We start from the raw sequence: 88,287 nt of genomic DNA, 5'->3' as shown, positions 1-88,287 counted from the left end.
CGACCATGCTTAACGACATCCACACTCTGGCAATCGGGACATTGAACAGGTTCTAGGACCATCTCGACTCAGCCCTCTAACACATCGTTTTCATTCTGCCATATATCCACATATCTAGAACACTACCACCCTGATGAATGGTGAACGGAGTTTTTTTGAATGGTGGACGGAGTTTAGCTAGCACTGCATCGGTTCATGATGGATTGCCGATAGTCTCTAGGATTTACGCCAAACTTTTTGCGAAACGCGATCGCGAAATGGCTGCGATTGCTCAGTCCAACTGCTTTTGCTGCTTCTGTAATACTGAGATCCCCTGACTCTAGTAACTGGCGAGATCGCTCCATTCGATAGTCTTGCAAATAGCCAAAGACCGTCGTCCCAAACACCTGTCGAAAACCGACTTTCAGCTTACAGTCATTGATCCCAACTAGCCGAGCTAACTCAATCAGCGAGGGCGGATTCTCTAATCGAGCAATGAGCAGTTCTTTGGCATAGTGAATTTGCTCAATGTCGGCTGATTTTAACAACTTAGTCTCGCGCTCTGGACTAATCTCGACTGTCTGAGCAAGGTGCAACGCAATGAGTTCCCACACCTTGCCTTCTAAATACATCTGCTGAGTCAATCCCTGAAACGGACACTGCAAAATCTGTTGAAGGGTAGACTGCATCGCGGCTGTCGTCCGGCTGATTTGGCTGTAGTAAGGTTGTTCGATCGGTCGCAACCAATTTCTAATTTCGTCTGGAGTCTGCTTGGGCAGTCCCGACATCCGCTGGCAAAAAACAGAAGGATCAATGTGAATAATCACCTTCAGATTGCGTTGCTTTGCTTGAATATCTAGCACTTCACCTGGAGCCATGCCACTTCCACAAAAGAGGTACTGTCCCGCATTCGCACAGTCTGAATTCGATGCTGCGGTTCCAATCAGCGTATAGTTGAGTTCTAAAGGATGCTCGCGATCGCAAGTGATGATTCTCAAGTCTTCGTGGAAGCAGTCTTCTGCGATCGCGAGTTCAACGCCATCGCGAACCTGAATTTCTCGATAATATCCCTCTCCAACAGCACTACAGTACTGCCAAGTCCGATCTATCTCTCGCGATTGAGACGCTTCTAAGTCATCAGTCTGGGAGGTTTCAGGACAGATAAGTTCCCAATAGTCTTGCTGTGAAAGGGTAACAGTCATAAGCTGCAATTCGCGATCGCAAAATTTGAGGGCATCTTACCACAAATGCAATTTATTCTCAATTGCTATTCTAGAACTTGAGCGGCTTCCCGGAGGCCAGATGAATTGTCATTGTGCTTGCCTAATTTAGAGGGGCTTGGTATGGGCTGAGGGCAAATCTGCAAAGGTTCCCTCTAATTCGATCCTGCTCTCGTGGAGTAAAATAATGCGATCGGCACGTTCCATCACTGAGCGGCGATGAGATACAACCAGAATAGTAGGGTTCCACGTTGGTGAACTGAGCTGAAATAGCTTTGACCAAAGTTTTTGTTCCGTTTCTACATCTAGAGCACTGGATAGATCATCAAAGACAAGTAACTCAGGTTGCCGAATCAGCATTCTCGCCGCAGCAACGCGCTGAATCTGTCCCCCAGACAGCCGCATTCCTCTAGAGCCAATTTGGGTATCGAGTCCATCAGGCATCATGGCTAAATCTCGATCGAACATCGCAAGCGAGATCGCGGCTAACACTTCTGTATCATCTTTCTGTAGCCCCAGCAAAATATTCTCTCGTAAGCTGGTGCTAAAGAGTTGCGGCACTTGGGAGGTGTAAGCACTGCGAGGCGGGACAAAAAACTGAGCCGGATCAGAGATCGTCTGACCATTCCACAAAATCTCTCCTGATTGCATCGGTAACAATCCCAATAGCACCTGCAATAGCGTTGTCTTGCCCGACCCAATCGATCCCGTGATCACTGTAAAACTGCCGCGTTGAAGCTCCAAAGAGATGTTAGTAATACCCACCTTGCTATTCGGATAGTGATAGCTCAAATTAATCGCTCGTAGTGCTTCTAAGCGATCGCAGGTTTCGTCCTGACGAGGAACAGGTAACTGGGATTTTCGTCCGGTCAGCGTTGGCAGATAGAGAGGATAAGGCTCGACGAGCGTCTGAGCCTCTGCATTGACTAAAGCTTGCATCCGTTCAAACGACACTTCGCTTTGTTTTGAGAGCGCCACAAATCCGCCTAAAAACCCTAGAAAATAAGTGACGTAGGCTAAGTAGTAGACAAATAGCGCAAAGTCCCCAACGCTGAGTGTTTGGCTACTCCGCATCGACTGGGCAGCAAAGAATAAAATCGCACCTGTGCCTAAACTAATGAGATTATCAAAACTAGAATCTAAGATCGCCGTAAGCAGTTGATCTTTGACGATCGATTGTCGGCGCTGATCGCAGAGTTGCCGAAAGTGAGCCAACACACTTTTTTCGGCTCCAGCTACCTGAATCGCTTGCACTGCGGTAAACATCTCACCAACCATGCCTGTCACTTGTTGGGTTGCCTGACGACTGGCGCGGCGATAGCGTTTTATGCGATCGCTGACCCGATGTAGAATCACAGCAATCAACACTAAAGGCAGAAAGACAAATAGCGTAATTGTTACGTTCACACTTAAGAGCAACAGCAAAGAAGCGATCGCAAAAACTCCTTCCCCTAAAACCTCATTCGTGCCCACCACATTATCTTCAATCTGGCTAGCATCCTCCCGAAAGAAACTCATCACTTCCCCCGGTGAAATCGTTTCCGCCCGAGCCATCGTTAAACTCTCAGCACCCGGATGTTCTAGCAATTTCCTGAGAAGATTGTGCTGGATCAGACTATTCATCGTGAAGCGATGTTGCGTTTTGGTGATGCGTCCGAGAATGATCGCAACAATTTGCGCAACCCCGATCGCTAAAAATAGCGCAATCCAACCTTGAGCAGAAAACACCGAAGGAGATTGCTGGGTGAGTTGATTAAAAAACTCTCGAATGACGAGTCCCGGCAGCACGGGGAGTCCTGCAATGCAGAGCCAGATCAAAGTGTCAGTCCAGTACAGCCTTGGAGCATAGCGGATCAGTTTCCAGAGGAGCAACCCAATAGATGCGCGACGAAGTGTTGTCATGAATTTCCTCCTCTTGACGATCGTTCCACTTTAAATGAGAATGAGTTGCATCAATTTCAGCTTGTTGATGCGAAGTCTCTTGCCAAAGTTTATGACAAAACATACTCTCTTTGTGTGCAAATCCTGCCATCGTTCTGAAGAAGAACTCGCAGAAGATCAAGCTTGTGATGGCAAAATCTTGCTAGATACTTTGACAAATTTAGCAGCTCAACAGTTCGCGCCAGAAGACCTAGAAATCAAATCCGTTGGGTGTTTGTGGGCTTGTAGTCGCGGTTGCGTTACTGCTTTTGCTCATCCGGAAAAACAAACTTACTTACTCATTGATCTACCACCCGACGAAGAATATGCTTCCGCATTACTCCAGTTCACTCAGATGTATATCAGCAATCGCAAAGGTGCATTCATCTGGGATAAACTCCCAGAGCAGTTAGAATCTGCGATGTTTGCCTGTATTCCTGCTCTATCGGCAACCGAGCAAAATGCAGATGAAGAGGATGACTTGAGCTAATTGCGCAAGCAGAGGACTACGATCGCTGGCTAGGAGAAACTGCTTGCAACGCATCATCACGACCAGAGAACTTCACAGTGCTCGAACCATTGCCCTGTTCATTGTGCCAAAAACGTTTCATCAGGATTTACAAATTGAGTGTTTTGAGTCAACAGCAGACGATGAAATTCGATCGCTGGGTTCGCTCCCTACTGCTCTTTGCCCTCACCGCTTTGCTCACATGGGGCTGTAGCAGAACTATTCTCACCACCCTGCCTCTCACATTGCCCTCAATCCATTGCCAACCGACAGCACCAAGTACAGACTGCGATCGACCTCGCAAAATTGCTGTACTTAGTCCCTATGGATTGGATCTGCTGTTGTCTCTGGGAGAACAGCCTGCTGCCTATGCAGGCGTTTCTGCAAGTCGGCAGCCGTTCAATCATCCCATTGAGCAAGTTCCTTATCTCGGTCGGTATGTGACGACTCAGCCAATCAATTTGGGCGATCGTGCTTCTCCTGCTCTAGAAGCACTCGCTTTACTCAAGCCAGATCTGATTGTGGGTGAAATGTGGCAAGGAAGCCAAGGAAGAGACAAATTGTTTTCTCAAATTGCGCCGACTCTCTTGCTCGATGATCAACAAGGAGGTTGGCAGGCAAGCCTTCAACAACTTGCAAGCATTCTCGATCGCTCCAATATGATTCAGCAAATCATGGCTGCTCGAAACGAGCGAATCACCCAAGCTCGCCAGAAATTAGCTGAGATTGCCAATGCTCATCCCCGTGTATTACTCTTGAGTTCTGGTGAGCTAACAAGTAACTTTTATGCATTTGGGCAAGAGCGCAGCATCTATTCCGATTTGCTAGAAACATTGGGATTTAAGATGGTTCGCTTCGATGAATCGTTGCTAGCAACAAAAGATGCATTTCAGCTTCCTGCTGAAGTGTTACCGCAGCTAGACCCTGATATTCTGATTGTTCTAGGATGGAATAAAAATGATGTGGACAATCGCCCCTTAAACTGGCGACAGCTTCAACAACAATGGAACCAAATTCCACTGTTAAAAGCAATGCCGATCTCCCAATCTGGGCGAGTCTATTTTATGGATGCCCACTTAACAATGCTGCGGGGTTCCCTTGCAGAAGCACAGATTCTCAATGACTTGCTTCAACAGTTAGCACCGAATTCTTGACAATCTCAGGTTATTTTTTGCGATCGCGAATCAGCAGATAGAGGAAAAAGGGCGCACCGATCGCGGCTGTCACGACTCCACAGGGAAGCTCGATCGGGGCGAACAGTGTTCTCCCCACAAAATCAGCCAACACCACTAACACCCCCCCAAGCAGTGCAGAAATTGGAAGTAATTCTTCATGTCGATTGCCGACAATCTGCCGTCCTACATGAGGAGCAATCAACCCCACAAATCCGATTGTTCCCGCAGTTGCCACTGATGCCCCCGCTAATCCCACCGCTACAATGACAAGTAAACCCCGCTGCCATTCAACTCGACTGCCTAATCCTTTCGCAATGTCTTCTCCTAAGTTCAACACATTGAGATGTCTTGCTAATCCAAATGCCGCTGGAACAAATACAATGATCCAAGGCAAGAGTGAAAAAACTTGCTCCCAAGTGCGACCGTAGACACTTCCGGCAAGCCACACTAAAGCTTGACTAACATCGTAAATCGAGCCAAAGGTGATGAGTAAACTGGTGAAGGCACTGGCGATCCCAGACAGTCCAATTCCCATCAAAATCAATAAAATCGGCGAACTTCCTTTGTTCCAAGCCAGCCCATAGATCAATGCTGCCATCACTGCCGCACCTACAAATGCAGAGAATGGGAGCGCGTAGATCGGCGCATCTGGAAACAAGACAATCACCGAAACAGCGGCTAGACTTGCCCCAGTATTGATTCCAATCATGCTAGGGTCAGCGAGTGGATTACGGGTTAAGCCTTGAAAAATAGCACCTGAAAGAGCAAGCGCCACCCCAACCATGAAAGCAACCAGCGTTCGAGGTAAGCGCAAAGTGTGAATCACAAACGCATGATCCGGGTTGCCTGTATCAATACCAAACAAGGTTCTTACAATGTCGAATCCTGCGATCGGGTATTCTCCTCGCCCAACATTGAGGATAATCGCTGCAAATCCAATGACAGCAAGCAGAAGCCCGATTGCAGGCACTCGTCGATCGAGGCGAAAAGATAGTACGGGAGAACGCCACTCATTCATTTTTTCACCTTCGTTTTTGCGAGATAGACAAAAAATGGTGCGCCTACAATAGCAGTCATCACACCCACCGGAAGCTCTTGAGGCTTCAGTAATACTCGTGCTGCAATATCCGAGACTAATAGCAGAATCGCACCGAGTACGGCTGAGTAAGGCAAAATCCAGCGATAATCTGTTTTGATAAAGAATCGAACCATGTGAGGTACAACTAAGCCAACAAAGCCAATTGGACCTGCGATCGCCACTGAACTTCCAGCCAAGAGAACAATGCTTATTGCGGTCAATCCTTTAATCCAAAGCGTCTGTTGACCCAAGCTCGTTGCGACTTCCTCTCCTAAACTAATTGTTGTGATCTGCCGACCCAGTAAGAATGCAATCAGCAATCCAGCACCTAAGAATGGCAAGACCTGTAAAAACAGGTCAAAATCCCGTCCTGCGAGTGATCCTGCTAGCCAAAATCGAATCTCTTCAAACGTGCGCTGACTCACAATCAAAATGGCAGTCGTGATGGAAGAGATCAAGGCAGACAGCGCGGCTCCAGCGACCGTCAAATTTAAAGGAGTTGCACCGCCGCGTCCCAAGGTTCCTAACAGATAAACAAGTATCGCCGCGATCGCGGCTCCTAAAAACGCTACCCCCGCATAAACTGTTAACGATGAGCTACCAAACAGAAACAAACTCATCACAACCGCTAAAGCACCGCCTGCTTCAATCCCCAGGATTCCGGTTTCGGCGAGTGGGTTGCGGGTTAGACCTTGCATCAATGCACCGGAGACCGCCAGAGCAGCACCGACGCAAAGCGCAATCAGCGATCGTGGCAATCGCACCGTCTGGATTACCAGATGATCAAAGGAGTTATCAAAGGTCGTGAACGATGCCAAAATCGTCGGCAGTGGAATGTCTCTTGCACCCAGTGTGACGCTGTAAATCAAAACAATGAGCAGAACAATTGAGCCTAACCCGAGTCCCAATAACAGCGAAATGGGGGATTTAGAAGCTTTAGGGAGAGTAGCAGTCATCGTAAAAGAGGACTCTTAATGCGAATAAATCCTAATTGTATCTGTTTATGGGCAAAAAACAAGGGCACTTAGAGTCTCAATTTTGCAATTCTAGAGATGTTGAATTCATGACATTAAGAGAGAAATCCATTCTCTTGGAATGGACTACTTCTAGAACGCCAAATTGGATGATAAATCGAGTGGACTTACGCATACTTCCAGTCATCACAGGATTACAGAACAGGTGGTAGCAATGAGTGAAGATGACATTGTTAAGGCGATCGCACTTTGTCTCATTTTAGGATTCTGCTTGATGATCATGTCACAAGTTGCTTGATGGTGCGGCAGATCCAGAATAGTCAGCCCTAATATGTAAAAAATAACATTAAAGTTCTCAGTCAGTGTGTTGATTAGTGTTATAAGAGACTCATTCTACAGGGATGAGTTTTTCAATACAGCACGTCTGATAGGGTTTCTAGCATGACTGTTCGTAAGACTGAAAGCCGCTTGCCCACTAACTTTCAAGCAAGTGATTTAGGGGAGTCCGCTGTCGCGATCGATGGACGATCCGTTCTTGTATCATTTGTGACTGCGCCCTTAGCTGTCGATCGGGAGAACAGGTATATTGTCTTGGTCACTGATGCAGGGCTAGCTAGTGCAGTGCAATCCTTTGAATGGAGCTTTATCGAAAACGGAGGTACGCCTCAAACTCAAACTACCACGATCGGTGAAGTCAACTACCGCCCACAGACTGTCGGAACATTAGTTGTGACAGTCCGATTGCTCGGCACAGGCAATACAGAGCAAGGCAGTTTGAGCTTAAATCAGACCGTCATTGTCTTGAATGCTGAACTCGAAACCCTGATTGCAGAAGCACAGAATCAGCCTGGAGCAGGTGCATCGAATCCAGAGGTGTTGCGGGAATTAATTAATGATTTAAGTCCTTACTATCAGGCAGTAACTTTAAAAACCTCTGAAAGCGGGGAGGGCTTTGAGAAGTTCGTCTTTAGCTTAGTTCATGATGGCGCGTTGCAGCGTCCAAGCTTAGCGCGACAACAGCAGTTAAATCAGTTAGCTGCTGCTTTGAATGGAACTGGGGATTTTGTAACGCTAGCAGCGTCGGGAGTTGGAGTGTGTGGGATTCGCTTAGCCCTCTTAGCAATGGTCTTACCTCAAACACCGGGAGGCTCGACTCCGATCTTACCCTGGACAGAGTTGCCTGACGTGCCGAATCAACGGGTGCTAGCAGATGAGCAATTACGGCAAGCATTAGCAAACTTAGAAGAAAATCGGCGGATTGATTTGTTTAACTTGGCTCGGTTTCCCAAGAGCAATATCATGCTTTGTGGTCGGATTTTGGAGACATTGCGCGATCGCTATTTTAGCGGCACAAACTTCAACGACGTTCTAACAGGTCTATCCGGAACCCGTGCCCACTGGATCATGCGCCATTACCGAGAAGGTCCACTCGTGAGATCCTGACGACTTCACGCTCTGACGCAGTTCGACACAATGAGTAGCAGAATGTATGTGCAAGACTACAACAGGAACACAAACGGCAACCCAAGATCGATATCGCACGATCGAACGAGGTAGCTCTCCGGGCGGATCGGGCGGCAGTAGTCCACCCGATCCAGAAGCCAGTGCGCCAGCCCCCCTCTTTGGTATGCCTGACTATGTTCCTCAGTACACCTTCATTGCTCAAGCTTCGCCCCAAGACAATGGGTTTATCGAACTGGCGAATCGCTACCATGAAAACGCCGGACTCGCACCTAAAACCGTTACTTCGATCGAACATCTCTTAGATTTGTTGAATAATCCCAGTGAAACGGGAACGGGAATCATTAACCGGATCAGAATTGTGTCCCATATCTTTGTAGATAGCCAAAATCTGATCCAGCCCACGAATCTGCTGATTCCATTTGTAGAGAATGGAACTCGGCTCTCTCTAAAACGTCATTTTGAGGGATTTGCTCGCAATCGGATTGCTGCGCTAAAAGCCATGATGAGCTTTGAGGTAGCAGTCCCTCTTGTTGAGACGACTTACTATATGCATCGAGGAGCAGTTGCTCCGATTCTCAATCATTTAAGGTCGAGTCAGGCAACGATTATCAATCAAATCCCGACTGATGCCTCCGGAGAACCGAGCGGAGATTTTCTGGACTTTATCAAGATTGCAGCGAGTCAATGGGCACTGCAACAAAATGTCCTGAACAACGCAGCAGCAGTTACAGCCGCAAATAATGGCTATGACGTGTTACTCGCAGATGTGGCGAGTCGATTGCAGAACAATCCTCTGAGCCAAGGTCAGTTAACGACCTTAAAAACTGCGATCGTGGGATTAGGCAATAGTGTGACTCTGAATTCTGCGCTACCTGCCCGACCTGCTGACTACGCGACGAATGTGACCGCAACCTTGGTATCGACAAATGGAAATGCCTTTCAGACCAAACTGATTCAAGCGAGGCAGCGGTTTAATCGCAATAGCAAAATCGACATTCGCGGTTGTCAGGTTGGTCGAGATCAAGATTTTTTACGGGCAATTCAACAGTTCTTTGGCACAAGTGACACTGTTCGACCGACTGTTTCAGGGCCGCGCTGGTTTCAGCATTTTAATGAAATTGGTCACATTACCGGACTCACGAACAATGCCGGAGTCGTCGGACTCTACAACTCAGGGTTTTCGCCTTACAGCGCAACACAAGTCCGTCAACAGTTTGAAAATTGGGCAACTGCATTCGGCATTACACAAGCTCATCTGACATTTTGGCAAACGACTCTAGCATTAGGAGCATTAGCGTTCTGTCGTTTGCAGTGGCAAGCTAATATCCCTGAAGCTCGAATTCCCATCAGTCGCCTCAATCGCATTCGTTCTGCTGGATTTACAGATGTATTTGCTGCGATCGCGAATGTCTTGTTATTCAACACGAATCTGCCGAGTACTGCGCAGATCAGTGCGATGAATGCTCTGTTACCGAATCTTGCAGCTTGGATCAGCCAACTTGATACAGCGATTCCTGGTACGGCGACTCCGGCTCAACTCGCAACGCGATTCACGGAATTCAAGACGATCTATGAAGCAGTCGATCGGCGCTTTGGCAGTGGTGGTGGAGTCAGTGCAGCCCAACGAGTGATTCCGGCGACTGCGCCTTCTCCGTTGACGGTAGCGATACTCAGCGGCTATCAAACACAGTTAAAGACCTTTATTGATAGCAACACAAATTCTAAGTTCCAACCTGTACAGCGCTATCTCACAACTACGATCGCTCAAGTTCAGGGCAATCCAGCCAAGATGCGGTATTACTTGGGGCTGGGATTACCCTTTCTGCTGTATAACCCTGCGGCAACGAATGCGAATCACAATCTCTTAATTGCCTTAACCGATACATCTGGTGCGGCGGCAAATCGACGACAGAATGACGCGATTAAATATTGGATTCGCGCTCAATGGCAAGGCAATATTCCAAGCGGCTTAGGGGCAACGGCAACCTTTGCCCAGTCTCGTCATACCCCTTGGCTTGTCGAAAATCGACAGGCGACGACTGGACTCTCAACTCCGCCTTTTGTGGTCAGCCCTACGACCGAATATCACGCCAAAATTGTCATTGTTCCTGCCTAAAAGATTGCGCCCATGATTGTTTGAAAGTGAGAACTGAGATGCCCCAACAGGATGCCCTGCAATCGATTCTGACCGAGACCAGTTTAGCGATCGCGCCCCTGCGCTCAATCCGAACGCCAGACCAAGCGATCGCGTTTTTTCGGCAACTTGGATTTGAACTTCCAGCCGGGGCGGGAGGCAGTTCACTCACCGCATTAGCGACTCAGGCGGGAGAATTAGTCGAGGCGATTCGGCAGTTACTCTCTGCGAGTGGAGAAGGAGCGGTAGCAAGTGCGATCGCGACTGTTTTTGCCCGACTCGGGACGACTGTTGATGCGATCGCTCAATTCAAAAATCAGGTGCAATCATCAGGGGGAGCATCGATTCCTAATATTGATGATTTGCCTCGGCGGCTGACAGATTTTTTGCTCTTAGACTATCTGATGCAGCAGAAGACGCAAGTCCATGAGGCACTGTTATTGTTGGGGCTAATTGAGCATGAACCAGCACCTGCTGCTGGACAAACCATGCGACGGATTAACTGGGATAGGCTTGGCACGTTTTTTACTGACCCCATTCAGATCGCGAATGCAGTCTACGCTTGGGAGAGCGACTTTGATTCAGATAAGTTTTTAGCTCGGTTGGAGCGATTGATGCGATCTGCATCGCTACCGGGAGGACGATACACTCAATCTGATACCACGCGAACAGTGTTGGGCAATAGTTCAACAACCTTGCAGGATTTGCGGTTTCCACTGTTGCAGAAAGGATTTACAGCAGAGACATACAGCCAGTTTGGAATTACGATCGCACCTGTCCAGGCGCAAGCAGGTAAGCCAAAAGGCGTGGCACTGTTGCCCTATTTACTCGGAGGAGCAGCGTTTGAGTTTGGGGTGTGCGATCGCGGTGAATTAGTGTTTGAGTCTACAGCCGATATCCAGGGTGTGGGATTGATTGTTCGTCCACCGCTGAATGTTGAAGGGATTCTCAATCTGGTTGGAGCTTTTCGCGCCGCCGTTACGATTCGAGAGAAGACGAGTCGTGCAGATGAAATCGTTTTAATCGGTTCGCCCGGAGGCACGCGATTAGCAGTACAAGGATTAGGGGTGTCCTGGTTTGCTCAAAATCCTCGTGGAGAGTTGGATCTGGGCATGGCAGCCGAGATTGGTGCTTTGCGATTGGTGGTGTCTGGGGGCGAAGGAGATGGGTTTCTCCAGCAGATTTTGTCGAGCTTGAATGTGCAGGCGGAAGCGAGTCTAGCACTGGGCATCACGTTACTTTCAGGGTTTACCTTCCAGGGAGGCGCAAAGCTCGCTCTAGAATTAGCTGTGCATTTGGATCTCGGTCTCTTGCAGATTCAGGGATTACGTTTGGCATTAGAACCAGCAGCAGATCGCTTTAAGGTGGAAGCGGGAGCAGTACTGAAGCTCAGCTTGGGACCCTTGCAAGCAGTGGTTGAGAATATTGGGGTGCAGGCGGCGCTGGTGTTCCGGCAAGGGAATTTAGGATCGACGGATTTAGCGATCGACTTTAAGCCTCCCAATGGTGTCGGATTGTCCGTTGATGCTGGCGTGGTGAAGGGTGGCGGGTATTTGTTCTTTGACTTCGATCGAGAAGAATACGCGGGCGCATTGGAGTTAGTGTTTAGTGGATTTCTGACGCTTAAAGCGATCGGGCTAATCACGACTAAGATGCCTGATGGCTCAAAGGGATTCTCGCTCTTAATTATCATCACAGCGGAATTTGGGACAGGATTGCAACTGGGCTTCGGATTTACGTTGCTTGGGGTCGGCGGATTGTTGGGACTTAATCGCACAATGCAGTTGCAGCCGCTCGTCGAAGGTGTCCGGACTGGAGCGCTCAATAGCATTTTGTTCCCCCGCGATGTGATTGCCAATGCACCGCGCATTCTCAGTGACTTACGAACGTTTTTCCCACCGCAGCAAGGTAAGTTTTTGATTGGACCGATGGCGAAGCTCGGTTGGGGAACGCCGACGCTGATTTCTCTGTCCTTGGGCATCATTATCGAGATTCCGGGCAACATTGCGATCTTGGGGGTGTTGCGAGTCGCACTGCCGACGGAAGAAGCCGCGTTGCTGGTGTTGCAGGTTAGTTTTATTGGTGCGATCGAGTTTGATAAAAAGCGGATTTACTTCTTTGCCACTCTGTTTGAGTCGCGGATTCTGTTCCTGACGCTTGAAGGGGAAATGGGGCTACTCGTTGCCTATGGCGATGATCCCAACTTTGTCGTCAGTGTGGGCGGGTTCCATCCTCGGTTTAATCCACCCCCCTTGCCGTTCCCCAGTCCGAATCGGATCTCGGTCAATATCTTAAATGAATCGAATGCCCGGATTCGGGTGATGAACTATTTCGCAGTAACCAGCAACACGGTGCAGTTTGGGGCACGTGCGGAATTGTTCTTTGGCTTTAGTGCCTTTAGCGTGGAAGGTCATATTGGCTATGATGCGCTGATTCAGTTTTCGCCTTTTTACTTCATTATTGAAATTTCTGCTTCAGTGTCGCTGAAGGTATTCGGAGCAGGCGTGTTCACGATTCGATTGCAGTTCTCTCTCGAAGGGCCAACGCCTTGGCGAGCTAGAGGAACGGGCTATCTCTCGATTCTGTTCTTTGAGATCTCGGCAGACTTTGATATTACCTGGGGTGAGAAAAAGGATACAACGTTGCCCCCTGTGCCTGCGATGCCGATTCTGAAGGCAGAGTTTGAAAAACTGCAAAATTGGCGCGCGATCTTACCGCCCGAAAACAATTTGTTCGTTTCTCTCCGCAAGCTCGATCCGTCTGTAGAACTCGTTTTACATCCAGTCGGTATGCTTCGGATTAGCCAGAAAGCCGTGCCGTTGGATGTGGCGATCGATAAAGTCGGCACTCAAAAAGTAAGCGATGCAAAACGCTTCTCGGTTGAGGTGGCAAGCGGGGGATTAGCCAAGACGGCAGATGTCACAGAGCAATTTGCGATCGCACAATTCCAAAATCTAGACGATGCAAGTAAACTGTCTCGCCGCGCCTACGATCCACTGACGGGCGGACTCGATCTTTCTGCACCTGGAAAAGCACTGCGCTCTAGTAAACTGGTTCGACGACGAGTGCGCTACGAAGAAATCATCATTGATAGTAACTACAAACGATTCATCCGCCGCTTCCGGATTTTTAACGGAGTGTTGTTTATACATTTCCTCGGCAGCAATAGCATCAGCCAATCCGTGCTATCAAAGGCTTACCGTACCAAACTACAGCCTTTTAAGGAAAAAGTTGCTGTTCGAGAAGAAGCGTTTGTTGTGGCATTTCAAGCGAACAATCAAGCCTTTCAAAGTACGGCTCAATTCAACAGTCAGACCCAAGCACTGGCTTATCTGCAACGGCAGGTCAACCAAAACCCTGATTTATACGATCGCTTACATGTGATTCCGCAGCACGAGGTGAACCGATGAGTGATGCCCTTTCTACCTATTCCTTTTTGCCCTGGTTACGGCAGGGTATTGCAAACAATATCCAGTCGGGCAGTTCCAAACTGCGAGCAGAAATCCCCGTGCAGTTGACCCTCAAAGGCGAAGGGATTAGTCCGTCCCCTTTGAGTGATTCCATTAACAAGTCGATTCAAGTTTATGGGCCTGGGGATGTCGTCGGAATTGAGAAACGAGCGATCGTCAAAGTCGAACCGCGTCATTGGATTACGAATTTTGAGCCGAACTATCTGCCTTATATTGAGTTTTACGACGAAGATTTTCCCTGGCGCTACACTCCAGCGGCTCCCGATCTTGCTAAGCATCGCCTTACACCTTGGATCATGCTTGTCGTGTTGACGGAGTCTGAATTTGAATCGGGGAAGAACATTCAAAATCGACCGCTCTCTTACATTGAGATCGCTCAAGCAGAGACAGTACTTCCTAAGTTCGATCAACTTTGGGCGTGGGCGCATGTTCATGTCAATCGAGATTTAGGAGCGACGGGTGAAGGAATGTCATCGACCCAAACCGATGCCTTCTTAGCCAAGTTACAAACGGCGCTCAATGAGAATCCAGACTTTGGCTATTCGCGGATTCTCTGCCCACGCAAGCTTGCTGCTAATACGGCATATCATGCCTTCTTGATGCCCGTCTTTGAGTCCGGTCGGCTTGCAGGGCTAGGGCTAGATCCAGCAAAAACACCTTCAGTCACAGCCTTTGCCGGAGCAAACTATAGCGGGCGGCTCGATTCCACCGCTTACCCGTACTATCATCGCTGGTATTTTCAGACGGGGAGTCAGGGAGATTTTGAATACTTAGTTCGGCTCTTGCAGCCGAAACCTGTGGATAAAAGCGTTGGTCGGCGGGATTTAGATGTGCAGCGACCCGGTGCGAACCTCCCCGGAATTTTCGATTTAGATGGCATTCTCAAACTCGGTGGAGCGTTACGCGTTCCCTTGGAAAGCTTGAACCCCGAAGAACAAGGAGAAGTGTTGACCTATGAAAATTGGGCACAGCCTTCTCCTCACCCGTTTCAGTCGGCATTAGCTTCCTTGATCAACTTGGCGGATGACTATACTGTTCAATCCGCACTGGATGCAAATCAACAGTTGCCCGTCCCTCCCACAACTCCGATCGAGCCAGAACCATCGTCTGAACCTGTGCCGGAGACGGAAACAGATGCCGATCCGCTGATTACCCCACCCATCTACGGTTGCTGGCACGCGCTGACTCAACGATTGTTGAGCGATCGAGCATCAAATCCCCTCCCAAACTCAGAGAACTGGGTGCATGAGTTGAACCTCGATCCGCGTCATCGAGTCGCGGCTGGCTTTGGAACAGATGTTGTGCGAACCAATCAAGAAGACTACATGAATGCTGCTTGGGAGCAAGTCGGCGATGTGCTAGAAGCAAACCGACGGATTCGCTGGGCGCAATTAGCAAAAGAAGTGTCTTGGGTTTGGTATGACCGACATTTGCGCCCTTGGCGACAGGTGAGTTTGAACTCTGTGCTTGTGTTTACAGCCCCGTTGCATCGTCGAGTCGTCGATCCAGAGCAAGGATTAACAGTTCATCACCAGTTGCAGACAAGTCGAGTCGTGCCTGCGCTGATGTCAACGCCAATGAGAAGAGTGTTGCGATCGCGCGGTCGGATCATGAAATCGCTGCCTTTCTCTGGAACGATTCAACCGACAACATTGCTCGATCGTGTAAACACAGGAGAAGTTAGCCCTGCTCCACCCAAACAAACGCCCGGTGGAGTTCTCACGGTCGATGAAGTCGCGGACATTGTTGAACCGGATGATATTCCAACCCCGATCAAAGATTTGCTGCGTCGCTTTCCTTGGTTGCCTTTGGTGGTGCTATTGTTGCTCTTTTTGCTCGCAATCCTCGTCTTGGGGCTGAGTGGACTTTTAGTGCTGGTTGCTGCGATCGCGTTTGGGGTGCTGTTCCGGTACTACGATCGCTTACAACGCTGGGCGCAAGGAGTCCAACAGTCAGTTGCGATTCGCGAAGTGGATCAAACCCCTGCCTCAGTTGATGAGATTCCCCGCAGTCCTAATTTTGAAATCGCAGAACCAGGATCAGAGATTCGACCAAAACTCGGTGATACAGATAGCCCAGAAGCCATCACATTTAAAGCCGCACTCAAAGACAGTTACGAACTGATCGAAGCCAGTCGCGAAGTCGGTCAAACGCCTTACCGAGGATCGGTTAATTTGCCGAACTTAGGAACCACGACTTTCGAGAAAATTAATCCCGAAGTTACGATTCCACGCCGTATAGAATCCACAATCTTCTTTCCAGAACGGCTCAAAGATCTCCTACCGCAACTCGCTGAAACCTTTATCGAGGCAATGGCATATCCGGAGATCGATTTGCCCATGTACAAACCTTTAGTCAGCATTTCCTCAGAACTGTTCTTGCCCAACATCAACAAAATTGAACAAAACAGTATTACGCTGCTCGAAACCAACCAAAAGTTTATCGAAGCTTACATGGTGGGACTGAACCATGAGTTTGCTCGTGAACTCTTGTGGCGAGAATATCCCACCGATCAGCGTGGTAGCTATTTCCGTCAGTTTTGGGATGTGAGTAGTTTCTTGAATCCTGGCAATCTCAATGATGCAGCACTCAAAGAAAAGCTCCGTGACATTCCTCCGTTACACCGTTGGTCACAGGCTTCTAAATTGGGCGATCACGATCACCGAGAAGCTCAGGGTGACAAGGAAGAAGAGGTTGTCCTAGTCATTCGGGGTGAACTACTCAAGAAATATCCTACGGCTGTGATCTATGCTCACAAAGCAGAATGGGCGTTGAAAGACGATGGCACGATCGATCTTACGAAAGAACGTCGCCTGGTTTCCCTTAGCGATGCCGAACTTGCCAATCCGCCCCGCACTAAGGTGAAAACACCGCTATATCAAGCACAAGTATCGCCTGATATCTATTTCTTTGGCTTTGACCTTACGGCTCTAGAGGCGCGAGGGGGTTCGGGAACTGAGCCGGGCGATCAGAACAAAGCAGGCTGGTTTTTTGTGATCAAAGAGCGACCTGGAGAACCACGCTTTGGTCTAGACATTGACCATTCTGGCGCGCCCAATGTTTGGAATCTCTGGAATGACCTCGCGTGGGAAGATGTGCAACCCGCTCCTCCTGGCTCATTTCTGGAGATTAACCGCAGTTTTACGCTGACGGCTCCTAACCCCGGTGCGGATGCCGAAGGACCTGCCCGACTCACTCAGCACAATGAAGATCGCGACATTCGATGGGATGTGGACACGAATGCTGCTGATCTGGCTTACATCCTTTATCAAGTTCCGGTTTTAGTTGCAGTTCATGCAGCCGAAATGTTGTCAGCCCCTTAACTGCGAACCCATTCAACCTTTCAGAATTGTCTTTTTTAACAATCACTCAAGGAAGCCCCTATGCCAGAGTTTGAAGATTTTAGAACCGCTCTGAATCAGGCTCGCACCCAGAAGCAGCAGGCTCACTTAGACCTGTTCAAGAGCCAGGAGCGGCAACAGCAAATCCAGGCTGAACTGGATCAACTCGCCCAGATTTTTGATCCACAAAATCAGGAGCATGTGGCTCGGCAACAAAGGCTAAATCGGGCTGCAATCCAAGCTAGGGGAACGGTGCAAGCAAATCAGGAGCGCTATGATCGCAATTTTGAGCTAGAATCTTCGAGCTTTGAGCGGTTCAAAACCTTATTACTTGATCCACGCCAACAGGTAGAACGTCTCTCCGATGACTATCCGATTCTCCTATTGCCCCTGCGTTTAGAAACTCGCTTCAAAACGATTACAACAAACAATGCGCCCCGCACAGAACTCTGGGTGCGAGTCTATCCCGATGATTGTGCGATCGACACGTTTGAACCTTTACTATCTCAATCTGAATTAAAAAACGCCCAAACTTATTGGACTCAAAGCTGGCAAGCGGGAGGACGCGAAGATCAAGAGCGCGCAGCTTGGCGCGGGTTAGTCAGCAGTCATGGGTCAGGGCGATCGCGCTGGATTCTCGATCGCTATCGCCCGATGAATCTGGATCAAAAACCAACATTCGACGCTGAAAACACGCCGGCTCTCATCTTGACCATTCCAACCGACAATCTGCCTCCAGAAGCAGACGCACTGAAGGTCTACTGGGAATCGGTATGGCGGCTCAATGGAGAAACTGAACAGACGCGAAATACCTTAAATGGAACAGTCGGCGCAGCGCGGGCGGAAGTCCTCATTCAACAATACATTCCCAATAACTTAAGCGTTACACCTCAGTCTCCCTTAACTAAGGAAAATGCGTCGATCACTGTAGACTTTGTAGTCTTTCCGAACGCTGAAGATGTCGCAGTCAAACAACTATCCTGGAGCCAGGCTCCCAAAACCACGATCCTGCCTGATTGTTTCGTCCTGATTGGACAAGCTGGCGATATTCGCTTTGAACAAGTTGGTCGTCCGATTCCTTCACCCTTAGTTGTCGGCCCCGATCCCAATGCACCTCCAGAACAACAGTTGCGCCAGGAAAATGGCGAACTATTGATCAGTGACGAAATGCGTTGGATGGTCGATTTTGAGCGAGCTGTCGAGTGGGGAATGGGCTTCAAAGTGCCCCTAGATGCTGAGCAGGCACGCAATGGTCTCGATCGCTTAATGGTACTGGGGCTAAAACTCAGTGCAGATGAAAAAGCAGGACAAACCCAACTCGAAACGCTCTTACAGCATCATCACTGGGGACGCAGTGGCTTGAGTATCCTGCCTCAAGGGACACCCACGAACAATACTGATCAGATAGGGGCTGGATTTAGTCGAGCAGAAGATGCTGATGCAAGCTATGACTCCGTGTTTGGCACAACGTCTACTGATGATCCGTTTGCTGAAACCGATATGTTTCGTAAACGAGATGGTCAGTGGTTAGCGGAAGCCCTTGGGATTGATCCGCAGATTTTGAGAACTGTGCCGAATTGCGATCGTACGGATCAAACAGAAGCTCGTGCGATGAATACCGCACTGTGGTCTGCAACCCTGGGCTATAGCCTGGAAACTATGCTGCATCCCGTATTAACAGATAGTGCTGTTGACGATACTCGCTGGTTTTTCAATCGCTTCGTCAGTGGGCGCGGCTCCATTGCTGCTCTACGAATTGGACGACAACCCTACGGAATCTTGCCTACTACTGCTTTTTCGCAAATTCAGTGGGTGTCTCCCGAACGCCTTCCGAAGCTATTAGGAACATCGAAGCTCGAAATTTCTCGCACGTTTTTGAGTCGCTTGTATGAGATTCTTCAGATTATGGATGCTGATTGGGCAGCGCAGGTTGCGAAGGTTTCCTGGGTTGGCAAACCGGGAGATGCTCACAAGACGCTTTTAGATATTGTTGGACTTCATGCTAGCTCTGTAGAATACTACCAGCGCTATGCCGAGAGCTTGCAGCAGTTGTTCAATCGACTCAATTTGCAAGGTGGGCTAGGCGGTCAGTTTTTTGCGGCGTTAATTGCAGCAGGCTATACCCAAAGCGGTCTAGATTTACTCCGAAAACTCGGATATCGCGGTGAGCAGACACCGGATGTATTACAGAAATTTTTCCTCTCCAGCCAAAACCTGATGAAAGGTGCAGTCATTGACGATCGCCCTTTATCAGAAGTCGATCCGATTCGGAGCTATACCGCCGATCGTAAAAACTACATTCAGTGGCTACAAGAGGCAGCATCGACTTCTCTAGAAACATTGCGCCAACAGCAAGGATTTCTCGACAACAAAGCTCCGAATGCCCTCTTATATCTGTTCTTGCGCCATGCGTTGCTCTTGGGCTATTGGGATGTCAGTTGGCGGCTACATCGCGGCGCAGAAGTGCTTTCAGCGAATGAATTAGAGCAACTGCGGCGAGAACCCAACTTTGTGCATGTCAAGACTCAGGCAAATACGAGTGAGAGTCGCTGGCAACTGCTCTATAAGACCGAGGCTCGGATTACGGGAGAAGGCGATCGCACGATCGCAGATTTCATTCCTCAAGCTCTCACGCAATTCGCCTTTGAAACTCGCTATCTCAACGACCAACTTCGCGCACTAGACCACTTAAAAGATGTCCCTACCGCAAGATTAGAGCGCCTCTTTGCTGAACATATCGACTGTTGTACCTATCGACTCGATGCCTGGAAGCTTGGTCTAGTCAATTTTCAATGGATGGCAATGCGGAGTCGGTCTGCACCACCCGCACCAACGCCAACACCTGCACCTCTTCCTATTCCTCGCTTTCAACAAGAAGCTGTAGCGTCTCAGCCCTCAAATCGTCGAGGTATTTATCTCGGAGCTTACGGCTGGCTCGAAAATATTCGACCTGAAAATAAAGTTCTCACCCCAAAAAACCTAAGTCCAGACCTTGCAAAGATCTTTGATCCCGCACCGGTGCAACAGCCCCCTGTAACGGCTCCTCAGCGGAAAGCGCCAGCCGCGCGCGTCGTTTCTCGATCGACAATTTTGCAAGACAACCAAAATGCTGGCTATATCCATGCACCTTCTCTCAATCATGCTGTGACCGCAGCAGTATTGCGGAATGGCTATCTGTCTACTGCTCAACCCGATCATCGCAAAACTTTAGCAGTAAATCTCTCATCTGAACGAGTACGAGTCGCGCTCGCTGTTCTAGAAGGGATTCGCGAGGGTCAAAGCTTAGGAGCACTACTCGGCTACCAACTGGAGCGAGGATTACACGATCGACATAACATGGCAGAAGTCGATCAATTTATTTTCAAATTACGCAAAGCATTTCCGCTTCGAGCCGATCGACTTTCACCCACGCGCACTGATCCAAACGTGCCCATTGAAGCGATCGAAGCTCGAAACGTCCTAGATGGGCTGAGTTTAGTGAATCACGTTAAACGTCAGACCAATCCTGACCAACGAGTCTATCCTTTTGGCAAAGCTCTGCCCTCTGCTACTTCTGCTCAAGCGGCTGCGATCAATGCCGAAGTCGATCGACTCCTCAATCTCCATGATGCGGTTGCAGATCTCGCTTTAGCAGAAGGCGTTCACCAAGCAGTACAAGGCAATTACGATCGAGCCGCAGCAACGCTCGACACCTATAGCAAGGGAAATTTTCCACCCGAACCCGAAGTTGTGCAAACTCCCCGCAGTGGTATTACGCTCACCCATCGTGTCGGGCTACAATTGCAGCCGGGTTTGGATTCTACGACCTCGCCTATCGCTGGTTTGCCGATGACACCTCGCGCTCAGGCAGAACCCGCTTTGAATCATTGGTTAGCTCAGGTCTTACCCGAACCAGAGCGAGTTGCTTGTCGGATTAGCTACCGTCATCCCGTCACAAATGCCGTATCCGCGCCGATTACGGTCACACAGCAAGATCTGGGGTTGCAGCCGATCGATTTGCTTTACCTCAATCAAACTGATAGTCAAGCAGGCATGGGAGAGTTAGACGATCGCTTGCGTCGATGGCTGTTTGATCATCCACCGAGTGGAGCTTTACGACCGGATACAGCTATCACACTGCACTACACAGAACGAATAGAAAACAAAATCAGTTTCTTTGAGGTGTCTGCTTTGCTAAACCATCTGCGATCGCTGATTTTGCGATCGCAACCTCTCAAAGCCAGTGATGTGACTCCTCCGACCAGCACTCAAAGTCAAAGCACTGTCATTGATCAGCGTCCTCGCCTCGAACCACTCGTCACTTCTCTGCAAAATGAACTCACGAATCAACTTCTTCCATTCCGAAACTTGCTTCAGGGTTTACTAGCCGATTTAGAAGGGAATCGATCGCAAATTCTCAGTCAAATCGACAGCCACTTGAATACCTTTATAACCCGTATGGTTGCACTCAGCATCTATGGGTTACCGCAAACAGGCTGGGGGCTAGCCTACGATCAAAAACGTCAGCTTTTTGAATCTATCCTTGAGCAAGTGCGATCGCGGGTGAATCTCTGGCAAGAGCGACAGCAGCAGTTCACCTTACAGTTAGCAGCTTATGATGCACTGCCGCCTGAAACTTCGGATCGCGATCGTATCGATGCTTTAATTGCTCTAGAGCGGCTAGTTGCTAGTACACCTAGCTCCACCCTACCTGCTAGCTTAGCGGACTATCGAAGCGCGATCGTGAATCAGTCTACGCTCTTTGCTAATCAACTCAGTAGCTTCCAGGCAATTCTAACCACGAGCGAAGTGAATCTCGCACCTCTGCTCAGTAGTCTTCAAGTGTCGATCGCAGACTTTGATGTTTTGCCCCTAGATCTCAGCGCTCCAGAACAGCAAATCATCGCGCTCACCGAAGATTTGCTGCGAATTGTCACAGCCGTTGCCCAAGATATTGTCCTGCGGCTACAAACGATTCAGACCCAATTCACGACCTATGACAACAGCGCCAATCCTGAAACCCGCTTAACTGCTGTTCAAGCTGTTGCTGCTGCTCTGTTCGGCGATGACTTTAAGCTCATTCCTGAATTTACGCTTGCTCCTGACGCTGGCGCGAGTTGGCAAAACGCAATGACAGCTAGCCTCAACCAGGATCTATTCAGTCACCTGAGTGCTGCTGGCATTGACTTCCCCATTGATGACTGGCTGTATGGTATCGCTCGTGTCCGTGAAAAGATGCGCCATTGGGAACAACTTGTTATGCTGAGCGGTGCGTTTGGTAGACCTGAACCCGAACTTCAGCCGATTCAACTCCCTTATCGTTCTGGCGATCCGTGGTTAGGCTTGCAATTTCCTGAAAATTTCCAACTCGGTGAACAGTTAAAAGGCGATCGCTTACTCTATAGCGCCTACTACACTGTGCCATTCAATCCTAATCAGCGCCAATGTGGACTGTTGCTCGATGAATGGACTGAAGTGATTCCGGGTGAGACAGAAACCACGGGGATTGCTTTCCACTACGATCGCCCCAACTGTGAACCGCCCCAAACCTGGTTATTCGTCACACCGCCGCGAGCCACGGGCAATTGGCAATGGTCTGACCTGACTGGGGCTTTAATCGAAACCTTAGAGATGGCGAAAAAACGAGCCGTTGAACCTGACCAACTCGACGACACCGCCTATGCCCGGTTTCTCCCTGCCACGATCATGGCAGCGACCCTCTATCAGATCTCGATTTCCGCCAACCTTGCTCTCAACAACAAAGTCCATGACTTTCTGCTAAACCGCGACTCATGAACAAATACACCATTGCCAATCTCTCTGAAGCCCTAAGCCGTCGCACCTTCCCCACGATTACCCTATGGAATCGGTTAGAAGGTCGCCCCCGCACTGCAAACTTCGATCGCGCGCTCAAAGCCGAGGTTCGCGATGCCTTGTGGATGTTGACTCGTCAATGGCAGCTTGGAGAATTTCAAGGAGACGATGCGGGTTCACCCGTTTTCGCCAAACTGCACGTTGCGACGACTCGACTGACTCGCTATCAAGCCAAAAATCATCCTCCCACCGACTTTGCCGATCAACATCCCCTAGAAGCCACGGTCGAACGTCGAGCGATCGCTTTAACCCAAGGACAACAACGCCTTTCTCTAGATTTGCGCCTCCTGATGGGGCGGCAATGGCTCAAACTCATTCGCACTCCGCCGTCTGGCACTGACTATCGTTCTGCTTATCAAACCCGATACCCGATCGACTTACCTGATCCAATGAGCCGGACAGATGCCCCGATTTGTGCCGACCTCAACACTTGGCAACAGGTTGCAGCCGTCGCAGGACGACGATTAGATGGCGGTCAATTGTACCAATATTTAACAACGCCTGCTCCTGCGGGTGAGCCAACGCCTCAAGTTTCTGACGGCATTGCTGTTGCTCCGGGAGACGAGACTTTCCTAGCAGAACAAGCGGTGAAATTTGTGCAATGGTTTCAGAAGCTCTATGATCAGCCGATCGCAGAAAACGATGCCTGGGATGCTGCACGCTTAGAATACCAGTTTGCCTGCTCTGCACCTATTGCAACCAGTGAAACGACCTCTAGAGAACAAGTTCTTGTTGCTGATGAATACTACCAGGGACATCTCGATTGGTACAACTTCGACATTGATCCTGCTGCTGAAAGCCTACTGCCTAAGCCAGAGTCTACTGAACCGCCAGCACGACCTTCAGTTTTACAAACTGATACCCAAACACTGATCCCTAACCCGATTAGCTTTGCCGGAATGCCCAATACGCGCTGGTGGAGCTTTGAAGATCAAAAAACTAACTTTGGAGATATTAAGCCAGATACCACTGACATTGCCAAACTGATGGTGATGGAGTTCGGCTTGGTCTATGCGAATGACTGGTTTTTGATTCCCTATACTTTACCGGTCGGCAGTCTGGCTGAAGTGCGTGGGCTAGTTGTCACGAATGTATTTGGAGAACGTACCTGGATTGATCCCTCTGGAGCAGGAGCCGATAATGACTGGCAGCGTTGGAGCCTCTTTACGATTAGCCAAAAAGATTCTCCCGACACGCCCTCGATCGTGGGCAAAACTTTGTCAGACCAGCAACCTGCGAGTAATCAATTATTACTCTTGCCAACGGTACCCAAAATTCAAGAAAGCAGTCCGCTAGAGTCAGTTTTGCTCGTCCGCGATGAGATGGCAAATATGGTTTGGGGAGTTGAGAAAACAATTCCGACGGCTAGCGGCATCAGTCAATCTGGCGATGAAGCTGCGATCTCACTTCACAATGTCTATCAACGGCTCCTCAATCAACAACTCGCGGTTGCTCCGGTTCCAACTCCTCTTGATCGAGCGAACATTCGGTATCTGGTCATGACCTCAGTCCCCGAAAACTGGATTCCTTTCATCCCCGTGCATCAATCAGGTGACTCTCGCCAGATTCAACTACAACGGGCTGCCCTGCCGCGAATTTTAGCAGGTGATCCCAACCCACCGCTGAAAGTCCGCCCTAGAACCAATCTACTGCGCCCCGGACTCGATCAAAAACAAGCCTACTATATTCATGAAGAAACAGTTCCAAGAGCGGGAGTGCGAGTGACCCAATCTTTCCAACGAACTCGCTGGCGTGATGGTCGGGTAGTGGTTTGGCTAGGCGCACGTAAACAAACTGGACGAGGCGAAGCTTCCAGTGGTCTAGCCTTCGATCGAATCGTTGAAGGACAGCCTCCAAGCTAAATGAATCACCAAGGATCGTAAATTAACATCTCGCATCGTCATCAAGCTTCATGTGCCTAGATTTTGGCAGAGTTGCTGTGGTAGCTGTTTCAGCGATCGCTGAAAGATTTCAGGATTATCCAACCCTTGCGCCACAATCAAACTGCCCTGAATTGTAATTACCATATCTTCTCCGCGCTGCTGAGCTGTCGTCAAATCCAGTCCTGCATCTACTAAAACCTGTGCCACTGCACGAATCCAAGCAGAATATCTAGCTTGAACACGATCGTGAAAAAGATCGCGCGCTGACCCTAAGAGCAACGTGGCGGTTATACAAGGCTGGCGACCCGCTTCATAAAGTTCGCTTAAGCGATCGCACATTCGCTGTAGTTTTTCCAGAGCAGAATCATCCCCTTGCAACGTCGGTAATACATGCTCTGCCAACCATGCATCCAAATAATCCATCACCGCTTGCACCATCTCATCCTTGCCTCCAGGAAAATGGTGATACAAACTTGCCTTTCCTAACCCTGTCGCTTCAGAAATCCTCGCCAGTGTCGCTCCATCGTAGCCGTAATGCCGAAACAGTTGCAGCAAGCAGGGGATGTAAGTGTCTTTAGGCATGGTTTAGGTATGAAAAGTAACTTTAGAAAGATGCTATTGACATTATACCGAACGAACGGTACAGTTTGACTAGACCGAACGAACGGTACAAATCTTTCTCACTTCGAGGATCAATCATGATTAAGCTCTATGGGCACGAAATGTCTGGCAACAGCTACAAAGTCCGCCTTTTTCTGGAACTGCTCAGTGTTGAGTATGAATGGATCAAAGTAGATCTGATGAAAGCAGAACACAAATCGCCAGAGTATCTAGCACTCAACTCCTTTGGACAGGTTCCTTTGCTCATTGATCAAGAAGTTAAGCTCGCGGATGCTCAGGCAATCTTAGTTTATTTAGCGCGACAGTACGGTGATGCACAATGGTTACCGCTCGATGCGTTGCCATTAGCTCAGGTGATTCGGTGGTTATCTACAACTGCTGGAGAAGTCCGTCAGGGACCAGAAAATGCGAGGCTCTACCATCTGTTCGGCGCGACGAGCATCAACATTGAACGCACTGAGCAAAAATCAGACTATATCCTGACTCAACTGAATCAGCACTTAAGTACACGCACGTGGTTAGAGTTTGAACATCCCACGATCGCTGATATTGCTGTGTTTCCTTATGTTGCCTTGGCACGAGATGGAAAAATTGATTTGGATGCCTATCCTCATGTGCTGGCTTGGATTGATCGGGTGAAGCAATTGCCAGGTTATATCTCGATGGCTGGGCTATAGGCTGCTCAACTCAAGTCTTACAGGAGGAACACGATGGCAATCTCAGGCTGGACGCGCACTGAATCTCCTTTCCATGCAGGCGAATTAGCAATTCAAGCCCGTCTGGGAGTCCAGGAACAGATCGATCAACAAGGGCGGCGGATAATTCGAGAATTTCTTCCCGATCAACATCGCCAGTTCTTTGCTCAATTGCCTTACGTGATTGTAGGGACAGTCGATACAGCAGGCAATCCCTGGGCTTCTATATTGGTCGGAAATCCAGGGTTTCTCTCCACTCCCGACGATCGCACTTTGCACATTGCTGCAAAACCTCTGTTTGGCGATCCGTTAGCAACCACTCTGACCAATGGCATCGATATTGGATTACTAGGCATCGACTTATCAACTCGTCGCCGGAATCGATTAAACGGAGTTGTGACGGCAACTGGAAAGGATAGCTTTGAGGTACACGTTAGACAGAGCTTTGGGAATTGTCCTCAGTATATTCAAGTTCGTCGATCGCAATTTGCTGAGATTGATCCGACAGCACTCAAACCCGTCCAGTCGATCATTCAGTTTGGAGCATCAGAACGATCGATGATCACAGCGTCCGACACATTCTTTATTGCAACTGCTTATCAAGCGAAATCCGCAGGATCTGCGAGTGGTGTTGATGTTTCCCATCGGGGCGGTAAACCGGGGTTTGTCAGGATTGATGACGATCGGACGCTCACGATTCCTGATTTTGCTGGCAACAATCACTTTAATACGCTTGGCAACCTAGAACTGAATCCTCGCGCAGGATTGGTGTTTGTAGATTTCGAGCAAGGTGATTTGATGTACTTGACAGGAAGTGCTGAGGTTGTTTGGGAAGAGACTGAGATACGTGCTTATAAAGGAGCAGAGCGACTGTTACGCTTCAAACTTGAGCAGGGATATCGGGTGGAAGGTAGCCTTCCCTTGCGCTGGTCAGCTCCAGAGTTTTCGCCCTTTCTCGATCGCTAATTTCTCAGCAGTCTCAATCTACTCATCAAAACAAGACAAACAGTTACTAAAATTCGTCATGGTGATTCAAAATGCCTTCAACCCACTTTCCCTCTTCGGCAAGATGTAAATGAGCTTCGGAAGTTTTAGACTACACAGCTTGCTATGTGAATATTGCGATGAAAGAGCCTAAAATCGATCGACAGCGTGAACATCAAGCGAATGAGCGAACCTTTCTCGCGTGGCTTCGCACCTCAATTGCACTGATCGGCTTTGGGTTTGCACTGGCTCGATTTGGGCTTTTTCTCACCCAGTTGAACCTGAGTTTGACTCAACAGAATACGCCCCCTCATCCCTTGTTCAATTCGCAAAATTTGGGGCTAAGTCTAGTGGTTTTGGGAATCGTGACGATCGCGCTTGCTGCTTGGCGATATAACCAAGTTTTTTGGCAGATCGAGCGCGGTGATTATCGCCCAGATCGATCGCTGGTGTGGATTATGACTGGAGCGGTGATTCTGTTGGGTGGATTAAGCATTCCGCTGATTATGTGGCGCGATCGAGAACTGCCGCAAAAGCCTATCCCTCAGAAATTGCTGCAACCGAGAATGACTAGGCGGCAGTAGCTTATATTTTTCAATTAACCGTGATGAGATACTGCTGGCGTTCATCGCTCAATAGGTTTCAGAGAACAATTCTCTAGAGGCGTTGACAAATAGTTCGGGCTTCTAAATGAGTTGAAGAGTTAGCAAAGTATCCTTTGAACCAGCCACAGCTTGACTTCATTAAGCGATCGAGGTCTGAATCCAAGCGCCACACTTTTACCGTATTGTCATACCCCGCAGAAACCAATGTTTTACTATCAGCACTAAAACTGAGACTGAGAATCTGATTACTATGTCCTTCTAAGGTTCTCAGAAGCGATCCATCGGATACTTTCCAGAGATTAATCGTGTGGTCACTACTTGCCGATGCAAGCATCGTGCCATCGGGACTAAACTTGAGTCGTCTGACACTTCCACGATGCCCTCGAATTGTATTGATTACGGATTCCGTTTGAATATCCCAAATCTTAATTAGACTATCATCGCCTCCCGTTGCAAGTCGCTGACCATCCATGCTGAAATCGGCGGTGAGAACCTGATTACTATGTCGATCGAAGGTTTTGAGCATTGCCCCCGTTTCAACATCCCAAATTCTCGCAGTTAAAAGATTACAAGCGGCTACGATTCGCTTACCATCTTCACTCATGCCAAGGCTTCCAATGCCACACCGCTTTTTAGAATCATCTTGAATCGTTCTGACAAGCTGCCCAGTTCCAACATTCCACAGATTAATCTTCTTACCGTCTCCACCTCCTGTCGCTAAAAGCTTGCCATCAGAACTAAACCGAACACTACCAAAACGATGATCATCCTGTAGATTGCGAACGATTGTTCCCGTTTTAGCATCCCAAATCTTGACAGTGCGATCGGAACTCGCAGAAGCAATCTGTGTTCCATCTGGGCTGAATCGCACACTTCTCACAGCATCTCGATGTCCTTTCAACTCTTTTATCGGTCTTCCAGTTTCAACGTCCCAAAGCTTAATCGAATGGTCTGCTCCACCTGCTGCAAAAAATTTACTATCTGGACTCAGACTTACGCTAATCAAATTCTTTTGCGAAACCTCGAAAGACTTCGGCTCATTGACCTGTAGCTTCCAAAGCTTGACGACTCCATCGACACCTCCCGATGCTAAAAATTGTCCGTCTGGACTCCAACTCAATGCCCATACTCGCCCATAGTGCCCTTTGAGAATTTGAGGGTGAGTCGTTTCATCTTGAATGTCAACCAAATTCCGTTGCTTGATTGCTCCATCAGAATCGGCTGTTACGATCGACTTGCCATCGGGACTAAATCTCACATTCCAAACTGAACTCGAATTATCAATCTCTTTGATCAGCGAACCATCTGCGACTTTCCATAACCGCACCGATCCGCCTTGACTCGCTGAAACAAGCTGTTGTCCATCTGGGCTGAAATGAACGGCTCTCACGACATCAGGATGACCCGGCAATTGGAGGCGTGCTTTTCCAGTCTGCACATTCCATAATCGCACCGTTCGATCGGCACTGGCTGAAGCGAGAGATGTGCCATCGGGACTAAAGTTGATGCTCGTTACCCAACCCGTATGACCTGAGAGCGATCGCAAAAGCTGTCCATCCGAAACTCGCCATAGCTTGATCAATTTATCAGAACTACTCGTAGCGAGCATTTGACCATCAGGACTAAATCGCACACTTCTTACATTGTCTTGCTCAGTCTTTACGGTCTTGACCAGTTCCCCCGTTTCAACGTTCCAAAGTTTCACGACCCCATCTCGACTCGCGGAAGCCAGTAACTTTCCATCTGAACTAAAATGAACACTCCAGAGGCGATCTGCGTGTTCTAGTGTTCGTATCAGCTTTCCAGTTTGAGCTTCCCAGAGTTTTGCTGTGCCATCTTCACTGGCTGAAGCAATGATTTGACCATTCGGACTAAAATTGAGTTCTAAAATGCCATTCGCATGTCCTTCTAAGCGGTTGTATTCTCGAACTCCATTGATAGCTTGATGCAGCATCGCAGTAATCTGTTGCCGGATTTCTGGTTTGATCGATTGCGATCGCTCTAAAGTTTGAAGTTTATGCCCTGCTTGAATTGCCATGAGCAACGCCTCAAAAGGGCTGGATTCATAAACTCTTTGAGATGAGAGATTGAGTTGCCGCAGTTCAGCTTCATTCAATTCATGTCGTGCTTGCTGAACTTGGAAAGCAACCAGACCAGCCGTGAGCAAAGAGAGACCTAAAATTGCTGAACCGATCGCGATCGTACGTTTCGCTTTCTTCTGAGCAGCGTTTAGCGTCAGATTTGCTTCCGCGAGAATTTGACTCTCTTCCGCTTGGACAGCAAGCGCATGTTGAACTGCTTGTTTCTCTAGGTCTTGGCTTGCTGCTAGAAAGCGATAGTCTAAAACGCTTAAATCTTGATATTCTGACCATTCCAGCGCATCTTTTAAGGCTTGTCCTCGAAGTAATCGCGATTCATCCTGGCACTCAGAAGCAATCCACGCATTGAAAGCTTCTACGTAAGGGCGGCATTTCTGGAATTGTTTCTCAATCCACTCTAGATTGAAAACTTGAGCATAGATCTTGTTATAGACTCGCAATTTACCTTGCTGTTTAACAACTAATCCTGAAAGCTGGAGTTCTGTTTGTTCAGAGCTGCTGTCTGCGATGAGTTCTCCTTGCTGTAAGATTTGCTGGTAAATTCCTAAAAGGCGGCTGACTCGCTGTTCATTGCGAAACAAGCGATCGCGAATTGTCCTCAAATGTTCTGGTTCGTCCTGTGCTTCCCAGTTGTCAATAATTCGATCTTGAATCAAGCAGCTAATCGAATTAAATTCTGGATGCTGAGTCACAAGTTGGCAGATTTTCTGAGTGAGAAAAGGTTGCCCACCTGTCCAAGCGAGGATTTCTGCTAGTGCAGCTTCAGGATTTCCAAGATGAGACAGTCCTTGTGCCAGCGTTTGAGCTTCTTGAATCTGAAAACCATGAAGTGCGATCGCTCGTCCGATATTAAATGGCGTTTGCGTTTTATCTGCAATCAAATCAGAAGGAGTCGCAACGCCCAAAAGCGCAAACGTGAGCCGATGGTATTTAGGATGATCAACCCGACAATTGTAAAAGTATCGAATCAGCGCAAAGAAGTCATCAAGTGAGAAATCCTGACTGAGAACGCGATCGATTTCATCAATAAAAATCACAATATCAGTGCGAATCTCAGTCAGCAAAATTTCATCAATGAATAGATTGAGTCGCTGAATGGGAGAAAGGAGATCTTGCTGCGATCGCCACCAGCTTCGCCAATTTACTTTATTGCCTAATTGGCAACTACTGACGATCGCATTGACGATTCCCGCATACCACTTTTCAGCCGTAACTCCTTGCGTCCCGATTCCAGTCAAATCAATAAAAGCACAAGTAACCCCATCGGCTTGCAGTCGTTGCATCGTTTGAACTCGCAAGCTAGATTTACCCATTTGACGAGAGTTCAACACATAGCAAAACTCTCCAGCTTTTAGCGCGCGATAAAATTCCGCATCTGCTTCGCGTGTGACATAGCTTGTTGCTGTTGCTGGAAGACTTCCACCAACCTGGTATGCGTAGTGTCGAAGTTGCTCTGCCATAATCTCACCAGACCAATGCTGATTCAATCAATGTACTGTAGTTTTCTGGCACTGAGTTGGATCTCTGCAAAGACCCGACTTTATCCCATCTATTGATTCAATGACCTGACTTTATACAGCAGCCAACACTCGACCAAAGTAATCTCGATACAAATTGCACCAAGGTGTAACAAAATTGCCTCGTCTCTGAACTAACCCCATACTATGCAATTTGTAAATTTGCATTGAAGCGAGTTCCACCGCATTCGGCGAGAGAACAACCGTCTTAAATGCTTCCAATAGTTGCGGTAACTGCTGTAGAACTTCCAAATAATGCCGCAGATGAGCATTATAAACTCCTGACTCTGTAGCAGCTTCCTGCAACAATTGTTCTAATGTCACTCTCCCAGTTGCAACATAATACAAAGATAAACGCACTAAATAAGGATGTCCGCCTACCATTTGCATCAAAGCTTCAACCTGTGTTGGGTTCCAACTGAGTCCATGCAATTGTGCCAGAGATTGAATCTGTTCTCGATCGAATTCCGACAATTCTACCGGAACTCCTGCATTAAAGAGAGATTGATTGATATCTAAAGGAATATACGCCTCAGTCGAATGTGCAATCACTAATCGTAGACGTTTCCATAAATCGACAATCTTGCCTTTCTCATGCCAACTTCTGAGCATTCCGAGAACATCTTCAACCACTGTAGAATAAGGAAATAATCGATCGACTTCATCAATACCGAGAACTAACGGACAATCGATTTGAGGGAGTAAATATTCTTCAAAGTAAGCTGTGCAGTTATCATTACTTCCCAAAATCTCAGTATCCCAATAGTCATCTAAGCAATTTTTCAGTTTCAACTGCCGACCCACCATGCAGCATAGCCAGCGCAGAAACTTATCTAAATCAGTTAAAATTGCGCGATCGACACTGCTCAAATCCAGATACACAGCTTGACAATTATGATTCGCTGCATAGGATAAAATTCGAGTGAGCAGAGAGGTCTTACCCATTAAATTCGGAGCTTTGACTCGAATCAATGCTCCAGGATTGAGAACAGTCTCATAGCAGAGTAGCTCAACTCCCGTACGCTCAACATACATGGGCGAATCTAATGCCACTGCTCCTTCTGGAAACGGTAAATTTGGAGTAACTTCAATACTTCTACTCGGTTGAGATCTTCTCAGAGCTTCCTTAAAGTTCTTTTTCGTCACTCGCTCCCCAATCGCGATCGACAATTTTCTCCAAAGCTTATTGCCAATATCTTTATTCAAGTACTCTGCACTGTAACCATAGCTTTTTGCCATATCATCATAGGTTTGTTCTTCCCACGATGCTTGCAGTACTTTGATTTCAATATCACTTAAATGTTGATTGAAAGCACGAAACACAATATTATCTGCGATCGCTTTAGCGTCAGCCCACAACAGCTCTGATTCTAGCTCCATCATGTCAAGTTTCCCTCTTGTCATAGCTGTTCTTACGCTGACCTTATTTTAAATATGCACTCTGGATTTGACGATTACCCACTCGGCTAATCATTTTCATCTCCTGATTTAATCTGATTTTTCCAGTACAACCCGTCCAAAAAGCCTGATTTTACTCCCCTGGCACTCGACAAATTCTCAGCCGACAATAGCCAGTAACAAAGTCACCCAGCGCAAGCATATTTACAATTTGTTCGCCCTATAGACTTTGTGCCATCTATTAATGAATGAGGACAATCACCATGAAACGCCATCTTTTAATTGCTTTGAGTTCTGTCGCTGCTCTCTCAATGTCTGCTGTTAGCGCGATCGCTGCCACTCCCAATCCTCAGCCGGGTTGCCCCGATGGTTGGGTTCCCCGTCCCCCCGAATTGAATCCTGCTCTCGGTGAATGTATGCCAGGTGAGATTGCGCCCCCTAGCGGAGGTGGAATTCTGAAAAAACAACTTCCTGATCTGAAAATTAGGGAATATCAGTTTTCTGAGCGCGCGCCGCAATCTGTTAGAGTACAAATTATCAATCAGGGTAATGCGATCGCGAAACCAAGTAACCTAAGACTGACGGTTACTCAAATCAAGGGAGTAAAAGTCAATCGAATGCTTGAAGTGCAGCTTCCCGCGTTTAAGCCGCATCAATCCTCTAACTTTCTCGTGAATGCAAGTGAAATTTTGCCCAGTGATGTTGATCTCAAAGATACAACATTTCGCTTGAAAGCAGATGCAACACTGCTAGTCAATGAGTCCGACGAGTCTGATAACGTTGCTCTACATCATCCCTAGCTCAGTAAGCTCGCAAGATTTCTAAATCTACTCGTTTAGCTTGATGAGCAATCAGGTTGTATCTTTGCAAAACATTTAGCCATCAAGATACAACCTGACGACTGCATCCTCCACATTGCACAATCGTGAAGGCTATTCATTTCGACAACACACTTTGATTCTGTAAGGTTACTGACCATGAAACGAATTGCGATCGCTACTTTAACAATGCTAGGTCTTGTATTTCCCCTTGCTAGTAAGACCTTAGCAAGCCCGATTGATGATCCAAATAATATTGATTGGGCATCGATTCGAGGCTATGACAGCAAGGATTTTAACGAATACTTCAACAAGAAAAAAGCAGAAGGATACCGAGTCGTTGATCTCGAAGTCGATGAAATCAATGGCAAAGCAAATTATGCTGCAATCTTTCAGAAAAATACAGATCAAAGAGGCTGGGCAAGCTTACGAGATTTGTCTGACGAAGAGTTCTCCAAACGCTGGAATGAGTTCAAAGACAAAGGATTTCGGCTGATTGATCAAGAAGCTTATACCTTAAATGGAAAGCGTTTCTATGCAGGCGTTTGGGAAGAAAACAAAGGAAATCTAGGATGGGTTTCGTATCGGAATGTTGACGGAGAAGAATTTGGCAAGCGCTTCAAGCAGTACAGCGATCAAGGCTTCCGCATGATTGATACAGAAGCCTACTCCAGTGGTGGTAAAACGCTCTACAGTGCAATCTGGATCAAGAATACAGACAATGTAAACTGGGTTGCGTTCCGTGATATGTCTGAATCTGCCTATGCAGAGAAGTTTAAGTCTCTCAATGAGCAAGGCTATCGATCGCTAGATTTTGAATCCTACGTTCGCAATGGTGAGCAACAATATGCCGCGATTTGGGTGAAAAACAATGGGAGAGCCTGGGCATCTCGACGCGATATGACGGCAAATCAATACGCGAACTGGTGGAAAACCTACACCGATGAAGGCTACCGTTTAGTAGACTTTGAAGCCTACAACACTCCCCAAGGAACTCGCTATGCAGGCATCTGGCGGCAAAATGGCGAAAAACTTTCCTGGCAACCGAAAAAGGCTGTTGATAATGCAATTTCAGACTATCAAAAGCAATTCAATATTCCTGGAATTAGCGTCGCGATCGTACAAAACGGCAAACTAATCTACACTCGTGGTTTTGGCTATGCAGATATCGAACAGCAGAAGGTTGCTCACTCTGGCACAGTTTTCCGAACCGCATCAGTGGCGAAACTCATTACAAGAGCTTTGACGTTGCGCTTGGACGACCAGAATGTGTTGTCGATCGACAAACCGACTCGAACCTATGTGCCCATTCTTCCCCAACATCACACTCACACTGTTCGCCAACTTTTAGAACATCAGTCAGGAATTCGGCACTATCGAGGCAGTAACCGCAAAAATTGCGAAGTTCCCAATAATTCAGCATGGAAGGATTCGAGCAACACTCAATACGCCACTTCAACTCAAGCGACTGAACTGTTCCGTGATGATCCGTTAATGTTCTCTCCGGGAGCTAAAACTTGCTATAGCACCCATGCTTATACAGTCGTAGGCGCGGCAATCGAAGGAGCATCTAAACAATCTTTTACAGGCATCTTCGATCGCGAAATTACTCAAGGATTAGGACTTTCTACTTTACGTCCTGAGCTGATTTCTCAAGCAAATCCGGAGCGTGCTACACTTTACCGCGACAAAACCAGTTCTGCTGCCAAAAACGTTCCCTCAACACGAGACAACATCAGTTGGAAAATAGGCGGCGGCGGACTCGAAACTTCCAGCGTCGATCTTGCTCGATTTGGCATGAGATTACTTCCTGGTCAGTCCTTCCTCTCCCAAAAATCTTATGATGACCTATGGAGAGGGCGCAAAACGATTCAGCATAGCGGTGCTCAGAATGGTGCAAATTCTTATCTCCGAGTTCATTCTGAAAAAGGAACAGTGATTGCAGTCCTCTCGAATCAATCACTTGAGCTTGGGGAGAATGATCCCAACCAAGATGAAGCAGGTGTAGGTAAGTTGACCGATGCAATTAGCAGCATTATCCTGAAGGATTAACAATCCAGATAGCTGGTTGAGAAGAGAGATTTCACCCTCTCTTCTTATGCTTTGTCTAACGACTTGAGAGGCACGTATGCCATAGAAGCCGATAGAAAGGGCGCAGGGGGTAGAGATCGGAGATTTTGTCTACTTCAACAGAATACGATCGCTGTTGTTCGATCTGTTCGATCTGATTGTGCATCGTTTAAGTAGCTAGGCGGAATTAAACTTAAAACGCTCTAGTGCATATCCCCCAAATTGACTGCGGACTTCCATGCCTTGGATCACCGCCTTGGCTAAATCATACTCGTCTTCAAACATCCGTCCCGCAATCTCATGCGCTTTGAGTTGATGCCACTGACCTTCGATCAGATTGAGATGAGCACTGTAGGGCGGCAGAGAAAATAGCAATAATCCCTGAGTCTCCCATCGCTGCCAGTGGGGTTTGACGAGTTCGCATGTGTGAATCTTACAATTGTCCTGCACCACGACCGTTAACCATCCTGTTTCTGCCAAAGTCACCGCTGCTTTGTCCGCAATCCAGTCCATGACTTTGAGATAACTCTCGCCCTCAAACCCACCTTGGGCAAGGGCATAATCGAACTGCTGTTCAGGTTGCCACAGTCCCAGAATACTGATACTGCAAGTCAATCCCAATTTTTGGAAGCGACGAACGACCCAGTAAGTGCCGAGGTCAGACGGAACAGAATCAAACCCACAGCAAGGAATGATCCGCGTACCGCCGAGCGCTCAGCGCTCATGATAGCGATCGATTAACGTCCTGACCCAAGGCGTTTCTCCGGTGATATCGACATAATGGGTTTTGAACCGAACACAGGCATCAACGAGGGTATTGCCGTACAGGGCAAACGGTCCAGCAGTAGTGAGGATGACTCGTGTTTGAGATAAGATCGCATCGATCTCTGACTGATCCTGACTGTCGGCAACCAGTACATCCACCGTTACACCCACTTCGTCTCGAACAACTTCTAGCTTCTGGCGATTTCGTCCCGCGATCGCCCAACGTAATTGCTCAGAAGAAACATATTTGGCAAAGTACTGCACCGTTTGTTTACAAACAAACCCACTCGCACCGTAGAGGACGACATCATAGGGGCGCTCAGACATGACAAAAATACTCTCAACCTAAGCAATTTTGGAGGGTTGAATAAACTCAGACCACTGATCTTGAATGGCATCTGTTGCAGCTTGTCCGACCGCACTCCAATCGTTCGGAGTCAGGAACGAATAGAGCTTGGATTTAACTTGAGAACGAAGTATTAACTCAGCAGGTTGTGACTGGTCTTCCTCAACTAACGCAGCGAAAAATGCTTGTTGCTCCTCGTTGAGTTGGGTTAACTGGTGACGAATTCGTCTTCTCGCTTCGGTGATGGCAGCTTCTGTACCACCCCCCAAATTTGCTGCCTGCATCAAACTCTCAAGCTCAGTAAACAAGATTGACTGTAATCGCACTTTTTTCATTGCTTGTTTCCAAAGTGCGGGATCGACGGGTTTAGGATTGAGCGAATAAGCAGAGAAACCAGCGCCAATCGCGCCACCACAAGTGTCCTCTGCCTCAATCATTTCTTGCAACACTTCAGAATCGTGCAACACATCAAGCAGGTTGCCAGTTGCTTCGTATTGCTGCCGTAGTCGTTGGTCATCCATCGTGGAACCCCTGCTCTTGAATCACATGACTCCAAATTCAAAATAGCGCAGATCCTCTTTGTCTGGATCTTGTTCATAGTCTGGCATATTCTGACGCTGGTAAAATTCTTCTGCCTCTGGCAACGAATGCAAGCCGACGCGCCCCTAATAGCCCAAACTAACGCTTCGCTGCCGAGCGAACAGCAACAGGGCGGAGCCAACACCCTTGAGATAGGGCGGGTCTTCTAGATTTTGTCGATTCCAGGGGGCAGAGGTAAGAGCTTCAACGTAAACGAGTCCATGGATAGGATTCGGCCAGGAACGATGCCACTGAGTTTCGAGCCACATCAGCCCTTGTGTGAGTCCTTCGTACTCGATCGCATAGGCTTCAAAGCGAGCGTCATTATTTGAGAGGCGCTTTTTCATCGCCCAACTCCAAAAAGCGTCCTCCTCATTTAATTCCAGCAGCATCCCGCGCCAAAGGTTCTCAAAATCGTCGAGATGACGAGATTGCACGATAGCCGGAACATCCTTCAAGTCGATAATGGGGCTTTTCACAGAGCGAAAGATCTGGTCGTCCTAGAACAGATTTTATTAAGAAGGCGGCACCCAGATTCGAACTGGGGGTGGAGGTTTTGCAGACCTCTGCCTTACCACTTGGCGATGCCGCCGAATTGCATCGCTACTATCATATCACTTTGTGCCGAATAAACGATCGCCTGCATCCCCAAGTCCCGGAATAATATATCCATGCTCATCTAATCCTTGATCGATCGCGGCTGTATAGATGGGAATCTCAGGATGATGCTCTTGAAAATGCCGAATTCCTTCCGGGGCTGCCAAAATGCAGAGAAACTTGATGGATTTAGGATTGGTTTGCTTGAGACGATCGACAGCAGCGATCGCAGAATTGCCCGTTGCCATCATGGGATCAACGACCAACATATCGCGCTCTTCGGTATCGTCAGGCACTTTGAAATAATATTCGATCGGCACAAGCGAATGCGGTTCGCGATAGATTCCGACATGCCCAACTCTTGCCGAGGGAATTAATTGCAGAATGCCATCGAGGATGCCTTGCCCTGCTCGCATAATCGAGACGACGACTAATTTTTTGTCGGCAGCTAAGACGGGAGCTTCCATTTCAGCCATGGGAGTTTGAATCGTTTCGTAGCGCAGCGGTAAGTCGCGAGTGACTTCGTAAGCCAGTAACATGCTGATTTCGGTCATCAGCGATCGAAATTTTGCTGTGCTGGTCGTTTCTCGTCGCATCAAACTAAGTTTGTGCTGAACTAAGGGATGCTCGATAATCGTTAAATTTTCAGCCATAGTCAAAAAACAGTTCCGTCACTAGAAATTTGAATCGGGGGAGTTCCACTAGGGCGAAGAACAGCGGCAATTTTGCGTCCAGCTGTCCAGGTTCCACCTTGCAGAACTTTGACGAGTGGGAGAGATTCAGGCGTTAAATCGAGTTTGTTGCGAATCGTGGCAGCAATGCGATCGAGTAAACACACGGTCAAAGCTCGCCATTCAACAATCAACTCGGAATCAGCAGCATGGGGAATCTCTGTCAGTTTGGGATCTTTGAGTTGAAGTAGCCCCAGATCGAGACATAAGCCACCATTTCGGTATTCGGGAAGCCCAGTCATTTGATCAAGATCAATGATTTTCAGTCCTAAATCTTGCAAGGGTTCGAGTAGAGAATAGGTCAACCATTGCGAGAGCTTGTGAAACGGAATGAGTTGATCCCCTGATAAAGACGAATGTTTCCACACGTCCCCTAAGTTCACGCCCTCGATCGATAATCTCCCTGACCAGATTTCACCCAATCCAATCAGAACGGCATTCAACACAACGATCGCAGAAAGCTGTCCTTGGTCAGCGTGAGCGATGAGATAATTAACCAGATTGCCAGGACGAGGCACATCACCAAACAGATCGGGGGATTGTTCGATCGTCTGTCCCAATTTTTGCAGAAGCGCGGATCGTCCTTCCAAGCCAACCAAAGGATTTTCAGAACCGACTTGAAAAAACGCACCGATCTGCTCAGGTGTAATCTGCTTCAGGGCTGTTGCATCCGCTTGATAAGGATGCTTCGAGAAAGCACCTTGGCAGAATGCATCAAACGACGCGATCGCTAAACCTTCGGATCGCGCCCAAGTTTTCTGAGTCGTGGCTTCATGATATTTCCAGCGATCGCCTGCGCCTGCATCAAGCAACACGCTCGGAATCACGAGATCGAATTTTGCTTTTGCTTGCTCGATTTTAGACCGTGATTCGATCGCCTGTTCAAGCTGCCGGACGCGAGGAATATTGCCGACTTCAAAGTGTCGCCATCGACTATGAAACGGCACATCCAAATCAGGGTAATGTTCGCGAATTACAGCGATCACGTAATCGGCAACGGCATCAAGTTGCGTCAGATCGACTCGAAAATAAGGGAGTTGATCAGCCTGGGCTAGCTCGAAGAGTTCGTTGCAGCGCTCTCGAATCGCGGTGGGCGATCGCAAATATTCAACTCGATTAGTCACTCAGTCCTCGTCCTTTAATCTCAGCTAAGGCTTCTTCGGTGAGCACTTCACTTTCGGTGTAGTATCCTGCCGCTTTTTTTGCCTCGATTTCGACCATTGCATCCGCTGGAATCAATTCTTCTGGAATCGGCACGCGCGTCACAATTTCAATGCCCGATCGCGTCACAGCATCGTGTTTCATATCGCTCATCGAAATAAAGCGATCGATGCGCGTAATCCCTAACCAGTGCAGCACATCCGGCATCAGTTCTTGGAATCGCATATCCTGAACGCCTGCCACACATTCGGTGCGGGTGAAGTAAGCATCCGCGCGATCGCCGCCTTCTTGACGTTTCCGAGCGTTGTAAACCAAGAATTTAGTGACTTCGCCGAGGGCACGTCCTTCCTTACGCAGATAAACGATAATGCCTGCGCCACCTTGTTGAGCAGTTTGCACACATTCTTCGATGCCGTGAACCAGATAAGGACGACAGGTACAAATATCAGACCCGAAGACATCCGAGCCATTGCATTCGTCGTGAACGCGGACGGTAAGCGATCGATTAGGGTCAGTAATCGCGTCAGGATCGCCCACAATATAGACGGTGATGCCACCGATTGGGGGCAAGAAGACTTTGATATCGGGACGGGTAATCAGTTCAGGGAACATGCCGCCCGTTTGCTCAAATAAGGTGCGACGTAAGAGGCTTTCTTCAACGTGCAGGCGTTTTGCCAGTCCGGGAAGATACCAAACTGGCTCGATCGCGGCTTTAGTTACGACTAAATCGCCGCCTTTTTTCATGATTTCGCCATCTTCTTGCAGGCGACCTTTGGCGATCGCGTCTTGCAGTTCTGGCATGTTGATGTGCGCTTTGGTAATTGCGATCGTCGGTTTGATGTCGTAGCCTTGCTCATAGAGATCGCGATAGACTTCTCCGACAATTGCCCCAAAAGGGTCGAGCGAGACAATTTTATCGGGATCTGACCAGGCTGGATGGGCGTGAAGCAAGGCAGCCGGAGCCGTATTCGTTAAATCAGCGCGATGGTTGGCATCGAGTTTGCCGCTGGCGACAGCGAGAGCACGATAGACGGCATAAGAGCCAGAATGCGTTCCGATCACATTACGGTGGGCAGCCGTGGTGAGTGTGCCAATAATTGCACCGCGTTTGATCGGATCGGCTTCGCCCCAGTGGATGGCGATCGATTTAGAAAATTTGGCGGGATGAGATGTGAGAACGATCGGACGTGGCGTTGAACGTTTGGGCTGACTGACCATAGACACTTCGCACCGAGTCGGGTTTTAAAGTTCTGATCGTATCAAGAGACTTGAACAATGAGTAGTGTCTTAGGTAGCAGACAATCGGATTTTCTTGTAAATGAATTTTTCTCGAAACTTATTGCTTGCCATAAGTGAAAGGTGTCCCCCACATTGTCCAGTTCTCTTTGTTGAAGGGAGAACGCCAGCGCTGGATCAGGGCGAGTTCGAGTTTTTGGCGATCGCGGGTTTTGACAGGAGCATTTGACCAGAAGGCGATGCCGAGTGAGGAGGGGAGTTGATAGTCGTAGTGCGCTTGCCGATAGTTGAGTAAGTAGCGTTTGCAGTCGTGTTCGCCTTTCCAGCGTTGATTCGATTTGATGGTTTCACCGACATAGAGAACGATCGGAAGTTCGTAATCAATCACGAAATAGAGGGCTGCAACGCCTTGATCTTCGGCTTTTTGTCGCCAAAATTGGGTGTTTTGTTGGGGAAGTTTGAATGGGTCGATCGCGTACGGATCAGTTTCGATCGACTCAAAGAGTGAGACTTGCTGTTGGGGAGTCAGAGCCGTTTGATAGTTGAAAATTCTCTGTTTCCAGTCTTTGAGCACAGACTCGCTGAGGTTTAAATGCTCACGTGAGGCAGATTCGTTTGACCAATCAGCGTTGGTAAACAAAGAGGGCTGTTCAACAATCATAGGGGGCGTGATGATCGACTGCGATAGGATATCACGCTATTGCGAAGTTGAGGATTTCGGTTGAGCAGGTTGCTCAAATAGACTTCTCGGAGCAGCTTTTCGGAAAGCTCCGCAGTAGTGCATGGTCAGAACTGCTTTATATGCCCAATCTTGAGGAGAAACATCGACAAAGGGATTAGGCAGAGTCTCAGCTCGATTTTGGGTGCACGCTTGGTAGATCTCTTCAGAAGTGGGTTGGCGTACAGGAGCCTGGGCAACTGTCGGACGCGAGAGCCATAAGGTCGTGGAGAGAAGTGATTCTAGCATTGTGACGTTGAAGCGCAATGCGATCGATTCTAGCGCTGAAATCCTTGAAGTCGGGCAACTTGCCCGACTCCACCGTTAATCCAGTTGTTTACTTGATGGCTTGAAACCCAGTTGGGCAAGCGGCAGGCTGATTGTTTGGCACATTCAAAGGCAACTTGGGTAGAACTGGCTTCGCTTCTTGACTGACACAAAGACGAGTCATCGATACCTTTTCCTGCGAGCCACGGGAAGTCGAGACTAAACCGATATAAGTTTTGAAGCCGCCCGCTTTGGGAACCGCAGCAACGACCGATAAACGAGTGCGATCGCCCTGAGAAAAGACCCGATAGGCATATTGCTCAGAGTCTTCTAATCCCAACTGTAACTCGTCAACTTTAGTAGCAAATTTGGTATGTTCCAGCAAGTAAGCTTGCTGGGCGCGCATCATCGCTTGTACATTCGGAAGCGTCTGGGCTTCGGCTTCCTTTTGTCGGGCATCGGTTTCGTTTTGAAATGCCTCGGCTAAATTGGCATTGCGGGTCTCTTTTAGGCTCGCCCCTTCTAGAATTGCGGCTTTTAATAAGGCAGATTGTAAATCAGCACGATCGAGCACTGCTCCTCTCAAATTTCCTTGAATCAAACAAGCATCCCTGAGGTTTGCGCCCGTGAGATTTGCATTGGTCAAATTGCCCCGAATTAAGACTGCACCCGCAAGATTTGCTCCAGCGAGATTGCTCCCAACCAAATTTGCAGGCACAAATTCTAGCCCAAGCCGCCGAAACTCTTCGTTCTCCTTCTCAGGACTGGGGAAAGGTGCATTCTGGCAAATTAGGGCAGTAAACATTGCAGGAGAGTACGTAGACCCAAAGAAGGGGATTGCAGTGCTTCGGATCGATCGAAATCCACTGAAGAACACGCCACTGAGATTTGTCTCGCTTAAATCTGCACCCTGTAAGTTCACACCAATCAAATCAGCATTCTGAAGTTTTGCACCGCGCAGAGTCGCACCTCGAAGTTGCACACCTGTGGTCGTTGCATTCTTCAAATAGGCTTGGGTCAAATTAGCCTGCGTGAGATTGGCATTTTCGAGGGTTGCTCGATCGAGATAAGCCTGCTGCAAATTTGCACCACTTAAGTCGGCATCGCTAAAGTTTGCCGAGCCAAGATTCGCACCTTTTAAAATTGCGCCTTTGAGATTCGCATTGGTTAAATTTGCACCGAATAAATTTGCGTCTGTGAGATCAGCGTTACTCAAGTCACAATTTGGACACTGATTTGTCTTCAGTAACCGCTGTAAATGATCCGGGTTGGCAGCGTTAGCAGGTGATACGGTTGCAAAGAATGCAATTCCGGGGAAAATGGCGAGAAGAAGTCGTCTCATCGTGAGAAAATGCTACGTTCAAATTGAGTTGACATATGATACTCGAACGATCTCCCGCTCAGCCTACGATTAAAGTCGCGGATTTTCGGCGCGATTTTGAGGCAATTCAAAGCATTCGGATACGTGTTTTTCAAATCGAACAAGGCGTAGATGCCGCACTAGAATTTGATGGATTAGACGCAGATGCCGTACACTTTTTAGCCTGGGTTGGACAAGATGCAGTCGGAACATCAAGAATTCGATTTCTCTCTCCCCAAACTGCAAAAATGGAACGATTAGCCGTTTTACCTGAATTAAGAAAATACGGAGTTGGGCGCAAAATTGTCGAAACCGTTTTAGAATTTTTGGCTAACAAAAATATCGCGACTGTGCAAATTCATGCTCAAAGTGCGGTGGTTGAGTTCTATCGAAAACTTGGATTTATTTCTGAAGGAGAAGAATTTGAAGAAGCAGGAATTCCGCACATCAAAATGAGCTATACATTTTAGAGAATTGGGATAGGTGTGAGTGTTCGCAAAACAGCAATCTTCGGCTTGGAGAAATGGAATTCCGATCGTGGTCACGGTCTGGGCAATCGGCTTTGTTGTCGATCGCGTTTGGTTTTGGGTTGATCGATCGGTTCCAGCGTGGGATCAAGCTGAGTATTTAACGGGTGCAATGAATTTCTGGCGAGCCTTCCAGCAACCAAGCTGGTTTTCGCAAGAGTGGTGGACAAGCGTTTGGCTTTTGACTTCTAAGATTCCACCGCTTGTATATTTAATCACTACTCCTTTTATTCAGATATTTGGCACCGGGGAAACGCAATCTACGTTAGTCAATTCATTGTTTAGTGCGATTCTACTCGCATCCGTTTATGGATTGAGCCTTCGACTCTTTAATCTCCAAGTCGCCCGATGGGCAACAACACTGTGCTTATTGCTACCAGGATTGTCTGTAATCCGATTGGATTACTTGATCGATTTTCCACTGAGTGCGATCGTTACACTGACATTTTTTCTATTAACGCTTTGGGCGACGGATACGGTTCGCCCGGTTGCGGATCAGCAATCTCAAGTCGTGACTCAGCCCAGCGTTGTTTCTGTGACTCAATCGATTGCGATCGTGCAGTCTTTCCCATTACCTCAAATTTCTGCTTTGCGATCGTGGTTGTATGCAGCAGGATTTGGGGTTTCGTTTGGGCTTTCGTTGTTAACGAAACAACCCGCACTATTTTTCTTATTCACTCCGATTGTGTGGCTGAGTGTTGTTTCCCTTCGGAAAAGAGCTTGGCGACGATTCATTCAGTTAGCAGTGGGAATTGCGATCGCCATTGCAATCTGTTTACCGTGGTATCGCACGAATTGGTTAATTATTCTGACTGCGGGAAAACGAGCAACCGTTGATAGTGCGATCGCAGAAGGTGATCCTGCTTTAACGAGTATTGAAGCTTGGATTTATTACTTCAAAGCGCTGCCGGGTTTAGTGTCTGTGCCTTTATTTGCGGCGGGAATCGCGGGATTGCTTCTGTATTGGAAGCGATCGGTGATCGAACAACAATGGTCGCAAGTCGAAGGGCGCTGGCTCAAAACTCTGGACTATCGAGGTATGGGGCGCAGAGGTTACAGACGAGAAATTTATCAGGCTTGGTTTCAGTCGGTGCGTTGGTTGTTGATCTTTTTGATCGGCGCTTATCTGCTCTGTTCGTTGAATGTGAATAAAGACGATCGCTATATCACACCTTTACTGCCCGTATTAGCGATTTTGCTCGCTCAAGGCTTGCTGCTCTTTCCCGATCGCTTAAAGATTTTCCGCTGGGGTGCGATCGCGCTTTCTAGCATTTTGATGATGTTCAGCTTATTGCCGCTCGAACTCAGCCCGAAATTTCTGCAACTTCCTCATGCACGTCATGCAGTACTCGCGAGCGATTGGCATCAAGCGGATGTCGTGAATGCTGTGATTGAAGCTGACCCTGCTTTAGTCACGACGATCGGAGTTTTGCCTTCGCTACCAGAATTTAATCAGCACAATCTCAACTATCAAGGCACGCTGAGAAACTTTCAAGTGTACGGGCGGCAAGTCGGAACGAATGTGAAACAGGTCGAACAAGATGCACGATCGCTGAATTGGTATGTCACGAAAGACGGTGCTTCAGGAGCAATTCGACGACCTCAAGCGTATGCTGCTTTAAATACTGCGATCGCTGAAAACCCAGATTTCCAATTGCATCGAATTTGGAAGCTCCCGGATCAAACTCAACTTCAACTTTACCGCCGAGCGATTGCGCCGATCCGTGTTGCTCCCCATCCCCAACCGATCCAGCAAGTCAAACTCGAACAAATCCGGATTCCGAATCAAGCGGCTCCTGGAAAACCGATGCCTGTAACCTATCGTTGGTCAGGGTCTTGGAAACAGCTCCGCTCTGGCTTACTGTTACTCACTTGGAATCGAGTTTCAGACGATGCGACGACTGCTGCAAATCCGCCTGCGACACGTTGGTTCCATGACCATGCGATCGCGCTTGGCAACCTACAACCGAGTTCGCATCCTGAGCAGGCAGCTTTGCAAATTACAGAACGGCTTGCGGCTTTACCGCCTCCCAATGCTCAAGGAACCTACACGTTAACTGCCGCTTATCTAAACCGTGAAACGAAAGCGACTTATGCGATCGATGTTCCCGACATTCGCTTAACGATTTCTCCGACTGCGACGACTGAAGCTCCAGAGTTAGATTTTGTGACTCAACTGCGCTCACTTGCCACAACGATGCCGCAGGGCATCAAAGCGCTCGATCGTATCTTTGAGAAAGTGGGTCAACTCAATCAATATGATCCGGTTCAGGACTATGTAACGCAGGCTCGGCAGATTCTCGAATACCGCTTCAATCAAGAGCCAGATAATCTTGAGTTTGCCTATGGATTAGCACTCGCCAATGTCCTCAAACGCCGCGTTCAACCTGCGATCGAAACGTTTGAGCGGATTACGCAATTAGATGCGAAAAACCCGATCGCTTATGCTTATCTTGCTTTCGTGAATTTGTATGACTTCCGAGCTTCAGCGGCTCAGAAAGCTTTAAATTCAGCGATCTCGCTCAATCCAGCTTTGAAAGAACTACGATCGCTCAATGCTGTAGCAGGATTGATGCAAGGAAATCTCGTACAAGCTTGGCAGGAATATCAGCGATCGAGCTAAAGCAATCAAACGTTAGACTGCGGATTGCTTCTAGACGATCGCACAACTCTGCCCGACAGATAACGTCAGTTCGGGTTAATGTTTGGGCGGCTGGCGAATGGAATTCGCGCCTAAACAGACAAAGTGCGCCGCCGCGCACTCACAGCCCTCTTCAAAAATTAGTCCACGACGGTGGACTTCGTTTGTCTAGCCGCGAATTCTATTCGCATCGGCACAGGGGCGAAATCCCTTATCCCAAATTCACGTTAGATACACTTATTGAGTATGTTGAGTGGCACTACGCACAAAACCATGAAATAATTTCAATGCTGCACAACAGGCAAAGGGTGCTAGTGCTCAAGCTAGCTCAAATCCAACGTGCTTTGCCTGAAGGGAAATAGCAATCAACTTGTCCTAGCCATCTAACGCTGTAACAGACTAGGTTCAAGAAGATTTCCGCAATGCGCTGACAGAAATGGAGAAGGTCGAAAAAGTCGCCAGCGCCTTAAGCGCTTTTTAGGAAAGGCGTGATCAAACCGCTTAAGACTCTGCCCCAAACGACAATAACGCGGCACATTTTTTCAAATCATCAGGCAGGCTATCTTCCTATGTGCCTGATAAGCACTGATGATTTGGAAGTTGGCAGTTCGTGTGAAGGTCGTGAGATTTTACAAACTGAATCGAGTGAAGCGAAATATCAGGAAGGGTTTTGCTTGAACGCCCCACACCCCTGCTCTTTTCTGCGTTTGAGAACAAAGCAAAAGTTCGAGGTCGCTCGCGCGACGAAAGCGGAGACTAGAGCATCGGTGAGCCGGGTTCTAAGCCCCATTGCTGTTTCAGGAAGTGACGATACATCGCTTCGCGCATCAGCATTTGCTCATACAACTGGACGAGGAACTCTTGAGCCTGTTCACGGCTCATTTGCTGCACCTGGGTCTCGAACGACCGAATGCTGAATTGTTGTTCCAATGAAAGTTCTACAGGTTGACTCATACGTAATACACTCCAAATGAAAGAGAGTAGACCAATTACAGGATGACATGTCCCTTTTGTCAAGGTAGTTTATCCTGAACGAACCGGATGATTCTTCGAGGATTCCCTGACTCAGTTTCAAATCCTACACTTGATATTAAAAAAGATAACAAGCATTTGACAAAATAACCATCCGCCACTGGGGTAATAATTGCAGAGATAACCGTACATCTAGGGAGGGGCTTATGATTATCGGGTGGCTGATTTTAGCCTGGATCGGGGGAGTAGCAACGATCTTGGGGAGTTTGATGACGATCGCGAGTTTGATTTTCAGCGTCGTCATTGAGGGTGATTTGAAAGGAAAATTTAAGCTATTAGGATTTTCAATCGGATGTACGATCGCTGGTTTTTTAATACTGCGATTCGCTCCCGTTCCATTTGAGTAAGACGACTTCTTCTCGCAATTGCTCTTTGGTCGCAGTCGCTAAGCGGGTTCGGAACAGCTCAATATCGACGACTTCATAGCCAAGGGATTTGGCTAGGTCTGCAATCAGCTCTCCGGTGCGAATCATCACCCGAAAGTAAGAGGCTTGATCCCCGACGACGTAAGCAAGTTGTGCTCCAGGTCGCAAGGCTTGCCGCAAGTCTGCTAAATGTCTTGCCATTCCGCCGAAATAGAGTTTTGTCGCTCGGGCATATTGCCGCTCAAAACCGCTGGTTTTTTTGAGTTCAATTCGTTTGGCTTCGATTTCGGCTGCGATGCGTTGAATTTCTGGATGGTTCGCGACCCAGTGATCATCGTCATCGGTTCGGTAAACGCCGCGCGAGTTCGATCGCATTAATCCCTGTTTCATCGATCGTAGGTCGATTTTCGTTTGCAGAAATCCCAAGACGACCGATTCTAAACGGGTAGCACGAGTGTAATCCTTCTCATTCGGATACGGGGGCGACGTGATCACAGCATCGATCGAGTTTGGCTCTAAAACTTGCAATAAGCTGCGCGAGTCGGCATGGTGAACGATTGCAGGAATCTCTTTCAATGGGTGAAGATGTTGCAGATCTCTTGAAATTTGCTGCATTTCATTCAGCCACAGTTCGATCACGGGCGCATCTTGTTTGTATTTTCCAACACTGACTTCTGGGGCAAATTTTAAATTGCTCACCGAATAGACCAGTATTTTTGCCAGAGCGAGTTTTTCGTAGCGATCGCAGTTTTCATCCCGATGTTGCTCTAATTGATCGAGTAAAACTAAGGCTTTGTGCAAAGGCAATTCGCTGATGGAATTTTTCAGGAGTAACTGCGATCGCTCTTCGTCTAACGTGCGTAACGGTTGATCCAGATTGGCATGGGCGAGTTCTGCAATTTGAGTGGCGTGAGCCATTAAGCGATCGGCTTCCATATGCCAATTCACTTTTGTAGTTCCCGCGAACCACGCCATTTTATTCGCTTCAACTCCGACACTGGGAATGCCTAATTTTTTACATTCGACCACAGTTGTTCCCGTCCCGCAGAACGGATCGAGTACAGTTTGATCGGGTCGAATTGCAAAATCTTTGAGATGTTTCTGAACTAAATGTGGCGGAAACGATAATACAAAGCGATACCAATCGTGAGCGGCACGATCGTGATCTCGAATGTGATTGAGATCAGAACTACGCCGCTGACGACGCGCTCGCATAGGATGAATGGGTAAATCGGGGATAGTAGGCTGATAATATTCCAACGGATTCAACAAGCGCGCTTTAGCACTGAATTGTAGAAGAGCGATCGATTTCTGGCAAGATTTTGCTTAGCGGTAACAATAACACAATGCTGCATTCGAGAACATTGCTAGAAATGCCGCAACATTAGAGTTTCAGCAACCCTAAATAGGGGAGCGATCGCACAAATTCAATTAGTTCATCAGTGCCTGCGATTTCTGTTTCATCTTCGCGAGAATGTTGTAGAAACCATTAGCGCGAGAGGGGGTCAGGCTCACATCAAGTCCAGTTGCTTTGATAAAGTCAGGTGAAAGATCGACAACTTCTTGCGGGGTTAAACCACTTAAACCTTCCACTAAGAGAGCAACTAAGCCTTTGACTAATTGCGAGTCTGAGTCTCCCTGAAATTGAATTTTGTCATCTTCTAAATTCGCAACGACAAAGACTTGAGAGGCACAGCCAGCGACTTTATTTTCTGGTGTTTTTTCCGCTTCTGGAAACGGTTTGAGGCGTTGCGCCAGAGTGATCAAAAGTTCGTATTTGCGTTTCGGATCGGTCGATCGAGCGAGACGTTGCACAATACGATCGAGTGCGGGTGGAAGTTGGGCGGATGACAGTGACATAACTCACGACTATCTAAGTCTTTGTTACTTAATTGTAATCTGTTCGGTTCGATCGTAGGTCAAATCTCCAAGGTCTGGGAGAACTTGGAGATCTGACTTGAACCCGATTGGAACATCAACCTAGCGCATGGAATCCGCCAGGTTGATGAGAGTCACAATTTTATGAGCGTCACAATTTTATGAGAGCCTCATTGCCGTCCCAAAGTTTTGCGTCCAGTAACCGTCGTAGTAGCCCACTCCGATTTCTTGGAGATTGGGGTCGAGAATGTTTTGGCGGTGTCCGGGGCTATTCATCCAAGCTGTAACAACATCTTGAGCAGTCGGCTGCCCAAATGCGATGTTTTCTGCGGCTCTGGAATAGTTGTAGCCTCCTGCCCGCATACGATCCCAAGGTTGGGAGCCGTCGCGACCTTGATGGCTGAAATAGTTATTGCCTGCCATGTCTTGGCTATGTTTTTCAGCCACATCATTCAGGGTGAGATTGAGGCTCAAAGGAGCTAAGCCAAACTGTGCCCGTTGTTGATTGGTCAGATCGAAAACCTGTTGTTCAAATGCACCAAAGCCTGCATTGGTGGATTGAACAGGGGCAGGAGGAGCGGGTTGCAGAGGGGGAGGACTGCTGGATTGGGATGGAACCGGGGTGAGGTTCGATCGAGTTGTGAGTTGAGTTTGGAAGCGTCCACCGAAGGCGGCTTGGTTTGCTTGCAGTATTTGATTCAGATGGTCAACTGAGCGAATAATCATGTTGATTTTCCTTGAATGACAATATGCAGAAAGCAACCTCATGCCAAATTTGACCTCGCATTGAGATCTGACGAAGATTGGTTTCCTGGGGCGATAAGCTCGATCGCCGATTAGACAACTGTGAAAACTTGCCTGAGTCCGAATAAGGTAAGACTCAATGAGGAAAGGAACACAATAAAAACCTGATTAGAGGATTGCTCGTACAGACTTATGGATTTAGAGTTCGTTGACAATGTACTGAGCAACAGTGTGATCAATATTGCGGTGGATGCACGGGGGTTAATGTAAAAGGAAAGTAAACTCTGTCTTTTGGCATATGTGCTACTTCTAATTTTGGAACAGGGTTACTTGCGGGAATTTGGGGGTCAAATTGGAAATTGACCCTAGAATCTAACTTCTAAGGTCAAGCTAAAATGTGCCAGTTGTTAATCTGATCGAAATTAGAGATGCGATCGTACACTTTTTCTTCATCGCAGCTTTAAACACGTCGAGGATACAGGTAATTATTTTGTTTCCATCCAGTTATTGCCTGATCGAATATCAACCACTAAAGGCACGCTCAACGAAACGGCATTTTCCATTACGGACTTAATTTTGGGCTGTAATTCTTGCCAAGCATCCGGTTCGACTTCAAACACCAATTCATCATGTACTTGCAAGAGCAATCTCGCTGGATAAGCTTTCAACACTTCATGTAAGTTCGCCATTGCAATTTTGATGATGTCAGCGCTAGACCCTTGAATCGGTGCATTTGCAGCGGCTCTGAGAGCTTGAGCTTCAAATTGGTCACGCAGTTTGATCTGATCGAGTTTAATCGTGTCAGGTGATGTGCCCCGCAGTTTGAGAAGTGACTCAGACGTGAAATTAAAATAGCGTCGTCGCCCTTTGATCGTTTCAACATAGCCATTGGCAATCGCTTCTCGTTGCATCTGCTGCAAATACTCGAAAACGCGGGAATAGCGATCGTTAAATCGTTCAATAAAGGTCTTCGCCTGAGAGGTTGGAACGCCTGCTTCTCGCGCAAATCGCTGCGCTCCCATGCCGTAAATCACGCCGAAGTTAATAATCTTTCCGAGCCGCCGTTCTTCTGAGGAGATTTCATCTTTCTCCATTAATAGTCGAGCAGTGAGAGAGTGAACATCTTCATTGTTGCGATAGGTCTCCAGCAAGACAGGCTCTTGGCTCAGATGCGCTAAAATTCTCAACTCGATTTGAGAATAGTCTGCCGCAACCATAAGCCACCCGTCTTCAGGAATGAACGCCTTACGGATTTGACGACTAAATGCCGTCCGAATCGGAATGTTCTGCAAGTTAGGATCAGACGAGGATAGCCGACCTGTAGAAGTGACTGCCTGATTGAAATCGGTGTGAACGCGATCGGTCTTCGGATTGATCAAATTTGGCAGCGCATCGACATAGGTTGATTTCAGTTTTGATAAGGTGCGATGTTCAACGATCGCATCGACCACGGGATGATCGCCTTGTAGTTTCTCCAGGGTTGCTGCATCGGTAGAATACCCTGTTTTCGTTTTGCGAGATTTCTTTTTATCGAGTCCTAGTTTTTCAAATAACAGCTCACTCAATTGTTTCGGAGAACCGAGACTAAATTTCTGATTTGCCGAGGCATAGGCGCGTTCTTCGATCGCAGCTAGTTCTGTCTCTAAGGATTTTGAAAATTGGACGAGATAATCTCGATCGATTCTCACCCCGGTCGCTTCCATCTCAGCTAAAACAGGCTCTAAAGGCTGTTCAATTTCTAAAAGCAGCTTGTAGAGAGCAGGAATTGCTTCAAGTTCCGATCGCAGAAGCGGAACTAATCGAAACACAGTGTAAACATCCATTCCACAATAGTCTGCGACTGCAGGAATGGCAATATCAGCAATGGTTTTACCTTTGGGAACGAGATCAGTATATTCTTTTGCGTGAATTCCTAAATTGCGATATCCGAGATCGCTAAGTTTATGACTCGCTTCAGGATTAAGAACATAGCTGGCTAACATTGTGTCGAACACAACACCAGCGAGTTCAATTCCTTGAAACCGAAACACTAAGCGATCGAATTTTGCATTCTGGAATGACTTCGGATATTTCACGTCTTCAAGAATGGGACGCAGCGCTTCGAGCACGATCGCTTTATCGAGATTTGTGCCTTCGATATGACCGATCGGAATGTAAGCCATTGCATCGGATTCTGCACCCCAACAGCACCCAATTCCCACTAAATCAGCTTTGATCGGATCAAGATCGGTCGTTTCAGTATCCCAAGCGATCGTTTCTTTTGTCGTTTTTAAGCGATCGACGAGTTCTTTTAGTTTCGCTTCTGTATCAATAATTTGTGGAGTAATCTCGACTAATTCAAACTTTTCAGCATTTGCCGTATCTTCTGCGCTGAAAAACCATACATCCTCATCTGTATATTGTTTAACAACAGGTGTATTCGTTGCTGATTTTGCTGCACTTTCTGTTGTACTCAATTCGCCACTGAGTTGTCGCTTCCATTTCTCGATCTTGTTATAAAACGATTTGAATTCTAATCGTTCAATTAATGGCAGGAGTGTTTCTTCATCGAATCCCTGAAGTTTACAATCAGCCGGATCAATTTCTAGGGGAACATCTAAGTGAATTTGCGCCATCCATTGAGAATGCCGCGCGGCATCGATTCCTTCTTCTAATTTCTTTCTGACTGCACCTTTGATTTCTTCGATCGAGGCGTAGACATTTTCTAATGATCCATATGTTTTGAGTAACTGACTTGCCGTTTTCTCTCCAATCCCTTTTACACCAGGGATGTTATCAGATGTATCGCCACAAAGCGCTTTGAAATCTACGACCTGAGAGGGCAAAACCCCTAGCTTGAGTTTCACCTCTTCTACTCCAAATTCTTTCGGAGGCGGTGCGCCTTTGCCATAGCTGGTACTCATATATAAGATCTTGACTTTTTCGTCTGGATCAACCAGTTGAAACAAATCTCGATCGCCACTCAAAATCTTCACGTCGAAGCCTTCTTGACTGGCTCGCCGCGCCATCGTTCCGATTACATCATCCGCTTCGTATCCGGGGACAACGACGATCGGTAAATTCATCGCCTTCAAAACTTCTTGGAGATTATCCAGATCTGGCTTAAAGTCTTCCGGCGTTTCAGGACGACCCGCTTTGTAAGTCTCGTCTGCATCATGGCGATACGTTGCGCCTCCTAAATCAAACGCGATCGCTAAATAATCCGGCTTTTCTGCTTCCACCGTTTCGAGCAAGGCTTTAAGAAAACCGTAAGATACACTCGTCGGAATGCCAGATTTTGTTCGCAATCCACCATCGCGACCTTTCGCAAACGCATAATAGGCGCGAAATGCCAGCGAATGACCATCGACGAGAACGATTTTAGGGGAAGAAGTAGCGCTCAAAATATCGACTAACCAAAAAAGACAGATCTTATTGTAGCGATCGAACGCGAGTTAGACCCTCTGCTCAAGGTTAGCTTCCAAATTGGGCAACAAGGTTTGGTTGATCAATTCTTCGAGAGTCTGAAACTCTTCGGAATTCAGGTTGCCTTGACGATAAGTCTGATAACAATGCTGCAACGCCCACTTCACAGATTCGCGATCAGCGCGACGTTTGGCAGCCGTGCGAGCCGAAAACAGCGTGGGGTAATTTTGGCGATCGCTGACCGCCAAACGACAGCCGGGAAGCCAGCAATTGAAGATGTACCCCTCTGCGTCAGTCAAAATCTCAATGAGCCAGCCGTGATATTTTTCTTCAAACATGGTCAGAGTTGAAATAGCGAGCGGTGAAGGGAGGGCAAGCCTTGACATAAAAAACCTGCTCGCAACGAATCAAGCGAAACTCGTTACGAACAGGTGAGAAACTTCGGTTGATTTAGTTTGCGACTGCAATTTCCTCATTCACGGAGAGTGCAGCGCTTCCCTTTCCCAGCGACCGAAGCTCTTGCGCCGTTTGAACGCAAAGAGATTTCCCAGATTTCTCTGAATTCAGAATACTCAATTCGGGTGAAATTGCGGGGGAGAATTCGGGGAGTTTTCGGGGAGACAAAAAAGCGACATCTATCAAGAGTCAGATTATTGGGATCAACAGGGTGAGATCTGAATTTTGAAGAAGCAGAAAAAACCGAGGGCTGGAGTTGATGCTGTCGTTAATAAAGTTCTCATAATCGAACACCGTGTTTCTACGTAGATTTTCCTCAGGGTAAATACTGAAATATCAGCCAGGAAAATTGGTATCAAAAGCGATCGCTTTCGCAGAAAATTTAACCTCTAGCTCTCGAAAATGCGATGGGACTTAGGTTTTAGAAGATACGCAGCTAGAGAAAAGTTGAGCGTTCCCGCTAAATCATATCTTCAAGATTCTCTTAAGAAGGTTGTCATTCTCCGTAAATACCAGTAAGCTCTTAAATAAGTTAAGTCGTGTGTACCAGCATCTATCGCTTATCCTAATCAATCAGAATTTTGATCGATCGCTGTTGCGGCAATATCAGGGGCTTAGATTAACTCAAACGAATCTAAAACAGGGTTGCACTTCCACTCGCCTAAGAATATGTGGTTTCAGAGTCCTGAGATCAGGCTCAAACTTGCCATGCATTCAAATCTAGGGCGAAAAAGATGAAAAATCCTTGAAGTTGTGATTCAGCGCCATGGTCAAATCTTATCCCAGCCTGCATCCTCACCGATTACTGCTTCGTCTCATTCATCAGCGTTTGACGGGATGCTTGAAAGTCGAAACCAGTATTGCGGACTGGTCAATCTACTTCAGTGAAGGCGAACTGACCTTTGCCACCAGTTCTCTTAGCCCATTTGAAAGACTAGATCGGCATTTGGGGCGGTTGAGTCAGCATATTCCCACCCTAGGCGGTGCAGTACGATCGCAGGTTCGTGCTTTGTTCGATCGTAAGCCGCTCACTAATCACAGTCGGATTAGCCCGGATTATCAAGCGATTTTAAGATTAGTCGAACAACAATATCTATCGATCAGTGAAGCCCAACAGTTGATCAAGCAGTTGGCTCAAGAAGTGCTCACCGGATTTTTGATGCTGTATGAAGGTGAAACTCAAGTCATTGAACGTGCAGAGTTCGATCCCTATCCAGAGCTTTGTCGAATTGAGCTTTTACCGCTCCTTGCACAACGGTATCAGCCTGCTAAAACAACGGCAACGATAGTCCGCGATCGAGCAGTTGGCGATCGAACACTTGGAGATCGAACAGTTGCTGTTGCCCCAGTGATGGAGCGTCCGATTCAGACTTTAGAAGTTCCCTCAAAGCCTGTTCAAGCCTGTACACGATCGTACAAAATCATTTGCATTGATGATAGCCCCTCAATTTTGCAAGCGATCCAAAGCTATCTTGACGAGCAGTTTACGGTCTTCATGATTCATGATCCTCTCAAAGCCGTCATGCAAATCATGCGGCAGAAGCCGGATCTGATTCTCTTAGATGTAGGGATGCCGAACTTAGATGGATATGAGCTTTGTTCGATGTTGAGACGACATCCCGGTTTTCAAGCAACCCCGATCATCATGGTGACTGGACACACTGGATTCATCGATCGAGCCAGAGCCAAATTAGTGGGAGCGTCTGGATATTTAACAAAACCATTTACGCAAGCTGACCTACTTCAAACTGTAGCTCAGTATCTTCCAACAAGAGGATAGAGAGAAATACAGGAAGCATCTCCCCACCTCCCCACTCCCCACCTCTCTACTCCCCACTCCCACCTTTACCCCGCCTAGGCTTTACTAACCGATGATGAGTACAGTTTTAATTGTCGAAGATACCCCGTCAGAACGTGAGCTTCTCAGCCACTACTTACAAGAAAGCGGTTACATCGTGATTGAGGCTGTGAGTGCCAAAGAAGCACTCGACAAAGTTGCAGAACAGAAGCCTGATGTTGTCGTGACGGATGTCGTCATGCCCGGAATGAGCGGCTTTGCACTCTGTCGGGCACTCAAAAAACATCCCGTAACCGAAGATGTCCCAATCATTATTTGCACTTCCAAAAACCAAGATATCGATCGACTTTGGGGGATGAAGCAGGGCGCAGATGTCTACATCACGAAACCATTCACCCGTGACCAGTTTATCCGTGCTGTTCAATCTGTAGGAGGCTGAAGACATGCAAAGTTCAGCAATTACTCTGCGCCCAATCCCAGATCGCTTGGGGCAGATGTATCTCAAATTTGATTTGGGTGCAAAGATTTCTGTTGTCGTTCCAATGACTTATGTGCGAGAAGCGATTTCTCGATCGCTGCAACAACTCACCCCTATGCCTGATATGCCATCTTATGTGCTGGGACTGATGCATCGTCAGGGACAGGTGATGTGGGTGATTGATCTGGCGAATCTACTCGATGTTGGCGGAATTCCTGCCCCGATTCATTCTCCAGTATCCGCACAGGATTTGCTAATTCTGCGGGTCGGTTCTACCTCTTTTGCGATCGCCGTTCAACACATTCATGGCTCCATCTGGTTTCCCGCTGCCGATATCCAGCCTTCACTCAGTCATGCAACTGCAAGATTCTCACATTACTTAAGCGGGTGTGTGTTGCAAAAACAGGAAGTGTTATTTGTCTTGGATGCTGAAGCGATCGTTCAGTCGCCGAACTTTCAGCCTCAAGCTTAAACCATCAAGCTTCAACAATATTGCCCGATTCACGTTCTCCCCAAGATACTTACTTGACTCATGGTTGATCAATTGTCTTCTACAAATTCAAGAGTGTTCCCGACTCAATCTGCCTATACAATGGCGGATGCTGCGCGATTGCAATCGCGTCGCGCCTTGCCCGACTGGCTCAATCGCATGAGCTTAAAGCAAAGAACTGCACTCTTAGCAGTTGTACTCAGTACGGTTCCGATTGCGACGATGGGCGCGATTAATTACGTTCTCGCAGATCACGCAATCACACAGCAAGTGACTGGCGCACAGCAATTAGCTGCAACTCGACTGAGCGATTTGATCAGTCGATACATGTCACAGCGCTATGCAGAAGTTCAAGCGTTGGCAAACTTCCCATTGCTGAGCGAAACTGCTCCCCGGAATGCAACCAGCCAAGCAGATAGGAATGCTGCCCTCACCCGCATCGCTCAAGCCTATGGCAACTACAGCGATGTTGCCATCTTTGATCTCAATGGCAATGTGCTTGTGCAAGCGGGCGATCGCTCAAATTCCAATCAAATCGGTCAAGCTTACTTTCAAGAAGCCATTCGCAATAACCGTGCTGGAATTAGTCAACCGATGATAAGCGCGGATGGAAAACGCACTGAAGTCTTTCTCACAGCTCCAGTGCGAGATACTCAGACCGGAAGAACAATCGGGATTGTGCGGGCGACCTTACCACTCGAGAAAATGTCTGACCATCTCGTGACCTACACGCTGATTGGGCGAGAATACAGCATCATTGATCCAGCGACAAATCGAGTCATTCTCACCTCGCGTCCAGAGCGCTTTAATCAAGAAGCGCCCGCCATATTTCCTGAATTTTCGCAGATTGCATCTGCGGCAAAAGTGAATACAAGATCGGTGAGTGAATCTCAAGGAGCGTACATTTTCACGTATAGTCCTTGGACAAAGTTAGACAATCTGCCGGAACTAAACTGGCATTTGGTACTCGGGAACAACGTTGAGAATGCCTTTAAGAGCCGTAAAACTCTGCTCATTGCTTTAGCGACGAGTAGCGTGATTGTAACTGTGATTGTCGGTTGGATTGCAATGATCCTAGCAAATCGCCTCACTCGTCGAATTGTGTCAGTTGCAAAAGCTGTGCAGCGCATTGGGCAAGGGCAACTCGATACGCGACTGCGAATGGTTGGTGATGACGAGATTACTTTGCTCGGGAGCAATATCAATTACATGGCAGGGCAACTGCAAAAGCTGATCTTTGAACAAACGCAGACCTCACAGAACTTGCAGCGATTGAATGAAGCAACTTTCAATATTCGCAAGACTTTAGACTTCAATTTGATTATGCAAGCGGGGGTCAATGAAGTTCGCAAGCTCATTGATGTCGATCGCTCAATTGTCTACTTATTTGATGAGCACTGGAAAGGTCGAATTGTCGCCGAATCTGTTGGGTTAGAGTTTTCCGCAGCCTTAGGCACTCAGATTACAGATCCCTGTTTTGCAGAGCATTTCATCGAGAAGTATCGGAAAGGGCATGTGCAAACGATCTCGAATATCACAGATGCAGATCTCGACCCGTGCTATCGCGGGCAGTTGGAAGCGTTCCAGGTGAAAGCTAACATTGTTGCTCCAATGGTTGTCGATGGCAATTTGATCGGGCTATTAGTTGGGCATCATTGCACGGCTCCGCACTACTGGGAGTCTTGGGAAATTAACTTGTTCACTCAGATTGCAGTGCATTTAGGCAATGCGCTGGAGCAAGTAAAGCTCACCGAGCAGCAGCAGCGAGTGACAAGTATTCAAGCCCTAGCAGAAGAACGTCAGCAAACTCAAGAAGCCTTACAAACTCAACTCCTGCAACTGCTGCGCCATGTAGAGCGGGCGGCCATGGGAGATTTGACTGTGCGGGCGGATGTGACAACGGGCGAGATTGGGACGGTGGCAGACTTCTTTAACTCGATCGTAGAAAACCTCCAGCATTTAGTCGGTCAAGTGAAAGAAGCATCGCTCCAGGTCAATTCTTCACTCGGGAGCCACGAATATGCCGTGCGCGAGTTGGCGCATGATGCGCTGAAACAGGCGGAGGAAACCTCGGCAACCGTTCAATCGGTGCAGAAAATGATGGAATCGATCGAAGCGGTGGCTCAAAGTGCGCAGAAAGCTGCAGAAGTCAGTCGAACGGCAGCCGTGACCGCAGAAACAGGTGGAACTGCAATGGAGTTGACGGTACAGCAAACCTTAGGATTGCGGCATACGATCGGAGATACTGCGAAGAAAGTCAAACGGTTGGGAGAATCTTCGCAGCAGATTTCTAAAGCGGTCTCGTTGATTAATCAAATCACGGTTCAGACGAACTTACTTGCGATTAATGCTGGAATTGAAGCAGCACGAGCGGGCGATGACAGCCAGGGATTTGCAGCGATCGCGGAAGAAGTCGCGGCGCTAGCCGCACGGGCAGCGGACGCAACTCATGAGATTGAACAGTTAGTTGCAGGGATTCAAAGAGAAACGAATGATGTTGTCGAAGCGATGGAAGAGGGAACATCTCAGGTCGTCGAGGTGACGCACTATGTCGAAAACGCGAAGCAAAGTCTAGAACAGATTGTCTCTGTCTCGCATCAGATTGATCAGTTGGTGCAGTCTATCTCAACGGCGACGGTTTCCCAGGTTGAAACGTCTCATACGATTACGAATTTGATGCAGGATATTGCTCAGATTGCAGAGCGGACTTCTGATTCGTCAGTTGAGGTGTCAAATTCACTGCGGAAGACGGTAGACATTGCTCAAGAACTTCAACAATCGGTTGGGACATTTAAGGTGAACTAGGGGTTTGTCAAGTTGAGCATGATGCACCTGACTGAACTCCTAGACATTTCGAGAACCTAAATTTTCAAACCCACATCAAACTTTCAATCTTGACCTATGCCAAACGAAAAGGAAAACGAAATCCGGCGGCAGTTTCTAGATGAAGCACAAGAATATATTACGAGCTTGGAAGCTTCGATTTTAGAAATTTCTCAGACGAGCAATGCGACGACTATCAATGCGGCACTCCGAGTCACGCACTCGCTCAAAGGAGGAGCCGCAATGATGGGCTTTAAGTTACTCAGCGAGCTAGCGCATCAGCTAGAAGATGCGCTGAAAGTCTTTAAGATCAACGATAGTACCTTACCAGATGCGGAAACTGGGCACTTGTTGCTGCTGGCTGTAAGCTGTCTCTATCAGATTGTTGATTTTGAGCGCTACGGTGAAGCAATTAATCCAACTTGGATTAGTAAAGAAGTTGAGCCAATTTTCACAGCACTGCGATCGCGTTTAGGCGATCCTCAAGATGAAACGGCTGCATCCGTTTTGTCGATGGAGAACAATCAAGACTTAGTTCCTTTGCTGTTTGAAACAGAAGTCGAAGAATGCCTTCAGCGTCTTGAGACTGTCCTTGACAGCCCGAATCAGTCTTGCCTGCGCGAAGAAGCAACCTTACTCGCACAAGAGCTAGGCGGATTAGGCGAGATGTTGCAGCTGCATGATTTTAGTCAGCTTTGTGACACGATCGAGCAACAGATTGCTACCGCTTCAAATGATTTACTCATTTTTGTTACACGGGCTGCACTGCAAACTTGGCGACGTGCACAGGTTTTAATTTTAGCAGGACAGCTTGATCAGATTCCTCTGGAAATGGATGCAGTTGAAATTAATCCAACGATACCTGCACAAGTTGTACAAACGATTTCGGCAACGGCTGACGTGGAAGACCCCAACACCACTGTGAGAGTTTCACTGCGTCAGTTGAATCATTTACAAGATTTGTTTGGTGAATTGACGATCGATCGCAACGGGCTGGATCTGAATTTGAAACGGCTCCGAGGTCTAATCCGCCAGTTATCTCAACGACTTCAGACGTTACAGCATGTCAATTATGAGCTAAGAACCGTTTACGATTCTGTTGCTTTGACAAACGCCCCTGTTGCCGTTGCATCTGTGAGAAGTAGTTCGCTACTCACAGAGTTTGATCGGCTAGAAATGGATCAATACACAGACATTCATTTGCTCTCTCAGCAAGTCATCGAAACGATTGTGCAATTGCAGGAAGTTGCAGATGATCTCAGTTTAGGCTTAGACGAGACTGAGCAGAATGCTCGAAATTTAACAAAATCCTCAAAGCAACTGCAATCTGGGTTTACGCGCCTGAAGATGCGACCTTTAGCAGAATTGGTCGATCGCTTTCCGCGAGCCTTGCATGACTGGTGTGTGGAATATGGCAAGCAGGCAAAATTGACGATCACAGGGGAGTCGATTTTGCTCGATCGCAGTGTGATCGAAACGTTGCAAGATCCCTTACTGCATCTGCTCCGAAATGCCTTCGATCATGGAATTGAAACGCCGGAAGCTCGAATTGAGCGCGGTAAGTCTCCAGAAGGTCGGATTGAGATTCAAGCCATGCAGCAAGGCAATCGGACGTTGATTACAGTTCGAGATGATGGCGAAGGTATTGCGATCGACAAAATTCGCGATCGCGCGGCTCAGATCGGACTCGATCCGGCTCTCCTTGAAGTTGCGAGTGAAACAGAATTACTGTCTCTGATCTTTGAGCCTGGGTTTAGTACTAGCGATCGTGTCACTGAACTATCCGGGCGCGGGGTCGGCATGGATGTTGTTCGCACACATCTACAACAGATTCGGGGCGAGATTACGATTAATACTCAAGTCGGAGTCGGCACAACCTTTACACTATCTGTTCCAGCGACGCTCTCCACTGTGCGCGTAGTCCTTGCGGAAAGTCATGGCATGTTGCTAGCAATTCCGAGTGAAGCGATTGCTGAAGTTACGATCTTTGAACCAGAGCAGGTGATTCAAACTGGAATTGGCGAAGCGATCGAGTATCAGGGGCAGCCGATTTCTCTGATTCGACTCCAGCGACATCTGAACTTCAACTGTATTCGTGCTCGACATAGCTATGAAACACCTCCTCTGCTGCACTCTGAAAGTGTCGTCATCATCCAGCAAGGCGGAAAACTGACAGCGCTACAAGTCGATCGCTGTTGGACGGATCAAGAAGTCACTGTACGATCGCTCTCCAACCTCTTACCTCTGCCTTATGGCTTTAATGGTTGTGCAATCTTGGGCGATGGGCGCGTGGTGCCGTTGGTGAATGTTCCAGAGTTCTTATATCAGGTTACGGCTCCGCCTAGCCAACCTTCTTTACCTGCCTTATTGAGTGCGGCTTCCAGCGTTTCTTTGCCGACTTTGCCAAGTGTTCTCGTGGTCGATGATTCGATTAATGTGCGACGATTCCTAGCATTGACGCTTTCTCGATCGGGCTATCAAGTCGAAGAAGCGAAAGACGGACAAGATGCGATCGAGCGATTAGAAGCAGGTTTAGCCGTGCAAGCGATCGTCTGTGATATTGAGATGCCCAGGTTAGATGGATTTGGGTTACTGACAAAATTAAAAGCAAATCAGAAGTTCAATCATATCCCGGTGACGATGCTGACTTCTCGAAGTGGAGATAAGCATCGTCAGCTCGCGAATCAGCTTGGTGCGGCGGCTTATTTCTCCAAACCATACAACGAGCAAGTCCTGTTGCAGACCTTAGATCACTTAATTCATGCGTAAAACAAAACCCGCCTAAGCGGGTTCATTCCATTGCTGGAACTTGATTGAAAAAGTTCTGTTTACGATCGAGCATTCCAAGTCTGAGCTGCATCACTCAAAGCTTGATCAACGGTCTTCTGTTTCAGCATTGCTGCTTGCAGATTTTCGTAAATGGTTTGCTGCAAAGTCTTGATGTTCTTAATCACAGGAATCAGGACTTCTGCTTCTTTGAGTTGTCCAGCACTCACGACTCTAGCTTTGTCGATGCCAGTTGCATTCTCAGGTAATTTTGTGAAATAAGGATCTTCGGCTGCTTTTACAGTCGAAGGCAACACATTCGCCGCTTTGGCAAATTCAAGCTGATTGGCATTATTGGTCAGAAACAGTGCAAACTTCAACGCCGCATCGGGTTGATCGGTATCCCTGGGAATCGCGACATTCATCACCGCTACATTTTTCTTGCGCGTATCGCCTGTGATTTGAGGCGCAGATTCTGAAGCTTGCGCGATCGTCGGTGCATTTTTCGCGATCGATTTCAAAAATTCGGCTCCCGATGCCAAAATCGCCGTATTGCCTTGTTGATAAAGATCGATCGCATGACGATGCCCTTCGGTTAACACTTCTTTCGGCATCAAGCCATTCTGATAGAGATCCACCCAATACTGAAACGCCGCTTTCCCTTGAGGCGAATTAAAAGCTGCTTTGCCCTGGTCATCAACCAGCTTCACTCCCATTTGCACAAAGGATTCCATCACTTCACCAGAATCACTAGGAACAACGGTTGCGAAAAAGGCGTATTTTCCAGTTTTCTCTTTGATCTGCTTTGCGGCTTGTGCAAGTTCAGCGTAAGTCGCAGGCGGTTTTGTAATGCCTGCTTTTTTCAGCAGATCCGTGTTGTAAATGGCAACGCGCGTCGTCAGATACCAAGGAATCCCAAACGTTTTGCCATTTAAGGTGCTCGCTTGCCAAATTCCAGGAAAATATTGATTTTTTACATCGGCTGGAATCTTTTCATCAAGCGTCATCCAGGCATTGCGCTCAGCAAGCTGTGAGGCAAATCCAGGATTGAGATTGACAACATCCGGAGCCGTCTTTGCCGCAACCGACGTTAAAATTTTTCGCTCCATTTCTGCCCAAGGCACATCTGTCCAGCGAACTTTAACGCCAGGATTTTCCTGTTCAAACTTTGCAAACAAAGATTTGAAATAGTCATCAAACTGCGGACTCAGTTGCATTGTCCAAAAATCAATTTGCCCTGTGGCTGAAGTCCCCGCATTTGGCGTACCTCCGCCACAACTTACCAGCCAACTGAGGACAACCCCCAATAGCGAAAAAATCGCAAATGTCTTCCAAGTTCTACTTTGACGCATGAATTTGATCAAAAAATGACAGGACTCGATTGTAGTTCATCACTTTACCGAGTCCTGTCATTTCTCGAAACCGCAATGGCTTAGTTCGCGCCTAAATAAGCTGCTAGATCTTCAGACCCCCCAATCAAGTTGCCTTCAACGAAGACTTGCGGAACCGTTGAAGCACCCGTGACTGCTCGTAAAGTCCGAGGGCTAGCATCGCGCCCTAAAACAATTTCTTCGTAGTCGAATCCGCGATCGCTGAGCATCTGCTTCGCTTTTGCACAGAACGGACAACCAATTTTAGTAAACAGTGAAATTGCTTTGGGCTTCTCGGCTGTTTCATTGATGTATTTCAGCATCGTATCGGCATCCGATACTTTGAATGGATCGCCCGGTTCTTCAGGTTCGATGAACATTTTCTCGATCGTGCCATCTTTCACCAGCATGGAATACCGCCAGGATCTTTTCCCAAATCCCAAGTCGCTTTTATCGACCAACATGCCCATGCCATCTGTGAATTCGCCGTTCCCATCCGGAATCATCCGAATGTAGTCTGCGTTTTGATCTTTGCACCATTCATTCATGACAAATGCATCATTGACAGAGATGCACACAATGTCATCGACTCCATTCGCTTTGAACACTTTTGCCAGTTCGTTATAGCCAGGAACGTGTGTAGATGAACAGGTTGGGGTGAAAGCTCCGGGAAGTGAGAACACAATCACGGTTTTTCCTGCAAATAAATCGTGAGCGGTCACGCTGACCCACTCATTGTTCTCACGAGTGCGGAACGTGACATCTGGAACTTTTTGCCCTGAGCGATCGACGAATGCCATAACTTTTTTCCTAGCGGTTATTAACTTTACTCTTAAATCGTACTCGGAATGACTTCGAGTTGTCAAGAAAAAAGATGAACGTGTGTAGCAGTCGTAGATTCGGGTAGGGATGGAGCGCCATTTCCCCGACTCTCCACTCCCCTAACGTGCAAGATCCTCATCAATCCATCAGAAGTGATAGAGTACGAGCGTTCATTCCGATCAGCCCGAAGCCAGACAGTAGCAAGAGATTCTGTCAAATTATTTGCATCAGAGTTTCTTGAGGTGTGGTAACTATAGATTGGCTTTCTATCTCTGTTCGAGCCGATGACTCAAGCCCCTGATCCAAATAATCGCCCCCAATCTCCTGCCCGTCGCCGGTTGTGGCTCACGCTGCTTGGACGAGTCGGACTCCCGATCGCCGTTCTGGGTGCAGTCGGAATTGCGTACGGAATTTGGTATGGGTCAAAATTTGTACAAGAAGATCTTGCGCCGCTCGTTCAGAATAACTTGAGTGAATTGCTCGATCGTCCGGTGGAATTAGGACGAGTTGAGCGCTGGTCACTCACCGGATTACAGTTTGGCAAAAGCTCGATTCCAGCCACGAAAAATGATCGCGATCGCGCCTCAGTCGATCAGGTACAAGTCGGATTTAATTTGCTGCAAGTCTTGTTGGCTCGCAAATTGAACTTGGATATTACCTTAGTTCAGCCGGATGTGTACTTGGATCAGGAGAAAGATGGAGCCTGGGTTAAAACTCAGATCAAAGCCCAGGAAGAAGAAGGATTTATCAAAACTGAGCTTCAGAGAATTCGCTTCAAAGATGCCAATGTAGAACTCGATCCATTTCCAAAAGCTCGTCAGCAAAGAATTCCCGTCACATTGACGCAAGTCGAAGGTGTGGCGAATTTCTTTGATAACAGTCGTCGGATTGCTTATGACTTAGATGGCAAATCGACAAAAGGTGGCGAGTTTGATATCAAAGGCGAAACCATTGTCAAAAACGGCTTGAATTCTAATCTCGACATTCGAGGGCAAAATTTTTCAGTCACGGAGATCGATCGCTTAGTCAAACTTCCGATTAATTTACCGCAAGGTCGAGCAAATGGGGCGGTCAATGTTCAGATCCGACCCGATCAGCGCACGATCGTCAAAGGCAGCGCTAGTTTCAAAGATGTGACCGTTCAGATTCCACAACTGCCTCAAGCATTTGCAAAGTCAGCCGGAAACTTACAGATCGATGACACCTTAATCACACTTGAGCAAGTCACCTCTCAACTTGGAAAAATTCCAATTACAGGGAACGGCAAAATCGATACTGAGAAAGGCTTCAATGTTGCTGCGAATGTGAAGGCAGTGAGCATTGCAGATTTCTTTGACACGTTCAACGTCGAACTGCCTTTTGCGGCGGCTGGTGAAGCAACCGCAGAAGTAAAAGTGACAGGAGCCATTGACGCTCCCGTGATTACAGGTCGAGCGAGAACAACGAAAATCGCCAGCGTCGATCGCATTAATCTCACACAAGCAAGCACTGATTTTCGTCTAGATAGCAAAACTCTGAATCTCGCTCTGAATAACATTCGAGCGATTCCCGAAGTCGGTGGAGAAGTTGTGGCAAGTGGTGCGCTGGATCTAAATGCACCCCAGTCGATCGCCGTCAATTATCAAGCTCGCAACCTTCCCGGAGATGCGATCGCGAAACTCTATAATTCTGGAACTTTACCGATCACAGTTGGACGGGTGAATGCCCGTGGGCAGGTGATTGGACGCTTAGATCAAGTGCAGACAATCGCTCAGTTTCAAGCCCCCGAAGCCACTTATCCAGGCGTGGGTGAAGTGGTCGTGACCGGCGGCAATACGATTGTCCGCAATGCCGTGTTCCAAGTTGCAGGCGGAACCGTCACGGCTCAAGGTCGCACGTTGAATGGACGTTGGCAAGGAACTGTGCAAGCCTCAAATGTACAAGCGAGCCAGTTTTCACCTCAGATTCAGGGTGTCATTAATGGAAATGCTCAGCTTGCTGGATCATTAACGAATGTTAGCCCAGAAAATATTCAGGCACGGGGACAAGCTCGACTGACCAATGGAAATAGTTTTATCAATGCTGACTTTAATGCGATCGCGGGACGATGGCAGGCAGACACTCAGATTGCGGGCATTGCACTGAGACAGTTTTCACCAGATCTGCGAGGAGATCTAAGTGGGAATGTCAGAGTTGCAGGATTGATCAACGATCTGCGTCCCGATGCAATTCGCGCGGATGGACAAGTGAGATTGTCTCAAGGCATTTCATTGATTGATCAGCCGCTTGTGGCGCAAGTCAACTGGGATGGTCAGAAGCTTAACATTCCCCAAGCAACGGCTCCAGGATTTCGTGCAAATGGCACGATTCTGGCAAATGTGCAGGGAACTCCTCAAATCACAGGCTTGGATTTGAACATTCGAGCCACGAACTATGCGCTGTCTAATCTGCCAATTCCCCGTCCGCCTGTGACGCAACTGACGGGTGCAATCGATTTAGTCGGACGAATTACGGGCACGCCGGATAGTCCAAACGTGGTGAGCAATGTTGCAGTCAAAAACTTTTCGCTGAATGGGATTACGTTCGATCCATTGCTCAGAGGAACATTAAATCTGTTACCCAGAGGCTTTGATCTCAAAGTAGCAGGCATTCAAGATCGAATTGCATTGGATTTAGATCCCACCTTCCGACCGCGATCGCTCAATGTTCAGCGCGGGGCATCGACCTTAGCCGGAAAGACCGTTGGCAATGTTTTCCAAGTCGCGATTAATCAATTTCCGATCACTGGACTTGTTCTACCTGGAGTCAATCTCGCGCCTTATGGTGGCATCGGTGGAACTTTAGCGGGAACACTCAACATTGATCTCGACCAATTGCGCGTCTTGAATGGGAGAGCCTCGATTCAGAACTTCCGGCTCGGCTCTTTCCAAACCGATGTAGCTGCAACAACCTTTGTCAATCGCAATAATGTCTTTGAATTTAGCGAGACCGTGCTGACGAGAGGAGAAAGTCAGTACAGAATTTCCGGCAATGTAGACTTGAGAACTCAACCGAGATTTAATGGTGAAATTGCCATTGCCCAAGGCAGAATCGAAGATGTACTCGGTGGCTTACAGTTCTTCGATCTGCAAGATTTTACACGGGGCGCACAGCCTCCAAGTTACGATCGCGCATCTGCTCTGAACCCTGTGTCCGTTGGCAATCCTCAAGCTCCTTTGTTCGATCAACTGCGCCGCTTTGCTGAAATCAACGAGCTATTGAAGCTCAACGCTCAAGCCATTCAGAACAATCGCATTCCTCAAATCGCTGATCTACGCGGAAACTTCGGTGGAACGATTAAAATTGCAGCTTCCCTGGATCAAGGCGTTCAAGCCGATTTTGATCTCAGAGCACAAGCGGTTGAATTTCGCCCTTATCCCTCATTCTTGACCGTGACAGAGGGCAAGCTGCAACCGATCAACGATCGCGTACTCAAAGCGGAGAGTGTGATTGCCCTCGGCAGGCTCGACAATGGCATTGTCACTCTAGAGCCTTTAAGAATTCAATCTGGGGATTCTCAAATCAATCTAACCGGGCAGTTTGGGGGCGAAACGCAGTTCGGACAGTTGGAAGCACGCAACTTACCGATCGCGGCGATTGAACCGTTCTACCCGCTGCCGCTCGGGATTGATGGCAATCTCAATGCCAGTGTCACCGTCAGTGGATCGCGGACAAATCCCTCGGCAGTTGGACAGATTCAAGTCACAGATGGTTTCCTCAACGGCAAAACAGTTGAATCTGCGGTTGGCAACTTTAGCTATACCAACTCTCGACTGAGCTTTGGCAGCAACATTGGCTTAGTTGCGACTGAGCCGATTTTGATTGAAGGCAGTTTTCCGTACCAGTTCTTACCCGATAGTGTTCGCCCTGATAGTAGTGATATCAGCCTGAATGTCAATGTCAAAAATGAAGGCTTAGCCGTGCTGAATGTCTTTGTTCCACAGCTTGCCTGGCGAGGGGGACAAGGAACCGTCCAACTGAATGTCAGTGGAACCTTGCTGCGTCCGAGAGTCATTGGATCAATTCAGGTTGCCGATGCCACAATCGAAGCAACTGCGCTGCAAGAGCCAATTACAGGCTTAACAGGCAATATTCAACTGAATGGCGATCGCTTGACGATCGACAGTTTGCAAGGACAGTTCAATCAAGGACAACTGATTGCCAAAGGAACCTTACCGATTTTTCTAGAAAGTAGTGCTGATCCAGAAAATCCGTTGCAATTAGTCCTCGATCGCTTAGCTATCAATCGTAAAGGACTGTATCAAGGCGGAGTGTCGGGTAATATCACAGTCACCGGAACTGCCTTTGCACCCGAAATTGGTGGACAAGTTGAACTGGCAAATGGACAGGTTCAACTCCCAGATAATGCTGCGAGTTCTGCTCAACCACCTGCGAGTCCTAGTCAGCCGGACAATCAGACAAATCTAACCTTCAGAAACTTAAACATTGTCTTAGGCAATCGCCTGCAAATTGTCAGCGCCCCCTTGATTAATTTTCTGGCAACTGGAACCTTGAGCGTCAATGGCACGCTGAATGCTCTCAGACCGGAAGGAACAGTGCGCCTGAGAAGTGGACAAGTGAATCTGTTTACAACGCAATTTGTATTAGAGCGAGGCTATCCTCAAACTGCGGTGTTTGAGCGCGATCGCGGGCTAGATCCGATTCTGAATATTCGGTTAATTGCTTCTGTGCCAGAAGTAACGCGTAGTCGCATCGCCACACCTGGAACCGCAGAATTTACAGACGATTCACTCTTTGCTTCGAGTCTCGGCGCATTCCGAACTGTGCGAGTTCAAGCGAATGTGACAGGACCTGCTAGCCAAATCTTTCAGAATCTAGAACTCACGAGTAGTCCTAGCCGAAGCACGAGTGAGATTGTTTCACTGATTGGCGGGGGATTTGTCAATACGCTTGGACGGGGAGATAGTCCGTTAGGAATTGCTAACCTAGCAGGCTCAGCGTTGTTAACGAATATTCAAGGCTTTATTGGCAATGCGATCGGACTCAGCGATTTTCGATTGTTTCCCACGTTATTGAGAAATGAAGAGCGACGAGAATCGAGTCTTGGATTAGCCGCGGAGGTGGGAGTGGATATCACTCGCAATCTTTCTGCATCAGTATTGCGAGTGCTGACTGCGGATGAACCCACTCAATTCGGTCTTCGTTACCGCATTAACGACAATTTCCTGTTCCGAGGCTCAACAGACCTCTCTGGTCAAAACCAAGCCGTACTAGAGTACGAACTGAGATTCTAGAGGAACGTCCGGACGCGATCGACGAGTTGATTCGGTCGAATCACACCTTCGATCTTATCGACTGGCTGGGATTCCTTGAATAAAACCAGGGTGGGTAATGCTGTGATGCTGTACTGACTAGCGATTTCAGGATACTTATCTACATCGATCTTAACGATTTTTACTGTGCCGTCTAAATCGTCTTTTGCGAGATCGAGAAACCCTGACATCATTTGGCAAGGACCGCACCAAGTCGCGTAGAAGTCTACAAGAATCGGTGTCTCTGAACCCGTCAGTAATTCCTCAAAGCTGTTAAATTGCTGCTTTGTAGCCATTTGAGCCTATTTGCCTCCAATACCGTGTTCTACTACACTAGCGCGTCCAGTCAAAACCGTCTCAACAGAGAGAGTAGAGATTTATGAACGAAGAAGCACCCTAGTACTCATCTACTAAATCCATCAAAATTTCATGCTAACAATGGCAGAGAGTTGCCTCTCTGCCATTGTGTCCAGTTCTCTACCGAAGTAGTGCTTTTACTAGCTTTGGATGTAACTGTTCGGGATCAAATTGCGGTTCATTGGGCGGATAAAGCTCTTCTTCCGCAAAAGCAAACCCGTATTCCTGACTGAGCGCGACTAGTTCTTTTGCCCGCTCACAGGTTTTCAGTTTTTCTTGGAGTTCAGCATTCGTTTTCGCGGTTTGGGCAAACGATTTGATTTGATTTGCAGCCATGTTGACCTCTTGGTTTGTCTTTCTACAAATATCGAATCGCCCCGTCCGTTTCTGATTTTAAGCAGAACTTCCAGCGATGGTGCATCAATTTCTATTAAAAAATTACTGCTAAATCAGAAGAAGCATGAATTTCTAAAACTTAACGCCCTAATGCACCTTTGATCATATCGAGGAGACTCGTGCCACCAAACGCGATCGCGAGCAAAATCGAAGACGACAGAATAAACCCACACACGCAGAGAACGAGTCCACCGAGACTAATGGCTCCGTCATCATCTAGCAAGCCAAAGCCCGTGACAAAGATCCCCATCGCTGGCAGTGTATTGGTGCCGGGAATAGGAATCATCATCGAAATTGACATCAGAGAGATTGCTAAGCCAATGACTGTGCGACCAGGAAGACTGGTACAAACCTGAGTCAAGCGCGGACGAGAAATCGATTCAATCCGTCGTAGCCAAGGCAATCCTACTTTGAGGACTTGGCGAACTTGCTTCAATGCAAAGCCATGATTCTGCCAACTGTTGGGAAACCAAGGTTGATCTCGTCCAGCTAGCAACTGTACAGCTAATAGCAACATCGCAATTCCAAAAGGAACCGAATAGCCTGGAGCCGGAATCGGGAGAGCAGACGGAAACGACAGCAGCACAAAGAGAAACCCAAAAGTACGCTCTCCTGCGAGGTCGAGAATGTCGTTCAGAGTAACTTTGACATCGCTAGAACGGTGATCGGTTGGAAGATTTGAGGAGTGAGCAATGAGTTCGCTAGCGTCAGGTTGCTGCCAACGATCGTTGTCAAAGAAAAATCTTTCAAGTTCGCTGGAAAGGGTAGCCATAAGGATTCTGCGAAGGATGGGGTGTAGTTATAAAACGCCAAGACAGACGAGACAAATCTACAAGACTTGGGCACAAACTGACCTAGCGATAGGAATATCCCTTGCAAATCTTAATTTGAAAAGATCCTTAAAGACAAAAAAGACACAATTTCGCTGATCATGCCTTGACGATAAATTCGCCGTCTTCTTCAGCAGAAATTTCCGGAGGATCTAAGGTCCAAGTCGATCTTTGATATATCCAATAAGCCGAGATCAGCATAATTCATACCGATCAATCCTATGAAATGACTGTGGCAGTTACTCAAGACAATAGCTTGACCCTAACACGACTGCCAATTTGACTTTGAGAGTCTAGCCAATGTTGATTTGGAGAAATACGATGAAATCTTTCATAACTACGATCGCTGTGTTTGGCTCTGTCTGCTCAATGCTAGTTCCTCTGGTACAGACCGAGACTGCGATCGCCGCTCCATCTCTGCTTCAGCTGAATCAATCTGTACGCATCCAGCCTCAAATCTTAGCTTTTACAGATATTAGCGGTGTTGATGGCGAAACTGAAATTCGCCAACTTGCCCAATTAGGCGTTCTCGAACCCGCTTCTGGTGGGTTTCGACCCCGATCTTCGATTACACGGGCTGAGTTTATCACTTGGTTAGTCAAGTCTTACAATGCCTTGCAAACGCACAACGTTCGCAAACCGACGCTGATTCGCCTGCCGGATCGATCTCGTTCTGCCTTTCGGGATGTTTCCCCCTCCCATCCTGCTTTTCGGTACATTCAAGCGGCTGATGATGCAGGATTTCTAGCGGGATATGAAGATGGGACATTTCGACCAGATGCGGTCTTAACCCGTGAAGAGATGATTGTCCTCAAATCGCCTGTTGATTCTCGCGGTAGTGGCAATAGCAGCCGTTCAGCCGAAAGCTTGCGGAACTTCATTCAGCGAACTAAAGGATTTCAGGATGCCGATCGCATGAGTGAGCGTTACCTCACCCATATTGCTTTTGATCTGGGCAATGCTGCGAGTGGAAGGAATTTTGAGCGCGTCTACGGGGCGAGATCCCGCTATGAACCGCAAAAAGCTGTCAGCAGAGCCGAGGCAGCCGTTGCGCTCTCTCAATTTAGACGAGCTGGAACAGCCGCACAGGCGATCGAAAAGCTCAATCGCAGATAGTTCATATCCATTGAAACAGCATTGCGGAGTTACACACAGCTGAGACAGACGATACAAATTGAAACGATTTGGGTAGGAACTGACTTGTGAGGTGGACTATCTATCGCAAGTCTGAATTTGACAACGGGAAATCGCAGTTAGAGCAATCCGGCTGAGCAACTGATGCGCGCGAAAAGGCGACAAACTCTTCCAGTGAGAATATATTGATTAGAGTTGATACCTATAGTGGCTTGCTCCCTATGAACTCCGTCGTCTTTGAAATCCTCATTATCCTGGTGCTGATCTTTGCAAACGGTATCTTCGCAATGTCAGAAATTGCGATCGTATCGGCTAACAAGATTCGACTTCAGCAGCGCGCCGAGAACGGAGACACCAAAGCAAGAACAGCACTTGCCCTAGCAGAATCGCCCAATCGCTTCCTCGCAACTGTGCAAATCGGAATTACACTTGTGGGGATTTTTGCAGGTGCATTTGGGGGAGCCACTCTGTCTGAAAAGCTCGCTGAAGTGCTGCGAACGATTCCTGCCGTTGCACCGTACAGCCAGGGATTAGCGCTCGGTATTGTTGTCGCTTGCATCACCTATCTTTCCCTCGTAATCGGAGAACTCGTACCGAAACAACTGGCGCTCAATGCACCAGAGCAAATTGCTATAAATGTTGCAAAGCCAATGCGATCGCTCTCAAAGTTCGCTGCCCCGATCGTATCTTTGCTCAGTTTGTCCAGCGATACCTTGATGCGGCTTTTAGGAGTCAGACCTTCGGAAGAGCCACCCATCACTGAAGCAGAAATTCAGGTTTTAATCAGCCAAGGAACCCGAGCAGGTACGTTTCACGAGGCAGAGCAAGAAATTGTTGAACGAGTGTTTGAGCTAGATGATCTGATAGTAGGCGCATTGATGACCCACCGCCGACAGATTGTATGGCTTGATGTGAACCTGCCAGATGCGGAAAATTTAGCGCGAATCAACAACAGTGTGTACTCACGTTTTCCTGTCTGTCAGGGAGATTTAGATACAGTTTTGGGAGTTGTGAAAGTGAAAGAACTCTTCACTCGCTCTAGCACGGGTGAATCGATCAATTTCACTACTGCTTCCAGTGCCCCCTTGTTTATTCCTGAGAACACTCATGCTCTAAAAGTTTTAGAGCTATTTAAGAAGTCAGGACAGCACATGACCTTTGTCGTCGATGAATATGGCGCGATTCAAGGATTAGTCACGCTGAATGACATTATGGAAGCGATCGTCGGTGATTTGCCGTCTGAGCATGTCGAGAATCCGCAAGCGGTGCAGCGTGAAGATGGTTCCTGGTTACTGGATGGAATGTTGTCGATCGAAGAATTCAAAGACCTCTTCGACCTAGAAGATCTACCCCAAGACGATCATCAGTATCACAGTCTGGGCGGCTTTGTGATCACGCGATTAGGACATATTCCGGTTTCTGCAGAACATTTTGAGTGGAACACTCTGCGGTTTGAAGTGATGGACATGGATGGCAATCGTGTGGATAAAGTGCTGGTGAGTCAGCGAAAAGACGGCTCATCTGCAATCTGAGACAAATTGTACTAGAAGGCAAAACCGAGCATCATCATAAAGATTCTTGAAAACATCGAACAAATTAGTAAATTTGTTCGATACGATTGTTGAGCAATTTGAGGACAAAATCGGAGTAGTGCAGATGTCAAATGTTGCCCAAGGTCGCTGCTTATGCCAAGCTGTCAGATTATCTACGACGAAGATGAATCATCAGATTGGAGCGTGCCACTGTAGGATGTGCAGAAAGTGGGGTGGAAGCGCTTTACTTGTGATCGACTGTGAAAGCGAGGTCAACTTTGAAGGCACTGAAGATATTAGCATTTATCAATCCTCCGACTGGGCAGAACGCGGCTTTTGTCGAAACTGTGGTACTCACCTCTTTTACCGATTGAAGCAGAATCAACAATACTTTATTCCTGTGGGACTGTTTGATGATGCAGAGGATCTGTACTTCGAGCATCAGATTTTTATTGACGAAAAGCCCGACTACTACTCTTTTGCAAATGAAACGCACAATATGACAGGTGCGGAATTTTTTGCACAGGTTGCATCAGAGGGGCAATGAACTGCTCGATCGAATGAGTTAAAACATCTATAGCAGCCTTAGACCTGTTGTGAAGTGGGGAGTAGGGAGTAGGGAATTGTTCCTTTAGTGGCTCTCTACTCCCTATTCATTTGAGCATTCACAACTCAAACAGCAGTGCTTCGTCAATCTCAATTGAGTGCCTAAATTTAGATGGGCTTGACTTGGCTCAATTCATGACTTAGCTGCTGATGAATCTTGCCGTTCGTCGCCAAAATTCTTCCGGTCTCAAGTTGCACAGGCGACTGGTCGTAAGCTGTCACGAGTCCCCCCGCTTCTTCAACTAATACAACTCCCGCTGCCATATCCCACATTGACAATCCCCGCTCCCAGTATCCATCCAATCGCCCACAAGCCACATACGCTAAATCCAACGCTGCCGCTCCATCGCGACGCACGCCTTGAGTTAAGTGGGTCAAATGACAAAACTCAGCATAGTTCGTATCCGAAGTTTGACGGCGATCGTAAGCAAATCCTGTGACTAGCAGGCTCCGGTCTAATTCTTGGGTCTGAGACACCTGAATGGGTTTCCGATTTTGAGTCGCGCCTAATCCCTTTGCGGCTCGAAATAGCTCTTGATGGATCGGGTTATACACGACTCCAACTTGCGGCACACCTTCAATCAACAACCCGACTGAAACCGCCACAAAGGGATATTGATGAGCATAATTCGTCGTGCCATCGAGTGGGTCGATCGCCCAAAGGAATTCGCTTTGTCGATCGCCCATTTGCCCGGACTCTTCTGCCAAAATCGGATGATCGGGCACATGCCGCTTCAAGACTGCTAAAACTGCATCTTCCGCCGCTTTATCTGCCTCTGTGACTAAATCCCCCGGTCGTCCTTTCTCCCGGATCTCTTGGAGATTCCCCCAATACTGTTGCAAGATTGCTCCAGCGGAAAGCGCTGCTTCGGTGGCAATATCGAGAAAAATTTCCAGATGACGAGAATTCATAAATTCGTGTAATTGAGCCGTCAAAATCATAGATCATACTGGGCAGTTGGTGGGGAGGGTCAGAAACAACCCAAGTAAGATAAAAACAATCTGTGATACCTCGATCGATGAATCTCGAAACTCTACTCGAACAAAATCGTTTAATTCGCGCGATCGGCTTTGACGATGCGCCTTTTATTCGTAAATCTGAGAATCCTGTGCAGATCGCTGGAGTGGTCTGTGCGGGTACTCGATTCGAGGGAATGCTTTGGAGTGAGATTCAACCGGATGGATGGGATGCGACTGAGACAATCACAAAGGTTTTACTCAACAGCAAATTTTTACCGCAACTGCACATTGTTTTACTCGATGGGATTTCGCTGGGTGGGTTCAATATTGTGGATTTGCCGACTTTATCGAACGCGATCGCGCTTCCTTGTGTGAGCGTGATGCGGCGCTATCCCAAACTCGAAAAAGTAGAATATGCTTTGAAACGACTTCCTGACCCGGAACGTCGATTAGCCATGATTGCTCGTGCCGGGACAATCTACGAAGCCCATCCGTTTGTCTTTCAAGTTTGTGGTGCAACTCCAGAAATTACAGCAAAAGTTCTCACGCGAGTCACGGATCGAGGGCATGTTCCTGAACCTTTGCGACTTGCACATTTGATTGCTTCTGCTGTGATGAAAGGTGAGAGTGGCAAGCAAGCATAAGTTTGGGAGATGGGAAGTTCGCGACGGAAGCTGAGGTTATCGCTGGTGCTGCCGCCATAGTTTTCAGTAGTCAAGCCATACATCAATCAAAAGCTGATAGACTCTTTGAACTACTCTCTCAAGATAGTCCGTGGTCAAAAAAGCTGATATTGGTGGTAAACGTCTCATTAGTCTGGCACCGACTGCTTGGGTGCAATGGGTGACTCAGCAACCCGATGTGATTGCTCAAGAAATCCTCGGATCTGATTTTCAGTGGGTCAGCCGAGAAAATGATGTTTTGGTTAAAGCTTACAGCCCCACGCAGGGAGAGTTTCTGATTCTCAATGAGTTGCAGTTGCGCTACAACGACAAGTTGCCTGTGCGAATGCGAGCCTATGCAGCCCTCGCTGAGGAGAAGTATAGCCTCCCGACCTATCCGGTTTTAATCAACATCTTGCCCCCCGCATCTACAGTCACGATTCTCGATCGCTACGAGGCGAACTTCATGGGGCTACAGTCGCGGCAAGATTATCAGGTCATCAATCTGTGGGAAGTGGAAGCCGCGATTGTGTTTGAGCAATCGCTGAATGCGCTCTTACCCTTTGTGCCCGTGTTGAAGAATGGTGGGGAGACTACAGTGGTACAGCGAGCCTTGAATCAATTGCGCGGGGATCAGCAATTAGTCGAATTGGAATCATTGCTGGCATTTTTTGCTAGTTTTGTGTTGGGAAGTGAAATTGTTCGGCAAATTATGAGGTGGGATATGGCAGTACTGCGAGAGTCACCCTGGTATCAGGAGATTTTGCGAGAAGGGGAACGGTTGGGAGAACAGCGAGGAAAACAGGAAGGGCGACAAGAAGAAGGTCGATCGCTGATCTTAAAACAACTCGCCCGTCGAGTCGGTGCCCTTTCACCAGAAACAACTGCCCAGGTTGAGGCATTGTCGATCGAGCAACTCGAAGAATTAGGTGAAGCATTATTAGATTTCACGCAGATCGAAGAGTTGACAGCTTGGTTAGACCAGAACGCCTAAGAGACAGAATCGGCGACAAGTGCTAAGCCACAAAAATCGCCCTCAGATGTGTCTGAAGGGCGATCGCGACATTCGAGATGAGCTAGCTTTCTAGAAAAGCGATAGCATTCCTAACTTGATCGTGAAAGACACAGTCTGTCGTGCCCCCTAAATCCCCCAAATTTGGTGGACTTCAAGCCAAAGCGTTTTGGATTCTCAAAGTCCCGCATTCTGGGGAACTTAGGGGGCGTTCCCAGATTTCACACCTCAAATCAGATGCAAGACAACCTACCGTGTAAACATCAGGCGATGAAATTGGATAGGCACGGTAGGAAGGCATGTAGAAATGTTCTGTCTAAGTCGTTAAGCCTTGGAAATCTGTGCCCAATTTGGAGGAGTATAGTCTGAGTTCATTGCTCGATCGACATACCCTGCTAAATTCGGCAAAGCTTCACTCGCAATCTCTCGCTGAAGAAACTGATTCAGCTTTTGCTCCCAATCACTCGGATAATCTCGAATCACAGGATGCCGAACTGCGATCGTTTGATATTCCGCAGCTTCAATATTCAGAATCATGTCGAGCTTCAGAATCGCCAGAGGACGAATAAATAACCCGATCGCAGCAAGCTGAAACCCTTGATCGATTCCTTTTTGCCGCAAGACTCGAACAAACTGTGCGCCGTTGGGAATTCCATAACAAATTTGACTGCGATCGAGAATGGCTTCGACTTCAATGTTGTAGCCTTGGGTCAAGCCTGCCTCTAGAGTCATGCCATCATATTGCTGCTCTGGATGCGGCAGGTAAATTGTAATTTGCTGCACAGATCCATCCGTTGCATTAAGCTGACGTGTGAGATATCCCACATGACTTTCGCGATCGCACAAATGAACCAATGCCATATTCAAGACATATTGCTCGAAGCGGGGAATGCCTAATAGCGTGAGCATAATGCTCCTCAGGATTTTGTAGGGTTGACGAGCGAGCTACTCGGATGTTCAACACTCAGGCGATTGCTCCCCGCGACAATCTCTCGAACCCTTGCTGCTTCCGAAGCTGCAATTATACTGAACCTTATGTGCGATCGCGCTAATCCTACAAGTCTCTTAAGGTTTACTCTTGCGTCAAGGTAACCAGAGCGATGGAAGAACGCGACTTGCCCAGTCTCTCAGCATCCGGTTTGTGGTGCGAGCAATATCGATATGAGGTTCATCAGGTTCAACTGGAATAATCGGTGCAGGTGAACCCATTCTGAACTGCTCAATCACTCGATTCGCAGCCTCAAGCCCAGTCACATACGCTTTTTCCTGTGACCAAGACCCATGCCGAGTAATAATCCAATCGCCACTCATCAAGAGATTCGCGATGCTCGTCGTTCCCGAAAGCATCGACTGATAGCTTCCAGGAGCGAAGTGCGTCACTGCTTTCGAGAGTCGAATCACACTGCTATCTATGACTTTCGCAGACCGAAACTCAGGCACACAAGTTGCTAGATCGCGATGCACTTTCGCAACAATGTCTGCATCACTCATCGGCAGCAGTTGATTCGCATGATAAAAATCTGCTTCAATCACACTACCAGGCTGATCTTTCCATTCGTCATGCAGCGCATTCAGATCAAAGAATGTCCAGCCTGTTGTGTTATCAAACCCAAAGCAAGCATTCGAGGGTAGAGGAACAGACACTTTACGATCGAACCACAGCCGAGTTGCTAAGACATCGATCGCACTTAAATTCATCAAGTTACAAAATTCAGGAAACTGACGCAAAGTTGCACTACTGCTAACAATCTTTTGCATCCCAGTAATCCCAACTGAAAAGATCACGGCATCTGCTTCAAATACCTCTTCTCCACATACAACCCCAGTTGCTTTTCCATCTTGGATGATCACATCGCTGACGCGCTTTTGAGTCAGCACTCGCCCACCAGCAGTCTCAATTTGTTCAACCCAAGGACGAAAGATCTGATCTCCCACAGTGCCCCGACACCAAACCACATCAAAATCAGGCTGATGCGCCAAAATAAAGTAGTACAGCATTCCTAAAGCTGCTGCTGCCGAACATTGTTCTCCCGGTGCAAATAATCCCACCAGTAACATCGGCTCAAATGACTCTTTGTACAGCCGAGCAGAGACTCCAAACTGTTTGAAAAGCTCACGAGCAGTGACCGAATCATATCGCTGCCATGCTTCATCTGAATTATCAAAATCAACCACCGCATAAAGCAATGGCAAAGCAGACAATCGATCGCTTAAAGGTAATCGCTTAAACCGAGTGTACAAAAACGTACCTAAAGGCGTAGGTAGACGAGGCTCTTGCTGAAAAATCGGAGACTCGACTTCTAAACCATTCGGAGAATATTGCGAAGAGCGAGTCCAGTCCGTAAAAGGCTGCAAGCCTAACTGTTCAACCAGCGAGAAAATATTGCGGTAGGGATACCAGAATCCATGAATTCCCGCTTCGACCGATCGACCTTGCGCCGTTTTCCAACCTGCAACCAGTCCACCTGGATACCCGCCTGCTTCTAAGAGCGTGACATCATACCCTTGTTTTGCCAGATGATAGGCTGAACCTAAGCCAGCCCATCCTGCTCCGACGACAACGACTTTGGGAGATTTCTGAGTTTGATTCATCGATCGAGTTTCGCTAACCGCTTTCACAGCATACCAAGCTCTGCTGGCACGCCATCAGGTAATCTTCCACTGATCGAGTAGAAAAGCGTATTCAAAGGCAATTTCTTTTAATCGCTCATATCGTCCCGATGCACCACCATGTCCGGCTCCCATGTTGGTTTTTAAGAGTAAAACGTTTGTGTCAGTTTTGAGGTCACGGAGCTTTGCTGTCCATTTTGCAGGTTCCCAGTAAGAAACACGCGGATCGTTTAAGCCAGCAGTTACAAGCAACGCGGGATATGCCTTGGCTTCAACATTATCGTAAGGCGAATAGCCTTTCATATAAAAGTAAAACTCTCGCTCATTTGGATTGCCCCACTCTTCCCATTCTATTGCTGATAAAGGCAGCGAGGTATCTAAAATCGTAGTAACAACATCAACAAAAGGAACTTGCGCGATCGCGGATCGAAACAAGTCTGGACGCTGATTAATCACTGCACCGACAAGCAATCCACCCGCACTGCCGCCAGAAATTGCTAAATGATCACGATCTGTCCAACCTGCTTGAATCAACGTTTCGGCACAGGTAATAAAATCACTGAAAGTATTCTGCTTTTGCAAGAATTTTCCATCTAAATACCACTTGCGCCCGAGTTCCGACCCCCCTCGAATATGCGCGATCGCGAGAACTACACCTCGATCGAGTAAAGCTAATCGAGTAGACGAAAAAACATCTGGATAGTTAACGCCATAAGAGCCATACCCTGTCATCAGTAAAGGATTTTGACCATTGCGATCGAGATCTGCTCGGTACACGATCGACAAAGGAATCTTTGCACCATCGGCTGCGATCGCTTCGAGTCGTTCACTCTTATATTGAGTGCGATCGTAGCCACCTAAAACAGGGGTTTCTTTCTTAAGTTCGCGGATCTGTGTGTCGAGATTGTATTCAAAAATCGAAGATGGCGTAACTAGCGAAGTGTAGCCAAACCGAAGAATCTGCGTATTGAATTCTGGATTGATCGATTCTGAAACTTCGTAAGTGGGTTCGGGAAATGAGATGCGATGTTCTTCCTGAGTGGACAATTTACGCACTCGAATATTCGGCAGTCCAGATTCGCGATCGTAAATGACTAAATGATCGGCAAACGCACTGATACCCATTAAAAATACATCTTCATGATGTTCAATCACTGTCTTCCAATGTTCAACGCTCGGATTGCTCACCGGAGCTTGCATGAGTTTGAAATTCAGCGCGTTGTCATTCGTCAGAATATAAAAGGTATCCGTATGATGCTCAATTTCATACTCAATTCCAGTCTCGCGGGGACGAATTAGGCGAAACTCCCCATTCGGATCATTCGCATCGAGATAGTAAACTTCCGAGGTAATGTTACTACCTAAACTCAGAAGCAAATACGCTTCACTCCGAGTTTTATCAATACCGAGGAAATAAGAATCATCTGCTTCATGAAACAGCAGTTGATCCGACTCTGCGCTCTGACCTAACTGATGTCGAAATAGCTTGTACGGGCGATTTACAGCATCAATTTGAGCATAGAAAACCGTTTGATTATCATTGCCCCAAGTAAAAGAAGCGGTATCAGAAATCGATTCAGGATACAGTTGATGAGTTGCTAACTCCAGGAAAAATAGAGTGTAGCGTTCTGCGCCTGTCGTATCGGTCGAATATGCCAATAATTGATGATTTGGGCTGATTTCAAACCCACCTAAGCTAAAGTACTCTGTCCCTTCAGCTAGTTGATTTTGATCCAGAAGTATTTCTTCGGGCGCATCTAATGTTTGATATTTACGACAGTGAATCGGATAAGCTTTTCCAGTTTCAGTGCGCGTGTAGTAATAAAACTCACCGTAGCGGTAAGGCACTGATAAATCATCTTCTTGAATCCGCGAGAGCATTTCCTCGTAAAGTTGGGTTTGCAGCGATTCGGTATGATGCATTCGTGCGTCAGTGTAAGTATTCTCTGCTTCTAGATAGGCGATAACTTCAGGATTGTCGCGTTCTCTCAACCAAAAATAATCGTCAATGCGTTCATCTCCATGCAGTTGATGCACATAGGGATGCTTGGGCGCGATTGGGTAGGACTGTTTCATTTTAGGCACACAGAGAAATGACCGAATTAAATTCTAGCGATTTAAATGAGAATTGAGGTCTGGCTTGGGTTGGAGGACAACATTTGCGGCAATGTTCACTCAATGTTCACCCAAAGGAACTCGGAGATCGCGCAAGCGTGACTTAAACTAGAACCGTCTGTTTCAACCAAATTGCACTGAATTGTCATGACTACCTTTGTGGGCAAAGCCTTGCAAAACGGGAAATACACCCTGGATCAAGAACTCGGACGAGGCGGTTTTGGCATCACCTACCGGGCGACTCATCATTGGCTCAATCAAGTCGTGGTGATTAAAACAATCAATGATGCGCTGCGTCAAGATCAGCAGTTTGCGAATTTTCAACGTCAGTTTCAAGATGAAGCAAAACGGCTTGCGATGTTTGTTCATCCGGGGATTGTGCGAGTCAATGACTTTTTTGTGGAAGATGGTTTACCGTACATGGTCATGGACTATATTCCAGGACCAACTTTAGCGCAGGTGGTGTTTCCGAATGCGCCATTACCCGAATCAACCGCGATCGCGTATGTTCATCAAGTCGGAGCCGCATTGAATGCCGTCCATCATCTCGGACTGCTGCATCGCGATGTGAAACCTCAGAACTTGATTCTGCATCAAGTTACAGGGCAAGTCATTCTGATTGATTTTGGTACAGCGCGCGAATTTTCTCCGGGGATGACTCAAACGCACACGAGTATGTTTTCCGAAGGCTATGCTCCGATCGAGCAATATCTGCCCCAAACCAAACGGACAGCCGCGATCGATGTGTATGGACTTGCTGCAACGCTGTATTCTCTAGTAACGGCTCAGGTTCCGATCGCGTCCATTTTGCGCGATCGTCAACCGCTTCTAGAACCGCGCGAATTCCGTCCTGATTTAAGTCCGAGAGTCAATCAGGCCATTCTACGAGGCATGGCGCTAGAACCCCATCATCGTCCTGCAACCATGAATGAATGGCTAGCCTTGCTCCCAGACTCTGAGAAAACATCTGTTTCAGTGCCATCGATCAGATCGGTTCCGGCTGCCAGTACACCCATTAGCCAGGTTGCAACGGTTGCCATTAGCTCGCCTCGGGTCGATCGAACAAATATTCAGACCCAGCCCCCAGTCGTGCAGCCCCAGAACCAAAACTGGCAGCCCTGGCTTTGGGGTGGTCTTGCAATGATAGGACTAGTATCTGGCAGTGTTTTAGCAAGCCGATTTACAAGTCAGCAAACGGTTCCCGTACCTCCGAGATCGACTGAATCGCCGCTCGCTGAACCGTCATCTCGTCCAAAACAGAACTCTGAAAAAATAACTGCGCCTTCGGTTGTCCCGCAAGCCAGCCCAAAAGCGACTCCGAACCAAACGCCTGTCCCAACTCCTTCTCCCTCTGTCACACCAGAAGCGGAATCTGATCCGCTCCCTCCTGTCACGACTCCGGAGCCAGAACCCCCGACGAGTCCTCCGGTTGATCCGGAGCCAGCTGCAAGTCCGACACTCTCACCGTCCCCAACTCCCGCACCCGAGGTTTCTCCAGCTTCGGGACAATCTGGTTCGGGACAGGAGAGTAAGAAAGAGCAGAAAGAAGAAAAAAAAGAGGAGCGCCGTGAGGAAAAACAGAAAGACGCAAATTGAAATGCGAGGTCGTCGTTGACTGGATTCATGTTTTGGTGGGGAGTGGGAGAATCTAAACTTAGAGTGCTCCCGATCGCCCTATCAGATGTCTTGGGGTGAACGATTAGCTCTGTTCATTCTCAGATTGAAGTATGGGAATGAGTGCTAAGATGAACGGCAACGATAGATTGATCGTTAGTAAGCGAACTAGATGTCCTGCTGTAATAATTTCAGGATCTTGCTGCAAGCTCAGTGCAATCCAAATCATTTCAGGCGAACCCCCTGGAGACGCAACAAGTAGGCAAGTGAGCCAATCCCATTGAGTGAGAGATTGAATAATCAACGCAGCGATCAATGCAGCGATCGACATCAATACCACTGGAACAATAGACCGCACGATCGATAAAATTTTCAACTTTGGATTAATTCCCCAATATTCACCAATCGTAATTCCGAGTAAGATTTGACCGATCAGATTCAAGAAAATCGGGAGTTGAAAATCGAGTTGAGCAATCGCTGGAAAGCTCAATGACAAGACCTCAAACATCAGCCCAACCGCGATCGCGCACAGAAAATTTGCGATCGGAATTCTCAACTTTGTTCCAAAATAAGCAGCAATGAGCGCAATTCCAATAAATAAGCACGAAGTTTGGAGATCAGTCCAAGAAATTTTGATAATACTTTGAACGATCGCAGAAATCTCATCATTGCTCGAACGAGTAAAAGCCACATTTGCAAGCAGAGGCATTCCAGCAACAACCGTGGTAAATCGCATGAGCTGAACCAGAGAAACTAATGCTGTATTCTGGGTGTACTCTGCGGCAATACTTGCCATGACTCCAATGTTTCCGGGAGTCGTTGCTAATAGTCCGGTTAATAAGTCAGTCTTTTCAACTCGCGAATAGATAACGCCAATCAATGCACCCGCCAGCATCAAAAACACAGGCAAGCCGAGAAAGACGAGCAGATGAGCAGATAATGCACTGAGATTGCGATGTTGCAGCGATAACCCGATCGTTAAACCGATGAGTAATTGACCTGCTTTTCGAGCATTGCGATTCGGTTGAATCGGCTCATGAGTCAAGGCTCGATAGCTAGAAATCACGATCGCACCCGCCGCAATTCCGCCAAGCATCCAAGCGACACCTGTTAATCCAAGCACGACCAGCCCAAACCCAATGAGTACGGCTAGAAACCCTTCGATCGCCAGAATGCTATAAACCTCGACCCATCGGTTTAGAGCCGTCGCTTTCAGTCGCTCAGAATTTAGCACAGGTGCAACTCTCCAGAAATAACACTGAGCACTAGAGAATTCCGAGTTCTTGTGAAACTCGGAATTCTCACCTCATTTAAGATCCCATATTGCACGCTAACTGACTGTTGAGAGAGAACGATTTTCTCGATTCGGATGAACGACTCTGCACCATCTGACAGTTCTTTCAATAGAACTGCACCGACATAGCACTCACTAAATTCAACTGTACAAAGATACTTCTTGATAAATTCATATTCAAAACAACGAATTACTTTTTATTTTGAATGAGTTAAATAATTCTAAAAAGTAATCAAGATTTAGATATTTATTACATCACTATCAATCAAAGAAGCCACTTTTTAACTCAGGCTCTAGAAACTTATCAATTTGTTTTATGGATTCAATCGATCCCTCTATGAATAGAAAGAGTAGAGAAGCCAATATTTGTATCCTTGCTTACAGTTGAGAGAAGCTAGGACTGAATAAATAAGAGTTACACAACAAGCGCTGGAGCGATTTCAATCATGAATAGACGGAGGTTCACTCGTCGCGGTTTTTTGGTGTCTCTATCATTTATTTCATTTGCTTTTGTTGCTGCGTGTTCTAATATTCAGACAAGCAATTTGTCAGGCAATACGAGTGAAAAAAAAGTAATTCGCATCGCGATTGGAACTCAAGATCAAGTCATTAATACAGCGACTGGAGGCTCTGTTATTCGCGAAGAAAAATTGCTTGAGAAATACTTGCCAAAAACAGGTAAATACGAAAATGTGGAGTACAAAATTGAGTGGTCAAGCTACACTTCAGGACCTCCTATTACAAATAAAATGCTTGCCAATCAACTTGATATTGGCATGATGGGAGATTTCCCACTGACGATCAACATGACGACTTTTCAACAGAAAGGTGGGGGTGTCAATACGCTCTACATTGGGACTTTGGGCTACAGTGCCACCGGAGCCGGAAATGCAGTAATGGTTCCAAAAGATAGTTCTGTCAGAACATTGGCAGATTTGAAAGGCAAACAAGTTTCTGTGCCCTTCGGTTCCGCTGCACATGGAATGTTACTCAAAGCACTGAAGGGAGCCGGACTAGAACCCGATAAAGATGTGAAATTGATTAGTCAAGCACCAGAAGTGGGTGGCACGAGTCTGCGAACCAATCAGATCGACGCTCATGCAAACTTTGTCCCCTTTGGTGAGATGTTTCCCTTCCGAGGATTTGCTCGGAAGATCTTCGATGGTGCAGAACTCGGTGTCCCGACATTTCATGGAGTGGTCGTGCGATCGGACTTTGCTAAGCAATATCCAGAAGTTGTTGTTGCCTACATGAAAGCCTTGCTCGAAGCGAACAAACTCTTTCGTGAACAGCCCGAAGCTATTTCAGCCAAGGTTGAACAATGGGCAGGAGTTGAGAAGGAAGTCGTGTATATGTTTCTCGGGCCATCTGGATTGCAGCGACTCAATCCTAGCATTCAGCAACCCAATCTAGACGCGCTTACCAACAGTGTGACGACTCTGCAACAGTTAGGACGACTAGATGCCACTGTCAAACCTGAAGATGTGAAAAAATTCATTGACAACAGCTATCTGAAGCAGGCGATGCAAGAAATGGGCATGAGCGATCAACAAGTTGCAACAGAGGCTGAGCAATTTGTAATTACAGGAGAAGATGCTGAAACAAAGCAACCGATTCAAGATGCAAAATTGGCAGCTCAACTGTGGCTCAAAGGCGAAGAGAAAGTGAGAAACTATGCTTCGATTCAAAATATGATGGCAGCGTTGAAAAAGCTTCAGGCTGAGGGCAAGCAGGCGGTTAGTGCTATTTTTGTGCACGATCGTAGCAACGGTTGGAAGCTCTTTGCAGAGAATTCTTTCTTTGTTCGCAACAATAATGATATCTCTGCATTTTTGACCGAGAAGGATGCTCAGACTTTTGCTCAACAGAATAATGCTCAGGTCGTTGGATTCAAAGGGCTACAAGAGTTTTACGCACAAGCCTCACAGCCCATAGCAGCACGCTAGATGCGCTTTGATACAGTCAAGAACGCTTGAACATGGAACAATGTGTTCCTCGCTGTGCTCTTTTACCGATTGGAGGCATTTTATGTCTAGTCCGTCCTCTCCGCGATCGACAAAACCTCGTATGCTCGATCGCTGGAGTTTTCTACTTTCACAGTTATTCCAGAGTTCAGACAGTTCTTCACGAATTAACCCGATCAGGCTTTTGTTCCGAGTTCTTTCATTAGTTTTATTTTTTGGAATTTGGCAATTTCTCTGTGCAATCAAGTTTCAATTCTTTATCAATTTTTCCTTTCTTCCTTCGCCTGTAGAAGTTCTGAGTGCAACCTTGAAGTTTTTCTCGAACAATCCAATGGTGCATATTCAGGCAAGCGTGCTGAGGGTACTCTTGGGCTATGCGATCGCAGTCGTGCTGGGCATTAGCTTAGGAATTGTGATTGGCTGGTTTCAAAAGATCGAAGACCTTGTGTTTTTGCCGTTAGAGATCCTCCGTCCCATTCCTGCGGTTGCTTGGATTCCACTGGCGATTCTGATGTTTCCGGATGCAGAGTCGGGAATGGTCTACATTACTTTTATCGGCGCATTCTTCCCAATTTTGATTAGCACGATCAAAGGCGTTGAAGGCACTGATTTACTATTGTTGCGCGTTGGACAATGCTTAGGCGCGAGACAATGGCACGTCTTCAAAGACATTGTGATTCCGGGAGCCATGCCTAGCATTGCAAGTGGCTTAGTGATTGGCATGGGAAATTCTTGGTTCTGTCTAGTCA

General features: G+C 47.5%; 63 protein-coding genes and 1 tRNA gene (1 of these 64 cut by a window edge). 30 read left to right on the top strand and 34 right to left on the bottom strand.

The window, feature by feature from the left end:
• Positions 1-173: 173 nt before the first annotated feature.
• Positions 174-1,181: an AraC family transcriptional regulator gene (locus J0L70_RS19925; RefSeq protein WP_287455641.1), complete on the bottom strand. Its 1,008-nt coding sequence runs from the start codon at positions 1,179-1,181 to the stop codon at positions 174-176.
• 126 nt (positions 1,182-1,307) lie between these two features.
• A complete protein-coding gene (locus J0L70_RS19920; RefSeq protein ID WP_287455640.1) occupies positions 1,308-3,101 on the bottom strand; it encodes an ABC transporter ATP-binding protein in 1,794 nt (597 codons plus the stop codon).
• Between the two features lie 91 nt (positions 3,102-3,192).
• Between J0L70_RS19920 and J0L70_RS19915 the strand changes: the two genes are divergently transcribed.
• Positions 3,193-3,609, top strand: a complete 417-nt coding sequence (locus J0L70_RS19915; protein ID WP_017286181.1) for a DUF1636 family protein — start codon at positions 3,193-3,195, stop codon at positions 3,607-3,609.
• A gap of 143 nt (positions 3,610-3,752) precedes the next feature.
• Positions 3,753-4,781 carry an iron-siderophore ABC transporter substrate-binding protein gene (locus J0L70_RS19910; protein ID WP_287455639.1) on the top strand — a complete coding sequence of 343 codons (1,029 nt, stop codon included), beginning with the start codon at positions 3,753-3,755 and terminating at the stop codon, positions 4,779-4,781.
• 10 nt (positions 4,782-4,791) lie between these two features.
• Here J0L70_RS19910 and J0L70_RS19905 read toward each other — a convergent pair whose 3' ends face one another.
• Positions 4,792-5,820, bottom strand: a complete 1,029-nt coding sequence (locus tag J0L70_RS19905) for a FecCD family ABC transporter permease (RefSeq protein WP_287455638.1) — start codon at positions 5,818-5,820, stop codon at positions 4,792-4,794.
• Positions 5,817-6,836 carry a FecCD family ABC transporter permease gene (locus J0L70_RS19900; RefSeq protein ID WP_268183055.1) on the bottom strand — a complete coding sequence of 340 codons (1,020 nt, stop codon included), beginning with the start codon at positions 6,834-6,836 and terminating at the stop codon, positions 5,817-5,819. The genes J0L70_RS19905 and J0L70_RS19900 overlap by 4 nt, the downstream gene beginning before the upstream one ends.
• Positions 6,837-7,295: 459 nt before the next feature.
• On the opposite strand from J0L70_RS19900, the gene J0L70_RS19895 reads away from it, so the two are divergent.
• The 6 genes from J0L70_RS19895 to J0L70_RS19870 are packed head-to-tail and all read left to right on the top strand — an operon-like array spanning position 7,296 to position 24,978.
• Positions 7,296-8,297, top strand: a complete 1,002-nt coding sequence (locus J0L70_RS19895) for a hypothetical protein (RefSeq protein WP_287455637.1) — start codon at positions 7,296-7,298, stop codon at positions 8,295-8,297.
• A 46-nt stretch (positions 8,298-8,343) separates the two neighbouring features.
• Positions 8,344-10,434 (top strand): hypothetical protein, encoded by a 2,091-nt coding sequence (locus J0L70_RS19890; protein ID WP_287455636.1) that lies wholly within the window; start codon positions 8,344-8,346, stop codon positions 10,432-10,434.
• 38 nt (positions 10,435-10,472) lie between these two features.
• On the top strand, positions 10,473-13,862 hold the full coding sequence (locus J0L70_RS19885) for a DUF6603 domain-containing protein (protein ID WP_287455635.1): 3,390 nt from the start codon (positions 10,473-10,475) through the stop codon (positions 13,860-13,862).
• A complete protein-coding gene (locus J0L70_RS19880; protein WP_287455634.1) occupies positions 13,859-17,245 on the top strand; it encodes a hypothetical protein in 3,387 nt (1,128 codons plus the stop codon). The genes J0L70_RS19885 and J0L70_RS19880 overlap by 4 nt, the downstream gene beginning before the upstream one ends.
• A 60-nt stretch (positions 17,246-17,305) precedes the next feature.
• Positions 17,306-23,038: a hypothetical protein gene (locus tag J0L70_RS19875; protein ID WP_287455633.1), complete on the top strand. Its 5,733-nt coding sequence runs from the start codon at positions 17,306-17,308 to the stop codon at positions 23,036-23,038.
• Positions 23,035-24,978 (top strand): hypothetical protein, encoded by a 1,944-nt coding sequence (locus J0L70_RS19870; protein ID WP_287455632.1) that lies wholly within the window; start codon positions 23,035-23,037, stop codon positions 24,976-24,978. The genes J0L70_RS19875 and J0L70_RS19870 overlap by 4 nt, the downstream gene beginning before the upstream one ends.
• A 48-nt stretch (positions 24,979-25,026) precedes the next feature.
• On the opposite strand, the gene J0L70_RS19865 is transcribed toward J0L70_RS19870, so the two are convergent.
• Positions 25,027-25,581 (bottom strand): TetR/AcrR family transcriptional regulator, encoded by a 555-nt coding sequence (locus tag J0L70_RS19865; RefSeq protein WP_190652428.1) that lies wholly within the window; start codon positions 25,579-25,581, stop codon positions 25,027-25,029.
• Positions 25,582-25,697: 116 nt separating this feature from the next.
• Between J0L70_RS19865 and J0L70_RS19860 the strand changes: the two genes are divergently transcribed.
• The 3 genes from J0L70_RS19860 (at position 25,698) to J0L70_RS19850 (ending at position 27,883) form a co-directional block, all read left to right on the top strand.
• Positions 25,698-26,297 carry a glutathione S-transferase family protein gene (locus J0L70_RS19860; protein WP_287455631.1) on the top strand — a complete coding sequence of 200 codons (600 nt, stop codon included), beginning with the start codon at positions 25,698-25,700 and terminating at the stop codon, positions 26,295-26,297.
• 33 nt (positions 26,298-26,330) lie between these two features.
• Positions 26,331-27,281, top strand: coding sequence for a pyridoxamine 5'-phosphate oxidase family protein (locus J0L70_RS19855; protein WP_287455630.1), 951 nt, complete (start codon positions 26,331-26,333; stop codon positions 27,279-27,281).
• A gap of 158 nt (positions 27,282-27,439) precedes the next feature.
• Positions 27,440-27,883 (top strand): YidH family protein, encoded by a 444-nt coding sequence (locus J0L70_RS19850; protein WP_036044364.1) that lies wholly within the window; start codon positions 27,440-27,442, stop codon positions 27,881-27,883.
• 73 nt (positions 27,884-27,956) lie between these two features.
• Here J0L70_RS19850 and J0L70_RS19845 read toward each other — a convergent pair whose 3' ends face one another.
• Entirely contained in the window at positions 27,957-31,463 is a 3,507-nt protein-coding gene (locus J0L70_RS19845) for a WD40 domain-containing protein (protein ID WP_287455629.1), read from the bottom strand.
• Between the two features lie 111 nt (positions 31,464-31,574).
• Positions 31,575-32,903 carry an AAA-like domain-containing protein gene (locus J0L70_RS19840; protein WP_287455628.1) on the bottom strand — a complete coding sequence of 443 codons (1,329 nt, stop codon included), beginning with the start codon at positions 32,901-32,903 and terminating at the stop codon, positions 31,575-31,577.
• 278 nt (positions 32,904-33,181) lie between these two features.
• On the opposite strand from J0L70_RS19840, the gene J0L70_RS19835 reads away from it, so the two are divergent.
• Positions 33,182-33,718 (top strand): CARDB domain-containing protein, encoded by a 537-nt coding sequence (locus tag J0L70_RS19835; RefSeq protein WP_017286163.1) that lies wholly within the window; start codon positions 33,182-33,184, stop codon positions 33,716-33,718.
• 177 nt (positions 33,719-33,895) lie between these two features.
• Positions 33,896-35,788, top strand: coding sequence for a serine hydrolase (locus J0L70_RS19830; protein ID WP_287455627.1), 1,893 nt, complete (start codon positions 33,896-33,898; stop codon positions 35,786-35,788).
• Between the two features lie 195 nt (positions 35,789-35,983).
• Here the strand turns inward: J0L70_RS19830 and J0L70_RS19825 are convergent, their stop codons facing one another.
• From J0L70_RS19825 to J0L70_RS19775, 11 genes are all read right to left on the bottom strand, one after another.
• On the bottom strand, positions 35,984-36,421 hold the full coding sequence (locus J0L70_RS19825) for a transposase (protein WP_287455626.1): 438 nt from the start codon (positions 36,419-36,421) through the stop codon (positions 35,984-35,986).
• Between the two features lie 99 nt (positions 36,422-36,520).
• Complete coding sequence (locus J0L70_RS19820; protein WP_287455625.1) at positions 36,521-36,898, bottom strand: saccharopine dehydrogenase NADP-binding domain-containing protein; 378 nt, start codon at positions 36,896-36,898, stop codon at positions 36,521-36,523.
• An 18-nt stretch (positions 36,899-36,916) separates the two neighbouring features.
• Positions 36,917-37,438 carry a hypothetical protein gene (locus J0L70_RS19815; RefSeq protein WP_287455624.1) on the bottom strand — a complete coding sequence of 174 codons (522 nt, stop codon included), beginning with the start codon at positions 37,436-37,438 and terminating at the stop codon, positions 36,917-36,919.
• Between the two features lie 144 nt (positions 37,439-37,582).
• Positions 37,583-37,975 carry a hypothetical protein gene (locus J0L70_RS19810; protein ID WP_287455623.1) on the bottom strand — a complete coding sequence of 131 codons (393 nt, stop codon included), beginning with the start codon at positions 37,973-37,975 and terminating at the stop codon, positions 37,583-37,585.
• A 42-nt stretch (positions 37,976-38,017) separates the two neighbouring features.
• Positions 38,018-38,088 (bottom strand) — tRNA-Cys (locus tag J0L70_RS19805).
• 22 nt (positions 38,089-38,110) lie between these two features.
• A complete protein-coding gene (gene upp, locus J0L70_RS19800; RefSeq protein ID WP_017286157.1) occupies positions 38,111-38,746 on the bottom strand; it encodes a uracil phosphoribosyltransferase in 636 nt (211 codons plus the stop codon).
• Between the two features lie 2 nt (positions 38,747-38,748).
• Positions 38,749-39,948 carry a URC4/urg3 family protein gene (locus J0L70_RS19795; RefSeq protein WP_287455622.1) on the bottom strand — a complete coding sequence of 400 codons (1,200 nt, stop codon included), beginning with the start codon at positions 39,946-39,948 and terminating at the stop codon, positions 38,749-38,751.
• Positions 39,941-41,203, bottom strand: coding sequence for a GTP cyclohydrolase II (locus J0L70_RS19790; protein ID WP_017286155.1), 1,263 nt, complete (start codon positions 41,201-41,203; stop codon positions 39,941-39,943). The genes J0L70_RS19795 and J0L70_RS19790 overlap by 8 nt, the downstream gene beginning before the upstream one ends.
• Positions 41,204-41,321: 118 nt before the next feature.
• Positions 41,322-41,882 carry a hypothetical protein gene (locus J0L70_RS19785; RefSeq protein WP_017286154.1) on the bottom strand — a complete coding sequence of 187 codons (561 nt, stop codon included), beginning with the start codon at positions 41,880-41,882 and terminating at the stop codon, positions 41,322-41,324.
• Positions 41,883-41,918: 36 nt separating this feature from the next.
• Positions 41,919-42,188, bottom strand: a complete 270-nt coding sequence (locus J0L70_RS19780) for a hypothetical protein (protein WP_017286153.1) — start codon at positions 42,186-42,188, stop codon at positions 41,919-41,921.
• Between the two features lie 88 nt (positions 42,189-42,276).
• Positions 42,277-43,548 (bottom strand): pentapeptide repeat-containing protein, encoded by a 1,272-nt coding sequence (locus J0L70_RS19775; RefSeq protein ID WP_287455621.1) that lies wholly within the window; start codon positions 43,546-43,548, stop codon positions 42,277-42,279.
• Between the two features lie 35 nt (positions 43,549-43,583).
• On the opposite strand from J0L70_RS19775, the gene J0L70_RS19770 reads away from it, so the two are divergent.
• Positions 43,584-44,036 (top strand): GNAT family N-acetyltransferase, encoded by a 453-nt coding sequence (locus J0L70_RS19770; RefSeq protein WP_268183005.1) that lies wholly within the window; start codon positions 43,584-43,586, stop codon positions 44,034-44,036.
• 19 nt (positions 44,037-44,055) lie between these two features.
• Entirely contained in the window at positions 44,056-46,716 is a 2,661-nt protein-coding gene (locus tag J0L70_RS19765; RefSeq protein ID WP_287455620.1) for a glycosyltransferase family 39 protein, read from the top strand.
• Positions 46,717-47,490: 774 nt separating this feature from the next.
• Here J0L70_RS19765 and J0L70_RS19760 read toward each other — a convergent pair.
• On the bottom strand, positions 47,491-47,688 hold the full coding sequence (locus J0L70_RS19760; protein WP_017286149.1) for an NblA/ycf18 family protein: 198 nt from the start codon (positions 47,686-47,688) through the stop codon (positions 47,491-47,493).
• A gap of 224 nt (positions 47,689-47,912) precedes the next feature.
• Between J0L70_RS19760 and J0L70_RS19755 the strand changes: the two genes are divergently transcribed.
• Complete coding sequence (locus J0L70_RS19755) at positions 47,913-48,113, top strand: hypothetical protein (RefSeq protein ID WP_017286148.1); 201 nt, start codon at positions 47,913-47,915, stop codon at positions 48,111-48,113.
• Here J0L70_RS19755 and J0L70_RS19750 read toward each other — a convergent pair.
• The 5 genes from J0L70_RS19750 to J0L70_RS19730 form a co-directional block, all read right to left on the bottom strand.
• Positions 48,078-49,346, bottom strand: a complete 1,269-nt coding sequence (locus J0L70_RS19750; protein WP_287455619.1) for a DNA methyltransferase — start codon at positions 49,344-49,346, stop codon at positions 48,078-48,080. The two genes, J0L70_RS19755 and J0L70_RS19750, sit on opposite strands and share 36 nt — an antisense overlap.
• 216 nt (positions 49,347-49,562) lie before the next feature.
• A complete protein-coding gene (locus tag J0L70_RS19745; protein WP_287455618.1) occupies positions 49,563-49,991 on the bottom strand; it encodes a SufE family protein in 429 nt (142 codons plus the stop codon).
• 177 nt (positions 49,992-50,168) lie between these two features.
• Positions 50,169-50,735: a CAP domain-containing protein gene (locus tag J0L70_RS19740; protein ID WP_017286145.1), complete on the bottom strand. Its 567-nt coding sequence runs from the start codon at positions 50,733-50,735 to the stop codon at positions 50,169-50,171.
• A gap of 503 nt (positions 50,736-51,238) precedes the next feature.
• Positions 51,239-54,136: a DNA polymerase I gene (polA, locus tag J0L70_RS19735; protein ID WP_017286144.1), complete on the bottom strand. Its 2,898-nt coding sequence runs from the start codon at positions 54,134-54,136 to the stop codon at positions 51,239-51,241.
• 51 nt (positions 54,137-54,187) lie between these two features.
• Positions 54,188-54,544 (bottom strand): hypothetical protein, encoded by a 357-nt coding sequence (locus J0L70_RS19730; RefSeq protein WP_144056137.1) that lies wholly within the window; start codon positions 54,542-54,544, stop codon positions 54,188-54,190.
• 836 nt (positions 54,545-55,380) lie between these two features.
• Here J0L70_RS19730 and J0L70_RS19725 point away from each other — a divergent pair.
• From J0L70_RS19725 to J0L70_RS19705, 5 genes are all read left to right on the top strand, one after another.
• Positions 55,381-56,394 (top strand): response regulator, encoded by a 1,014-nt coding sequence (locus tag J0L70_RS19725; protein WP_017286141.1) that lies wholly within the window; start codon positions 55,381-55,383, stop codon positions 56,392-56,394.
• Positions 56,395-56,485: 91 nt separating this feature from the next.
• Positions 56,486-56,851, top strand: a complete 366-nt coding sequence (locus J0L70_RS19720; protein ID WP_071596139.1) for a response regulator transcription factor — start codon at positions 56,486-56,488, stop codon at positions 56,849-56,851.
• A 4-nt stretch (positions 56,852-56,855) separates the two neighbouring features.
• Complete coding sequence (locus J0L70_RS19715) at positions 56,856-57,362, top strand: chemotaxis protein CheW (RefSeq protein WP_017286139.1); 507 nt, start codon at positions 56,856-56,858, stop codon at positions 57,360-57,362.
• A gap of 60 nt (positions 57,363-57,422) precedes the next feature.
• On the top strand, positions 57,423-60,185 hold the full coding sequence (locus tag J0L70_RS19710) for a methyl-accepting chemotaxis protein (protein ID WP_287455617.1): 2,763 nt from the start codon (positions 57,423-57,425) through the stop codon (positions 60,183-60,185).
• 96 nt (positions 60,186-60,281) lie between these two features.
• Positions 60,282-62,972 carry a hybrid sensor histidine kinase/response regulator gene (locus tag J0L70_RS19705; RefSeq protein WP_287455616.1) on the top strand — a complete coding sequence of 897 codons (2,691 nt, stop codon included), beginning with the start codon at positions 60,282-60,284 and terminating at the stop codon, positions 62,970-62,972.
• Between the two features lie 59 nt (positions 62,973-63,031).
• Here J0L70_RS19705 and J0L70_RS19700 read toward each other — a convergent pair whose 3' ends face one another.
• Both J0L70_RS19700 and J0L70_RS19695 read right to left on the bottom strand, forming a co-directional pair.
• Entirely contained in the window at positions 63,032-64,321 is a 1,290-nt protein-coding gene (locus tag J0L70_RS19700; protein ID WP_268182982.1) for an ABC transporter substrate-binding protein, read from the bottom strand.
• Positions 64,322-64,401: 80 nt separating this feature from the next.
• Entirely contained in the window at positions 64,402-65,139 is a 738-nt protein-coding gene (locus J0L70_RS19695; RefSeq protein WP_287455615.1) for a glutathione peroxidase, read from the bottom strand.
• Between the two features lie 306 nt (positions 65,140-65,445).
• Here J0L70_RS19695 and J0L70_RS19690 point away from each other — a divergent pair, with 306 nt between their 5' ends.
• Positions 65,446-70,434 carry a translocation/assembly module TamB domain-containing protein gene (locus J0L70_RS19690; RefSeq protein WP_287455614.1) on the top strand — a complete coding sequence of 1,663 codons (4,989 nt, stop codon included), beginning with the start codon at positions 65,446-65,448 and terminating at the stop codon, positions 70,432-70,434.
• On the opposite strand, the gene trxA is transcribed toward J0L70_RS19690, so the two are convergent.
• The 3 genes from trxA to J0L70_RS19675 form a co-directional block, all read right to left on the bottom strand.
• Positions 70,431-70,748 (bottom strand): thioredoxin, encoded by a 318-nt coding sequence (gene trxA, locus J0L70_RS19685; protein WP_017286133.1) that lies wholly within the window; start codon positions 70,746-70,748, stop codon positions 70,431-70,433. The genes J0L70_RS19690 and trxA overlap by 4 nt on opposite strands.
• Before the next feature lie 181 nt (positions 70,749-70,929).
• Positions 70,930-71,145, bottom strand: coding sequence for a Nif11-like leader peptide family natural product precursor (locus J0L70_RS19680; RefSeq protein WP_017286132.1), 216 nt, complete (start codon positions 71,143-71,145; stop codon positions 70,930-70,932).
• Positions 71,146-71,284: 139 nt separating this feature from the next.
• Complete coding sequence (locus J0L70_RS19675; protein WP_017286131.1) at positions 71,285-71,977, bottom strand: exopolysaccharide biosynthesis protein; 693 nt, start codon at positions 71,975-71,977, stop codon at positions 71,285-71,287.
• A 379-nt stretch (positions 71,978-72,356) separates the two neighbouring features.
• Here J0L70_RS19675 and J0L70_RS19670 point away from each other — a divergent pair, with 379 nt between their 5' ends.
• The 3 genes from J0L70_RS19670 to J0L70_RS19660 all read left to right on the top strand — a co-directional run bounded on the left by J0L70_RS19670 (position 72,357) and on the right by J0L70_RS19660 (position 75,248).
• Complete coding sequence (locus J0L70_RS19670) at positions 72,357-73,151, top strand: S-layer homology domain-containing protein (RefSeq protein ID WP_287455613.1); 795 nt, start codon at positions 72,357-72,359, stop codon at positions 73,149-73,151.
• Positions 73,152-73,390: 239 nt separating this feature from the next.
• On the top strand, positions 73,391-74,701 hold the full coding sequence (locus J0L70_RS19665; RefSeq protein WP_017286128.1) for a hemolysin family protein: 1,311 nt from the start codon (positions 73,391-73,393) through the stop codon (positions 74,699-74,701).
• Positions 74,702-74,825: 124 nt separating this feature from the next.
• A complete protein-coding gene (locus J0L70_RS19660; protein WP_287455612.1) occupies positions 74,826-75,248 on the top strand; it encodes a GFA family protein in 423 nt (140 codons plus the stop codon).
• A 167-nt stretch (positions 75,249-75,415) separates the two neighbouring features.
• Here the strand turns inward: J0L70_RS19660 and J0L70_RS19655 are convergent, their stop codons facing one another.
• Positions 75,416-76,219, bottom strand: a complete 804-nt coding sequence (locus J0L70_RS19655; RefSeq protein WP_017286126.1) for an inositol monophosphatase family protein — start codon at positions 76,217-76,219, stop codon at positions 75,416-75,418.
• Between the two features lie 107 nt (positions 76,220-76,326).
• Here J0L70_RS19655 and J0L70_RS19650 point away from each other — a divergent pair, with 107 nt between their 5' ends.
• Both J0L70_RS19650 and J0L70_RS19645 read left to right on the top strand, forming a co-directional pair.
• Entirely contained in the window at positions 76,327-76,911 is a 585-nt protein-coding gene (locus J0L70_RS19650) for an endonuclease dU (RefSeq protein WP_287455611.1), read from the top strand.
• Between the two features lie 130 nt (positions 76,912-77,041).
• Positions 77,042-77,923, top strand: a complete 882-nt coding sequence (locus tag J0L70_RS19645; protein WP_287455610.1) for a DUF4351 domain-containing protein — start codon at positions 77,042-77,044, stop codon at positions 77,921-77,923.
• 342 nt (positions 77,924-78,265) lie between these two features.
• Here the strand turns inward: J0L70_RS19645 and J0L70_RS19640 are convergent, their stop codons facing one another.
• From J0L70_RS19640 to J0L70_RS19630, 3 genes are all read right to left on the bottom strand, one after another.
• Positions 78,266-78,850, bottom strand: coding sequence for a hypothetical protein (locus J0L70_RS19640; protein WP_017286123.1), 585 nt, complete (start codon positions 78,848-78,850; stop codon positions 78,266-78,268).
• Between the two features lie 174 nt (positions 78,851-79,024).
• Positions 79,025-80,560 (bottom strand): hydroxysqualene dehydroxylase, encoded by a 1,536-nt coding sequence (locus J0L70_RS19635; protein WP_353736650.1) that lies wholly within the window; start codon positions 80,558-80,560, stop codon positions 79,025-79,027.
• 27 nt (positions 80,561-80,587) lie between these two features.
• A complete protein-coding gene (locus tag J0L70_RS19630) occupies positions 80,588-82,627 on the bottom strand; it encodes a S9 family peptidase (RefSeq protein ID WP_287455609.1) in 2,040 nt (679 codons plus the stop codon).
• A 186-nt stretch (positions 82,628-82,813) separates the two neighbouring features.
• Here J0L70_RS19630 and J0L70_RS19625 point away from each other — a divergent pair, with 186 nt between their 5' ends.
• Entirely contained in the window at positions 82,814-84,262 is a 1,449-nt protein-coding gene (locus J0L70_RS19625) for a serine/threonine protein kinase (RefSeq protein WP_287455608.1), read from the top strand.
• Positions 84,263-84,365: 103 nt separating this feature from the next.
• Here J0L70_RS19625 and J0L70_RS19620 read toward each other — a convergent pair whose 3' ends face one another.
• Complete coding sequence (locus J0L70_RS19620) at positions 84,366-85,514, bottom strand: AbrB family transcriptional regulator (RefSeq protein WP_017286119.1); 1,149 nt, start codon at positions 85,512-85,514, stop codon at positions 84,366-84,368.
• A gap of 506 nt (positions 85,515-86,020) precedes the next feature.
• Here J0L70_RS19620 and J0L70_RS19615 point away from each other — a divergent pair.
• Together J0L70_RS19615 and J0L70_RS19610 are read left to right on the top strand one after the other, a co-directional pair.
• A complete protein-coding gene (locus J0L70_RS19615; RefSeq protein ID WP_287455607.1) occupies positions 86,021-87,520 on the top strand; it encodes an ABC transporter substrate-binding protein in 1,500 nt (499 codons plus the stop codon).
• Positions 87,521-87,602: 82 nt separating this feature from the next.
• Positions 87,603-88,287: the 5' portion of an ABC transporter permease gene (locus J0L70_RS19610; protein ID WP_287455606.1), read on the top strand. 194 nt of this gene lie beyond the right edge of the window; the window shows 685 of its 879 coding nt (coding positions 1-685); it begins with the start codon at positions 87,603-87,605; the stop codon falls past the right edge of the window.

Source organism: Leptolyngbya sp. UWPOB_LEPTO1 (genome assembly GCF_017302695.1).
In the GTDB taxonomy this organism is placed as follows: Bacteria; Cyanobacteriota; Cyanobacteriia; order Leptolyngbyales; family Leptolyngbyaceae; genus Leptolyngbya; species Leptolyngbya boryana.
This window is presented reverse-complemented; position numbering and strand designations above follow the sequence as displayed.

Excerpts from the sequence above, each read along its gene's own strand:
- J0L70_RS19890 (WP_287455636.1), top strand. The coding sequence starts at position 8,344 with ATGTGCAAGACTACAACAGGAACACAAACGGCAACCCAAGATCGATAT.
- J0L70_RS19885 (WP_287455635.1), top strand. The coding sequence starts at position 10,473 with ATGCCCCAACAGGATGCCCTGCAATCGATTCTGACCGAGACCAGTTTA.
- J0L70_RS19670 (WP_287455613.1), top strand. The coding sequence starts at position 72,357 with ATGAAATCTTTCATAACTACGATCGCTGTGTTTGGCTCTGTCTGCTCA.
- upp (WP_017286157.1), bottom strand. The coding sequence starts at position 38,746 with ATGGCTGAAAATTTAACGATTATCGAGCATCCCTTAGTTCAGCACAAA.
- J0L70_RS19700 (WP_268182982.1), bottom strand. The coding sequence starts at position 64,321 with ATGCGTCAAAGTAGAACTTGGAAGACATTTGCGATTTTTTCGCTATTG.
- J0L70_RS19680 (WP_017286132.1), bottom strand. The coding sequence starts at position 71,145 with ATGGCTGCAAATCAAATCAAATCGTTTGCCCAAACCGCGAAAACGAAT.
- J0L70_RS19750 (WP_287455619.1), bottom strand. The coding sequence starts at position 49,346 with ATGCGAGCGCGTCGTCAGCGGCGTAGTTCTGATCTCAATCACATTCGA.
- J0L70_RS19775 (WP_287455621.1), bottom strand. The coding sequence starts at position 43,548 with ATGAGACGACTTCTTCTCGCCATTTTCCCCGGAATTGCATTCTTTGCA.
- J0L70_RS19900 (WP_268183055.1), bottom strand. The coding sequence starts at position 6,836 with ATGACTGCTACTCTCCCTAAAGCTTCTAAATCCCCCATTTCGCTGTTA.
- J0L70_RS19920 (WP_287455640.1), bottom strand. The coding sequence starts at position 3,101 with ATGACAACACTTCGTCGCGCATCTATTGGGTTGCTCCTCTGGAAACTG.
- J0L70_RS19815 (WP_287455624.1), bottom strand. The coding sequence starts at position 37,438 with ATGGATGACCAACGACTACGGCAGCAATACGAAGCAACTGGCAACCTG.
- J0L70_RS19850 (WP_036044364.1), top strand. The coding sequence starts at position 27,440 with ATGAAAGAGCCTAAAATCGATCGACAGCGTGAACATCAAGCGAATGAG.
- J0L70_RS19690 (WP_287455614.1), top strand. The coding sequence starts at position 65,446 with ATGACTCAAGCCCCTGATCCAAATAATCGCCCCCAATCTCCTGCCCGT.
- J0L70_RS19895 (WP_287455637.1), top strand. The coding sequence starts at position 7,296 with ATGACTGTTCGTAAGACTGAAAGCCGCTTGCCCACTAACTTTCAAGCA.
- J0L70_RS19745 (WP_287455618.1), bottom strand. The coding sequence starts at position 49,991 with ATGTCACTGTCATCCGCCCAACTTCCACCCGCACTCGATCGTATTGTG.
- J0L70_RS19845 (WP_287455629.1), bottom strand. The coding sequence starts at position 31,463 with ATGGCAGAGCAACTTCGACACTACGCATACCAGGTTGGTGGAAGTCTT.
- J0L70_RS19835 (WP_017286163.1), top strand. The coding sequence starts at position 33,182 with ATGAAACGCCATCTTTTAATTGCTTTGAGTTCTGTCGCTGCTCTCTCA.
- J0L70_RS19755 (WP_017286148.1), top strand. The coding sequence starts at position 47,913 with ATGATTATCGGGTGGCTGATTTTAGCCTGGATCGGGGGAGTAGCAACG.
- J0L70_RS19785 (WP_017286154.1), bottom strand. The coding sequence starts at position 41,882 with ATGATTGTTGAACAGCCCTCTTTGTTTACCAACGCTGATTGGTCAAAC.
- J0L70_RS19740 (WP_017286145.1), bottom strand. The coding sequence starts at position 50,735 with ATGATTATTCGCTCAGTTGACCATCTGAATCAAATACTGCAAGCAAAC.
- J0L70_RS19855 (WP_287455630.1), top strand. The coding sequence starts at position 26,331 with ATGGCAATCTCAGGCTGGACGCGCACTGAATCTCCTTTCCATGCAGGC.
- J0L70_RS19715 (WP_017286139.1), top strand. The coding sequence starts at position 56,856 with ATGCAAAGTTCAGCAATTACTCTGCGCCCAATCCCAGATCGCTTGGGG.
- J0L70_RS19780 (WP_017286153.1), bottom strand. The coding sequence starts at position 42,188 with ATGCTAGAATCACTTCTCTCCACGACCTTATGGCTCTCGCGTCCGACA.
- J0L70_RS19695 (WP_287455615.1), bottom strand. The coding sequence starts at position 65,139 with ATGGCATTCGTCGATCGCTCAGGGCAAAAAGTTCCAGATGTCACGTTC.
- J0L70_RS19665 (WP_017286128.1), top strand. The coding sequence starts at position 73,391 with ATGAACTCCGTCGTCTTTGAAATCCTCATTATCCTGGTGCTGATCTTT.
- J0L70_RS19770 (WP_268183005.1), top strand. The coding sequence starts at position 43,584 with ATGATACTCGAACGATCTCCCGCTCAGCCTACGATTAAAGTCGCGGAT.
- J0L70_RS19820 (WP_287455625.1), bottom strand. The coding sequence starts at position 36,898 with ATGTCTGAGCGCCCCTATGATGTCGTCCTCTACGGTGCGAGTGGGTTT.
- J0L70_RS19640 (WP_017286123.1), bottom strand. The coding sequence starts at position 78,850 with ATGCTCACGCTATTAGGCATTCCCCGCTTCGAGCAATATGTCTTGAAT.
- J0L70_RS19720 (WP_071596139.1), top strand. The coding sequence starts at position 56,486 with ATGATGAGTACAGTTTTAATTGTCGAAGATACCCCGTCAGAACGTGAG.
- J0L70_RS19710 (WP_287455617.1), top strand. The coding sequence starts at position 57,423 with ATGGTTGATCAATTGTCTTCTACAAATTCAAGAGTGTTCCCGACTCAA.
- J0L70_RS19630 (WP_287455609.1), bottom strand. The coding sequence starts at position 82,627 with ATGAAACAGTCCTACCCAATCGCGCCCAAGCATCCCTATGTGCATCAA.
- J0L70_RS19865 (WP_190652428.1), bottom strand. The coding sequence starts at position 25,581 with ATGCCTAAAGACACTTACATCCCCTGCTTGCTGCAACTGTTTCGGCAT.
- J0L70_RS19615 (WP_287455607.1), top strand. The coding sequence starts at position 86,021 with ATGAATAGACGGAGGTTCACTCGTCGCGGTTTTTTGGTGTCTCTATCA.
- J0L70_RS19730 (WP_144056137.1), bottom strand. The coding sequence starts at position 54,544 with ATGTCAAGGCTTGCCCTCCCTTCACCGCTCGCTATTTCAACTCTGACC.
- J0L70_RS19625 (WP_287455608.1), top strand. The coding sequence starts at position 82,814 with ATGACTACCTTTGTGGGCAAAGCCTTGCAAAACGGGAAATACACCCTG.
- J0L70_RS19915 (WP_017286181.1), top strand. The coding sequence starts at position 3,193 with ATGACAAAACATACTCTCTTTGTGTGCAAATCCTGCCATCGTTCTGAA.
- J0L70_RS19830 (WP_287455627.1), top strand. The coding sequence starts at position 33,896 with ATGAAACGAATTGCGATCGCTACTTTAACAATGCTAGGTCTTGTATTT.
- J0L70_RS19650 (WP_287455611.1), top strand. The coding sequence starts at position 76,327 with ATGAATCTCGAAACTCTACTCGAACAAAATCGTTTAATTCGCGCGATC.
- J0L70_RS19655 (WP_017286126.1), bottom strand. The coding sequence starts at position 76,219 with ATGAATTCTCGTCATCTGGAAATTTTTCTCGATATTGCCACCGAAGCA.
- trxA (WP_017286133.1), bottom strand. The coding sequence starts at position 70,748 with ATGGCTACAAAGCAGCAATTTAACAGCTTTGAGGAATTACTGACGGGT.
- J0L70_RS19870 (WP_287455632.1), top strand. The coding sequence starts at position 23,035 with ATGAACAAATACACCATTGCCAATCTCTCTGAAGCCCTAAGCCGTCGC.
- J0L70_RS19880 (WP_287455634.1), top strand. The coding sequence starts at position 13,859 with ATGAGTGATGCCCTTTCTACCTATTCCTTTTTGCCCTGGTTACGGCAG.
- J0L70_RS19925 (WP_287455641.1), bottom strand. The coding sequence starts at position 1,181 with ATGACTGTTACCCTTTCACAGCAAGACTATTGGGAACTTATCTGTCCT.
- J0L70_RS19675 (WP_017286131.1), bottom strand. The coding sequence starts at position 71,977 with ATGGCTACCCTTTCCAGCGAACTTGAAAGATTTTTCTTTGACAACGAT.
- J0L70_RS19660 (WP_287455612.1), top strand. The coding sequence starts at position 74,826 with ATGTCAAATGTTGCCCAAGGTCGCTGCTTATGCCAAGCTGTCAGATTA.
- J0L70_RS19760 (WP_017286149.1), bottom strand. The coding sequence starts at position 47,688 with ATGAGTCAACCTGTAGAACTTTCATTGGAACAACAATTCAGCATTCGG.
- J0L70_RS19860 (WP_287455631.1), top strand. The coding sequence starts at position 25,698 with ATGATTAAGCTCTATGGGCACGAAATGTCTGGCAACAGCTACAAAGTC.
- J0L70_RS19705 (WP_287455616.1), top strand. The coding sequence starts at position 60,282 with ATGCCAAACGAAAAGGAAAACGAAATCCGGCGGCAGTTTCTAGATGAA.
- J0L70_RS19840 (WP_287455628.1), bottom strand. The coding sequence starts at position 32,903 with ATGATGGAGCTAGAATCAGAGCTGTTGTGGGCTGACGCTAAAGCGATC.
- J0L70_RS19725 (WP_017286141.1), top strand. The coding sequence starts at position 55,381 with ATGGTCAAATCTTATCCCAGCCTGCATCCTCACCGATTACTGCTTCGT.
- J0L70_RS19905 (WP_287455638.1), bottom strand. The coding sequence starts at position 5,820 with ATGAATGAGTGGCGTTCTCCCGTACTATCTTTTCGCCTCGATCGACGA.
- J0L70_RS19875 (WP_287455633.1), top strand. The coding sequence starts at position 17,306 with ATGCCAGAGTTTGAAGATTTTAGAACCGCTCTGAATCAGGCTCGCACC.
- J0L70_RS19790 (WP_017286155.1), bottom strand. The coding sequence starts at position 41,203 with ATGGTCAGTCAGCCCAAACGTTCAACGCCACGTCCGATCGTTCTCACA.